This is a genomic window from Chryseobacterium sp. NRRL B-14798, assembly GCF_050470705.1.
Classification (GTDB): domain Bacteria; phylum Bacteroidota; class Bacteroidia; order Flavobacteriales; family Weeksellaceae; genus Chryseobacterium; species Chryseobacterium cupriresistens.
The window spans coordinates 3,261,984-3,377,326 of the sequence record NZ_JBFLUL010000005.1; the positions used below are offsets into that span (position 1 = coordinate 3,261,984).

101 protein-coding genes, 1 tRNA gene and 1 CRISPR repeat array (2 of these 103 cut by a window edge) are annotated in these 115,343 nt (G+C 36.2%); of the genes, 39 read left to right on the top strand and 63 right to left on the bottom strand.

From position 1 onward, the window contains the following. Positions 1-30: the 3' portion of an ACR3 family arsenite efflux transporter gene (gene arsB / locus AB1278_RS15115; protein ID WP_343643017.1), read on the top strand. Its footprint begins 1,002 nt before the window's first position; the window shows 30 of its 1,032 coding nt (coding positions 1,003-1,032); its start codon lies beyond the left edge, outside the window; it ends in the stop codon at positions 28-30. A gap of 55 nt (positions 31-85) precedes the next feature. Here arsB and AB1278_RS15120 read toward each other — a convergent pair whose 3' ends face one another. Beyond that, positions 86-1,378, bottom strand: a complete 1,293-nt coding sequence (locus AB1278_RS15120) for a hypothetical protein (RefSeq protein WP_343643019.1) — start codon at positions 1,376-1,378, stop codon at positions 86-88. 327 nt (positions 1,379-1,705) lie between these two features. Between AB1278_RS15120 and AB1278_RS15125 the strand changes: the two genes are divergently transcribed. Beyond that, a complete protein-coding gene (locus tag AB1278_RS15125; RefSeq protein ID WP_343643021.1) occupies positions 1,706-2,494 on the top strand; it encodes a PhzF family phenazine biosynthesis protein in 789 nt (262 codons plus the stop codon). 136 nt (positions 2,495-2,630) lie between these two features. Here AB1278_RS15125 and AB1278_RS15130 read toward each other — a convergent pair whose 3' ends face one another. After that, positions 2,631-3,083: an Hsp20/alpha crystallin family protein gene (locus AB1278_RS15130; protein ID WP_202843791.1), complete on the bottom strand. Its 453-nt coding sequence runs from the start codon at positions 3,081-3,083 to the stop codon at positions 2,631-2,633. A 569-nt stretch (positions 3,084-3,652) separates the two neighbouring features. On the opposite strand from AB1278_RS15130, the gene AB1278_RS15135 reads away from it, so the two are divergent. Together AB1278_RS15135 and AB1278_RS15140 are read left to right on the top strand one after the other, a co-directional pair. Further along, positions 3,653-4,225 (top strand): lysoplasmalogenase, encoded by a 573-nt coding sequence (locus AB1278_RS15135; RefSeq protein WP_429817365.1) that lies wholly within the window; start codon positions 3,653-3,655, stop codon positions 4,223-4,225. A 10-nt stretch (positions 4,226-4,235) separates the two neighbouring features. Next, the gene (locus AB1278_RS15140; RefSeq protein WP_429815418.1) at positions 4,236-5,216 is read left to right on the top strand and encodes a sterol desaturase family protein; all 981 of its coding nucleotides are present in this window, start codon (positions 4,236-4,238) and stop codon (positions 5,214-5,216) included. Between the two features lie 474 nt (positions 5,217-5,690). Here the strand turns inward: AB1278_RS15140 and AB1278_RS15145 are convergent, their stop codons facing one another. Beyond that, positions 5,691-5,915 carry a helix-turn-helix domain-containing protein gene (locus AB1278_RS15145; protein ID WP_227941649.1) on the bottom strand — a complete coding sequence of 75 codons (225 nt, stop codon included), beginning with the start codon at positions 5,913-5,915 and terminating at the stop codon, positions 5,691-5,693. A gap of 365 nt (positions 5,916-6,280) precedes the next feature. On the opposite strand from AB1278_RS15145, the gene AB1278_RS15150 reads away from it, so the two are divergent. Beyond that, positions 6,281-7,099: an RNA polymerase sigma factor gene (locus tag AB1278_RS15150; RefSeq protein WP_227941650.1), complete on the top strand. Its 819-nt coding sequence runs from the start codon at positions 6,281-6,283 to the stop codon at positions 7,097-7,099. Between the two features lies 1 nt (position 7,100). Further along, positions 7,101-8,195 (top strand): hypothetical protein, encoded by a 1,095-nt coding sequence (locus tag AB1278_RS15155; protein ID WP_429815422.1) that lies wholly within the window; start codon positions 7,101-7,103, stop codon positions 8,193-8,195. A gap of 589 nt (positions 8,196-8,784) precedes the next feature. Here the strand turns inward: AB1278_RS15155 and AB1278_RS15160 are convergent. The 8 genes from AB1278_RS15160 to AB1278_RS15195 form a co-directional block, all read right to left on the bottom strand. Then, complete coding sequence (locus AB1278_RS15160; protein ID WP_429815425.1) at positions 8,785-9,951, bottom strand: hypothetical protein; 1,167 nt, start codon at positions 9,949-9,951, stop codon at positions 8,785-8,787. A gap of 261 nt (positions 9,952-10,212) precedes the next feature. Beyond that, on the bottom strand, positions 10,213-10,764 hold the full coding sequence (locus AB1278_RS15165) for a DUF922 domain-containing protein (RefSeq protein WP_227941653.1): 552 nt from the start codon (positions 10,762-10,764) through the stop codon (positions 10,213-10,215). A 23-nt stretch (positions 10,765-10,787) separates the two neighbouring features. Beyond that, on the bottom strand, positions 10,788-11,297 hold the full coding sequence (locus AB1278_RS15170; protein WP_227941654.1) for a hypothetical protein: 510 nt from the start codon (positions 11,295-11,297) through the stop codon (positions 10,788-10,790). A 363-nt stretch (positions 11,298-11,660) separates the two neighbouring features. Then, positions 11,661-12,461 carry a hypothetical protein gene (locus AB1278_RS15175; protein ID WP_227941655.1) on the bottom strand — a complete coding sequence of 267 codons (801 nt, stop codon included), beginning with the start codon at positions 12,459-12,461 and terminating at the stop codon, positions 11,661-11,663. Between the two features lies 1 nt (position 12,462). Next, positions 12,463-16,017 (bottom strand): DUF6443 domain-containing protein, encoded by a 3,555-nt coding sequence (locus tag AB1278_RS15180; RefSeq protein WP_227941656.1) that lies wholly within the window; start codon positions 16,015-16,017, stop codon positions 12,463-12,465. 5 nt (positions 16,018-16,022) lie between these two features. Continuing rightward, positions 16,023-19,433, bottom strand: coding sequence for a hypothetical protein (locus AB1278_RS15185; RefSeq protein ID WP_429815431.1), 3,411 nt, complete (start codon positions 19,431-19,433; stop codon positions 16,023-16,025). Between the two features lie 6 nt (positions 19,434-19,439). Beyond that, on the bottom strand, positions 19,440-19,883 hold the full coding sequence (locus AB1278_RS15190; protein ID WP_429815434.1) for a T9SS type A sorting domain-containing protein: 444 nt from the start codon (positions 19,881-19,883) through the stop codon (positions 19,440-19,442). After that, positions 19,835-20,980, bottom strand: a complete 1,146-nt coding sequence (locus AB1278_RS15195; RefSeq protein ID WP_429815437.1) for a hypothetical protein — start codon at positions 20,978-20,980, stop codon at positions 19,835-19,837. The genes AB1278_RS15190 and AB1278_RS15195 overlap by 49 nt, the downstream gene beginning before the upstream one ends. Before the next feature lie 764 nt (positions 20,981-21,744). Here AB1278_RS15195 and AB1278_RS15200 point away from each other — a divergent pair. Together AB1278_RS15200 and AB1278_RS15205 are read left to right on the top strand one after the other, a co-directional pair. Next, positions 21,745-22,425 carry a nucleotidyl transferase AbiEii/AbiGii toxin family protein gene (locus AB1278_RS15200; protein WP_227941659.1) on the top strand — a complete coding sequence of 227 codons (681 nt, stop codon included), beginning with the start codon at positions 21,745-21,747 and terminating at the stop codon, positions 22,423-22,425. Between the two features lie 37 nt (positions 22,426-22,462). After that, positions 22,463-22,780, top strand: coding sequence for a DUF6922 domain-containing protein (locus AB1278_RS15205; RefSeq protein ID WP_227941660.1), 318 nt, complete (start codon positions 22,463-22,465; stop codon positions 22,778-22,780). A gap of 2,078 nt (positions 22,781-24,858) precedes the next feature. Then, positions 24,859-26,676: direct repeats of the CRISPR family, unit length 47 nt; unit sequence GTTGTGAATTGCTTTCAAAAATTATTATCTTCGTGATTAGTCACAGC. A 57-nt stretch (positions 26,677-26,733) separates the two neighbouring features. On the opposite strand, the gene cas2 is transcribed toward AB1278_RS15205, so the two are convergent. The 3 genes from cas2 to cas9 are packed head-to-tail and all read right to left on the bottom strand — an operon-like array spanning position 26,734 to position 32,287. Continuing rightward, on the bottom strand, positions 26,734-27,072 hold the full coding sequence (gene cas2, locus AB1278_RS15210) for a CRISPR-associated endonuclease Cas2 (protein ID WP_227941661.1): 339 nt from the start codon (positions 27,070-27,072) through the stop codon (positions 26,734-26,736). Next, on the bottom strand, positions 27,069-27,962 hold the full coding sequence (cas1, locus tag AB1278_RS15215) for a type II CRISPR-associated endonuclease Cas1 (protein ID WP_227941662.1): 894 nt from the start codon (positions 27,960-27,962) through the stop codon (positions 27,069-27,071). The genes cas2 and cas1 overlap by 4 nt, the downstream gene beginning before the upstream one ends. 2 nt (positions 27,963-27,964) lie before the next feature. After that, positions 27,965-32,287 carry a type II CRISPR RNA-guided endonuclease Cas9 gene (cas9, locus tag AB1278_RS15220; RefSeq protein WP_227941779.1) on the bottom strand — a complete coding sequence of 1,441 codons (4,323 nt, stop codon included), beginning with the start codon at positions 32,285-32,287 and terminating at the stop codon, positions 27,965-27,967. 401 nt (positions 32,288-32,688) lie between these two features. Between cas9 and AB1278_RS15225 the strand changes: the two genes are divergently transcribed. Then, positions 32,689-32,961, top strand: a complete 273-nt coding sequence (locus AB1278_RS15225) for a helix-turn-helix domain-containing protein (protein WP_227941663.1) — start codon at positions 32,689-32,691, stop codon at positions 32,959-32,961. Beyond that, complete coding sequence (locus tag AB1278_RS15230) at positions 32,948-33,250, top strand: hypothetical protein (RefSeq protein WP_227941664.1); 303 nt, start codon at positions 32,948-32,950, stop codon at positions 33,248-33,250. Before AB1278_RS15225 ends, AB1278_RS15230 begins: the two co-directional genes overlap by 14 nt. Positions 33,251-33,301: 51 nt before the next feature. Here the strand turns inward: AB1278_RS15230 and AB1278_RS15235 are convergent, their stop codons facing one another. Both AB1278_RS15235 and AB1278_RS15240 read right to left on the bottom strand, forming a co-directional pair. Further along, the gene (locus AB1278_RS15235; protein ID WP_227941665.1) at positions 33,302-34,675 is read right to left on the bottom strand and encodes a site-specific integrase; all 1,374 of its coding nucleotides are present in this window, start codon (positions 34,673-34,675) and stop codon (positions 33,302-33,304) included. 294 nt (positions 34,676-34,969) lie between these two features. Then, positions 34,970-35,054, bottom strand: a tRNA-Ser gene (locus AB1278_RS15240). A 283-nt stretch (positions 35,055-35,337) separates the two neighbouring features. On the opposite strand from AB1278_RS15240, the gene AB1278_RS15245 reads away from it, so the two are divergent. Next, a complete protein-coding gene (locus AB1278_RS15245) occupies positions 35,338-35,715 on the top strand; it encodes a helix-turn-helix domain-containing protein (RefSeq protein ID WP_343644247.1) in 378 nt (125 codons plus the stop codon). Positions 35,716-35,784: 69 nt separating this feature from the next. Here the strand turns inward: AB1278_RS15245 and AB1278_RS15250 are convergent, their stop codons facing one another. The 3 genes from AB1278_RS15250 to holA form a co-directional block, all read right to left on the bottom strand. Further along, a complete protein-coding gene (locus tag AB1278_RS15250) occupies positions 35,785-35,997 on the bottom strand; it encodes a hypothetical protein (RefSeq protein ID WP_062670628.1) in 213 nt (70 codons plus the stop codon). Between the two features lie 524 nt (positions 35,998-36,521). Continuing rightward, complete coding sequence (gene trxB / locus AB1278_RS15255; protein WP_216444930.1) at positions 36,522-37,466, bottom strand: thioredoxin-disulfide reductase; 945 nt, start codon at positions 37,464-37,466, stop codon at positions 36,522-36,524. 326 nt (positions 37,467-37,792) lie between these two features. Then, positions 37,793-38,830 (bottom strand): DNA polymerase III subunit delta, encoded by a 1,038-nt coding sequence (holA, locus tag AB1278_RS15260; RefSeq protein ID WP_429815446.1) that lies wholly within the window; start codon positions 38,828-38,830, stop codon positions 37,793-37,795. 7 nt (positions 38,831-38,837) lie between these two features. On the opposite strand from holA, the gene AB1278_RS15265 reads away from it, so the two are divergent. Continuing rightward, positions 38,838-39,269, top strand: a complete 432-nt coding sequence (locus AB1278_RS15265) for a type I restriction enzyme HsdR N-terminal domain-containing protein (protein ID WP_062670636.1) — start codon at positions 38,838-38,840, stop codon at positions 39,267-39,269. A gap of 196 nt (positions 39,270-39,465) precedes the next feature. Continuing rightward, entirely contained in the window at positions 39,466-40,209 is a 744-nt protein-coding gene (locus AB1278_RS15270; RefSeq protein WP_429815450.1) for a dienelactone hydrolase family protein, read from the top strand. 59 nt (positions 40,210-40,268) lie between these two features. On the opposite strand, the gene AB1278_RS15275 is transcribed toward AB1278_RS15270, so the two are convergent. The 9 genes from AB1278_RS15275 to AB1278_RS15315 form a co-directional block, all read right to left on the bottom strand. After that, positions 40,269-40,649 carry a PEGA domain-containing protein gene (locus AB1278_RS15275; RefSeq protein WP_202843801.1) on the bottom strand — a complete coding sequence of 127 codons (381 nt, stop codon included), beginning with the start codon at positions 40,647-40,649 and terminating at the stop codon, positions 40,269-40,271. Positions 40,650-40,891: 242 nt separating this feature from the next. Further along, positions 40,892-41,263 carry a cupin domain-containing protein gene (locus AB1278_RS15280; RefSeq protein ID WP_079241244.1) on the bottom strand — a complete coding sequence of 124 codons (372 nt, stop codon included), beginning with the start codon at positions 41,261-41,263 and terminating at the stop codon, positions 40,892-40,894. After that, entirely contained in the window at positions 41,260-41,787 is a 528-nt protein-coding gene (locus AB1278_RS15285) for a GNAT family N-acetyltransferase (protein WP_288442471.1), read from the bottom strand. The genes AB1278_RS15280 and AB1278_RS15285 overlap by 4 nt, the downstream gene beginning before the upstream one ends. Before the next feature lie 3 nt (positions 41,788-41,790). Beyond that, positions 41,791-42,393: a DUF2911 domain-containing protein gene (locus tag AB1278_RS15290; RefSeq protein WP_062670647.1), complete on the bottom strand. Its 603-nt coding sequence runs from the start codon at positions 42,391-42,393 to the stop codon at positions 41,791-41,793. A 211-nt stretch (positions 42,394-42,604) separates the two neighbouring features. Beyond that, positions 42,605-43,651, bottom strand: coding sequence for a bifunctional transcriptional activator/DNA repair enzyme AdaA (locus AB1278_RS15295; RefSeq protein WP_343642167.1), 1,047 nt, complete (start codon positions 43,649-43,651; stop codon positions 42,605-42,607). Further along, positions 43,648-44,415, bottom strand: a complete 768-nt coding sequence (locus AB1278_RS15300) for an isocitrate lyase/PEP mutase family protein (RefSeq protein WP_343642166.1) — start codon at positions 44,413-44,415, stop codon at positions 43,648-43,650. The genes AB1278_RS15295 and AB1278_RS15300 overlap by 4 nt, the downstream gene beginning before the upstream one ends. Before the next feature lie 94 nt (positions 44,416-44,509). Next, the gene (locus AB1278_RS15305; RefSeq protein WP_343642164.1) at positions 44,510-45,022 is read right to left on the bottom strand and encodes a methylated-DNA--[protein]-cysteine S-methyltransferase; all 513 of its coding nucleotides are present in this window, start codon (positions 45,020-45,022) and stop codon (positions 44,510-44,512) included. A 39-nt stretch (positions 45,023-45,061) separates the two neighbouring features. Then, positions 45,062-45,607, bottom strand: coding sequence for a DinB family protein (locus AB1278_RS15310; RefSeq protein WP_343642162.1), 546 nt, complete (start codon positions 45,605-45,607; stop codon positions 45,062-45,064). 53 nt (positions 45,608-45,660) lie between these two features. Further along, positions 45,661-46,179 carry a Crp/Fnr family transcriptional regulator gene (locus tag AB1278_RS15315; RefSeq protein WP_343642160.1) on the bottom strand — a complete coding sequence of 173 codons (519 nt, stop codon included), beginning with the start codon at positions 46,177-46,179 and terminating at the stop codon, positions 45,661-45,663. Between the two features lie 69 nt (positions 46,180-46,248). Here AB1278_RS15315 and AB1278_RS15320 point away from each other — a divergent pair, with 69 nt between their 5' ends. The 3 genes from AB1278_RS15320 to AB1278_RS15330 are packed head-to-tail and all read left to right on the top strand — an operon-like array spanning position 46,249 to position 48,151. Continuing rightward, positions 46,249-46,827 carry a hypothetical protein gene (locus AB1278_RS15320; RefSeq protein ID WP_429815457.1) on the top strand — a complete coding sequence of 193 codons (579 nt, stop codon included), beginning with the start codon at positions 46,249-46,251 and terminating at the stop codon, positions 46,825-46,827. A gap of 7 nt (positions 46,828-46,834) precedes the next feature. Beyond that, entirely contained in the window at positions 46,835-47,104 is a 270-nt protein-coding gene (locus tag AB1278_RS15325; protein ID WP_429815460.1) for a hypothetical protein, read from the top strand. A 3-nt stretch (positions 47,105-47,107) separates the two neighbouring features. Then, entirely contained in the window at positions 47,108-48,151 is a 1,044-nt protein-coding gene (locus AB1278_RS15330) for a hypothetical protein (protein ID WP_429815463.1), read from the top strand. A 225-nt stretch (positions 48,152-48,376) separates the two neighbouring features. On the opposite strand, the gene AB1278_RS15335 is transcribed toward AB1278_RS15330, so the two are convergent. The 12 genes from AB1278_RS15335 to AB1278_RS15390 form a co-directional block, all read right to left on the bottom strand. Continuing rightward, positions 48,377-49,429, bottom strand: a complete 1,053-nt coding sequence (locus AB1278_RS15335; RefSeq protein ID WP_429815465.1) for an alpha/beta hydrolase — start codon at positions 49,427-49,429, stop codon at positions 48,377-48,379. Then, the gene (locus tag AB1278_RS15340; protein WP_429815468.1) at positions 49,413-50,687 is read right to left on the bottom strand and encodes a PepSY-associated TM helix domain-containing protein; all 1,275 of its coding nucleotides are present in this window, start codon (positions 50,685-50,687) and stop codon (positions 49,413-49,415) included. The genes AB1278_RS15335 and AB1278_RS15340 overlap by 17 nt, the downstream gene beginning before the upstream one ends. Positions 50,688-50,904: 217 nt before the next feature. Beyond that, a complete protein-coding gene (locus AB1278_RS15345) occupies positions 50,905-53,055 on the bottom strand; it encodes a TonB-dependent siderophore receptor (RefSeq protein ID WP_343642151.1) in 2,151 nt (716 codons plus the stop codon). Between the two features lie 157 nt (positions 53,056-53,212). Next, positions 53,213-53,674, bottom strand: a complete 462-nt coding sequence (locus AB1278_RS15350; RefSeq protein ID WP_202843822.1) for a hypothetical protein — start codon at positions 53,672-53,674, stop codon at positions 53,213-53,215. A gap of 52 nt (positions 53,675-53,726) precedes the next feature. Further along, a complete protein-coding gene (locus tag AB1278_RS15355) occupies positions 53,727-54,227 on the bottom strand; it encodes a hypothetical protein (RefSeq protein ID WP_202843823.1) in 501 nt (166 codons plus the stop codon). A gap of 227 nt (positions 54,228-54,454) precedes the next feature. Then, a complete protein-coding gene (locus AB1278_RS15360; protein WP_429815473.1) occupies positions 54,455-54,754 on the bottom strand; it encodes a hypothetical protein in 300 nt (99 codons plus the stop codon). A gap of 129 nt (positions 54,755-54,883) precedes the next feature. Beyond that, the gene (locus AB1278_RS15365; RefSeq protein ID WP_202843825.1) at positions 54,884-55,342 is read right to left on the bottom strand and encodes a hypothetical protein; all 459 of its coding nucleotides are present in this window, start codon (positions 55,340-55,342) and stop codon (positions 54,884-54,886) included. Between the two features lie 9 nt (positions 55,343-55,351). After that, positions 55,352-55,795 (bottom strand): hypothetical protein, encoded by a 444-nt coding sequence (locus AB1278_RS15370; protein WP_343642144.1) that lies wholly within the window; start codon positions 55,793-55,795, stop codon positions 55,352-55,354. A 118-nt stretch (positions 55,796-55,913) separates the two neighbouring features. After that, positions 55,914-59,096 (bottom strand): carbamoyl-phosphate synthase large subunit, encoded by a 3,183-nt coding sequence (gene carB / locus AB1278_RS15375; RefSeq protein WP_429815477.1) that lies wholly within the window; start codon positions 59,094-59,096, stop codon positions 55,914-55,916. A 59-nt stretch (positions 59,097-59,155) separates the two neighbouring features. Continuing rightward, positions 59,156-59,509 (bottom strand): four helix bundle protein, encoded by a 354-nt coding sequence (locus AB1278_RS15380; RefSeq protein ID WP_062670677.1) that lies wholly within the window; start codon positions 59,507-59,509, stop codon positions 59,156-59,158. 41 nt (positions 59,510-59,550) lie between these two features. Beyond that, on the bottom strand, positions 59,551-60,624 hold the full coding sequence (locus tag AB1278_RS15385; protein ID WP_121487400.1) for a carbamoyl phosphate synthase small subunit: 1,074 nt from the start codon (positions 60,622-60,624) through the stop codon (positions 59,551-59,553). Positions 60,625-60,720: 96 nt separating this feature from the next. After that, positions 60,721-61,611, bottom strand: a complete 891-nt coding sequence (locus AB1278_RS15390) for an aspartate carbamoyltransferase catalytic subunit (protein ID WP_110011104.1) — start codon at positions 61,609-61,611, stop codon at positions 60,721-60,723. 240 nt (positions 61,612-61,851) lie between these two features. Here AB1278_RS15390 and AB1278_RS15395 point away from each other — a divergent pair, with 240 nt between their 5' ends. Further along, positions 61,852-62,313 carry an Lrp/AsnC family transcriptional regulator gene (locus tag AB1278_RS15395; RefSeq protein ID WP_002980286.1) on the top strand — a complete coding sequence of 154 codons (462 nt, stop codon included), beginning with the start codon at positions 61,852-61,854 and terminating at the stop codon, positions 62,311-62,313. A gap of 431 nt (positions 62,314-62,744) precedes the next feature. Here AB1278_RS15395 and argH read toward each other — a convergent pair whose 3' ends face one another. The 8 genes from argH to AB1278_RS15435 all read right to left on the bottom strand — a co-directional run bounded on the left by argH (position 62,745) and on the right by AB1278_RS15435 (position 71,679). Further along, positions 62,745-64,049: an argininosuccinate lyase gene (gene argH, locus AB1278_RS15400; RefSeq protein WP_429815482.1), complete on the bottom strand. Its 1,305-nt coding sequence runs from the start codon at positions 64,047-64,049 to the stop codon at positions 62,745-62,747. A 260-nt stretch (positions 64,050-64,309) separates the two neighbouring features. Beyond that, entirely contained in the window at positions 64,310-65,392 is a 1,083-nt protein-coding gene (locus tag AB1278_RS15405; RefSeq protein WP_343642136.1) for a M20 family metallo-hydrolase, read from the bottom strand. Then, on the bottom strand, positions 65,367-66,161 hold the full coding sequence (gene argB / locus AB1278_RS15410) for an acetylglutamate kinase (protein WP_202843834.1): 795 nt from the start codon (positions 66,159-66,161) through the stop codon (positions 65,367-65,369). Before argB ends, AB1278_RS15405 begins: the two co-directional genes overlap by 26 nt. 68 nt (positions 66,162-66,229) lie before the next feature. Continuing rightward, positions 66,230-67,186, bottom strand: a complete 957-nt coding sequence (locus tag AB1278_RS15415; RefSeq protein ID WP_429815484.1) for an N-acetylornithine carbamoyltransferase — start codon at positions 67,184-67,186, stop codon at positions 66,230-66,232. Positions 67,187-67,426: 240 nt separating this feature from the next. Next, positions 67,427-68,566 (bottom strand): aspartate aminotransferase family protein, encoded by a 1,140-nt coding sequence (locus AB1278_RS15420; protein WP_429815487.1) that lies wholly within the window; start codon positions 68,564-68,566, stop codon positions 67,427-67,429. 261 nt (positions 68,567-68,827) lie between these two features. After that, entirely contained in the window at positions 68,828-69,793 is a 966-nt protein-coding gene (gene argC / locus AB1278_RS15425; RefSeq protein WP_429815490.1) for an N-acetyl-gamma-glutamyl-phosphate reductase, read from the bottom strand. 52 nt (positions 69,794-69,845) lie between these two features. Continuing rightward, on the bottom strand, positions 69,846-71,042 hold the full coding sequence (gene argG / locus AB1278_RS15430) for an argininosuccinate synthase (protein ID WP_429815493.1): 1,197 nt from the start codon (positions 71,040-71,042) through the stop codon (positions 69,846-69,848). Then, positions 71,014-71,679: a GNAT family N-acetyltransferase gene (locus tag AB1278_RS15435; protein WP_062670699.1), complete on the bottom strand. Its 666-nt coding sequence runs from the start codon at positions 71,677-71,679 to the stop codon at positions 71,014-71,016. The genes argG and AB1278_RS15435 overlap by 29 nt, the downstream gene beginning before the upstream one ends. Positions 71,680-71,839: 160 nt before the next feature. On the opposite strand from AB1278_RS15435, the gene AB1278_RS15440 reads away from it, so the two are divergent. The 13 genes from AB1278_RS15440 to nhaA all read left to right on the top strand — a co-directional run bounded on the left by AB1278_RS15440 (position 71,840) and on the right by nhaA (position 87,852). Further along, positions 71,840-72,256, top strand: coding sequence for an IS1/IS1595 family N-terminal zinc-binding domain-containing protein (locus tag AB1278_RS15440; RefSeq protein ID WP_062670701.1), 417 nt, complete (start codon positions 71,840-71,842; stop codon positions 72,254-72,256). Positions 72,257-72,548: 292 nt separating this feature from the next. Continuing rightward, positions 72,549-73,928: a porin gene (locus AB1278_RS15445; protein WP_202843844.1), complete on the top strand. Its 1,380-nt coding sequence runs from the start codon at positions 72,549-72,551 to the stop codon at positions 73,926-73,928. A 226-nt stretch (positions 73,929-74,154) separates the two neighbouring features. After that, the gene (locus AB1278_RS15450) at positions 74,155-75,735 is read left to right on the top strand and encodes an MFS transporter (protein WP_202843846.1); all 1,581 of its coding nucleotides are present in this window, start codon (positions 74,155-74,157) and stop codon (positions 75,733-75,735) included. 43 nt (positions 75,736-75,778) lie between these two features. Continuing rightward, positions 75,779-76,006: a DUF6814 family protein gene (locus tag AB1278_RS15455; protein ID WP_062670707.1), complete on the top strand. Its 228-nt coding sequence runs from the start codon at positions 75,779-75,781 to the stop codon at positions 76,004-76,006. 64 nt (positions 76,007-76,070) lie between these two features. Continuing rightward, complete coding sequence (locus tag AB1278_RS15460) at positions 76,071-76,529, top strand: GNAT family N-acetyltransferase (RefSeq protein WP_343642117.1); 459 nt, start codon at positions 76,071-76,073, stop codon at positions 76,527-76,529. A 2-nt stretch (positions 76,530-76,531) separates the two neighbouring features. Then, complete coding sequence (locus AB1278_RS15465) at positions 76,532-76,726, top strand: hypothetical protein (RefSeq protein ID WP_062670711.1); 195 nt, start codon at positions 76,532-76,534, stop codon at positions 76,724-76,726. Then, positions 76,719-79,421, top strand: coding sequence for an ATP-binding protein (locus AB1278_RS15470; protein ID WP_395974924.1), 2,703 nt, complete (start codon positions 76,719-76,721; stop codon positions 79,419-79,421). The genes AB1278_RS15465 and AB1278_RS15470 overlap by 8 nt, the downstream gene beginning before the upstream one ends. 9 nt (positions 79,422-79,430) lie before the next feature. Continuing rightward, positions 79,431-79,790, top strand: coding sequence for a response regulator transcription factor (locus tag AB1278_RS15475; protein ID WP_110011117.1), 360 nt, complete (start codon positions 79,431-79,433; stop codon positions 79,788-79,790). 69 nt (positions 79,791-79,859) lie between these two features. Then, positions 79,860-81,746: an AMP-binding protein gene (locus tag AB1278_RS15480; protein ID WP_429817369.1), complete on the top strand. Its 1,887-nt coding sequence runs from the start codon at positions 79,860-79,862 to the stop codon at positions 81,744-81,746. A gap of 61 nt (positions 81,747-81,807) precedes the next feature. After that, a complete protein-coding gene (gene acs, locus AB1278_RS15485; protein WP_202843852.1) occupies positions 81,808-83,715 on the top strand; it encodes an acetate--CoA ligase in 1,908 nt (635 codons plus the stop codon). 269 nt (positions 83,716-83,984) lie between these two features. Continuing rightward, positions 83,985-84,350, top strand: coding sequence for a hypothetical protein (locus AB1278_RS15490; protein ID WP_110011120.1), 366 nt, complete (start codon positions 83,985-83,987; stop codon positions 84,348-84,350). Between the two features lie 110 nt (positions 84,351-84,460). After that, positions 84,461-86,671, top strand: coding sequence for a RelA/SpoT family protein (locus AB1278_RS15495; RefSeq protein WP_202843854.1), 2,211 nt, complete (start codon positions 84,461-84,463; stop codon positions 86,669-86,671). A 2-nt stretch (positions 86,672-86,673) separates the two neighbouring features. Further along, positions 86,674-87,852, top strand: a complete 1,179-nt coding sequence (gene nhaA / locus AB1278_RS15500) for a Na+/H+ antiporter NhaA (protein ID WP_202843856.1) — start codon at positions 86,674-86,676, stop codon at positions 87,850-87,852. Here the strand turns inward: nhaA and AB1278_RS15505 are convergent. Beyond that, positions 87,849-88,862 (bottom strand): YihY/virulence factor BrkB family protein, encoded by a 1,014-nt coding sequence (locus AB1278_RS15505; RefSeq protein WP_202843857.1) that lies wholly within the window; start codon positions 88,860-88,862, stop codon positions 87,849-87,851. The two genes, nhaA and AB1278_RS15505, sit on opposite strands and share 4 nt — an antisense overlap. Positions 88,863-89,166: 304 nt before the next feature. On the opposite strand from AB1278_RS15505, the gene AB1278_RS15510 reads away from it, so the two are divergent. Beyond that, entirely contained in the window at positions 89,167-89,640 is a 474-nt protein-coding gene (locus AB1278_RS15510) for a 23S rRNA (pseudouridine(1915)-N(3))-methyltransferase RlmH (RefSeq protein WP_429815504.1), read from the top strand. A gap of 187 nt (positions 89,641-89,827) precedes the next feature. Here AB1278_RS15510 and AB1278_RS15515 read toward each other — a convergent pair whose 3' ends face one another. The 4 genes from AB1278_RS15515 to AB1278_RS15530 all read right to left on the bottom strand — a co-directional run bounded on the left by AB1278_RS15515 (position 89,828) and on the right by AB1278_RS15530 (position 92,071). After that, positions 89,828-90,280 (bottom strand): tRNA (cytidine(34)-2'-O)-methyltransferase, encoded by a 453-nt coding sequence (locus tag AB1278_RS15515; RefSeq protein ID WP_202843859.1) that lies wholly within the window; start codon positions 90,278-90,280, stop codon positions 89,828-89,830. Positions 90,281-90,348: 68 nt separating this feature from the next. Then, positions 90,349-91,161 carry a tetratricopeptide repeat protein gene (locus AB1278_RS15520; protein ID WP_343642108.1) on the bottom strand — a complete coding sequence of 271 codons (813 nt, stop codon included), beginning with the start codon at positions 91,159-91,161 and terminating at the stop codon, positions 90,349-90,351. Beyond that, positions 91,158-91,724: a phosphatase PAP2 family protein gene (locus AB1278_RS15525; RefSeq protein ID WP_110011127.1), complete on the bottom strand. Its 567-nt coding sequence runs from the start codon at positions 91,722-91,724 to the stop codon at positions 91,158-91,160. The genes AB1278_RS15520 and AB1278_RS15525 overlap by 4 nt, the downstream gene beginning before the upstream one ends. A gap of 2 nt (positions 91,725-91,726) precedes the next feature. Next, positions 91,727-92,071 (bottom strand): Sec-independent protein translocase subunit TatA/TatB, encoded by a 345-nt coding sequence (locus AB1278_RS15530; protein WP_202843864.1) that lies wholly within the window; start codon positions 92,069-92,071, stop codon positions 91,727-91,729. A 465-nt stretch (positions 92,072-92,536) separates the two neighbouring features. On the opposite strand from AB1278_RS15530, the gene AB1278_RS15535 reads away from it, so the two are divergent. Then, positions 92,537-93,484, top strand: a complete 948-nt coding sequence (locus AB1278_RS15535; RefSeq protein ID WP_062670738.1) for a hypothetical protein — start codon at positions 92,537-92,539, stop codon at positions 93,482-93,484. A gap of 75 nt (positions 93,485-93,559) precedes the next feature. On the opposite strand, the gene AB1278_RS15540 is transcribed toward AB1278_RS15535, so the two are convergent. The 3 genes from AB1278_RS15540 to secD form a co-directional block, all read right to left on the bottom strand. Beyond that, positions 93,560-94,363 (bottom strand): arylamine N-acetyltransferase family protein, encoded by an 804-nt coding sequence (locus AB1278_RS15540; protein WP_429815510.1) that lies wholly within the window; start codon positions 94,361-94,363, stop codon positions 93,560-93,562. A 103-nt stretch (positions 94,364-94,466) separates the two neighbouring features. Next, positions 94,467-95,726 carry a TCR/Tet family MFS transporter gene (locus tag AB1278_RS15545; protein ID WP_123277962.1) on the bottom strand — a complete coding sequence of 420 codons (1,260 nt, stop codon included), beginning with the start codon at positions 95,724-95,726 and terminating at the stop codon, positions 94,467-94,469. Positions 95,727-95,910: 184 nt separating this feature from the next. Further along, a complete protein-coding gene (gene secD / locus AB1278_RS15550; RefSeq protein ID WP_429815513.1) occupies positions 95,911-98,820 on the bottom strand; it encodes a protein translocase subunit SecD in 2,910 nt (969 codons plus the stop codon). A 216-nt stretch (positions 98,821-99,036) separates the two neighbouring features. Here secD and AB1278_RS15555 point away from each other — a divergent pair, with 216 nt between their 5' ends. Next, entirely contained in the window at positions 99,037-100,407 is a 1,371-nt protein-coding gene (locus AB1278_RS15555; protein WP_429815516.1) for a PQQ-dependent sugar dehydrogenase, read from the top strand. 297 nt (positions 100,408-100,704) lie between these two features. Here AB1278_RS15555 and hemN read toward each other — a convergent pair whose 3' ends face one another. The 3 genes from hemN to AB1278_RS15570 all read right to left on the bottom strand — a co-directional run bounded on the left by hemN (position 100,705) and on the right by AB1278_RS15570 (position 104,820). Beyond that, positions 100,705-102,063: an oxygen-independent coproporphyrinogen III oxidase gene (gene hemN / locus AB1278_RS15560; RefSeq protein ID WP_202843877.1), complete on the bottom strand. Its 1,359-nt coding sequence runs from the start codon at positions 102,061-102,063 to the stop codon at positions 100,705-100,707. Positions 102,064-102,239: 176 nt separating this feature from the next. Next, complete coding sequence (locus AB1278_RS15565) at positions 102,240-103,253, bottom strand: WD40/YVTN/BNR-like repeat-containing protein (protein ID WP_202843878.1); 1,014 nt, start codon at positions 103,251-103,253, stop codon at positions 102,240-102,242. Between the two features lie 49 nt (positions 103,254-103,302). Continuing rightward, entirely contained in the window at positions 103,303-104,820 is a 1,518-nt protein-coding gene (locus tag AB1278_RS15570) for an amino acid permease (protein WP_110011136.1), read from the bottom strand. A gap of 441 nt (positions 104,821-105,261) precedes the next feature. Between AB1278_RS15570 and pnuC the strand changes: the two genes are divergently transcribed. The 5 genes from pnuC to AB1278_RS15595 all read left to right on the top strand — a co-directional run bounded on the left by pnuC (position 105,262) and on the right by AB1278_RS15595 (position 111,265). Then, entirely contained in the window at positions 105,262-105,933 is a 672-nt protein-coding gene (gene pnuC / locus AB1278_RS15575; RefSeq protein WP_395973078.1) for a nicotinamide riboside transporter PnuC, read from the top strand. Between the two features lie 4 nt (positions 105,934-105,937). Further along, on the top strand, positions 105,938-106,609 hold the full coding sequence (locus tag AB1278_RS15580) for a hypothetical protein (protein ID WP_343639908.1): 672 nt from the start codon (positions 105,938-105,940) through the stop codon (positions 106,607-106,609). An 89-nt stretch (positions 106,610-106,698) separates the two neighbouring features. Next, a complete protein-coding gene (dapF, locus tag AB1278_RS15585; protein WP_343639906.1) occupies positions 106,699-107,466 on the top strand; it encodes a diaminopimelate epimerase in 768 nt (255 codons plus the stop codon). 29 nt (positions 107,467-107,495) lie between these two features. Further along, complete coding sequence (gene mltG, locus AB1278_RS15590) at positions 107,496-108,521, top strand: endolytic transglycosylase MltG (RefSeq protein WP_343639904.1); 1,026 nt, start codon at positions 107,496-107,498, stop codon at positions 108,519-108,521. Positions 108,522-108,655: 134 nt separating this feature from the next. Beyond that, positions 108,656-111,265, top strand: coding sequence for a TonB-dependent receptor (locus tag AB1278_RS15595; protein ID WP_202843899.1), 2,610 nt, complete (start codon positions 108,656-108,658; stop codon positions 111,263-111,265). A 45-nt stretch (positions 111,266-111,310) separates the two neighbouring features. On the opposite strand, the gene AB1278_RS15600 is transcribed toward AB1278_RS15595, so the two are convergent. The 4 genes from AB1278_RS15600 to AB1278_RS15615 all read right to left on the bottom strand — a co-directional run bounded on the left by AB1278_RS15600 (position 111,311) and on the right by AB1278_RS15615 (position 114,496). After that, complete coding sequence (locus AB1278_RS15600; protein ID WP_110009329.1) at positions 111,311-111,763, bottom strand: adenylyltransferase/cytidyltransferase family protein; 453 nt, start codon at positions 111,761-111,763, stop codon at positions 111,311-111,313. Positions 111,764-111,895: 132 nt separating this feature from the next. Next, positions 111,896-112,918 (bottom strand): UDP-glucose 4-epimerase GalE, encoded by a 1,023-nt coding sequence (galE, locus tag AB1278_RS15605; RefSeq protein ID WP_202843903.1) that lies wholly within the window; start codon positions 112,916-112,918, stop codon positions 111,896-111,898. A gap of 8 nt (positions 112,919-112,926) precedes the next feature. Next, positions 112,927-113,304 (bottom strand): hypothetical protein, encoded by a 378-nt coding sequence (locus tag AB1278_RS15610; protein ID WP_202843905.1) that lies wholly within the window; start codon positions 113,302-113,304, stop codon positions 112,927-112,929. A 67-nt stretch (positions 113,305-113,371) separates the two neighbouring features. Beyond that, positions 113,372-114,496 (bottom strand): DegT/DnrJ/EryC1/StrS family aminotransferase, encoded by a 1,125-nt coding sequence (locus AB1278_RS15615; protein ID WP_110009332.1) that lies wholly within the window; start codon positions 114,494-114,496, stop codon positions 113,372-113,374. Between the two features lie 88 nt (positions 114,497-114,584). Between AB1278_RS15615 and AB1278_RS15620 the strand changes: the two genes are divergently transcribed. After that, positions 114,585-115,343, top strand: partial view of a S8/S53 family peptidase gene (locus AB1278_RS15620; protein WP_429815525.1) — the start only. 843 nt of this gene lie beyond the right edge of the window; the window shows 759 of its 1,602 coding nt (coding positions 1-759); it begins with the start codon at positions 114,585-114,587; the stop codon falls past the right edge of the window.

Genomic DNA, 115,343 nt, shown 5'->3' on the forward strand with positions numbered 1-115,343 from the left:
TTATTTATGAAAAAGAAATGGTACCATTAATTTCATTACCAAAACAAGAAGCATCGCCGAAACAGTGATGCTTTTTTTATGGATATCAGTTCTTACTCAATTTATAATTTCCACTGCCTTCATCTTTAGTGATTGTATAACCATCCTTCAGTTCAAGAGTCCATCCGTCACCTGACACTTTTCTATTTTCAGTTTTCACTGGATTGGATATTGAAATTTTATCCCAGTTTGGACTCATTAATGCTCCGTTTTCAATTGTCAGAATACCCCACAAATCAGTAATCCGGATATTGGGATATACTGTCCCTAGATCTTCTACAGGCATAATATTTCTCGGATCAAAGGAAACATTCATTTTTTCAAATTTGATTTCAAAATGAGGCTGTTGAATGAATTTCAGCTTGTATTCAGCAATAAGCCTCTTAGTTTGTTCTTCTCTTTCGGTTTCCTCCTTTATAATTGATTGTCCGTTATAATGATCAGATCGTTTCTTAACTTCTTTTTGCAGGTCAGCCTGAATTCTTATATCGAGTGCTTTACTGAAATAGCTGGTCAAGTTAGTTTTTGCATCAATTTTTTTATTCCAGTCCGGATCTTTTTGATACAGCAAATATCCATAAACAGGTGTTGTATAATAAGCAAATGAACGTACAAATGTGGGATTTTTCATAAAACCATCAATACCATTCAAAAGAGAAGACCTTGCCTGCTCTTTATTTCTGCCGCTCACAATGAGCCCCGTAAACTCAGCAATTCCTTCATTCAGTTCCAGCAGATTTTCTGTTGTTTCAGAACCTTTGTAAAGTGTATTCCTGTATTTCCTAAAAGTAAAGGCACTGGTGAGATGCTGCTTCATTTCTTTTTCTGAATTTGAGCGGATTGCCTGCTTTAGCGCTTCCAATTCGAGACGCAGGTAAATCCTGCCCTTCTTCTGATCCAGATGATTATTTTCCACATTGTTAAGTGTAAATCCCAATGAAGGCTGAATGCTATGAAAAGATTCATGAGCCAAAAGATTAATCCTGTTTTCTTTATTTTCAGAAAGGGGGAGCATAGCCATTGCCCATCTTTTTCCACCCCAATTGACCGCGGTATTGGCAATATTGACAGCAGCAGGTAAAATTCCAGAATAAGTAGTACCGTTACCTTTCAGAATGCCCTCCAAATCCGGCTCATTGGCAAAAAGCTCCCTGGTTTTCGGATCAATTAAAATCATAGGACCATATAAATCTTTGTTCCAAAGTCCGATATTCTTCTTTGAAGCTGTTTTTAACTCATCGAAAAAAATAGAAACTGTATCAGGGGAAGTAGATTGCGTTTGTGCTTTTACACCTAATACAAACAAGAAAAAGAAAGCTGTAGCAACAGTCTGCTTCATGGTTAAATTCTTTATGGTTAAGTTTTTCTCTAAAATAGATGGCTGCATCTACAATAATACGCACATGATAAATGCAAATTAAATACTTTAGAAAGCTAATATAATGAATTATAGCAATCAAGAACAATTACAGCCCAAAAAACATCTGTAAGAAAATGGCCATCCGGTTGTGGAAAAATTATTACAAACCGGAGAACGAAGGAATAAATATTTATCTGTATAAGAAAATAAATCAGAGACCATTAAATGTTGTATGGAATTATAGACAAATAAGGACTTTATCTCAGAAATAGATTATCTTTATAGGGAACGAAATTTTTATTAATAATGAAGTTAGAATTATATCAGATAGATGCTTTTACAGAATCTGTTTTCCATGGAAATCCGGCATGTGTTGTGCCATTAAAAAACTGGTTACCCGATGAAATCCTTTTAAAAATAGCCCGTGAAAATGCAGTGGCAGAAACCGCCTTTTTCATTGATAACGGTGATAGCATTCACCTGAGATGGTTTACCCCTGAAATAGAGATGGATTTATGCGGCCACGCTACCCTGGCTACTGCCCATTGTCTTGTTTCCATCTTAAATTATGAGCGCAATAGAATCATTTTTGAAACCAAAAGTGGCGAACTGACAGTTGATGTTAAAGATGGGATGTATTATATGGATTTTCCGTCCAGAATGCCCGAAGCCTCTACTCTTCCGGATACAATATCCAGATCACTTAATATCCAGCCTAAAGAAGTCTTCAAAGCAAGAGATTATGTTCTGGTATACGATTCTGAAGAAGATGTAAAAAATATCAGGATTGAAAGATCCGTTTTTGATCTTATTAATCTTGATCCGGGTGGTGTTATTGTAACATCGGAAGGTACCGACAGTGATTTTGTTTCAAGGTATTTTACCCCGCAGTCCTCCATTCTTGAAGATCCGGTTACCGGCTCTGCACACTGTTCACTTATTCCCTTCTGGTCATCAAGGTTAGGAAAAGATCAGCTTTTTGCCCGTCAAATCTCTGAAAGAGGCGGACAGCTCTATTGTGAGAACAAAAAAGAAAGGGTCATTGTGGCGGGGAAAGCCCAAACATATTCTGTCGGACATTTCCGGGTAGAGTAAGAGAAGAGAATACAATACTGCAATATTAATAATAAAAACCTTGAATCATTCGATTCAAAGATTTAAGTTGATCTGCATTTTCAAAAATTATAAAAAAAATTGGCTACTCTTTTGGTAGCCAATTTTGTAATTATTTCTATGATATTTCAATCATTCTTGGTGGTTTCTGCTTCGCATCTTCTTTTTTCGGGATGGTTAACATTAAAAGGCCATTTTCATATTTTGCATTAATATTATCCTGATCCACAACATCTTTTGGAAGCTCAAAACTTCTCTGGAAAGATTGGTAACTGAATTCTCTTCGTGTGAAGTTTTCATCTTTTGTCTCTTTACGATCTTCCTTCGTTGATGAAATAGTAAGCAGGTTACCATCCAGCCTGATCTGAAAATCATTTTTATCCATACCTGGTGCTGCAACCTGAACTTCATAAGCTTCTCCGTTCTCCTTTATATTGACCGATGGTACGGTTGTACTGGTAGATGAGTAATTGTTATTGCCCCAGTTAAAAAGTTCACGACCAAAAAAATCATCAAAGACACTTGAAAAGCCCAAGTTGCTGTTTCCGTTTCTTCTTATTAGATTATTCATAGCAATCATTTTTAATTAAGTTTAACAATCATTAAAAAACACGTCAGCTGGCCAGCTGTACATAAAAATTTACAAAAAAAATACCATTTGAGTACGAATGAAATTTTTTCCGGTTTTCTGTCATTTTTTCAGAATTTCTGACACAAAACACTGATCCTGAGAACATTCACCACTTTTAATAGTAGTCATGCAACCCTAAAGTTCAAAGAGGAAGAATTTTTTCAAAAAATTCGAAAATTACTTTGGAAAAGATATGATTAAACTGCATAAACTTAAATAATATTTCTAATAATAGTCTATTTCTAAAATAGAAAATAAATTAAAGTGTGATGCATTGTATTTTTATATTTCAAAAGTACTTTATCTTCATTTTATTTGTAATTTAACAATATTAGATAAGTGTCACATATAGAATAACTTGGTACAAACCTGAGATATATCCATATTGTAACAAGAAAAAGATAATTAAAGAATTGCAATAAAATAATACCATGATAAAATCTTTCAATATCAAATTGTTATTAGTTCTTCTGTCCATTGTTTTTGCATTTGATTTAGTATTTATTGCTATGGATCATAGTTCCTGGCGGTTTTTTACCAAGCCACTGTTGTTACCTATTATTATCTGGTTTTATTTTACTTATTCTAAGCAAAACGTATGTCTGATCAACAAATGGTTTTTATCTGGATTAATTCTGAGCTTTTTGGGTGATGTGTTTTTGTTATTTGGATGGGGATTTATGCCCGGTTTGGGAAGCTTTTTGTTGGCTCATATTTGTTACATCGTTTATTTTTTAAGGATTAAAAAGAAAAATGTCTGGATTTGGCTTCCCTTTGTTTTGCTTTATTTAGGCTCATTTATTTACTATATATTTCCTTATTTAAACGAAATGAAAATACCCGTGGTGATTTATGGAATTACCATTGCTACGATGCTGTATTTTAGTATCAGAACTTATTCTTTATTATTAATCCTGGGAGCTGTTTTGTTTGTAATATCAGATTCCGTATTAGCCATTAATATGTTTGTCCAGCGTAGTATTGGGAAAGAACTTGTTGTGATGATTACTTATGTTTTAGCCCAATTGATGTTGGTGCTGGGAGTGGTTGGTATTGAAAAAAAGAACAGAATTATCCGATAAAAGAAGACTTATGAAAAGAAAAGATAACCGGTTTTTTCATAGTATTGCCCTATTCTGTCCATTGGATTTTACTGATCCTGTTACTTATTTTATTCCTGTGTTTATCTTGTTGATAGTAGGGGAAATATTTTTGTATCAGATTCCTCAAAAAGTATTCACAAAAAGACTCATCAAAGATAATGTATCGAGTATCGGATTGGGGATAGGGGCAGTAATGTTAGACTTTGGGATGAAAGCTATTTCATTATCCTACTTTTTTTGGATTTACAATCATTTTAGGCTTACTGATATTTTCGGGATCAAAGATTTCAATAAATTCTTCACTTTACAATGGCATGCAGATCACTGGTGGCTTTGGTTATTGGTTATGATTGTTCAGGACTTTGGCTTTTACTGGCATCATCGGTTGAGTCATAAAATCAGATTGTTCTGGACAGGTCATGTCAATCATCATTCGGCTACTCATTTGAGTCTTGCTATTGCATTGCGTCAGGGATGGTTTGAAATTATATATCGGGACATTTGGTATATCCCTTTTATCATGATTGGTTTTCATCCTATTATGGTGGCTATGATGCATCAATTTAACCTGATTTTTCAATTTTGGCCGCATACCAATGCTATTGGAAAATTAGGGTGGTTCGATAAAGTATTCAATTCTCCATCCAACCATCGGGTGCATCATTCCCGAAAAATTGAGGATTTAGATAATAATTATGGGGGCATTCTGATGATTTGGGATCATCTTTTCGGCACATACAAAGCGGAAGAAAAGAAAACGACGGATTACGGAATCTATCATAATATTCATACTTATAATGTTTTTCATATCGTCTTTGATGAGTTTGGAAATATGATAAAGGATGTCCGGAATGCACCGACATGGAAAGCGAAACTGGGGTATATATTCAATGCTCCGGGCTGGCATCATAACGATAAAGATGAGCGGATTTCTACTTTGAAGCGGGAATTAGAAGAAAAGATGAATTGACCGGAAATCAAGCCATTTAGGACATAAAAAAAGGAGACGTTAATAAATAAACGTCCCCTAAGCGGAGAGTGAGGGATTCGAACTTGGCAACAAAAACTATCTGAATATGGAATAATTAAAATACAATCCAGACAATTGCCACGAATTTGACACAACTCTATATTTATATTCTGCAAAATCTTAAATCTTGACTAAAGAACTCTTTAGTTTCGAATTACAAATATAAAAAATCTATTATTAATGTATTTGTCATAGAATCATTTTTTAATTGTGACCAGAATTTTCAAGCAATGCTCCATCAGCAAGCCCTTCCCTATTCAGTATCTATGAGCTACATCACAAAGTAAAATTTAGTTCTCTGATCTGATTTAATACTTAAAATACTCTCATTACATTTATAAGACAATAAAATACCAATTGTCATTAGTATTTCATTCATTTATTTATTTAAAAAATTGTTTAAGAGTAGTTTTTTTATTTTAATTTAAAATCAAATAGCTCCTGTGGATGCACATCTAGTCCTTTGGCTAACTCTTGAATAGTAGAAATTCTAAGATCTACTTCCCCTTTTTCTATTTTACTAATATTACTATGATCTACATCACATTTCTGAGCCAACTCTCTATAACTCAAACTCAACTTTTTTCTAAACTTCTCAACTCTTTTACCAAATGCTATTCTAAATTCTAATTTATCCATCGCAGTTAACTTTGAATAGAAAAAATGATAAAATCTAAATAAATTATTGTAGTCGAATTAACCTACATAAAGAAAAATGTTTTATATTTGCTAAATAAGTTACAATAATGGTAACTTTGCAATACTTCAAAAAAATAATCGAAGCTATTGCTTAGATTCTCGACTAGAAAACTGGTAATTTTATGTGTACGAGAAGATAAGTAAATTAGCTCACGACCGCGGCGTGGGCTCTCTTATCGTACACGGGTATACCAGTACCTCTAGTCAATAAGTTGAGTTCCACGCCTTTTCTTTTGAGCAAGATGTAGTGAATTCTTTTTATCTAAGCAGTTCCTTCCAGCAATAATTCAGCTAATACACTGCTTATGAAAAGTACAGATTCATTACCATTGCCCCGCATGTTAAATGATAACCAGCTATATGAACTGCTGAAAAAAGGTAATCCAACCTCTTTAGAACATATTTATTTACGATATAAAAGACTTCTTTTGTGGCTCGGAAGACAAATGCTTGAGGATGATTTTGTAGTAGAAACACTTGTTCAGGATACATTTCTCAAACTTTGGCTACACCGTGATTCCATTGAAACCCCGAATCATATTCTTGGCTTTTTACGGTTTGTTTTGAAAAGAGACTGTATATCGTATTTCAATGCTCCAAAAAATAAATTCGCTCGCTTAACGGCTTCACTTGAAAGTTTTGAGAATTATCAGGATTACCTTGTCGGATATGATCCTCTGCAAGACAAGGAACATCTTCTACGTCAGGAATCCGCTCAAAAAGATTTTGATGAAGTTAATAAGGTTTTAAAGGTGATAAACCCCAAAAGAAGACAGCTAATCAAACTATGCCTTGAATATGGCTTCCGGTATAAACCAATTGCAGAAGCAATGGGAAGCAGTGTGAAAGATATAAGCAACGAAGTTAACAGAGCCATAGATGATCTGCGGAAAATCATTAAAGGAACGTCTTTCGAGCCACAGAAAAAAGCTTCCGGTAATGAAGAGCAGCCAGATAAACTTAGTAGTCAACAGCTAGAGATATTAAAAAGGAGGGTTGAACAAAAATCTTCTTTCATAGTAATTGCCAAGGAACTCAAACTTTCTGAAAAGCAGGTCCACCGGGAATTTCTATATGCTTATCAATTTCTACAAAATCGAAATACCTCTCAAATCCCTTTTTGAAATGGAAAAATCAACGATTACACTTACCCGAAAAATTCAGCTATTGATCGACGTTCCAAGTAATGAAAAAAAAGAGATGTGGGAAAAACTCTACCGTTATCAGAACCGCTGTTTCCGAGCGGCTAATTTAATCGTTTCCCATCTGTATGTTCAGGAAATGATTAAGGATTTCTTTTACCTCACAGAAAAAATCCAATATAAGCTGGCCGATGCAAACAAAGATCAATTGGGAATATTTACACGTTCGAAAACAAACACAACGGCACGTATGGTATTTGACCATTTTAAAGGAGAGGTCCCGACCGATATTCTGGGAAGTCTTAATAACACCATTCAATCTACTTTTTCTAAAAACAAAGCCGACTACTGGCAGGGCTTAAAATCACTTAGAAACTATAAAAGAGACATCCCCATTCCGCTTCCGGTTAAATGTATCAGCAAAATGAAGTATGATCCTGACAAGAAAGCGTTTTGTTTCAACATGTTTGCTATTCCCGTTAAAACATATTTAGGGAGAGACTTCTCCGATAAGCGCTTAGTAATGGAACGTCTTTTAAGGGGAGAAATAAAACTTTGCACATCACAGATACAGCTGAAAGTCGGGAAAATCTATTGGCTTGCAGTATTTGAATTTGAAAAAGAAGAGAATCATTTAAAACCCGAAATCATCGCTGAGGCTTCCTTGTCTCTGGAACATCCAATAGTTGCAAAAACTGGCAATGTACGAATCAATATTGGCACAAAAGAAGAGTTTTTATATCGCAGGCTTGCCATTCAGGCAAGTCAAAAGAGAATTCAATCCAGTATTGCCTATGCGCGCTCTGGAAAAGGAGCTAAACGCAAACAAAAGGCATTGTATAAAACTGAAAATTTGGAGAGCCGATATGTAAGTCATCGACTTCATGTGTACAGCCGGAAACTTATCGATTTCTGCATCCAGCAACAGGCGGGCACACTAATTCTTAAAAATCAAGAGGACAAAATTGGTATCGCAAAAGAACAGGAATTTGTGCTTCGCAACTGGAGTTATTATGAATTACAGACCAAAATAAAATATAAAGCAGAAAAAGCTGGTATCGAATTAATCATTGGATAGCTAAAAAAAATAACGAGGGTGCTTGTAAACCCGTAGGGTGAGGTTATGAACTCTCACTAAATACATAATAGTATATACAACGGCGTGGGTTCTTTTTTTACTTGTAATATTGAACAGAAAATATATAAGAGAAAAACACAAAACGCTTTACAATAAAGTTTTGAATAAAACAAGAGGCTTTAGCTCTTGACTCAATCAGAAGAAATTTCTTTCTCAAAAAGGAAGAAACGAAATATAATTTTTTAACTGAACAAAATAGAGTTATCTGGCTAAATTATTAATGCTGTAATAAATATTCTAAAAGGATCTAAAAACAAATATATTTCCAATTTTAATAGTCGTTTAATTGTTTTTTCCATTGAAAATTTTGGAGTTCTTACCCTAATTCTGACGATTAATTATATTTTTCAAAAGAAAAAGGAAAAAAAGAAAGCACAAAATTCATTATGAAAGATTTTAAAAAGCAAGTTTATGATGAAAAATACGACCTGCAAGGTGGAGATTTTTTAGCATAACCTTTGGACTTGAACTTGTCTTTTAAAAATCTGAAACAATACCTTCGTTTTCTTTTATGAATTTTTACACAGTTCTACTGTGACCTCTTTATCTTTTTCCTTTTTTGTTGAACCTGAATATCTTCGGTGTTATACTTTGTTCCATGATTATCAAAATTCAATAACGAAAAAATTTCTAAGCTGCTGTCAGGATTTTTAAAAATCTCCTCCAGTGATGAAAAAGGAATATTATTCTCTTCAGAAGCTTTTTTACAAATACGATCAACTATTGATATGACTTTCTCTTTGGTAGTATCGAATAATTTGGGCTGTTTAAATTTTTCAAACCGTATGGCCTTTATAATCGTATCTTTCACTGAATCGAAATAAATGTCCTTTTCATTTGTATACGCTGTGGTATTAGACAGAATAGTGGACAGCTTGTTTTGTAATAGTGAAACTTCTTTGGTTAACTCAATATTCTTTTGTTGAAGCTCAGTAATTATTTTAGTTTTGGATTGAAGAGTTTCTTTATTTTTAAGCAGTTCTGTATTATATGATTTAAAAGCTCTCTCGTAGTTTTCAATCGTTTTATCTGTTTTGATCTTACTAAAGCCTAGAAAGTCATCTTCTTTTACGATAAGATCTTCAAACTTTTTAGAATTGAGCGTTGCTTTCATTTCAGTTATTTTGTTGTTTAGCAACAAAAATTCTTCTTCTTTTTTTTGAATTTTAAATTCTATGGCTTCAAGTCGTCCTTTAGAACCTGAAACACCTCTATCCATTTCAAGACATTCAGCCGTAATATCCTGCATTTTTGAATAGTGAAAGGATTGATGCTTCAATGTTTTTCCAGTTTCTAAATCCTGCCAGTCGGCTACTAAATGAGCATGGTAATTGGGCTTCCATTCTTTAGAATCTTTATCATAATGTCCTTCATCCCTATGAATGGCAATTTGGAAAATTCTTATTTTTAGTTCTTCTTCAAGCCTTTTAGAAAGCTTATGCAAATCCTGCATCGTTGTATTTTCTTTAATTACAACTACAGCTTCACGAATTGGCAATGCATTTTTCTGTAACTTTCTTCCAGACTTTTCCTTGCAATACGTTTCTATTAACTTAAGCCTATCTGAAATTTTATCTCCTACCCAATACTCATTTTTTCCGGTAAGATCCTTTTTTATATAATCGAAGGTTTTTCTTCTGAAATTGTGCGCTTCGGAATCTGTTTTGACTGCCTTAAAATTGATAGATGTTTTCACAGCAATAAAATAGATCACATTATCACTATCATTAGATAATAAGACTTATTGGACTTCGATTTTCACTCATTGGCTTTATAAAATAAATCCATATCTAATCGATACGGATTTATGTATTAGTGAAAAATGAAATTGACATCAAACGGAGTATTGAGATAAAATACTAAATAAAGGGTGTTATTTTATTCTCTTACAGAGAATAATTCGGACCCAATTGAAAATTTATATTTTCAAAGGATCTCCAGGGTTATTGTTATTTCCTTACTTTCTGTTCTTATGTTCTTTTTCATTTAATGTATCATTTACCATACTCTCAATAATATCATTATATTTATTTTGCTGTTCCAAATTTGCGCCATGTTCAGTCTCTAAGTCATACCTAACCTGAAAAGCACTATACTCAACAAAATTCTCGTCGTATAATTTTTGAAAATTATCATTATAATCTTTTGTGCCTTTAATTTGGCTATTTATAATATTTTGAAGTTTATCAGCAAATACATGAGCAATGTCAAAATGCTTTTGTTCATGATTCAGGATATGACTATTAGCAATATATTTTTTATTAACCCATGATTTTTCAGGATAAAATATCGCATCTATTTTTATTTTGATCTTACCAGTCCATATGGAATTAGAAACAATTTTATAATCTATTCCAATATATGATTCTGCACCTGTACTATTATCTTCCTCATGTGTAGGAGGAGCAAAATCTTTAAAATCCAACTTCCGATCCGTTGACCATTGAATTGCTTGACTTAATAAAGTTTGAGAACTTAATAAAAAAACAATAAAAAGTTTATACATCACATTATTATATTTTAATTTACGATCTAATGTTGTTGTTCTTCTACTAATTTAATAGCATTAGTTCCTTGTTCTGGAGTTATTTTCTTACCTGGACCTCCTTCTCGCATTAAATTATCTGGAGAGGATTTTAAAGTTGTTTTATCATTATGTTTTATTCCTAATGTATGACCTGTTTCATGAGCACCTGTTTTAGCAACAGCAGATATATTTTTATTATTAAAAGCTAATTGACCTGTTTTTTCATCAGCACCAAGTCCTTCTGTAGTAAAAACATTAATCTGAGTTCTATTTGTCTGTATATTGTTATTAGTATCTGTCATTCCATTAGTAAAATATGTAGCATTATCAAAGAACTCTTGACTCTGTCCTTTAAAATCATCAACATTATTTTTATCATAACCAGTATTATATTCCCAGATCATAGTAGATTTGTCACTCTGACTGAAAGTAATATTAACTTGATTTCCAGCAGAATCTTTCTCTCCAAAGGATGATACAATTTGAGCTTCACGATCTTGAAGTAATGCAGACATTTGTGCATTAGAAAGAACTCCTACGGTATTATTTGCAGGCTTATATGTAAGATGTAAATTGCAGTCTTGGTTTCTAAGTTTCTACTTGATACCCATTCTAAGCCTTCCAATTCTCTGCCGTCAACAACTCTGTTTTCTGCAAATGCATATGTACTGTTATAAGGGAATTTTTCCGCCAAAGGATCAATATTAAAGAACCTGCCTATATCCGGCATATAATTCCGCCACTTAAAACCATAGAAACAAGTATCTTGCAATTCTTATCCTTGGTACTTATAGTTGTAAGTAACCTCATATTTTATGAGGTTACTTACTATCTGCCCCAGGATACAACCGTGCGGTAGGGGGGAGGTACTTATAAATTTACCATTCTAAATTGTCAATTAATTTATCCTTTTCTAAGTTTAATATAGCTAAATTATTATTCCTTTTCCCCGCTACACTAAATAAAACAAAATAATTAAATTCTTTAAGTGGATAATTATCTTCAGATAATATATTCTCATTGCTAAACGACATGAATTTTAGCTCGCCATTTAAGTTTTTATAATAAAACTCATGATTGCTAATAAAGATTAAAGGTCTTGAATATGCTATTGTTTTAAATAGATAAACAGTAGGACTATTAAATAATATTTCTTTAGTTGTTTTTTTATAAATATAATATTGATTGTTTTGAATATAATAAGAAAAATCAGAAGTATTCTCTAATTGCTTAACTTTATTCGGTCGTTCAATTAATAACATTAATACATCATCTATTTGATTAGAGTTTGAACTTTTTAATATTTTGTTAAAATCTATTTTGCTACAAATTTTATTTTTATTTAGGATAGCAAATTCGATGAGTTTAAGGTTTTCTAATAAGTTAAACTTATTAGCTTGCACATGTAAAAAAATATTTTTTTTAGGAAGAAAAGAATATTCAGTTTGCTTGCTTGGGATCATTTCAAGAAAGATTTCTATAGAATCTGTATAATTATACTTTTTGGACAACTCTTTTGCGTATTCACCAATTATAATCCCGTTATTGATCTCTTCTCTATAAGAAAAGCAAGATATATGAACAGTTATATTTTTAGTTGTGTGTTTGACAGCAACGCTTTTCCCATATATATTTATGAAAAAAAAGCTTAACAATAATATTATAATTTGCTTTTTCATTTTAAGGGTTATAGTTATTTTTTGGTTGTTGAATATAATTATCTTCTGTTTCTCCAGTTGGAAGTATAACAGGTGTTATTTTTTCAGTATTCTTATTAGTTGGATTTTTCTTTAAATTTGGATCTTTTGGCATGTTATTAAAATCTGGTCTCATTTTATTTACATCTGTGCCATTTTTCGTTCCAGGTCCATATATAAATCCATAACCTCCTGGAGTTATTACTATATCACCTTCAAAATTTGGATTTTCTTTAGATGCCTTTATGGATTCTGAAATATCTCCCATTTCTGAGCCATAATCCGAAGGTCTATCTTGTCCAGGACTATAATAACCATTACCTAAATCTACTTCATCACCCTCGCCATGTGTATGTCCTATTCCAACCTGAACTGTACCTTTTGGAGGATCATCGGCAAGATTAGAATTTACAGCTCCTGAGTTTGGACCAGCTGATATAGGCTTCGTATATGAATAATAAGTTCCATTAGAGTTTGTACCTTTATAAAATCTAGTGCCAATTTCTCCATTCATCCTGATTGACATATTATTATACTGACTTCCAAAGTTTTCTGAAGCTTCTTGATATGATTTATGTACAGAATATGGTTCTAGTCCTTCAAGTTCTCTAGAATCAATAACTCTATTTCCGCTAAATACATAAGGAGCCCATGTGGGATATTCTTCTGCGAGCGGATCTATATTAAAGAACCTTCCTACATCCGGCATGTAATTTCTCCACTTAAAACTATAAAAACCAGTCTCCTGCAGCTCTTGTCCTTGATACTTGTAATTCTTATAACTACCAGATCCAAAGAACGCATTTCCAGTCTTCAGATGGTTCATCCCAAATGGATAATAATCATTAGAATCTGTGACTTCAAGAGCTCCTGCGCTGTTTCTGGCGAAACTTATCCTTGTATTTCCCAAATGATCCTTATATTGGTAAATATACTGATCTTTCCCGTAATCATAAAATCCTTCTGCCGTAGGAAAAAACATAAGCTGAGGAGTCTTAACTGTTGTTATTCCTAAAGGAGTATTCAATTGCTGGTTCTCCGCGGTAACAATTCCATTTTCTACACTGTAAGCCTGCTGTTCATAAGCATATTTCAACTTTTCGGAGATCATACGGAGTTCATCAATACCACCTCCACCGTTGTTATCGGATTCATTATGATAATATTGAAATCCATCAAGGTAATCTGTGATACCGGTTATCGTATAACAATTGATAATCCCACATTCACTTTTGGGAAGTTTTTTCTGAATCTTAACTCCATCTGCTCGGTACAGGTAATTATGCATTCCCGAAAGCCCTAAAGTTCCATACTCTATTCTATTGGGCATGTTCAGATGGTTGTAGGTGATTTTGGTGATGTTTTTATCCGGCATCTGCCACATATTTCCATTGATATCATACTGAATCGTTCCTCCTCCACCCTCATATCCTGAAGGATTGTTCTTATGGTCTTTAATCACAGATACCTGATTGGTTAGATTATTGGGTCCATAAATATATTCCAGCTCATCAATGACGGTAGCAGCTGTATTATTTCCTTCTACCGCAGAAGTTCTGTAAAGGTTTGTAATATTTCCATTCAGATCATAGGTCAAGGATTCTGTATGCTCTTTACTATAACGATTCATAGGGTTTTGATAATATCCTGCTGTCAATCTGTTCAAGGCATCATATGCATAACCATATCTTTTAGGCTCCAAAGGCGGATTGGCTCCTATAGATTCTACGGCTCTCCAGTCAACTTCTGCAATATTCCCGTTGTACTTTGGCTTTACGTTTTTACCAGAAAACAAAGTCGAATCGGGATTTTCTATCCCTGTCATTTCATTGTATTTGATTTTATAGGAAAATAATTTTCCGCCTAAATCAGGAGCTGACATCTGTCCTTTATTAATATCCGTCATCCACCCTCTTATATTATAGGTATAATCAATACTTTGCAGATTATTCCCTACTTTTTTGTTGGTAAGTTGAGCTAGTTCATTATAACTGTTTTCTGTAAGAATCTGTTCTGGGTTATCATCTACCTGATGCTTATGAACCAATAATCTGTTCTGATTATCGTATTCAAAACGTTCCGTAATAGTAACTCCCGGCTCACTGGCTAATCTCTTATGATTCGTAATTGTTTTCTTGGGTGTTCCTGTAAAATCCAGCTCAGATTCTGCTCTGGTATAGCCTCCTAAATGATTGATGGAATGAGTTCCAATAACCCTCCCCTTTTGATCATAATAAGTGTAGTTTTTTGTCCAGTTATCATCTTCAATATTCTTTACAAAGCTCATCACAGGAAGTCCTTTAGTACTTCTTCCATCCGCTGTAGGCGTTCCGGAAAGTACAGGTTCTCCCTGGATCGTTGAAGGGAATGCCGGATTAAAACTATATACAGGATAGTTATCATAATAATTAACACTTAAGACCTGAGTAACACCGGTAGGAGTCGAAAGTTTAGTATAATATACGGGCATGCCATTTAAGGTCCATCCTGCTGTAGCAGTCCTGGTTTCATATAAATTAGCATTGGCATTAATACTGTTTTGCATTGACGCCCTGCTGGCAGGATTATTTGTGATTCCCGTGTAAACGGTTCTTCCAAACTGATCATATTTAGTAAAGAGCCATTGCCCTTTATCTTTAAGAACTGTATCCTGGGTCAGGATAAGCTGATCAGCTTTATTATACACCATATATTCCCAGCCTTTGCCGGGAAGTTTCTTTTCTACCAGGCGGTTTCTCCCATCATATTTATACTGGTAACATAAATTATTAAGAACAGTATTGGGATCTGCTTGTACTGAAGCTTTGGGAGGAATCACATAAGACAGTTGGTTATAATCATTGTAAACATAGTAGGTATCAGCATTTTCTGTAGCACTGATTACTTTTCTGACCAATACAACCTGGCCTTGTCCATTTTTGAACTCAATGGTTGAGTTGCCGTCTTCATCAGTAACCGTATTTTTATACAACTGCCCTATTCCATAGGAGCCTGATAATATTAGTTTTGATTCAAAATTGGTATAGCTAAAAGTGGCAGTGTATTTTTTAACCTCACCATCTGCATTGGCATCATATCCAAATTGTACAGGCTTATTACCCCAAGCGTTTCCAACTTGTTTCTGGCTTAAAATACGGTCTAAGGGTGAATTCTCAAGAATCTTCTCTGAATAGATTTTCTCTGTTCCATAAGGGGTACTGCTTACATTTGATAATGGATCAGGAGTAATGGCTCCATTGAGAGTTCCCCCCTGGGGAACAGGAAGGTAGTCCTGAACCTGTCTTCCGAACGCATCGTATTTGATGGGAGTAACAACATCTCGTCCTAGCGGAGAGGCCTTTACATTGACGATTTGTTTGGGTCTTCCCAAACCGTCAAAATACTGTACAGTTTCTGAAGATTTTATAACTGAAGTACCATTATAGTCCAGATAAGTTTTGGACTGAACATAATTTTCAGTATTAGGAAGTGTAGTGAGCTGGGCATATGTTAAGTTGGATAGGAGTAATACTCCTATCTGAATTTTTATTTTTTTCATCAGTTTTAGTTTTTATAATTGTATTTCATCTCTTTTACAACCTGACCATTTACATCTACTACTTTCTGAAGTCTGCCTGCTGAATCATAGAGATAATTCTCCCTGATTCCTGACGATGGCGTAATACTTCGCACCCCAATCAATGGATCATAAGTATAAGTGGTAATCAGATAGTTTGGTAAACTATTTCTAAATGTATTTAGTACTGATAAAAGTGACGTTTCATCATTATTTGATAAAGCCTGAGCATCAGAATCGGATGCTGAGATAATTGCAGATATCAATCCCGAAACCTGATCATATGTTGCACCTTCAATCTTTGCAATAGGCTGAGTTTCATTATATCCCCAAATTATTGTGACAGGAACACCTGCTTTTGTAGTATATTGCTGCAGATTGCCTTTAGTATCATATTTGTCATAAGTGACTTCTGTATATTGATTATTTTGCAAATCGGTAGATAAGACAGAACTTGGGAACAAATTCAATGGATTATCATATTTTATTTCTGATTTACTGATGGTTTTGTCATTTTTCTTTACCGCTGTTTCCAATGGAACACCTACCATATTGGCATTGATCAACTTTTGATTAGCTTTTTCGTGGGCATATGCATAATCTTTTTCGATTAAAATATTATCGGCAGAAGTAATAATTTCTTTTGTTAATTGATAATGTTGAGGATTACTATAAAGATAACTGATTTTTGTAGTTAAGGAATCTGTTTGACTTCCATACATATAATCTGTAATTTTTTTACTTGTTAATGCTACTCGTCCTATTGATACGTAATCATTAAAATAATAGAACCTTTCTGGATTTTGTTCATAATTACCACCATTAATTATTCCCACATTAGATTCATTATCTTGTTCAAATACATTAACCGTCCTGATTCTATTTTCAATAAACTTTTCATAAAAATTTTCCTCTTTTTTAACAGGAATATAATTAGTTCCTTCTTTTTTGTATGAAATAGTCTCAATAAGATTCGTTTTTTTCCATTCAGGATAAATATATCTTGGATACGGAATAAATATGTTAGTTGTATATATTTTATCTACATCTTTTTCTTTATAATAATATTCTATTTTCCCAAGTTTATTATTTTCCTGTTCATTATCTACAATATATTCAGTCACCTTGTCATAAAATACAGGCGATCCATTACTATGAGATATTTCTACCATGGGGTTTGAACTAATAATATTCATCAATCTTACGTGAGTAATATTTCCCATAATTACTCTTGTTTTCCTGTTATAGAAATTGTCAAAATCAAAAGGGTTAGTTAATATTTTTCCAATACCAATATTATTAACTTTTTTAGAACCATAATCATATGATTTTTTTGACAAAACTGTATTGTTACTATCCGTATTAATAATATTTTTAATTCTTAATCCTCCAGCCTGTGTAGGTTGAATACTTTCGGGAGGTACAGGAGCATAATATTTATATGTACCTGAAACAGATATAAACGGACTATTACATGGGCTTCCACTTGATGGACCTGTTGCATTTTTGGTATCTAAATCAATTTTAATGTGAGAGCCTTGATGAATAAAAAATGTCATTGACTCAGTTTTAATATTATTGGATCCAGTTGGTCCATGAGTTACTGTTTTTGTTTCACCATCAACAGTTATTGTTGCTGTTAAAGGTTGTCCTAAACTGTAGTGTCCTGATAACATGATCGCGAAATTTACTGTTCCTAGAGGCTGTTGCGTAATTTGATATTCTTTTATGGTATGAGGTGAAGCAATGAGTCCTGATTCATCAGTACAACCAGAACTAGATTTTAACGCATATGCACTTGCTCCTGCCTGAAAAACTCCCAATCCTAGCTCCTGTTGTTTTGTTAAAAAATAATTTGGTTCATATTCATATGTTGTTGAACCACCTGTAGGATAGGTAATCTTATTAAGCACTCCCGATTTCATATAATTAAAGTTTGCCTGACGATTTTCGTTAGTTAACGTTCCTTTAATTAAGGCATCAGGTGAAAATAAATTTTCAAATAATGCATTATCAAATAACACTGTAGGTAGTAAAGTTGTGTTATTATTTTTTCCATTATAGTATCCCCAATAATCTATTCCATAAGTTGATTCTCTTGCCGGTAGAGGAGAACTATAATCATATCCAAATTTGAATTGATTTATTAGATCATTTTGTTGGTCATAAAACTTTACTGAATTTAGTTTTAGACTTTTTTTATAAAAATCCATAAACCAATAATTAACATCCGTAATCTTCGGTCTTTCAAAGTAATCATTATTATCAAAAATTATTTTGTTAATTAATTTGTTTTGCTTATTATATACTATTAAACCTGAAATTCTCGGTGGACGATTATTTAGTGGATAAACATCTTGACGATCTTCATTTCTGATAAATTCTACATATCCATCATTATATTTTAGCTTATCCATAACCAAAACATCTACTTCAGTTTCTAAATATTGTTTACTACCTGTAGGTACACCTCCAACATTATCGATCATACGGATCTTATTTTCAGAGGAAAATGTTCTATATGTTTTTGATCTGTACTTTACATATTCAATATTAATAGTGTCTTTTTTATCAGCAGATATAATTTCGGAAAGATACCACGAAGAAGTATATAGTGACGGCTGAGCATCATAACTTGTATTTCCATCAGTTTCACTTCGCATTTTAGTGTCCCACACCGTTTCCCAATTATCTTTATTTTCAAGGCTTTTTCCAAATCTATAGATAGTCCCTTTTTCGTCTTTCACAATAATACTCCCGATCCCAAATACTGCGTCTATCTTTTGAGGATCAAATTCTGCACTCACAACTTTCCCCTCATTATTTATATAAAATGCCCCAGAAAGTCCCACATTCGTCGAGATATTAAATTGATCTGGAGTCTTATCTTGATGAAAAGAAGAATTTCCACTTCCTTCTTCATATTCATTAAAATTATAATATCTTTTAATGGTTGAATTATTACCAATCGTTCCGAGTAGAGTACTGCTACTGCTAAGTTGATTTATATCATTATATACAGGTATAGAATTTCCACCTGTTAAGAAGCCATTTGGTTTATCATCAGGAATATCTTGTAAATTACGAAATATCATTCCTCCTGCGTTTAGCACCCATCCTAACCCTACTGAAGAAGCTTCTTGGTTTAGCTTAATACCACTAGCATGATATGAAAGTGAGATTGGCAATGATAAACTTCCACTTTTAATTATATACAATGGTATATCAATTTTAGGAACACCTGTTGAAGGATCAACAGGATAATTACCATATAATTCCAAATTGTAAACTTCAGGGGACGATACTTTGGGGATATATGGAATTGTTTGCTTCTGCGAACTTTGCGAAAAAAGTAAAATATTTACCGTTAGCGCTATTATTATCAATATTTTTTTCATTCGTGTTTATTTTTTAATAAGTTTTGCATTTGCAGTTTTACCAGAATCAGTTTTTATAGTCACCAGATAAGCTGCCTGAACCAAAGCCTGGGTATTTATCTTAGTCACTCTGTTTTTGGTTTTAATACTCTGAAGTTGTCTTCCACTCATGTCATACAGCAGAATATCAGCGTCTTTAAAATCAAAGCCCATTTCTACATAAGCATAATCTGATACAGGATTTGGGTATATCTTGATATCATATTTTTCAATTAACTGATCAACCTGTTTATCTCCCAGTTTCACAATTTTCCAGTTCTCTTTACCAAACTCTTCTGCGCTGGTTCCCGCCAGAATAATAGAACCGTCTCTGTTTAGCTTTAGGTCTGAAAGTCTCTCTTCTTTTTGCCTGGATTCTCCTTTTATATGTTTTCTCCACTGCTCATTTCCATTCTGGTCAAGGTATAGCATCCAGAAGGTTTCATCATCAGTTTCAATTCTTCCTTCAGCCTGCGTATAGCCTCCCAATAAGATTCCCTTGAAGATTTATCATCTGCTGAATGAAGAACGCTAATACCCATCAGGATATCCCTGTTACCCAAATTGTAAGACTTCTGCCACTGTTCATCTCCTCTTTCATTTAAAGCAATCAGCCAAAGGTCTGTTCCTTCTTCTAGACCTACTGTTTTATTGCCTGATCTTTCTGATCTGGATTCTCCAGCAATGATAAAGCCAGTTGAAGTTAATGCAAGGGTTCTGATATGATCATCTCCTTTTCCTCCAAAATTCTTTTCCCATTCCACTTTTCCGTTTTTGTCAAGCTTTACAATCCAGTAATCGCCTTCGCCGAAGTTTTCAGTTTTCTTAGAACCACTTACACAGCTTCTGGAATAGATGCCTAATAAAGCTCCGCCATCACGGGTAGGGACCATCTTTTCTACTTCATCTAAACCTCGCCCTCCTAATGTTTGTTCAGATAGTGTTTTTCCGTCCTTGTCTAATCTAATGATCAGAACATCTTTTGACCCATAACCTTTAGAGGAATTTTGTACACTTCCAGCAACCATGAATCCCTGATCTGTAGTCTGAATCACAGATCTTGCTTCTTCATCTGATGAGTTTCCTAGGGTTTTCTGCCATAATTCATCTCCAAATTCATTGATTCTAATTAACCAAATGTCGGAGCCACCTTTAGAATCCTCCTTTTTATCCAACCCCTTTCCTGAATATGAAGTTCCAGAAATCAGAAACCCACCGTCCTGAGTAGTAACCGTTGAAGATAAATAGTCGTGATTGTTTCCGGCAAAATACTTCTCAAAAACCTGTCCTCCCTGTTGATTTAATTTAATCAGGTGAAAGTCATAACCATTGTTTTGTCTGCTGTTTTGTTGAAGCTTATCAGTTTGAATGCTGCTTCCCGTAATAAGATACTGTCCGTCAATTGTCGTAGTGATCTGGCTTAAAAAATCCTGGGCTGAGGACTTTATATCTTTCTGCCACACCACTTCCTGGGCATGGATACCCAGGGCTGTACATAAGATAAATGCACTGAGATAGATCTTTTTCATTCCCGTGTTTTTTTTGAGTTGATAATTAGTTTTTTTAATAATGCAGCAAATTTAACATTTTTTAAGAAACAATAGACATTCGCATTTAAAAGAAAACAATTATATTTTTAAAAACATCAAATTATACTTATTTCACAAAAATATAAGGTTTAAACGACAAAACTTGTCGTATTAATAATGAATTTGAAAAGATGAAAAACAAATACGAAAAGCCTCATAAAAAACAGAATTACAAATTAAAATCATATTCGTAGACCAAATCAAAATTTCTTACCAATTCAAAAGTCTCACAGAGCGAAGTAGCAACTTTGTTAGGACGTAAGGACTTTCAAAGTTGCGAATGAGCTCCTAACTTCTCCGTGTAGTTGTAAAATCGCACGCATTTTAATAGGTAATATATCCTTTCTTAAAAACATAATTTTAGAAGCATTCCTTTTTATAAAGCTGGTTCGCATTAAGCTTTTAAAAAGTACAAATCAAGCCATCTACATATTGTAGATTTTAAGGTATCCAACTAAAAGGCGGACTTCTTAGAATTATAAGAGCCAATTAGAAGAACAAACTATGTCAAAATTTAAGTGGACTGTATCATTATGCAGATACTAACTGCCAACAGAAAAAAATTGTAATTCCACTTACTAATATCTCCATCAATAAAAGGCTGATAATTTAGCTTTCATTGATAATCAAAGCCAAATAGTTCCTTGCAACGCCATTGTAAAGGTATACATCATTTGCAGATTTAATTTTCTGAAAAATGAAATATGCTACATAAAGAAACTGTCAGTAAGGAAATGTGGGAACTTCTTCAAAAACTAATGAAAGAAGAAAGACTAAAGGACTTTACCCTGGTAGGTGGTACCGCACTCAGTCTAATGCTTGGCCATCGTTTAAGTATTGATATTGATCTGTTTACAACTAAACCATTTAATGAGAAGTCTGTCCTAAACTATCTTTCGAATAACTATCCTGTAGAAATTAAAAATACATTTGAAAACACATTACTTTTGAAAATATCTGAAATCAAGGTCGATATCCTTGCCCATCAGTATCCATGGCAATTACCTAGAATAATAACAAAAGAAGACATTAGGCTGGCATCCCTTGAGGATATAGGCGCTATGAAACTTCACGCTATATTTCAAGATGGAAGCAGAATTAAAGATTTCGTTGATATGCATTTTCTATTAGAACATAATTCCCTTAAGACTTATCTTGATTTTTATCAAAAAAAATACGGAGGAAATCCCTCACTTGCTGCATTAAGTTTACTACATCACGACAATATCGATAGGAATGTACAAGTAAAGATGATAAAAAGTAAAGATATAACCTGGCAAAAGATAGAGGAGAGATTAAAAAAGTCAGTACATAACCCATTACTTAAATTTACTGAAATCAAAGAGCAAAATAATAAACAAAAGAGACGTGGATTCAAGCATTAAACTTTTATATATCACTATTATTCAGTAAATTTATACTATGAAAACAGGAAATAAAAAAAGACCAAGTTTTGATATTGATCCTTCATTTTTTTGGGATTTTGATTTAGATGAGATGGATCTAGATAAAGCCTATAAGTCAATTATTGCCCGTATTGTTGAACGTGGCAATCAAAACGACATTGATAGAATTGTAGAATTTTATACTTACGAAAAAGTAGTCAAAGCAATTCGTGACGAAATCCATTTCCTTCCAAATTATGCAATTGATAAAGCTATAGAATTTTTCCCCGAACTTAAAAAAGAGGATATGCACTGCTATATCAATCGTAAGGATAAACCATATCATTGGATATAGCTAAGAAACTAGTTATTTGAGACATAACTCAAAAATATAATTGAAAGGAGCTACATTGGAAATAACAATGGCAATAGTAATGGATAAACGATTATGAATTGCAAAAATTACTATCTTTCCAACCACTTACAACAGCCTAAAACCTTTCACGATACATTGCATAGATATGAATTGCTTCCAAAATTTATTATCTTAGTAATTAGTCACAGCGCTTGTTTCATTGGTATATGTGCTGTTAAGTTGTGAATTGCTTTCAAAAATCATTACCTTAGTGATTAATCACAGCTTTCAATCATGAACCTAGACTATCAAATAAATTGTGAATTGCTTTCGAGAATTAGTATCTTCTTGTAGTCATAGCCAAACCAATGGGGAAACATATTAGTAGTTATCTGTGAATTGTTTTCAAAAATTATTACCTTAGTGATTAGTCACAGCATTTAATTCCCGGAAGTAATGAGGCTCATGGCTGTGAGTTGTTCTCAAAAAATTGTTACCTTAGTGATTAGTTACAAGTGCCTTTGAGTGAAGTTCTCACGGAAATGGTTGTGAATTGCTTTCGAAAATTATTACTTTAGTGATTGGTCACAGCAGTGTTTTATTATCACCTACAGGCGATACAGTTGTGAATTGCTTTCAAAATTTACTATCTTCGTGATTAGTCACAACATTGGATTACAATTCGTCAATACGGAAGTAGTTGTGAATTGCTTTCAAAATTTACTATCTTCGTGATTAGTCACAACCGGCATTTCATCCATTGTTTGTTAACCCCAATTGTGAACTGCTTTCAAAATTATTATCTTTGTGATTAGTCTCAGCTCTTTCTATTTCTTCCATGTTTTTCCATGGAGTTGTGAATTGCCTTCATAAATTATTATCTTCGTGATTAGTCACAGCCATTTACCGGATTCAAATCACAAACACAACGTTGTGAATTGCTTTCAAAAATTATTACCTCCGTGATTAATCACAGCAAACCTGGACTGAACTAAAAGAGACCATGTGTTGTGAATTGCTTTCAAAATTATTACCTTCGTGATTAATCACAGCTCTTCAACCTTCCGGAAGACCAGTTTATCAGTTGCGAATTGCCTTCAAAAATTATTCCTTCGTGACCAGTCACAGCAAACTAACCAAAGTGTAGCTTTTTGATTTAGTTGTGAATTGCTTTCAAAAAATATTATCTTCGTGATCAGTCACAGCACTAAATTATGAAACAGTTACAACTCGATTGGTGTGAATTGCTTTTAAAAATTGTTATATTCGTGATCAGTCACAGTTTTAACTACACGAATTATCGTAAATTTACTGTTGTGGATTGCTTTCAAAAATTATTATCTTCGAGATCAGTCACAGCTACGGAAACCCACAATACCAAATCAACTAAGTTGTGAATTGCTTTCGAAAATTATTACATTCGTGATCAGTCAAAGCATGTTTCAAAGCAATCTGGAATTTACTTTGGTTGTGAATTGCTTTCAAAATTATCACCTTTGATTAGTCACAACGAAGTAAGAAAAGAAGCAATCGAGTCAGTAGTTGTGAATCGCTTTCAAAATTATTACCTTCGTGATCAGTCACAGCAAACTAACCAAAGTGCAGCTTTTTGATTTAGTTGTAAATTGCTTTCAATAAATATTATCTTCGTGATTAGTCACAGCTTAGAGCACAAAGACCCCATGCGGAGGACTGTTGTGAATTGCATTCAATCTTTATTATCTTAGTGATTAGTCACAGCATTGGAAATATTTTGCGTAACGAATTCGTTGTTGTGAATTGCTTTCAAAAATTATTACCTTCGTGGTTAGTCACAGCGAAAAGAGATTAATCCGAATCGAAAACGACGTTGTGAATTGCTTTCAAAAAATTATTACCTTCGTGATTAATCACAGCATCGCCAGGAACCGGTATGATTTAACGAACGTTGTGAATTGCTTTCAAAATTATTATCTTAGTGATTAGTTACAGCAATAAAACTAGCTATGAGTCACCAAGAGAAGTTGTAAATTGCTTTCAAAATTATCACCTTCGTGATTAGCCACAGCACCAGATATTCAGACGTTGGAAAAGGCATGGTTGTGAACTGCTTTCAAAAATCACTATCTTCGTGATTAGTCACAGCCTGGAATAAAAACTCCAAAAGAGCTAACTAGTTGTGAATTGCTTTCAAAAATTATTATCTTCGTGATTAGTCACAGCGTTAAGGCCGTAAAGGGTTTGTTTTTTATCGTTGTGAATTGCTTTCAAAAATTATTATCTTCGTGATTAGTCACAGCAACCATGAAACAGTTAGAGATAAAAACAAAGTTGTGAATTGCTTTCAAAAATTATTATCTTCGTGATTAGTCACAGCTTCACACTATTTCAGGACGCTTCTCAGAGCGTTGTGAATTGCTTTCAAAAATTATTATCTTCGTGATTAGTCACAGCTGAAAAAATTTTAGACAGATATCTGCACTAGTTGTGAATTGCTTTCAAAAATTATTATCTTCGTGATTAGTCACAGCCAAACTTGTAATACATAGCAAAAGCGTTCTGTTGTGAATTGCTTTCAAAAATTATTATCTTCGTGATTAGTCACAGCAAACTGCATAAATGAAAGGATTAATTACTGGTTGTGAATTGCTTTCAAAAATTATTATCTTCGTGATTAGTCACAGCTGCCTCCTCGTCTCGGTCGTTTGAACATGAGTTGTGAATTGCTTTCAAAAATTATTATCTTCGTGATTAGTCACAGCAACCGATACCGGTACGTTTGTTCTGTTTTTGTTGTGAATTGCTTTCAAAAATTATTATCTTCGTGATTAGTCACAGCTAAAGTTAAAATGCAGTGATGTAATATTGGGTTGTGAATTGCTTTCAAAAATTATTATCTTCGTGATTAGTCACAGCAAAGAACAGTGGCGGAAAAAGACAAAGACGGTTGTGAATTGCTTTCAAAAATTATTATCTTCGTGATTAGTCACAGCTTTCAGAAGGACAGTTTACAATCGAATATGGTTGTGAATTGCTTTCAAAAATTATTATCTTCGTGATTAGTCACAGCGTAATTGAAAATATCTTCATCAACTAAGGCGTTGTGAATTGCTTTCAAAAATTATTATCTTCGTGATTAGTCACAGCAGACCCTTACAAGTTCTATCATAGGGAGTAGTTGTGAATTGCTTTCAAAAATTATTATCTTCGTGATTAGTCACAGCAACGTCGAAAAAATCGTGGTGAAGATGTTTGTTGTGAATTGCTTTCAAAAATTATTATCTTCGTGATTAGTCACAGCAGGCTGAAACACTGGAAGCATTAGAACAGTGTTGTGAATTGCTTTCAAAAATTATTATCTTCGTGATTAGTCACAGCTTGATGGTGACAATTACATTTGGGGAGATAGTTGTGAATTGCTTTCAAAAATTATTATCTTCGTGATTAGTCACAGCAAACTTAAAATTTTGGTGAATACTGAAGCGGTTGTGAATTGCTTTCAAAAATTATTATCTTCGTGATTAGTCACAGCGAGACAGCAAAACAGAAGTTGGATGATGCTGTTGTGAATTGCTTTCAAAAATTATTATCTTCGTGATTAGTCACAGCGATAACGCCTTTTTCAACGTCTATTCGGTTGTTGTGAATTGCTTTCAAAAATTATTATCTTCGTGATTAGTCACAGCACGGTATGATAGTACATGAGTACATAACTAGTTGTGAATTGCTTTCAAAAATTATTATCTTCGTGATTAGTCACAGCTTTACTGAAGTGGAGCTTCCTGTTAACCATGTTGTGAATTGCTTTCAAAAATTATTATCTTCGTGATTAGTCACAGCTACGCCTTGAAATTGATATGCAAGTTTCAAGTTGTGAATTGCTTTCAAAAATTATTATCTTCGTGATTAGTCACAGCCTCAAAAAATAATCTACTGGTTTTCAGTAGATTATTTTTATATTTAGAATTTAAAATTTAGAATAATTCAAGCTGCTGAAAGGTTGGAGGTGGCTCTTCTTTATTCCTGGCAAAGAAGATTTCAATATCTCCAAATTGTTTGTCCGTGATACACATAATGGCCACTTTCCCGGCTTTTGGAAGTATAAATTTAACTCTTTTAATATGAACCTCAGCATTTTCCCGGCTCGGACAATGGCGTACATACATTGAGAACTGAAACAAGGTGAAACCATCATCAATGAGCGCTTTCCGAAAGCGGTTAGCATCTTTCATATTCGCTTTGGTCTCAGTCGGGAGATCATATAATACTAAAACCCACATAATCCGGTATGCGTTAAACCTTTCGGCGTTCATAACAGTTCAGGATAAGAAATCAGTCTTTTTTCTCCTGTATAGCATTTGTAAAGCGACGAAGCCGTCATTTTTACAGCAACCAGCAATGGCCTTGTTTTATCATCAATACGCACATCTTTGGTTGCAATCTGCAGAATATGAGCCTTAAATTCTTTCGCCAGTTCTTCTGCATCAGGATAAATTTTCAGCCACTGCATTACTAGTAAATCAATAAACGGACGATAAGGTTCCATCAGATCATCGGCAAGGCAGTAAGGATTATATTTATTTTTATGAAAAATTCCCAATACGGGCAATAATCCTGTTTCAACAATAGCCCTGGCAACAATACTTCTGAGAACCGCATACCCGAAATTAAAGAACTGATTGGGTGATTCTCCGAAACGCTGTCTCAAAAAATCAAGGCTGATCAGATATTTCCAATAATGCTGAGCTGCAATACCTTCCATATTGCTTAAATCCCCAGACTTTACATTTGTTTGGTATTCAACCATTGGTTCATAATAGTTTCCCAACTTCATCAGAACATTTTTCTGATTTTCGATCTTACATTCCACGGTCTGTTTCCAAAGTTGCTTTTTCAGCGGTTCACTGGCTTCAAGCTGATCTTTTACCCGGTCAGAATGTTCAGTATGACCATACAGTGGAAGCATAATTCCGAGAGGTAAATGATGCGCATCACAACTAATGACCACCACATTATTTCCCATCATCTTCTGAATCAAATTATGCGAAATGGTAATCTGATAATGATCCAGCATAAGCAAACCCAAATCTTCCACAGGAACACTCCCCTTTTCCATTTTGGTTTCTGGACAGAGGATTTTCAGCTGCTCATCTTTGAGCTTAAGATAAGCGGGATTACCGATGTAGATTGAACGGGTAATCATAATTATATCTTTGCAATGTTCCCTAAACGGTCGACTTTAAGTTTTACACAGTTTTCTTTTATCATAATGGGCTTGGCGTTTTTATCAAACATACAACTCCCATCATAGAAATTCTGCATTCTCTCACCTTTACTATTTGTACCATTTTCATTTTTTATTATTTCTGTCGCATTTGCGTAAGGAATAAAATGTCCCTCACCTCCTGTACAACTAACAAATTTATATATCCTTTTAACTTGTTCATCAGAAAGGCTTTCAAAATCGATATTTGTCATATTACCCCGCTCATCATCAGATAGAATATAAACCAAATCATTCGGGCATAAATAGAAATCATTTGTACTTCTTAAGTCAACCACAGGTAAACCTTGCTTTTGCCTTTCAATCACCTCATTCAAAGGAATGGTTTCATAGCTTCTCTTGCCGTTTTTATCTTCGTACACTCCAAAAAACAAATTGGTTCCTTTTGCGGCTTCTACGTATTTATCTTTTTTATTTCCGGATTGTCCTACCTGAAATTTACTACCCAGTTCAAAAACCCTTACTTTGTTGATGGGCTGATGAGGTTTACCATCATTATACTTCTCAATACTTTTATTCAAATCTTCAATTCCTTCGGGTGAAAAAGCCAATTCCGTATTTCCGTCTTTATGCATTATATAATTTTTGAGAATTTTTTGAATCCCTGTATCAGTAATGGAGCCTATTGATTTTAAATCGAATGAAGCGTCAAGGCTTTTCCTTGTTGCTGTTAAAATTTTTCCTTTTGGGACTTTTACCCAAGGTAAATCTACTTTACCGGAAACCGTATCTTTATGCATTGGTTTTCTAATCGCCCAATTTATTCCCTTTTGCTTTATTCTTGTCTTATTTCTTACACCATCTTTCTCTACATATTTTTCGTAATAATTCGTTGCTTTATTAATGACCCTAAGGTTTTGTTTAAAACTTACAATAACCGTTTCCAAATTATGCATAGCATCAACAGTAAAATTTTTCCAGGGTTTTAAAAATTGTTTTGGCACTTCTCTTTCGATCTTCTCCCCTGTTTGCGTATGGAAATAAACAACTCTTTCAAACTTCATTAATTTCTTTTTCAAATCATAGCGTTTGGTTTCCGATTTTGCCGATTGATTATTTAATAAATTTACGTGATCCTTTGTAGCACAAGCAATTACCAAAGCGTCTAGAGCATGATGACGATGGTCGATCCTTTTTTTAGAAAAACCTTTCGAATACTCAATTGGAACGGTCGGCAAAAACTTTTGAAAATTTTCGTTCCAGGCGGTAAAATCCGTCGAATTGGTCAACTGATTCATTCTTTTAAAACGGGGTAAAATCAAGTCATTCCAAACATCATTCAGCCCCCAGTCCTTTTTCAATTGGGTAGTAATTTTTCCATTTCCGGGAACAATGCTTTTAGAATTTACTCCTTCATCCGAACCATCTTCTAAGCGAACAATATTAGAAAGTATACCGGAAATATATTTACTGATATAACGAGTATCATTGATCTGACGTTCAATCATTTTTTCAGGAATATCTTCTAAAAGAAGTTTATTTCTTTTACTTCGGTTATTGGCGTAGTGCTTCTTAACAAAATCTTCGTATTGATCAATATCAAAAACCTTCACGCTTTTACCCAAACCAAGTTCAATAATAGTTCCTCCAAACTGCTTAATAAATCCAAGTCCGATATAATTATCCTTCAATTTGTTAACTGCCGATTCACAAATAATTTTATTACTAAAACTATCATCAAAGTATCGACTTTGTGGGATAATATGTTCAATTTCATATTCTGGCGTAAACAATTTATTTAGTGGAATCATTTGCCCGGTATAAGGCGATTTGTATTTCTGTTCCAGCCAAAGTTTATACCGTTTTAAATCTGAAGGAGAAGGTTGCGCCGTTTTGCTTATTTTTAAATATTCATCTTCAATTTCAATGCCTGAATTTAAAACACCGTCCTCATAAATTTTCAGAATTTCTTGTTGCTGGGGTGAAAACGGACGAACATTTTCTACAGCATGATCATTCATCATTTCAGCTAATAGAGCTTTGATGCGGAGATTCGTATTTTCATTTTCAATAATTTGGCTCGTAAGTTTCTTTCTATCTTCAGCCGGAAGTTTCATTTCCCTTCCCAACTCTATATGAATTTCATTGAAGAAGTCTTTTGCTCCTTTTCCGTATTTTAGCCAAATATCTTTCACAACACGTAAAGTCTCAGTAATGACCTGCTCTACAATTGGATTGCGAAGCGAGTGGTGTTTAAAATCTTTTAAAAATTCTTCCAAATCATCAGCTGAATTCCATTTCGCTGTTATTGATGCTTCCGAATGTCTTCCATATACAATATATTGAGCCAGCCACAATTGTAAACCCTGGAAATCATTTTCATTCGTAAGATGGACTGCCTTTTCTCTTACCTTATCTTTTATATTTTCATCATATTCTCCATTAATGATCTTCTTAATCCTGTCTTTTGAAGACTGATCAATATTGGCATAATCCCAATATTTGCCCAATCGCATTATAGGCAACAATTTCTTAATTGCTTTTTCCGAATAGGAACCATATTCGCTTTTAAATGGTGGAAATTTTCTGAAAGCCTCGAAAAAAGAACTTTCGTCTAGATGATGTTTTGATGCAAAGGTTTTTAAGGCTTTTTCGTATTCTATTTTATCATTGACAGAATAGATAATATGCCAAATCTGTTGTTCGATTTCCCTGGTCAGAAAATCATCGGAAATATTTTCTACTTTTTCCAATCGAGTTGAAATCATCGTCTTCGTTTCATTGCAGGGGTATTTTTTATCCTCTACAAAATTCCAACGATGTGTTTTCTCATTGAGCTTAAAATGTTTCAATAGAGCTTTTTGATCAATTTCTTTTCTGTTATTTAAAAACTCAAACAGATTTTCGATATCCTGGGTAGTGGTTAAAAATTCTTTGATAACGTTTTCATCATTATCTTTTTTATATAGATTAAGATTAAAAATCCATTGCCAGAGACGAAACTCCTGATAATATGGATTCGATTTTGGAATGGCTTTTAAATATTGTGTATGTTCTGCTCCATTTTCATCTTTGTATTTTCTGAATTCCAAAGTACAGTTGGAAATAGAAGACTTCTGGCTTCTCAACGGTCTTTGGTAGAAAACAATATCCTCCATAAAAAGATGTACAAAATCTTTTTTACTTAAAGTCAGTTGATGGGCTTCATTATTTCTGTACAACTCGCGAATACAACTATTATATAAATCATCATTTTGTAATTCCTGATGGAACTGCTTTTGCTTTTCTAATATCTGCCTGAGTTCTTCTTTATAGAATTTTCTTTCAATCGTACGAACTAGTTTCCCTTTGATTTTTTGTTTGGGATTATTAAGGAGAGTTTCGTAAATATATATTCCAACGGTTTTATGAGACTGCTCGATTTCCTGCTCTGTTTTCTTCTTTACCAAAGTCCAATCGTTCTCACCCGGTGCCCGGAAACTTCTTTTTTCATTTCCGTCTTTGTCTGTTTTAACACTTCCATCATCATTCAAATCAGTTGTTACAATAAAATCTCTTGTTTTATCTTTCCAATCAAACAACGATATTTTACTTGCCCTTCTGTAAATCCATCCATTTTCTAAAACCAAAGAATACCATATATCTGATTTGCTTTTTTGTGGCTCATCTGCTAGAACATCCACAACTTTTAAAGAATAAAATTCAACAATTTTATTAGGATTTTCTTCCTCTTCTTCCCCACGCAATTGATAATATCCACGTTTTTGGTTAAAATTCAAAAGAATCCAGGCCAACTCCTCTTTTTCAATTTTTTGAGAAAGTGCCTTTTTACGGAGATAATAAATCGTCCAGTCGTACGGTATTTTTAAATCCTGTCCGTTCGTTTTAAAATCTTCAAGCATCTCGTTGAAAGAGTTTTGGAACAGAAATGAAAAATGTCCTTCAATATTTTTCCAGGCCAATTTTGGTTCAGTTTCAACTTTGAACTTCCCAAATCGTTTTTCAAAATCAATCTGTGAAGCATAGTGTTCTGGAAGGGAATTCAAAATGTTTAAAACCCTGTGAAGCCTCTCCCTTCGTAGAAGAAATCGTTCACGTAATCTTCTTACACTTCTGTATTTTGTACGTTCCGCAGTTTGCGAAACAGAATTCCCTTTACCAAAATCGCCCAAAATATCTTGAGACATCGGAATTATCCTGGTCCCCATTCCAAGAATTTCACCTTGTTTGTTTTCAAAATCCTGTTTTACTAAAGCCCACCCAATAGAGTTTGTTCCCAAGTCCAGTCCAAGTATATTTTTCATCGCTATTAATTTTGATACCACATAAAAATAGTAATAAAAAAAATATTCAAATTATGGATTCCCATAAATACAGTTATTTTTTTTCTTTTATATTTGTATCAATAATTTTGAAAGCAATTCACAATAAGGATTATTCCGTTGTGAAAACATTTAGCGCCTCGACTACCTTCGGGGCATTTTTATTAGAATTATCATCTTTAATACATCAAACCTTTAAGATTATTTAAATCTTCAACAAAATGGTTCGAGAATTGTTCTTCCATGACTACTTAAAGCTCACTTTTCTATATTTCCTGCACAGGCAATAAGAAATACAAAGAAAAATTATGCCTGTGACTTCCTCTTTTAGGATATCTGTAAGTCCAAAGTTTAAATTTTGAATTAAATCAAAATTTATAAAAATGGATACAATAACGAAAAATGATTTAACAGCATTGAGAAACCTAATAGTTTCGGATATTGAGAACCTACTAAAATCTAAGCTAGCTAATTCAAGAGAGGATGAAGAATTTGGCTGGATGCGGAGTAAGGTAATTCGCAGAAAACTGAATATTTCTGCTTCGACATTACAAAACCTCAGGATCACTGGCAAAATTCGATTCAAGAAATTATTGGGCTCGTATTATTACAATTGTGAAGACCTTCAACATCTATTTGATTATGAAAAGGAATGATATACAATACTGGTTTGATTTCCTTGATGAAATTCAAAGTGATCCAAAATTGAATGTTTGGCATATTGCTTTGTTAACTGCAATTGCCCGCCTTGCTTGCAAGCAAAATGAAAAATGGATTATCAGAGTGAGCAGGAGGAAGCTTATGGAGTTTTCGCATATCACTACAATAACCAGTTATCATAAATATTTTAAGCAACTTCAGCAGTTTGGATACATTAAATACATTCCATCTTATCATCCAGATTATCGCAGCACAGTAGAAATTCTGTCTATACAGAAAAGCTGAGACAGAAAAACAATCCCCTCAAAACTTTATGCATTGCGGGGATTGTTTCTATTAAATAATAGCCTTTGCCCTAATGAGCATATTTTCAAAAGCATTACATCTCTCAGCAAGAGAAAGCTCTGAATAAGCGTTCCGAGTGTTTTTTAAATCATGGAATTCTTCTTCGAGCTGTTCGAGAAGTTTAGCCAAATCCCTATTGAAATTATTGTTACCTCTTAGCTTGGCTTCAAGATCTTTCATTTCTCTAGCAATTGATTCCTGTTCAGTGATTGCATAATCCTCTGTCTGTTTCACTGAATGATGACCCAGCATTTCTTTAACAACGTGTATTGATACACCGTTGTTTAAAGTAACCGTACTGGCAAAAGTACGTCGTGCTTTATGAGTATTAAGTATTACATTAACATTACATAAAACCGCTATCTCCTTTAGATATTCATTCATTTTCTGATTTGAGCGACCAGGCAGTACGGTGCTTCTTTTTATGCATAATGGATCATCTTTATATTTCGATACAATTTCCAGCGCTTTAGGCAAGAGTGGGATATCAGTGTCAGATTTTGATTTTTGCCTGCTGGACATAATCCAGGCACTTCCATCATTAGCTTCTTTAATATCTTCCCATTTGAGTTGGAAAGCATCTATATAGGACAATCCTGTGTAACACTGAAAAACAAAAATGTCCCGTACTACCGACAACCTTTCTGAGCTAAATTCTTTTTCTTCAATTCGTTTTAGTTCAGCTTTTGTCAGCGGCTTCTTTTTAACCTTGGTTTTCTTTCCAATAAATAGCTTAAACGGATCTTTAGGAATAATTTCTTTTGCAACAGCTCTTAATACTATTTTCTTAAAATTGCTAATATACTTCAATGAAGTATTGTTAGAACATTTCCTTACTGTTTTTAAGTACAAATCATAATCCTTTACAAACTCGTAGTTCAGTGTTCTGAACTCTACGTCTTCTTTATTATATTGATACTTGATAAATTCTTGAACATGGGACCTTGCGGTAATATAACGGTCATGTGTTCCTTTGGCATATTCTGCGGTCTCTACCAATTTACCCATCTCATCATTATGTTCCTGAAATTCTTCAAGCACCTTATTTCTAGGTTTATATTTTCCGTTTACGAAGTTTATAAGATCAATTGAGGTAATGGGAATACCATTATTCATAAGCTCAGTTCTGTGGCTGTTAATCTTAGTCATTAAAGATTCCAGGAAAAGGTTAATAATCTTTGCATCTTCTTTCGTACCCACAGCTTTGCCTTCTTTCTGATCCCATCGGTTGGGATACCATTTTCTTTTCGTAGAGGTTTCTTTTGGAATACCATCTACAGTTATCCGCACATAAATATGGCGGACCTTTTCATTTTTTGAGCTCTTTAAAAAGAAAGTGAGCCCATAGCTTTGTTCTACTAACATAATTCAACATTTTTTAAGGTTATAAATGTCAAACTAAAAGTTCCTCGAATCAAGATGTTTAGATTTGCAACGTGTTCATTACACATTGTTTAAATGCATTTTTACAGCTTTTTAAGTCTGCTTTCTATGGCAATTTTCAATCAATTTAAAAATTGCCACACAATTGCCACAAACTTTTGGAGTATTTTTGAAAATTACAGCAATTGCAATAAATAAAAAATCCTGCAAATCATTGATTTTGCAGGATTTAAATATTTTTTGATGCTTTTTGAAAACTTACGTTTTTGCATCTTGCGGAGAGTGAGGGATTCGAACCCCCGGACCTGTTACAGTCAACAGTTTTCAAGACTGCCGCAATCGACCACTCTGCCAACTCTCCCTAAACTCCGGCTATACCGTTGTTTTCAGTGGTGCAAATATAGAACGATTTTTAATTTCTGCAAAACTTTTCCCACACAAATTTTAACAAAACTTAATAATAGACTAGGAATCAGGGGAATTATTTTTCACTCTTTCGCTAAAGTTTCAATATAAAAATCTAAAACACCCATGTTTTGGGGAATCCCATCATAGAAAGGCTTTTGTATGACAAAACTTACAGCTATATTTACAAACACACATATTTTTCACTACATTTGTAAAAACACAGCCACCCTATGACAATGGAAAAACTAAGAACTTTAAGAAAGCAGAAAGGCTATACTCAGCAGCAGATTGCTGATCTTCTTGCGACCGATGTCTCCAACTACAGCAGAAAAGAAAATGGAGATGTCAGAATATTTGATGATGAATGGGAAAAACTGGCCAAAGCACTAGATGTTTCTGTAGAAGATATTAAAGAGGAGAAAGCTCTTCAAACACAAAATCAGAACTCTACTCTTAATGACAACTCAAGTCTTAATGATAATGCAAGCATTAATTACAATCTTTTTTGTAACGTTCCCAATTACTTATTAGAAAACCAACAGGAATACATTAATCTTCTGAAAGAGCAGATTAAAGCTTTAAAAAAAGAAAATGAAAAACTAAAAAAGGGATAATCACCACCACATAAAGAACAAAACGGCTTCCAATGGAAGCCGTTTTTATTTTATACCTGTAAAAGCTACCTATTCCCTATCAACAATGGAAATAAAACTGTTTTTTAAAAAATCAGACGGATATACAAACTGATCTCCATCTTCTCCCTTTACTACAATTGCGCCCTGTTCATCATTAAGGCATTTGTCCAGCTGGGTTTTCATGTCATTAAGGGCTCCATTGGGAACTTCAATGATATAGGTTCCGGTAACGTGTGTAACTTTTATGATTTTTGTTTCCATTTTGTTTTTGATTATGGGCTAATTTAGGGATTTTACTTTACGCAAAACAAGATGATCATAATAACTTATCTATCACTTTTACTCAATTGTATAGTCGTAACCACCCCGTCAAAAATTCAAAGAATTTTTGCCACCCCTCCGATGGAGGGGAATGTGTACGTCTTCAGTTGTTATATAGGTGGTCATGAGGACTTTGGAAGTATTTCTGGAAAATAAAGCTATTTATCTAATTTCTTATCGAATATTGGGTATGGAGAGATGTTGAATGTTGTAAGCGCAAAGGCGCAAGTAATATTAAAAAAAGACTGTTATAAGGTGCAAAGATTTTATCTCCGATAAAATTGATAACGTATATTCTTTACTGAAAATCTCATATTGAGCGAAGTCGAAATGTTCTTACACCTTAAAATCATACATAAAGTGAAAAAAACCTTTGCGACATTGCGATTACCCAACAAAGCTCAGGTATATAGGAACAAAAAAGCGCACCCTTCGGGTACGCTTTGTATTGTATACACTGAATACTATCCGTGTAATTCAGCTAAATATTTCTCTGCATCCATTGCCGCCATACATCCGCTTCCCGCAGCTGTAATAGCCTGTCTGTAGATATGATCCTGAACATCTCCGGCCGCAAATACCCCCGGAAGATTCGTTCTTGAAGAACCTTTTTCAGTCACAATATATCCGTTTTCATCAAGATCTACCTGACCTGCGAAGATATCCGTATTCGGCTTGTGACCGATGGCGATAAAGATCCCTTCCACATCCACTGTAGATTTCTCCTGAGTCTGATTGTTGATGATTACAGCTCTTTCTACAAGGCTGTTTTCTCCTTCAATCCCGATTAATTCATGGTGGAATTTCACTTCGATATTCGGCGTATTTTCCACTCTGTGAACCATTGCTTTTGAAGCTCTGAAAACATCTTTTCTTACCAACAGCGTTACTTTTTTACAAAGCTTTGCTAGGTATGTAGCCTCTTCAGCAGCTGTATCACCCGCTCCTACTACTACAACATCTTTTCCTCTGTAGAAGAATCCGTCACAAGTAGCACAAGCTGATACACCGCCTCCTGCATATTTTTTCTCATCTTCAAGACCTAAATATTTTGCAGTAGCTCCTGTAGAGATAATAACTGTTTTGGCAAGGATCTCCTTGTTTCCTGCATATAATTTGTGAACACCGCCTGTTTCCTTAGAGAATTCAGCTTTAGTGATCATTTCGTAATGAACTTTGGTATCAAATCTTTCTGCCTGTTTTTGCAGATCCATCATCATTTCAGGACCTGTAATCCCGGCTGGATACCCTGGGAAGTTATCCACTTCAGTAGTGGTTGTTAATTGTCCGCCCGGCTCCAAACCTGTATACAATTCAGGTTTTAAGTCTGCTCTTGCTGCATAGATAGCAGCTGTGAAACCAGAAGGCCCAGATCCAACGATCACACAATCTAAAATGTTTTGCTCCATAATTTGCTTTGTTCGAAAAGATTTAATTTGAATTAGACCGCTAATTTCGGAATTTTTAATTTCTTTTTAAAGTTATTTTAATGATACTTGTCAATATCTGATATGTTGAATTTCGATGGTAACTGTTGTGGGGTGAATTCCGGGGTTCGGGATTCGAGATTCGGGGTGCGGGTTTCGGGATTCGGGTTATTGTGTTACGGAATTTAGATTGGCAGGAAATTTAAAACTTTTTTTAATGTCCTTTATCCACCATATCCCGAATCTCACTATCCCGTAACACGCATCACGCAACACGCAACACGCAACTCGCTACCTCGCATCTCGCCTCACACCTTCATTTTAATCTTATCTACATTGATGATCTTATACACAAGTTCCCGAATAAGCTCAGCTTCTCCCATATTTACCGCTCCAAGTCCTTTTCCTTTCATATCGAATTCACGTAAAATAGAAATGACTCTTGTAGCATGTTTCAAAGGGTAAAGTCTGGCACTTTCCGCGTAGTCTTTGATAAAATAAGGATTCACTCCCATCTGTGAAGCAATGGTCTGTGGAGACTGCCCTGCCATGGTCTGATAGATAATAACGTTTGAAAAATAATTATAAAGGCTTGCCAGCATCATGACAAAAGGATTATTCTTCGGGTTTTTACCCATAAAATGAGCAATCTTAAAGGCTGCATTGGCATTTTTAGTTCCTAAAGCCTTCTGGAGCTCAAAAATATTATATTCTTTGCTGATTCCTATATGATTTTCAACGATGGTTCCATCAAGGATTTCTCCTTCTTTAAGGATCATCTTCAGCTTGTTCAGCTCGTTGGCAATTCTGGACAGGTCATTTCCCAGATATTCTGCCAGCAGATGGGAAATATTGGGAGCTGTATTGATTTTAAGCTTTACACACTCATCTGAAATCCATTTGGCAAGGTTGCTTTCCTTTACAGATTCGCTAAGGAAAAGAACTTTGGCTTTATCTAAAGCTTTGGCAGCCTTTTTTCTGCTATCCAGTTTCTTGTGTTTATGAGCAAAAACCAATACCGTTGAAGGAACGGGATTTTCTACATAGGCTTCCAGAATTCTGTTTTCCTCTTCATTGAATCGTAAATCCTGAGCTTCTTTCACAATAATCACCTGTTTGTCTCCCATCATCGGAAACTGTCTTGCCAGGGAAAGAACTTCCTGATAAGAAGTATCTTTTCCATAAGTAACAGTCTGGTTGAAAGCTTTTTCATCTTCTTCCAAAAAGTTATGTTCAAGAGCCTTTACAGCGACATCAATAAAGTAAGCTTCTTCTCCGTGGAAAAAATAAATAGGTAAAACTTCTTTATTTTTAATATTTTTGAGGATTAAATCTAATTCTTTCATCTTATTAATGGAACTTCCAAAACTGAATTTTCAGGAAACTTTTGATTTTAAATTCAAGAAAGACAAAGATAAGTTTTTTATTTATGATTTGGTCCGCAAAACTTATCTTCTGCTCACTCCTGAGGAATGGGTCAGACAACATTGGGTACATTATTATCTTACTGTAAAATCCTACTCCACATCTGCCCTGATTACCGAAAAAAAGATTATCCTGAATGGTCTTACCAAAAGAATTGACCTTCTGGTTACTGAAAAAACCGAACCTATAATTCTGATTGAATGTAAAGCTCCGCAGATCAAATTAACGGAAAAAACTTTTGAACAGACTGCCCGATACAATTCTATTATCGGTGCCAGGGAAATTATTTTAACAAACGGTTTGCAGCACATTAATGCCTATTATGAAAATGAGCAATACCAGTTTTACAAACCTGAGTAAGGCTTATAACATCAGATAATTTCTGAAAAGTATTAAATAATATTCTATCAATATTCTTTCTGAGTTATTTTTATTAATTTCGATAAGATTTTTTCTCAACACTAATATCACAAATTTTTACACGAATTGCACAATTGTTATTGGTTGTATTTGTGAAAGGATTAGTGTAGTTTATATTAAAATAAATTACAAAAATATGATACGTTCCATCTTATTAACTGCAATGATTATGGCTTCAGGAAATCTTTTCAGTCAGATACTTAAACCTGTTTCCTACCAGGACGGTTCCCAGAAACTTAATGGTCTCATCACTTCCAATGCCGGAAAAAAACTTCCCGGAGTACTGATTCTTCCAGCCTGGAAAGGTATTGACGAAGAAGCTAAAACAGCCGCTATTGAACTCGAAAAGCAAGGGTATATTGCTTTTATTGCTGATATTTACGGTGAAGGGAAAATTCCTGCAGATAACGAATCTGCTGCAAAAAGCTCAGGGTATTACAAACAGAATTATCAGGAGTACCAGAAAAGAATTTCGCTGGCATTGGAGCAGTTGAAGAAAAACGGAGCCATTTCTGATAAGGTAGCAGTAATCGGCTACTGCTTCGGAGGTACGGGAGCATTGGAATCCGCAAGAGGACATCTGCCTGTAGCAGGTGTTGTTTCCATCCACGGAAGTCTGGGCAGAGATCAGAGCAGAAAGAATGAAGCTTTGACAGCTAAAATTCTTGTTGAAAATCCGGCAGATGATAAAAGCGTGACCCCTGAAGATTACAATAACCTCATCAAAGAAATGAACGATGGAAATGCCGACTGGCAGATTATCACGTATGCCCATTCCAAACATACTTTCACAGATCCGAAATCACCGGATTATAATCCGGCAATGGCCAAAAGAGCATGGAACCACACATTGCTGTTCCTGAAAGAAATTTTGAAATAAACATAAAAAAGGCAAATTCGTGAATCAATGAATTTGCCTTTATTTTTTACCTGAATCAATTATGGTTGAGCCTCCAGCTCAACATCATATTTTTTTGGAGAATATTTGGTAAGAGAACCTGTTGCAGCATCAATTCCCACTCCTATTGCTCCTCCAAGAATAATATTGAGTAAAGTTACGGCATTAAAAGTTTTTGTCAGTTTTACTTCTTTCTTCTCAAATCCTTCTTTTTCAAATGTAACCATTTGCTTACCCAAACCTCTTGGAATTTTGGTTGTACAAGGTGTTGTACATTTTTCAATTCCCTTGTGAAATACTTTTGCCCCTTCAGGGTTTGAAGTAAAAGCTATTGGATCCTGAGTTCCTGTAAAAATGGTTGCACATGAAGTGGTAGAAAGCGCAATACTCAGGGACAGCACAATTGATAATTTGTTTTTCATAGATCTTAGTCGTTCATTTTTTAAGTCCGCGAACTTACAAAATAATTCAAAAATCAGTACTATCAATCAGAACAAATATTTCAAAAAATATAGTATTAACCTATGTTCTCATTACCTGCTTCCTGAAATCTGATCTCAAAAGACTCAATACCATACAATTGCATCGTCTTTTGAAAATTGGGAATAAAAAAAACAAACCCACTGATATGCAGATTTGCTTTTATATTTTTTTAACAGCTTTTTTAGTCTACGCCTTCCTCTTCCCTATGCACCAATTCCATAGAAAATGCAGGAAGGCAGATCGCAAGATATTCACATGGTTCTGAAAACGGATTACTATAACGGATTCTTGCTCCTTTTTCAATAAGGATGCTCTGTCCTTTTTCAAGAACAACAATTTCTCCGTCTATTTCAAATTGCTTTTTTCCTGAAATAATGTAGGTAAATTCATCAAACTCAGGAGTCTGGTGAGGCTCACTCCAATCCGGAGGTGCTACCATATGAGCAATGGAAACAGTAGAATTTCCTGTAGAGTTTCCCCAGTGTTCTTCAATCAGTTTTCCATCTGTTGTAGGAACTACAAATGGTGACTGCTGGATTTTATATTTTTTCATATCCAATCTTCTTTTTTAATTTCATACACGAAATTGGTTCTTGTAGGTTCTGCAAAATAAGCCACTTCTTCTTCAGCAATCTTTTGACCTCCCAGTCTTTCCAAAGCTGTCTGCGAACGGAAATTCTCTTTTCCAATGTGAAAATGAACTTTGTCTACAAACTGGAAGATATAATCCAGCATCAGCTTTTTAACCTTAGGATTAATGCCTTTTCCCCATGATTTTGTTCCGTAGAAAGTATATCCAATGAAAATATGATTGTTCTCTTCATCAAAATCATAATAACGGCTGCTTCCCAATACATCTCCGGTAGCTTTCTCCATAATTTTGAAAGCACCTTTACTCTCCATAGCTCCTGTGAAAAAGTTTTCAAAAACTTCTCTCTTATAACGGTCTTTGTTAGGATGCTGTTCCCAGACTTTAGGATCGGAAGCCACTTCATATAAAGATTCAAAATCCCCTTGCTGTAAGGGGATTAATTGAAATTCTTCATTCTCTAAAACAGGCTGAACAGAAAAATTCATTGCTTAGCCTTTTTTAGTAGAATCTGATTCTATTTTCTTGATTTCTTTCAACTTGTCGGAAATCTTGATGACAGTGTCTAATTTGGACGGTTTCAAAGGAACTTCTGCCTGAGCCATATCCCATTTGATAACCAGGTTTCCTGAGTTTTCATCTGTAGGATTTAAAGTGATTTCAAACCATTCCTGTTTGTCTGTCAGTTTGTTAACCGGTACCGTAACGTCTACTACATCCTGTTTTGGATCGTAAGTATAAGCTCCCCATTGCTGGAAATCTTTATTAAGGATAACTTTCCATTCTTTTTCTGTAGGAACGATGAACAATCCGTATGTTCCTGCAGGCACTGTTTTCCCACCGAAGTTAACGGCCTGTCCGAAAGTAATTTTTGTAGAAGAGTTCGCTCCCGCTCTCCAAACCTGGCCATAAGGAACCAGTTCTCCGAAAATTTTACGTCCCTTCACTCCCGGTCTTCCATAATCAATGGTAATTTTAGACATTGAAAACTGCTGCTCAACCTTCTGGCGCGGACTTGCTGCCGGCACAGAATAATCCTGAGCAAAACTGAATGCTGAAACTGAAATGCAAACTGCTGCTAGTAACTTTTTCACGTGTAAATTTTTGTTTAAAATTACAAAATTCAGAGCGAATTAGCTTTCATAAACTTCGTTAAAATTTGTTTTACCGATATTTTTCTATACAGGTATTTTTTAACCAAATCCTTTTTAAAATTAAATAATCAACTATTAAATATTTTACTTTTCTTAATAGTTTTCCCTTTTCCAAATAGTATTGAAAAACAGGATAAGAATAAATTATTTTCTAAAATAATATAGCCTTTTCCAATTCCAACAGCTTTTGTTTCCTCCAGATTCCACCTCCATAGCCTGTTAATTGTCCGTTGCTTCCAATTACGCGATGACAAGGGATTATAATGGATATCTTATTCAGACCATTAGCATTGGCTACAGCTCTTACGGATTTAGGATTTCCCATAATATCTGCCTGTTCCTGATAGCTTCTTGTTGCACCATAAGGAATTTCCTGAAGAATAGCCCAGACTTCTTTCTGAAAAGCTGTTCCTACAGGGGAAATAGGAACTGTAAATGCGGTTCTTTTTCCTTCAAAATACTCTTTCAATTCTTCTTCCAGCGTAACAAAATGAGGATTTTCTCCTTGTATAATGTTTGCTTTAAAATATTCCGCAACACTTTTTAATTCTGTCGGAAGCGCTTTTCTGTCGGAAAATTCTAAAAGACAGATTCCATGTTCATCGGCACAGGCTATCATTGTTCCCAGCATCGTTTCTATTCTCTTCAGATCAATGATCTTTTCCATGGAATTATTCTTAGGTGATACTCCAAAAATATTTTTAAAACTCTCATTAAAACCGCTCAGACTTTCATATCCTGTGTCAAATGCTACCTCTGTAACCGATTCTCCCTGTTGAAGTTTTTTAAATGCTGTATTGAGTTTTGACATTCTCTGGAAAGCATGAAACGTAATCCCATGGTGTTTCAGAAACCATCTGCGGACTGTTGCGGGTTCCAATCCTCTTTTTACAAGATCGTAATCTTTAAGCTTTAATGCGGGATCGTTGGCAATTTCTTTCAATAAATCTTTGATATACGGAGGTGTGGCATTGAGGTTTTCCAAAGGTCTGCACACTTTACACGGGCGATATCCTTTGAGCATTGCATCTTTGGTATTGGAAAAAAACTCTACATTTTCAAATTTCGGTTTCCGTGCGGTACAGGTCGGTCTGCAGAATATCCCTGTGGTTTTTACGCCCATCCAGAATATCCCTTCAAATGAAACATCTTTGATATAAGATGCCTCGTACATTATTTTTTCTGTAAGTTCCATCATGAGATAAAAAGAGGTGAAAAACTTCTTACGTTTGTAATTTCCTGACTTGCTTTTTCGAGCTCTCGGTAGATATGTCTGTACATAAAAGCACCTGAAGTAACTCTTTTTACCCCTAATGCTTTAAGCGTATCAAAATCGGGTAAATCAGGAAGAGCCATAACATTCACGGGAAGAAAAGTAGCTTCTGTAATAGTTCTGATCTCCTTTTCAGCTGTCATGCCCGGAATGAAAACGCCATCGGCTTTAAGTTCTTCAAACAGTTTGATTCTCTCTAAAGTTTCTTCCAGCGCATTTTCAATATTCAGTAAAAAAGGATCTGTGCGTACATTGATAAATACCTTATCTCTGTTTTCTCCTAATTTGATAAAAATATCTTTTAATTTTTCATAGAAAACATCTCTGTTTATGAGTTCTCGTATTCCGTCAATAACGTTGGTATCTTCAATATTAATCCCCGATATTCCAATTTCTATAAGTTTCATGATATTTGAAACTACCGTATCATTTTCAAGACCATATCCGGATTCCAGATCTACCGACAAAGGAATTGAAACGGAAGCTCTGATTCTCTTGATGATATAAAAATATTCTTCAAAGGTCATCTCTTCTCCATCTTCATATCCTAAACTCAGTGCGACTGCCGAACTTGAGGTTGCCAATGCTTTATAGCCCAGCTTTTCGTATACCTTTGCGCTTTCTACATTCCATACATTACCCAAAAGTAACGGTTCTTCACCATGATGTAACTGTTTAAAACTGATCATAATTTTTTTATTCAAAAGTAGAAAGATTACTACCTGTTCTACAACCGAAAAATGAACACCTATTTTTTATAATTCTCCGAATGTAAATTTTGGTTTAAAATAAGATGGCCTTTTCAAGCTCCAGCAGTTTTTGTTTTCTCCAGATTCCTCCTGCATAGCCTACCAATTCACCGTTTGAGCCTATCACACGATGACAGGGAATCAAAATCGCAATTTTATTGATTCCATTGGCTGTTCCTACGGCACGTATCGCTTTCGGGTTTCCCAGTATTTCTGACTGCTGCTTGTAGGTTCTTATCTCTCCCATCGGAATTTCACGCAGCAGCTGCCAGACCTTCTCCTGAAACTCTGTTCCGGTAGTAAACAACGGAACTTCAAAACGGTTTCTTTTTCCCTCAAAATATTCTTTCAGTTCGTTCTCCAGCTGTACAAAATGAAGATGCTCTTTTTCTGCAATATCAGCTTTTAAAACTTTTGACAGGGCCTTCAGCTGTTTTTCGATATTCTTCCGGTCAGTAAATTCAAGCAGACAGATTCCCTGATCCACGGCACAGGCGATCATTTCACCCAAAGGGGTTGATATATTTTTTTGGTGTATAATTTCCATTCGTTTAAAAGTAAGCATTTTTGGAAATCATACTTGTTTTTAATCCGTTAAAATTATTTTTATCTGTTCAACATGCCTTTGATTGTGGTAAATAACAAACCGGAAAGTGTCTCCCAGCTTCAGCCTGATCAGCTTTGAGATACTGATATTTGTTTTTGTCTTTTCCAGATCAACCTTTTGTGCTTTTTCCAATAACTCAAGCATTTTTTCCTGCTGTTTTATGAATGTATCCACTACACCTTTATCCAGATTACTGTGGATAGGATTCATGGCTTTAAGCGTTTTCATCTTATTCAGATTCTCTTTGGGAAGCATGCTTTTAGCAAAATAGTTTCCAAGAATCCCGGGCTTAAAAAAAGTTGATGAGGATTTTCCAGCATAGGAAATAGCACGGCTTATTTCAGGAATATAGAAATCACCATAGCGGTTGAGATGTTCCAGGCATTCCAATATACTCCAGCTGTCTGCGGAAGTTCTGAAATTCAGATCATGTTCAGTCTTTGAAGACAACATTTCAGCAAACTGTAAATGCTGCTTTGTTCTGTTTTTTAACTCATCCAGTAATTCTGAGGTTGAAATTTTCATTACGTTTTTTATGCAAATATGCTGATCTGGTTGTTCTTAAATCTTGACTGAACTCAAGATTTTTTCAGTCTGGACAAGGTTTCCGGTGACATTCTCAGATAATTGGCGATATATTTATTGGGAACTTCCTGAAACAGCTTCGGACTTCGTTTTAAAACTCTTTCAAAGCGTTCTCCGGGAGCATTGATCAGCAGATCTTTTTCTCTTTCAAGCTGTTGTAGTACGAGATCTTCCAGAACACTCATCCAGAATTTCATGTGTTCTTCATTTGATTGTATCAACGCATAGAAATCCTTTTTCGAAGCTACTTTCACCGTTGTTTTCTTAATCGCCTGAATGTAAAGTTCCGAAGGCTTTCCCGACAAAAAGGAATCCAGGCTGACAATAATATTTCCTGTGTATCCGAAACGAATGATCCTTTCTTCATCTTCATCCATCATAAAGATCCGGACACTTCCTTTTTCTATAAAATAAATAGAGGTATCTGTACTGCCTGAAATCTTCAGAAACTCATTCCGTCTGAATGCTTTCTTTTCCCAATGGATTCCGCTCTGAAGCAATTTTTCAACCATTTCATTTTATTATTTGCTTTTCCAAAGATAATAGGTAATTTTAAAGTTTTAAAACACTAATCACTGATAATGCTCAAAAGAACAGTACTTTTCATACTGCTTTCTGCCGGATTGTATGGTATGAAAGCACAGCAGACCATCCCCTTCCGGATCACAAAACACAATAATATCATTGTCAAAACCCTTGTCAACAAAAAGGATTCTCTGGATCTGATGTTTCAGATCGCCATGAAGGATTATTCAATTTCTCCCGACAGCAAGCGCAAAGCAGGTCATCTTATTTTTAATAAAGAAGAAATCAGCGATAATAATACTGTTGAGATCGGAAAGATCATCCAGGAAAATGTGCGTTTTTTTGACAATCAGCTGACAGGTCATGAAGCGGACGGAAAAATCGGAACCGGAATTTTTGAAGGGAAAGCATTTAAAATTGATTACGATAACAACCAGTTTGTGATCTACGACAAAATGCCGGATCTGAAAGACTACCAACCCATCAATATCATTCTGGATCATGAAGGATTTTACCTAGCCGCAGATAATATCCTTGAAGATGATCAGCAGCAGGAAGCCTATTTTGTTTTGCAATCCGGGTTTTCAGGAGCTATACTCTACAGCAACGAATTCACTGAAAAAACAACAACTTGAAAAAAAATTGAAGATAACAGGAGAGAAAACCCTCAAGAATTCTGAAGGCAAAACTTTAATTACCCAACAAGCTGTTCTTCCCTATTTTAAATTGGGAAACAATGTGTTTAAAGATGTTTCCGTAGGGTTTTTCTCCGGGGAACTGAAAACACAAAATGTAAGTTATCTCGGTGCCGATATGCTCCGAAGATTTATCTGGATCTTTGATGCAGAAAGGAAAATGGCTTACATTAAACCCAGCAAATATTTTTCAGAACCTTATTACAAAATGAATTAGAATATGATAAACACTTTAATGCTAAAAAAAATCATTAAACCCAAAGCTGCCGCTGCTCTTTTACTTTTGCCATTGGCTATTATAAGCTGTAAGAAAGAAGAGAAAAAAACAGTGGTTACAGAAATAAAAACAACAAATGATTCTGTAAAAACGGTAAAAACTGAGGAGAAAATAGATTATATGGATTTTAATATTTTCAGTCTGTCTGTCATTTCATCCGCAGAAAAAGATTCTGATATTGATATTTTCATTTCTGTTTCGGATATCTATAAGGGAGTACAGCCTGTACCTGAAGCTATTATGAAAAACCAGAAACATATGACTTATGAGGAACGCCAGCATTTTGAACTGGATGCTCCCAGCAGAAAAAAACTGCTTGAAGGAATTCATCTCACAGAAAATGATTCTCTGTACATCTATGAGTATGGTTCTAATCAACTTCAAAAAATGCCAGTCAGCCAATTAAAAGCCGTGGCTTATTTAAGTCCTTATTCCGATGATCAGGATTTAGACCCGGATTCTTATATGATGGGATTCCAGGTAGCCACTCATCAAAAAACAACAGAATACGACCGTTATACTAATGCTATCGCTTATTTTGGGAATAAAAATCCTTTCGTAAACCATAAAATGAAAGCTGTGAAATGGCAAAAAGCTGATGCGGCCAGTTCAGGAAAATATTTTAGTCAGTCCAAACTTACCAAGGGAAAAACCTACCAGACACAATATGAAAATCTGACCTATTATCTTCAGGATTATCTTGAAGAAGGAAATATCACAGAACGTAAGCTTGCGGTCATCAATGATCGTAAGGAAAAAATTGCGGAAAAGACCTTCAGCCTTGCAGGAAGTGATGGCGTAGAGTTTGTTCCTCTGTATGGAATAGATGCTGATGAAGCCAATGTTTTCCAATATACCGGCCACCTGTTCAAAGGAAAGCCTCCTGTTATTTTTGGATTCATGGCACAGTCTTTTGGCTGTCCTTCCATCAGCTTTTTAGATCAAAAGGAGAAGGATTTCCCGATTAATTGTGATAACAGGCATTAATTCACTGAAAAATTATTCAGATTTCTACCGGAATAATCCATTATACACTCAGTTGTCCATTCCGTAGGAATCTATACTCTTATCATCTAAATAAAAGAAATCGGAATGACAAACTGTGAGGATAGTTCTTTAGAATAAATCTGCTTTAGCCAAAGCTTACTTTAGAATCAAGATATAAAAAACCAAATCTGTTGGTAAACGGATTTGGTTTTTATTTTCAATGCATTATTGCTCAGGATAATAGTTGTCTTTCAGATTCATAAAATAAGTTTCGGGCTCTTTAAAACCATTACTTTTCATAAATTTGATCACTACATTCAGATAGGCCTCTGAAGGAATAAAATCTGTTCCCATTTTTTCGGAAAACTTTTTATAGTCTTCTTCAAGCAGTTTGGGATTTTTGGCAAGTTGTTTTATATCGGTTCTGAAACCTTTGAATATAAACTTTAATGCTTCATAATTTCCGGGATAGGAAACAGTTCCGTGGGTTTCTCCTTCGAAAAAGCTATGTTTATAGTTTAATGATCCGTTTTTTTCTATCATTCCTTTAAATTCTTCAATAGCCTGGGTCATATCGGAGTTCCAGTTTTTCTGCTGTTCTTCATTGTCTGCCTGAGAAACATACAAAGATTTTTTTGCAGGAAAGTTCTTATTCTTTTCCAGATACTCTTTCGTTCTTTTGATGGTTACTTTATTGTCCCACCATAAACTGGGATCATTCGCAACATAAGCATTGAAATAATCCGGATGTAAAAGGAAGGTATTGATCGCAAACAGACCTCCGAAAGAATGGCCTACCAACACTGAATAATCCTGTGTTCTGTAGTTTTTATTAACGAATGGTTTCAATTCTTCCTGTATAAATTTTACAAAATTTTCACTTCCGCCACTGTCTGCAAAAAGAGTGATATTAGGGTTTACAGGACTTTTCTTCTGAGCTTTCGTTGGGGTAAGATCTCTTGTTCTTTCTGTATTTTTTATGCCTATCACAATACATTCAGGAATGTCGGCATAGGGAGTTCTGGCAATGAAATCCGTTAATCCTGTGTAATATTCAAAATTGATTTCTCCATCCAGAAGATAGATCACCGGGTATTTAGCAGGATTGATAGTATTGTCGTTATACGTTTTGGGCAGATGAACCCAGATTTCTCTGTTTTCATTTAGAACTTTTGAAAATACATTTTGCTTCTCCCCTATCGTTAGTTTTTCCTGGGATTTTCCAAATGTAAACAGTAAAAATACAGGAAGGTATATAATTTTAAACCAATTGTTCATGGTGTGAATCTTTTCTGTGTTGATGAATATTTTTAATTTCTTTATTCTTTTTGGGTGATTTGTTTCTGCGTCCCCACCAGATCAGAAATCCGGTAACCGGCAGACTGGTACAGATCATTCCGATAATGAATGTGAATATTTTACCAAACATTCCGCCCCAATACCCTACATGAAGGTCAAAGTTCATGTGCTCTATCACTTCGTGCTTCTGTACTTCTTCAGGATAATCAATTTCTTTTCCGGTGTATTTGTTGGTTTCCATCCTTTTTCCGTTGATAAGGCTTTTCAGACCAATAAACTGAGCTGCCACCACATGATAGACCGTTGCGGAATCATTTCTCGGAATACTCATTCTGAACTGTTTTGCATCAGGAAACTCCTTAAATTTTCTGTCAAGAAAATCAGTATAGGTCAGAGCTTTTTTCTCCGGATCAAACTTAGGTTCATATTTTTCTGCAATGGTATGGGCATCCACGGCTCCTCCGAAAGCCTGCTGGGTAAGATCGGTTAAGACCTTGTATGCCATAATCAATCCTGTAATGGTAATAAACACAGCCGGAAGCAATGAATAAAACCCAAAGACATTATGGAAATCGTAGTTTTTCCTGCGCCATTTCGTTCCGGATTTGATTTTAAAAGCAGTTGTTCTGGTTGTTTTGTTCCATTTTTTTGGCCACCAAAGAATAAGTCCACCGATAAGCTGAACAAAAAAGATGATGGAAGCAACGCCAACCACCGTTTTCCCAAACTTTCCTGCCAATAGCTGCGCATGAATATGGGCTACAACATAGAAAAACTCATAGCTTTTGGTAGAACCGATTACTTTTCCGGTGTAAGGGTCAAGATAATGATAGGCAAATACACCTCGTGGACCACGGCCTTTTTTCTTTGGTTTGTCTGCCTTGTCCGCACTTTTATCTTTAGGAGGCTTCGTTGCTGAAGCTACTCTGAAACTTCTGTCAGCATCTTTGTAGGTATCAAAATAGAACGCTTTTCTGTCCGGAACCTGCTGGTGAAAGTGGGCAAGCAACTCTTCGGGGGTCATTTTTTCTGCATTAGCCGGAGCCTGGACATATTTTGCGCTTCCGCCGCACAGATCAATGATTTCGTCACAGAAGACAAATACAGTTCCCGAAAGAGTAACAGTAAGCACAATGATTCCGGAAACCAGGCCGAGCCATAGATGCAGCCAGCCGGTGATCCTTTTGGTAAGGGATTTACCCTGCTTTTTTTTAGGATTCGTTTTATTATTTTTCATATCTGTTTTCATCCAATCAACAATGTAAGTGTAGAAAATGCAAAGGCGCAATTGTATTTATAATGGCGTGTTTGTAAAGTGAAAAGAGTTATTTCTGCTGCCGTTTACTTTAGCATATTTCAAGGCTTCAGAAATAGATATATTATAAATCAAAGCTTTGCACCTTTGCGGTTTTCCTCCTTATATTTTCGTTGAGATTATTTTTGTTTTTTTAGATTTAAAATTTGAATGCAAAATTGGCAAGAATTTCTCTTGGCTTCTGTGGCTGTCCGTAGAAGTTCCAGTAGTTTTCATTCAGCGCATTATTCATTTTCAGACCGATTCTGTATTTTTTCCTGTCATAAAAAACTGTTGCACCTACCGTAGTATAAGAAGGAGCAAGAAAATGATTGGTGATGTTGATATAGGTCTGGTCTACAAAATTAAATCCGGCTCCGAAACCAAGTCCTTCATATGCACCATCCATAATTTTGTAGCTTGTCCATAGATTGGCAACATGTTTTGGAGTCCAGGCAATTCTTTTTCCGCTGTCTTTGCTCCGGTCATCATATTTGTTATCATTATATCCGTATCCGGCAACGATATTCCATCCTTTGAAAGGGTTGGCAATGATCCCTATTTCCAGTCCCTGACTTTTGATATTCCCATCCTGAATACTTCCTATTCCGCCCGGATCTGCAACCAGTCTGTTTTTAACATTGATATTATAATAGCTTACGGTTGTCAGTAATTTTTTATGGAAAAGATCTACTTTGAAACCAGTTTCAATCTGATTTCCCTGTTCAGGATCCCACTTTGTCAGGATACCCACTTCATTCAGTGATGGAGCATAGTTTTTAAATCCATTCACATAATTGGCAAAGAATGAGATCTGATCTTTTACAATTTCATACACCAATCCGAACTTTGGTGAAAACTGGGTCTGGCTGTAACCGGAAACTTTATTTTCAGGATATCCGTTTTTGGTAGAGATCTCTACACCATTTACCACCATATCATCATTTTTATAGCTGTCTACTCTCAAACTGGCCATTACCAGCAAATTATCTGTGATATTTAAAACATTGGAAATATAACCGCTGATGGTTCTGAATCTTGTAATATCCGATTCTGTGGATTTTCTTTCCTTATTCATGAATTTGTTTCTTGAGATAGGATCCCATGCGGAAGAGCTGTCGAGATTCACTTTATCATAAGGCATGAAAACATTACTGTATCCGTTGGCCTCATAGTAAGGGAACTGATATTTTGTTGTTTGCTGGAAGTAATCTATTCCTACTACCAGACGGTTTCTTAACCCTGCTATTTTAAAATCTCCTGTAAAATTCTGCTGGATATTGTCTGTGGTCACTTTAAAGCTGTCAAAAGGACGGATCATTCTTTCTACCTGATTATTATTCAGATATCTGAGTACTAAAAAGATAGATTCGCTTTCATTGGCTTCTCCTCTTTGGTAAGATGTTCTTGAGGTCCATTGATCGTTGAATTTATGGGTAACCTCAGCCATTGTTACAAAATTGGTTCTTTTGGAACCGATATCATTACTTGTGAATGCTCTTTTATAAGCGACTTCCAGGTCTTTCATGGAGTGGAGAGTCAGCTTTTCTGAGTTTCTTACATAGGCATTCAATGTTTTGTCAGGAGCATGGAACTCCGTATCAAGTGTCACCGTGGTTTTGTCGCTTACTTTGTACAAAACACTTCCGGAGAAAAATAATCCTTTGTTGTAGCCTGCATCCTGGAAAGAATCCTGAGAATAGGCTGCGACATTGAATCTTGCCAATGCCGTTTTTTCTTTATTTAAAGGGGTATTTACATCGGCTGTGATCCTGTTCATTCCCCAGCTTCCGGTGGTATAGTTGATAATTCCCCCGAAGTTTTCCTGTGGTTTTTTCGTAACGATATTCACCACACCGCCATAATTGGCTAATGTTCCTCCGAATAAAGTTCCGGATGGACCTTTTATTACTTCTACTCTTTCGATATTAGCGATCTCAGACTGCACTCTTGGATTTTGAATCAATCCGTTTCTGAAACTGGCATTGGAACTGAAACCTCTCATGAAAATATCATTCCCGCTGTCGTTGACACTATTGCTTACGACAACACCTGGTGCGGAAGCCATCGCTGTATTGAAGTCCATTGCCCCCATTTCACTGATGATTTCTTTGGGAACGAGGTTGTAAACGGTTGGATTTTCAAGGTTTTCAAGAGGAAGTCTTGCGATAGATTCAGATTTTTTGGTTCTGTAATTGTGAGTTCCCTGGAGCGATACGGATTGAATTTCAGCCACTTTAATGGTATCTGTTTGCTGGGCACTCAGCATCGTTACGGCTAATAGAGCTGCAGAAATAATAGTTTTTTTCATGTTTATAATTAAGTTAGTTCTACAAAATTATTTTATTTTTATTAATTCTAAATAAAAACATGACACAAATCATAAAACTTACTCAATGAAATAGCCCATAAATAAAGGGTTTTCGAAAATTCCGAAAACCCTTTATTCAATCAATATATAAGTTTTTTTATTTATTTTTCCAATTTTTAATCATTTTCATATAGCGATCAATATTAATTTTTTCCTCCCGCAAAACATTACCTTCTATTTCTTTTGCGTTTGTATTATCCGCATACACAATTGTTTTGCCCAATACGGGATATATAATGAATAATGAGTCAAAAGTTTTACCACAGCTTTCATTATAATAATTTTTCTCAATAACAATCTTCTTTATTTTTTCATTTTCAGAAAAAAAATATCTTTTGGTATTTTCTCCACATTCTGGATGATTATTAAACTCAAGACCTTTTAATTTTCCATCTTTAAGATAGGCATAAGCAGGATGTAAAATATCACCATTGGATAAAACCTGATCAGAATCAAAAACAAATTTTTCAAATTCTTTTTTGTAATTTTTGCTAACAGGATTACATTGAAATAGTAATAGCAGTCCGAAAATACTCAGGACACAATTCTTTTTTACCATAAGGCCAATAAAAATAAAGGTAACTTATTGCTAAAGTTTTAATTTAACTGTCTTATATAACAGCAGCGGCCATCATCGACATATAATAATTGGCGCAATGCAGTGCATTAATTAAAACGATTTCTTTTTCCGGAAGGGTTTCATAGGCATCAGAGGTGGTGATCTGGTATTCGTAATTCATAGAAGTCCATTTCAGATGGGGTTTTATGATCATCAGCTCGATGCCGTCCTGAGCTGTAAGGACAAATGATTCTTTAAAAATGCCTCTGTGTTTAAAAAGATAGCCATTCTTCACGCCGTCAAAATAAGTCTGCACTACAATTTCCCCGTTCCAGTTCATTCTGAATTTCAGAAGGACTCTTTCCTGATCTTTCAGCTCAATGGTAGTTCCCCAAAAACCTTTCGGCTCTACCTGATAGATCTTACCATTTGCAATTTCAATGACAGCATTAAATTTAAACCAACTTGTGTAAGCAAGTTTCCCAATTAATTTTTCTTCTTTTGTAATTTCAAAAGTTAAAGAATTGCTTGATTTTGCATAATATTCTGCCATGGTTATATTTTGATTTGGTGGAATTGTATTAGTTTTTAAATAATAATAACAGCTTGAATTTTAACGCTCTAATTTATAAATAATTCGGCAAACATAAATGCATTTTTAGGTTGATGTGATTAAAATAATTGATAATTAATCGAAAGTTGTGTGTTTTCAATCAAGTTTTTCATAATAATGGTTTGAATCTGCATTTAGACTAATTTTAGGCTTTTCAAAAATCCCATTTAAAAATAGGTTTTGTAAGCAGCTGGTTGACCAAAATCAGTATAATGAAGTTCTATTTCAGGATTTATTCCATTATATAATTTATATGTACCCATTCCATAAAATTTACTTCTAAATGTATTGTCTTCATATAAAACTAAAGTATCAGCAGTGTGAGGAGCTTCCACACAGCAAATTGGCTTATCAAAATTCATGTTAATATATTTTCCATAGATATCCTGCTTTTTTAATGGAAAATTGATATTGAGAATACATATAACTCCTAATACAAAAGTGAGCGCAAATAGTGTTTTTTTCATAGAATAATTGATAATACCACAATATTCTTTTTAACCGAAATATTGACTAAACTAAATTATAGAATTTATATAGAAAAACCTCATAAATTGCTGAAATGTATGAGGTTTAAACTGTTTTTCAGATCAATTTCATTTAATCTTTGTAAGTGTCATTGTTTCATCATGATCTATACTTTCAGGCCGTTTCCCATTCATGTTGATCAGCATAAGGAATTTTGAATCGTTAACAGGTACGATAATTCCTAGCAGTCTTCCTTTTTCCTGATTATCTTTTAGTGCAATAAAATCAATATGAATTGGTGTCGTTTCCACATCAATTTTATATTTGAGTTCACCCTTTTGTCCATTATTAGGACCTCCGTGAATGATAAAATTCTTGCCGTCAATTTCTTCCCCGTTAATTGTAATAGATACATATCCATCTTTAGTAAAGCCTGCTTTGCCTTTACTCTTCCAGTAATCAATGGATTCCCAGTTTCCAACAATATTAAACTGGGATTTTTGAGCTTTGGCCTGAAAACCCATAATAAGTATAAACGCTATTACGCTTTTTAGAAAAGTCTGTTTTATTTTCAAATAAAAATTCATAGTAAACTTTTAATTAATTTTATAAACATAACCCTTACTGATATATCTGCTTTTATTTATTAATTCTGAAGGATAAAAAATGGTTCCATTAATCTCAACACTTTTAATCCGATATCTCCAGCTTCCATTATGGCTTGTGTAAATTTTTGTTGTTGAATTTGGATAAAGCTCAAGAACAATGGAAGAATCTTTTATTTCTATTTTTTCAAGAGACTTTGGATTTTTGATTTTATAGAAAGATCGAGGGGACAATATTCTATTTTCATAATTAAATGCAAAGCTATTAACTTCATTATCAATTGCTTTTGAGATGGGATAACTGTAATTGATCTTAATTATTTTTTTAGATCCAGTCAGGTTTTGAATATAGAAATCAGTTATCCAGGAACATCCTGAAAGCACTGTTACGAAAATACAACATAGAAATCCTATCGTAATTGATTTTATACTCATTATATTGAAGTTTAAATGGCTTTTGCAAAAATAAACAGAATCCTCTCTGTTTAGATTAAATGATAAAAAAATTCCGCAAGAAAACTTGCGGAATTTAAGTATTTATTCTGGCTCGAAATTACATTGTCTCCATTTTGAAGCTCATGCTTTCGATTACTTTTAAGATGGCTTCTACCGTATCCATTGAAGTTAAACAAGGAACACCGTTTTCCACACTCATTCTTCTGATCTGGAATCCGTCTCTTTCTGCCTGCTTACCTTTTGTAGTGGTATTCACAACATACTGAACTTTTCCTTTCTGGATCAGGTCAATAAGGTTTACATCTTCCTCTCCTATTTTGTATCCGATCTTGCAAGGGATTCCTTTTTCTTCGAAGAACTTCGCAGTACCTTCCGTAGCCCAGATTCTGAATCCAACTTCATGGAATCTTGCTGCAAGAGCTGCTGCTTCATCTTTATGCTTATCAGCTACTGTGAACAGGATAGATCCGTGCATAGGGACTTTTCTTCCCGCTGCTACCAATCCTTTGTAAAGTGCTTTTTCAAGGGTTGTATCTTTCCCCATAACTTCTCCTGTAGACTTCATTTCCGGGCCTAAAGAGATATCAACTTTCGTTAGCTTAGAGAAAGAGAATACCGGTACTTTTACAAATACGCCTTCTTTATTTGGAACCAATCCGTTTTCGTAACCTAAATCTTTCAGTTTTTGTCCCAGGATTGCCTTTGTTGCAAGGTTTGCCATCGGAACTTCTGTGATTTTAGATAAGAAAGGAACTGTTCTTGAAGAACGTGGATTTACTTCAATTACATAGACATTTCCTTCGAAAAGAACGTACTGGATATTCATTAATCCGATAACATTCAGTCCTTTTGCCAGTCTCTGCGTGTAATCTACCAAAGTATCGATTTCACTCTGAGAGATATTCTGTGGAGGATATACCGCGATTGAGTCTCCGGAGTGAACCCCTGCTCTTTCGATGTGCTCCATAATTCCAGGAATCACTACCGTTTCACCGTCGCAGATGGCATCTACTTCGATTTCTTTTCCTACCATGTACTTGTCGACCAAAACAGGGTGTTCAGGACTCGCATCTACTGCGTGCTCCATGTAGTGAGCCAATTCTGTTTCAGCATATACGATTTCCATTGCTCTACCTCCAAGAACGTAGCTTGGACGTACCAATACCGGATATCCGATTTCGTTGGCAATTTTTATCGCTTCTTCTTTGGAAGTTGAAGTTCTTCCTTTTGGCTGAGGAATTCCAAGCTCCTGAAGTGCTTTTTCAAATTTATCTCTGTTTTCAGCTCTGTCAAGATCTTCCAGTGAAGTTCCCAAAATCTGTACTCCGTGAGAGGCTAATTTATCTGCAAGGTTGATGGCAGTCTGTCCACCGAACTGTACCACTACTCCTTTAGGCTTTTCAAGCTCGATGATGTTCATTACATCTTCTTCAGTAAGCGGCTCGAAATATAATTTATCAGAGATGGAGAAGTCTGTAGAAACTGTCTCCGGGTTGTTGTTGATGATGATCGCTTCGTAACCCATTTCTTTGATTGCCCATACGGAGTGAACGGTTGCGTAGTCAAATTCTACTCCCTGCCCGATTCTGATTGGTCCTGAACCTAGTACGATGATTTTTTCTTTGTCAGAAACTACACTTTCATTTTCTTCTTCGTACGTACCGTAGAAGTAAGGTGTTTCACTTTCAAACTCAGCGGCGCAGGTGTCTACCATTTTGTACACCGGCATGATTCCGTTTTCTTTTCTGAAGTTGAAAACCTCACGCTCTTTTACATCCCAAAGAACTGCGATGTTGATGTCTGCAAAGCCTAATCTCTTCGCTTCAATCAGGGTTTCTTTATCGAATTTGTTTTCAGCGATTACTTTTTCGAAGTCAACCAGTTTTTTCAGCTTCCAGATGAAGAACTTGTCAATTTTACTCCATTCTACGATCTGCTCCCAGTCGTATCCTCTTCTTAAAGCATCCCCGATGATGAATAATCTTTCGTCATCACATACTCTGATTCTTCTTTCGATTTCTTCAGCAGTAAGTGCCTGAGCCTGCTTGGTTTTTAAACCTAAATGCTTGATTCCTGTTTCCAGTGAACGAATCGCTTTCTGTAATGATTCTTCAAGGTTTCTTCCGATTGCCATTACTTCTCCAGTAGCTTTCATCTGAGTAGAAAGTCTTCTGTCTGCCGTTTCGAATTTATCGAATGGGAATCTTGGGAATTTTGTTACCACATAGTCAAGAGCCGGCTCAAAACATGCGTATGTTTTTCCTGTTACCGGGTTCATGATTTCATCCAGAGTCAATCCTACAGCAATCTTTGCAGCAATCTTTGCAATCGGGTAACCTGTTGCTTTACTTGCTAATGCTGATGAACGGGAAACTCTCGGGTTTACTTCGATGATATAGTAATCGAATGAATGCGGATCTAAAGCTAACTGTACGTTACATCCTCCTTCAATTCCTAATGCTCTGATGATTTTCAGTGAAGCATTTCTCAGCAGCTGATATTCTCTGTCTGAAAGCGTCTGAGAAGGCGCAACTACGATAGAGTCTCCTGTGTGAACACCTACAGGGTCTATATTTTCCATGTTACAAACCACAATGGCGTTGTCGTTTGCATCACGCATTACTTCGTACTCAATTTCTTTGAATCCTGCGATTGATTTTTCAATAAGGCACTGTGTAACCGGGCTGTGCTTTAATCCCAATTCAGCGATTTCTTTCAATTCAGCTTCTGTGGAAGCGATACCACCTCCGGTTCCTCCCATTGTAAAGGCAGGACGAACAATTACAGGATATCCGATTTCATCTGCGAAAGCAAGCGCTCCTTCTACCGTATTGACAATATCAGATTCCGGTACCGGCTCGTTCAGTTCTCTCATCAGCTCACGGAAAAGGTCTCTGTCTTCTGCTCTGTTGATGGCAGAAAGCTTGGTTCCCAATACTTCCACTTTGCACTCTTCAAGAATTCCTGATTTCTCCAGTTCTACCGCCATGTTAAGACCTGTCTGGCCTCCAAGAGTTGGTAATAAAGCATCCGGACGTTCTTTTCTGATGATGTGGCTTACAAACTGTAATGAAATCGGCTCGATATATACTTTATCAGCGATTTCCACATCCGTCATGATCGTTGCAGGGTTTGAGTTGATCAAAATTACCTTGTAGCCTTCTTCTTTCAGAGACAGACAAGCCTGCGTTCCTGCGTAATCGAATTCAGCTGCCTGACCGATGATAATAGGTCCTGAACCGATTACTAAAATTGTTTTTATATCTGTACGTTTTGCCATTTTTCTTTTTTTAGATACAAGATGTTAGATGTCAGATTTCAGACTTCCAACAGGTTGTTTTACTTTTTTAAATTAGATTTGAATGTATAAATCATTCTTTGAATTTCATTTAGATTTGATATTAAACCATTAACCTTTTCTGCTTCAAGTAAATTTAATTCTCTAGTTAAAATTAACTGGGTCTGTAACTCAAAGGAGGATGCATTTGCTATTCCAAGAAAATGATAAAATTCTCTATCATTATTTCTTCCTGCACCTTCAGCTATATTTGAAGGAATAGAGATTACAGATCTTTTAATTTGAGAGATCAAACCAAACTTTTCATCTTTAGGTAACTCCGCACAAATGATATAAACCTGTTTTGCAAGTTCAATAGATTTCTGCCAAAAGACCAATTTTTCAAAATTATGCATGATAAAGTCTGCTATCTGATGTCTAATATCTGAAGTCACTCTTATTTCTTAAAGTCCTCCATCATTTGAATGAACTCATCAAACAGGTAGTTTGCATCTTCAGGACCCGGGCTTGCTTCAGGGTGATACTGAACGGAGAAGCAAGGGTGGATTTTGTGTTTTAATCCTTCGTTTGTTCTGTCATTCAGGGCGATGTGCGTTTCGATAAGGTCTGTCCCTTTTAAACTTTCCTGATCTACCGCATATCCGTGGTTTTGAGAAGTAATGGCTACTGTATTTTTCTCCAGATCCAATACCGGGTGGTTTCCTCCTCTGTGTCCGAATTTCAGTTTGAAAGTTTTTGCTCCGCAAGCAAGACCAATTAACTGGTGTCCTAAACAGATTCCGAAGATTGGAACTTTTCCTAATAATCCTCTGATCATGTCTAAAGCATGCGGTACATCTTCAGGGTCACCAGGACCGTTTGACAACATAATTCCGTCCGGATTCATCAACAGGATTTCTTCTGCTGTGGTATCCTGAGAAACCACGATGATGTCACAGTTTCTCTGAGACAGTTCTCTGATAATTCCCAGTTTGGCTCCGAAATCTACCAATACTACTTTGAAACCTCTGTTTGGATTAGCATAAGGTGTTTTTGTAGAAACCTCCTCAACCTGATTGGTAGGGAAAGTTGTTGATTTCAATTCAGAAGCTACTGCCGTTTCATCAGCATCAGCATTTACAATTTTTCCTTTTACCACTCCATGGTTACGAAGAACTCTTGTCAGTCTTCTGGTGTCGATTCCTGAAATTCCTGAAAGGTTTTTCTTTTTAAATAATTCATCTAAAGTGATCTGAGTACGGAAGTTGGAAGGAAGATCGCAAAGTTCTTTTACGATAAGTCCTTTGATTGCCGGCTCGATACTTTCATAATCATCACGGTTAATACCATAATTCCCGATAAGCGGATAGGTCATACAAACTATCTGACCGCAATACGATGGGTCAGAAATCAATTCCTGATACCCTGTCATTCCGGTATTGAAAACTACTTCCCCTGCAGTTTCCAATTCTGCTCCGAAACCTTCTCCATGAAACACTTCACCGGACTCCAGTATTAATTTTTTCTTCATTTTAAACTTTTATCTCTTATTATTTTATTATATGTCATTAACAGGTCGCCCCTACCGGGCTCTTTACCTTTTTACTTTTTACTTTTATCCTGGTTCTTATTTAAAAGTATACCCTTTGCTTTCCAATGCTCCTTTTAAGATGGCCATTCTTGCGAATACTCCGTTTTGCATTTGTTTGAAAACTCTTGATCTTTCGCATTCCACAAGATCCGAATCTATTTCCACTCCTCTGTTGATGGGAGCCGGATGCATGATGATCGCTTCTTTTTTCATCGCCTTTTCTCTTTCTTTCGTCAGACCATATCTTTTATGGTATTCTGAAGCGGTGAAGCTCATTGCGGAATCATGTCTTTCGTGCTGGATTCTTAATAGCATTAACACATCCACTTCGCCGATCAGTTCATCTACCGACATATAAGTTCCGTTGATCAAAGCTCCTTCGTCAAACCACTGTTCCGGTCCTGAGAAGTATACTTTGGCTCCCAGTCTTCTTAGCGCCTCTGCATTTGAGTTGGCTACACGGCTGTGTTTTACATCTCCTACAATTCCTACCTTAAGGCCTTCAAACTTTCCGAATTCCTGATAGATAGTCAGCAAATCCAGCATACATTGTGAAGGGTGATTTCCTGTTCCGTCTCCTCCGTTGATCACCGGAATGTTAATATTTTTCAGTTCTTCAAAGTATCTGTCTTTCTTATCGCGGATTACTACAAGGTTCACTCCTATACTTTCAATAGTCTTTACAGTGTCATAAAGACTCTCCCCTTTGTTTACCGAACTGTGTGATGCATCAAAAGGAACTACCTGAAGTCCCAGTTTTCTTTCTGCAAGATCAAAACTTGTTTTTGTTCTTGTACTGTCTTCGAAGAAAAGATTTGAGCAAAAAACTTCTCCTTCAATTTTAGCAGTTTTACCGTTTGCAAAAGCCAGTGCTTCTGTCAGTATACTGTTGATTCTCTCGGTGCTTAGTTCTGTAATCGTAAACATATTTCTAATTTTTGGGCATAAAAAAAGCGAAGACAACAATCTTCGCTAATAACAATAAATATCGTAAAGGGCGCTTTCGCCCGGTAAATCTAATGATATAAATGCTTTTTTATTCATTAGGTGCAAAGATACAACAATTTTATGAACTGGCAAAAATTATGTTTAAAATAAATTAAAAACTTCAGTATTTCCTTATTCTCATTTAAAATTAATATTTTTGTTAACACTCAAATTTATTCTATGGATTTAAAAGACAAAATGATTCTCAGCATTATTCAGGAAGACTCTACATTATCGGTAAAAGAAATTTCCGAAAAGATAGGCCTTACCTTTACTCCTACGTATGAGCGAATCAAACAATTGGAGAAGCAGGGGATCATTCAGAAGTATGTGGGACTTTTAAACCGTGAAAAACTGGGTTTAAATATTGTAGTCTATTGTAATGTCCGTCTCAAAGAACAATCCAAGAAAGTTTTGGAAACTTTTGAGAACCATATCGGAAAATATGATGAAGTACAGGAAATCATCAGCCTTTCCGGAGAGTACGACTATATGTTGAAGATTATTGCCAAGGACATCAATTCTTATAACGAATTTGCGGTTAATGTTATTTCAAACATTCCCAATATCGGACAGTACCACAGTTCTATCGTTCTTCACGAGGTGAAAAAATCTACCAAATTTAAAATTGATCTGGAATAATCCCTTCTATTTTAAACTCATTATTCATTCCTATTTCAATTGCTGCAAATCTTTGATTTTCTTGCGTCTTAAAAGAGAAATATTTATTATACAATTCCTTGCGCATTTGCGTATACCAACCTTTTCATTTCTACTATTTTGTTAGAAAACGCAAAGACGCAAAAGAAATTTATAAACTTTATGCTTTAAGGCGCAAAGATTTTATCTCTGATAAAATTTTATACAGCAGATTTAATCTCAATTTTCAACCATAGTCAGTTTAAAGATCAATCATCAAATTCAAAGAGCAGAGTAAAATCCAACCATTAAGATCACTTAAGCAGATAAGATTTAAGATTAAGGCTTCCACAACGAAAAGACAGCAGGCTAAAATAATTTTAGAAATTCTACTGATTTTTGCCTAAGTTTTGATGATCCTAATGGCTTAGATTCTAACCCAATAATTTATTTTTCAGTTTATTGAACTGATATTCTATTTTATCCAGACAAAGATTTCCTATACTTCCCTGATGGGTATGTTCAAGATTTCCGGGTTCAAATTCAAACGTATTGTTTTCAATTTCCTGCCCTACTTTTACATAAGCATCACGGAAAGAACTTCCGCTTTTCACCTCTTCATTGATCTTTTCCACACTGAAAAGGTATTTGTATTTCTCGTCCTCCAGAATCCCGTCTTTCACCTTAATATTCGGTAAAGTATAGCTTAAGATTTCCAGACATTCCTTTAAAGAATCTATCGCAGGGAAAAGAATTTCTTTTGTCAGCTGTACATCTCTGTGATATCCTGAAGGCAGATTGCTTGTTAAAAGGATCAGTTCGTTTGGAAGTGACTGAATTCTGTTGCATCGTGCACGAACCAGCTCAAAGATATCCGGATTTTTTTTGTGCGGCATAATACTGCTTCCCGTAGTAAATTCTTTTGGAAAACTGATAAAATCAAAGTTCTGGCTCAGATAAAGACATACATCATAAGCGAACTTGCCAAGCGTTCCCGCTAAAGTGGCCATCGCCATGGCCAGCATTTTTTCTGACTTTCCACGGGTCATCTGAGCATATACAGAATTGTAATTCATGGACTGGAAGCCTAAGTTATAGGTGGTACTTTCACGATTGATCGGAAAAGACGAACCATAACCTGCTGCTGATCCCAGTGGATTTTTATTAATGATATTCTTCACTGAAAACAGCATTTCCACATCATCCAAAAGCGCTTCTGCATAAGCTCCGAACCACAACCCAAATGATGAAGGCATCGCAATCTGAAAATGGGTGTATCCCGGAAGCAGAACATTTTTATGCTGATCTGCCAGCTGAATTAAAATCTGAAAAAACTCGTCTGTAAGGGCTGTAATCTCACGGATTTCATCCAATAAATACAATTTGATATCCAGTAAAACCTGATCATTTCTTGATCGTGCCGTATGGATTTTCTTTCCCGTATCTCCTAATTCTTCAATCAGGATCGCTTCTACCTGAGAATGGATATCCTCAGCTTCTTTATCAATTTCAAAAGTCCCATCCTCAATTTGATTTAAAATACTATGTAAAACAGATAACATCTGCTCTGATTCTTCTTTTGTAATAATGCCGGTTTCTGCCAGCATTTTACAATGTGCCATAGAACCTTTAACGTCATATTTAGCTAAACGCTCGTCGAAGTCAAGATCTTTACCGACTGTAAATTGATTGACTAATATATTGGTGGCAAGGTCATCCTTCTGCCATATTTTTTTCATGATAATATTTGATTTAAATATTTGTTGGTTCTGACATGCCCGGCAAGGCAATCCTTATTACTAATAACTATAAAAAAACATTTCCTTATGTAAAGCTTTCATTTTTAATTTTCTTTTTGCATAAATCTTATTAAAAACTGAACTTCTAGAGCCTGCCGGACGGAGTCAAAACATATATTGAGCTGGAAGCCTGAGGCTGGAGGCAGGAAGCTAATAACATACTGCAATAACTTCCCTCTTCCTACACCCATCTTCCATTTTTATAACACTTTTTCTAAAATGCTAATGTAAATTTCTATTCCTTCTTCTATTTCATGGATATAGATAAATTCATCTGCTGTATGAGAGCGCCTGCTGTCTCCAGGACCTATTTTCACTGATGTACATGGAATAATCGCCTGATCTGAGGAAGTAGGTGAACCATAGGTTGTCCTTCCGACTTCAATTCCTGCTTTTACAAACGGGTGATCCATTTCGATCTTGGAGGAATTCAGCCTGAACGATCTTGCTTTTAATGTAGATTTCATCTGAGACTGAATGATTTCAAATGCTTCCTGATTGGAATATTCATCCGTTACCCTCACATCCAATGTAAAATTGCACGATTCCGGAACCACATTATGCTGTACTCCTGCATGGATTCCTGATAAAGTAACTTTAACTTCGCCCAGATATTCTGAAACCTTCGGAAATTTAAAGGAAAGAATATTCTGCAGATCCTGCATACATTTTACAATTGAGTTATCATCATTAGGATGAGCGGCGTGAGAAGGAGTACCTTTCATTTCTCCATCAATCACAAGAAGTCCTTTTTCTGCAATCGCCAGGTTCATCTGCGTGGGTTCTCCTACAATGGCGAGTTCTATGTTGGGTAGCTGCGGAAATAAGGCTTCGATTCCATCAAATCCTGAAATCTCCTCCTCTGCCGTCAAAGCAATAACTAAATTATATTTTAAATCTTCTTTATCATAAAAATGTAAAAAAACCTGTGCCATAGAAACCAGAGAAGCTCCTGCATCATTGCTTCCCAATCCGAACAGTTTACCTTCTTTTTCGATCGGTACAAACGGATCAAGTGTATAAGCTTTATTAGGCTTTACCGTATCGTGATGGGTATTCAGTAAAACGGAAGGCTTAAACACATCAAAGTGTTTGTTCACCGCCCAGATATTGTTTTTAAAACGTTTGGTAGGAATCTGATGTTTTTTGAAAAAATTTTCAATCTCTACCGACGTATTGAATTCATCTTTACTGAATGAAGGAATCTCAATCAAATTTTTAAGCAATCCGACCGCATTATTCAACAGTTCTTCTTTATTATAAACAGATTTCAGTTCCTGCATGATGATTTTCTATATGGTTTTTCAGTTCTGTTTCTTTGATCAGAAACACTTTATTTACATTATTTTTTATCGCTCCAAGAGCATTTTCAAGTTTGGGTAAAATCCCTTTATGAAGTTTTCCTTCCTCTTTTAATACCGTGAATTCTTCTTCATTGACACTTCTGATCACCGATTCCGGATCATTCACATCTTCCAAAACACCTTCTTTATCAAAACAATACAACAGTTCAACTTCATATTTCTCAGACAAAGCCTGCGCCATCACAGAAGCAATGGTATCTGCATTGGTATTGAAAAGATTTCCTTTTCTGTCGTGGGTAATCGCAGAAAATACAGGAACAAGATCCAGTTTGATGAGTTTTGAAACCAGCTTTCTGTTTACACTTTTCTTGGTAATATCCCCCACAAATCCAAAATCGATTTCAGGATGTTCTCTTTTCTTAGCTTTAATTAAATTTCCGTCTGCCCCCGAGAATCCTATGGCATTGCATTTTTTCTGCTGCAGCTTTTCAACAATATTTTTATTAATTCCTCCCGCATACACCATCGTTACAATGTCCAAAGTTTCTTTATCCGTAATCCTCCTGCCATTGATCATTTTCTGCTCAATGCCCAGTCTATCAGCCAGCGTTGTTGCCAGCTTGCCACCGCCATGAACAAGGATTTTCTTTTCAGTAATTTCAGAAAACTGTTCTAAGAATTGGCTTAATAATTCCTCATCATCAATTAAAGCTCCGCCAATTTTTATGATGTATAACTTTTCTTTCATTGTAAACATTTTGGGATACTTGATCTTTTCTATCCTTGTCAAGGTTTTGAACCTTAACAAGGATTATTTTAAGCTTTTAATTCATCTAAAATTTCACTGAATACGGCTTGTGCAGAGAAAATCCGGTTTTTTGCCTGCTGATAAATGATAGAATGGTCTCCATCCATCACCTCATCACTCAATTCTACATTACGGCGAACCGGAAGGCAGTGCATTACTTTCGCATTATTGGTATTGGCTAATTTTTCATTCGTGAGCATCCAGTTTCCCTTCACTTCTGGCATTGCAGCATAATCATCAAAAGAAGACCAGTTCTTCACATAGATAAAGTCTGCATCTTTCAACGCTTCATCCTGATCATGGATTACTTTCACATCTTTGGTAAAGTTTTTATCTAAATCATACCCTTCGGGATTAGCAATCACCAATTCCACATCCATTTCCTGCATCCATTCTGCGAAAGAATTTCCAACAGCATGAGCGATAGGCTTGATGTGTGGCGCCCATGTTAATACTACTTTTGGTTTATAGTCTTTTTTCCAGTTTTCTGTAATGGTGATGCAATCTGCAAGACTTTGTAAAGGATGGCGTGTAGCTGATTCCAGAGAAATGACAGGTACTTTTGCATGCTTTTCAAACTGGGTCAGGATGCTTTCATTCACATCATCTTCTTTGCTCTTCATCCCTGCAAAACAACGTACCGCAATGATGTCACAATATTGATTTAACACTTCAATAGCATCTTTGATATGTTCTACCGTGTCTCCGTTCATTACCGCTCCATCAGCAAATTCAAGATTCCAGGCTTCCTGTGCTGCATTTAACGTCAATACATTCAACCCAAGATTTTGAGCTGCAATCTGACTGCTCAGACGGGTTCTCAAACTTGAATTTAAAAATACAAGTCCGATTGTTTTTCCCTTTCCTTTTTGTGTTTCAGTAAGGGGGTCTGCTTTTATCTGTAAAGCTTTTTTTATGATTTCCTGTAAGTTTTCTACATCACTTACAGAGGTAAATTTTTTCATTTTAAACTAATTTTAAAGATTGTGTTTACACATTGATTGTTGATCTAACCACAAAAGGCACAAAAGTTTTTACTAAAACACTTTAGAACACTTAAGTTTTAAAAGTTGATTATTTTGAAAATATATAAGCTCACAGAAGAAGAAAATCAAAGATTTTCGAAAACTTAAGTGCACTTCTTAAGCCTGTAGTATTTTCTTAAAATCACTTAAGTGTTTAAATTCTTTTGTGACTTTTATGGTTTAAATATTTCCAAGCACTGCTTTCAAAGCATTGATGAAAAGATCCGTTTCCTCTTTTTTGATATTCAGTGCCGGAAGAATCCTTAAAACACTTTTATCATTAGAGTTTCCAGTGAAAATATGATGATCGAACAGTAATTCTTTCCTTACTTCTGAACAGTCTCTGTCGAGTTCTATTCCGATCATCAATCCTTTCCTTCGGATGGATTTAATATGTGGTAAATCTTTAATTTCATTTTCAATATACTCACCCATTTTCTGAGCATTTTCGATAAGATTTTCATCTTTCATAACATCCAGAACAGCAATAGAAGCGGCACAGGCAAGGTGGTTTCCTCCAAATGTCGTTCCCAGCAAACCATTGCTCGCCTCAAATTTAGGATGGATCAAAACTCCACCCACAGGAAAGCCATTTCCCATTCCTTTTGCGGTTGTAATAATATCTGCTTCTACACCAAATTCCTGATGTGCAAAGAAATATCCGCTTCTCCCGTATCCGGACTGCACCTCATCCAAAATAAGAACAGCATCATATTTTTCACACAGTTCCTTGATTTTAGATAAAAATTCCGGTGTCGGAATCATAATGCCACCAACTCCCTGAATTCCCTCGATGATCACAGAAGAGATTTCATTTCCATATTTTTCAAAGGTTTCTTCAAGCTGTTGTACATCATTCCATTCTGATTTGATAAATCTTTCAGAAAAATTAACCGGAGCTACAATTTTCGGATTATCAGTCACTGAAACCGCTGCAGAAGTTCTGCCGTGGAATGAACCTGAAAAGTAAAGCACTTTGCTTTTCCCGTTATGGAAAGAAGCCAGCTTCAATGCATTTTCATTGGCTTCCGCTCCGGAATTACATAGGAAAAGGTTATAATCTTCATACCCTGAAAGTTTACCCAGTTTTTCTGCTAACTCCGTCTGCAATTCATTCTGAACAGAATTGGAATAGAAAGATATTTTTTCCAGCTGATCTTTCAGCTTATTCTGATAATACGGATGGTTGTGCCCGATAGAGATTACCGCATGACCTCCGTAAAAATCAAGATATTGTTCTCCTTTGTCATCCCACAGAAAAGATCCCTGTGCTTTAACCGGATTGATATTGAATAATGGATATACGTTGAATAAATTCATTTTTTTGTTTTTTATTTTTCTTTTGTCTTAAAACAAAAGAAACAAAAGTTCAAGACCTGGAAACTTCCGCTAAAAATTAGTTCTATTCTCTAAAAATTCTAAAACTTGTGCGAAATCCAAATGGGTTCTTCGGTTCTCTATTTTCCTTGCACTTCGAACAGTAGAATTTTCTTAACGTTCATAGAATTAATTTTCTTAACGCTCCATTTTCCTAAGTCGGATTTACTTTTTGTTTAAAATTTTCAATTATTTATTGTCAATTTAAAAGGCTATCGGTTTCAGGTTCAGTCCTGCATTTTCGTCCCAGTTCATAGCCAGATTCATATTCTGTACAGCCTGTCCCGAAGCACCTTTTAACAAATTGTCAATCGCTGAGTGAATAACGACTACATTTCCACTCTTTTCGATTTGAATCACGCAGCGATTGGTATTGACAACCTGCTTTAAATCCACTGCCTTCCTGCTTACTGTAACAAAAGGCTCCTCTGCATAAAAATCCTGATACAACTGTTCTATTTCCTCCAGCTCCAGATCCGTCTTCATGGTGGAACTTGTAAAAATCCCTCTTGCAAAATCTCCTCTCCAAGGAACAAAGTTCAGGTTTAATTCTTTATTATTAAATGCAATCAGCTGTTGTAAAATCTCATCCACATGTTGATGTGTTAAAGTTTTATAGGCTGAAACATTATCATTTCTCCAGGTAAAATGAGTCGTTGCCTGCAGAGACTGCCCGGCTCCTGTAGAACCCGTAATCCCCGTGGTAAAGACCTCATTCAACACTCTTTTTTCCGCCAATGGCAGCAAGGACAATTGAATAGCCGTAGCAAAACATCCCGGGTTGGCAATACTCTTAGCACCCGTCAGTTGTTTTTTATTAATTTCAGGCAATCCGTAGATAAAATCTCTGTTTCCGAAATTTCCTTCTAAACGGAAATCGTTTCCAAGATCAATCACCAGCGTTTCATCTTTGACAGGGTTCTGCGTTAACCAGTTTTGACTTTCTTTATGAGGAAGACACAGAAAAAGAATATCTACGTCTTCAGGCTTATCCGTCAAAACCATTTCACAAACCGTCGTTAAATCCGGGTACAGATCTGAAATTTTTGTTCCCGAATTCGAACGACTATATAAAAAACTCAATGTCACATGGGGATGAAAAGCCAGTAAGCGTATCAGCTCACTTCCTGTATAACCGTTGGCACCAATGATTCCTACTGTTTTCTTCATTTTGATTCTGACAGCATTTTGTTCTGCCTTTCATTAAATCGTCCCTTCGGAACTAGTTGATATTCTGGTTAATCTGGTGGTATATATTGAGAGAATTGCTAACAATCTTAGTATACCCTTTCACATCATCGCCTGTCCATGCTCTGTTCGCTTCTCCATAGCTTCCGAATTTGTCGGACATCAGATCATGAGCAGATTCAATTCCATTCAAAATAAATCTGTAAGGATGAAGAGTTACAAATACTTTCCCGGTTACTGTTTTCTGAGAATCTGTCAGGAACGACTCAATATTTCTCATGACAGGATCTAAGAAAAGTGCTTCATGAAGCCAGTTTCCATACCAGTCGGATAACTGCGACTTCATCATTTGCTGGTATTTTGAAAGCGTATGTTTTTCCAATAAATGATGCGCTTTGATAATCACTGATGCCGCTGCCGCTTCAAATCCTACTCGTCCTTTAATCCCAACAATGGTATCCCCTACGTGAATATCACGACCAATTCCAAATGCTGAAGCCAGTTCTTCTATTTTTTGAATGGCGTATACACAGTGGTCAAAGCTTTCTCCATTGACAGCTATAACTTCTCCGTTTTTAAACTCAATTTCAAGTTCTGAAGGCTGAGTTTCTTTAATCTGGGACGGAAAAGCTTCTTCCGGCAGGTAATTTCTTGAAGTTAAAGTTTCTTTACCACCTACTGAAGTTCCCCAAAGTCCTTTATTAACAGAATATTGAGCTTTATGGAATTCCATTTCATACCCATGCTGCTTCAAAAACTCAATCTCTTCCTCACGGGATAAAGCCATATCACGGATAGGCGTAATGATTTCGATATTCGGACACATTACCTGGAAGATGAGATCAAAACGAACCTGATCGTTCCCTGCTCCTGTACTTCCGTGAGCAATGGCATCTGCCTGTACTTCAATGGCATATTTTGCAATCTCCTGCGCCTGAATAGTACGTTCAGCACTTACCGATAGAGGATATGTATTATTTTTCAATACATTCCCGAAAATCAAATATTTCACACATGAATTATAGTAATCTTCCTGAGCGTCTACGCACCTGTACTCTTTTACTCCAAGGTTTAAGGCTTTTCTTTCCAACTCTTTTTCTTCTTCTTTTGAAAAACCTCCGGTGTTTACAGTAACAGCATACACATCATACCCTAGTGTTTCACTAAGATATTTAGCACAGTAGGAAGTATCTAAACCTCCGCTAAACGCTAAGATGACTTTCTTTTTCATCTGGACTCTTTTTATTTTTATTAATGGTCACATGGAATTCATCAAAATCTTTCTGAATCATTCCATCATATTTATTTTCAGGCAGATTATTCACTACCTCCTCTTTTTTTTTATCGTTTTCCGGAACAAATAACATGGCTGTACACAGACAGTTTTTGCGTTCCTTCATCATTAAAATCTCATAGTTCACGCAGTTCTTGCATCCGTTCCAGAATTCTTCATCCTGAGTCAGTTCAGAATAGATCACGGGTTTATATCCCAAATCACTATTGATTTTCATCACTGCCAAACCTGTTGTTAATCCAAATACTTTCGCATCCGGATATTTGTCTCTAGATAACTGGAAAACTTTCTGCTTGATCTGAGTCGCTACTCCCCCGTTCCTGAATTTCGGTGACACAATCAGCCCCGAATTGGCCACAAACTTCCCATGCGACCAGGTCTCTATATAACAGAAACCTACCCACTCACCGTTTTCAGTGGCTACCACAGCATTGCCTTCTGAAATCTTCTTACTCAAATATTCTATGGAACGTTTTGCGATACCCGTTCCTCTACGCTGTGCAGAATCATACATTTCCTGCTGTATTTCACTCACATACATTAGATGTTCGCATGAGGAAATTTCTATTTCCATTTATTTATCTAAATTTTTTGGCAAATTTAAAATATAATTTCTTTTAAATCCAAATAAAAAAGATATTTTTTTTGTTTTAAAATTTTAAACAGGTAAAATTATCTTTATTTAAAAATATACATTTGCTAATTTATTATATATTTGCTAAAATAATATAGTTATGGAAAACACCTGTCCTAAATGCAAGAGTATCAAAGTAGTAAAAAGCGGCATTATCAACAATAAACAGCGCTTCCACTGCAAAGACTGCAATTATTATTTTACTGTTAAAAAACTGGGAAAGCAAATTGACGATTACTACGTAACCAAAGCTCTTCAGCTTTATCTGGAAGGCTTAAGTTACCGTGAAATTGAAAGAATTATCGGTGTTTCCCATGTTACCATAAGCTCATGGATTAAAAAATACAATATCACCAGACCGCCCCATTCTGAATTCCATCCTGTTTATAAGATACTAAAGCAAAGCGAACTGATTGAATATATCGCCCAGGAAGAGAATATTAAAAACTCCGGAATTATCATCACCCAATTTGCCGATAAGTATATGCTGATTAAGTGGGAACGGTTTAAGAAGTAGTACGGGGTACGGGGTACGGGGTACGAGTTACGGGGTGCGGGGTTTCGGGATGCGAGTCATGAGGTTTAAAAACAGAGGTAAAAATACTCTTATAAATAACTGTATATCAAATATTTAAAAAAAAGTATGATTTTAAAATCTTAAACACCAAACCTCGAACCCCGAATCCCGAAAATCAAAGTCTATCAAATACCAACTATACTATTACCACTAATATATATTAAATTTTCATAAATAAATTATTAATTACAATTTGGCATTCACAAAAAACAACGCCAAAAATTGATAATTTATGAAGAAATTACTTACATTCATTGGATTAGCTTTAATCAGTAGTTCCTTATACTCACAAGGTTCTCCTGATTATGGCAGTGGCTTAAAACTTAACCTCAACCAAAACGGGGATAAATTCGTCAGATTTATTTTATGGGACCAGTTTTGGGTAAGAAATACATCTATGAACCCCGGAACCATGGTAGGCGGTGAACCCACTGACAACTCATGGAGTCTGGGAAACAGAAGGTTACGTGCATTAACATACGCACAGATCTCTAAGAGATATATGATCCTGCTCCATTTCGGAATTAATAATCAGACTTTCATCAATGGCGGCGCTTCAGGCACCTCAGGAACAGGAGGTTATGGAAACGGAAAGAAAACCCAGCTGTTCTTTCATGATGCCTGGAACGAATATGCAGTTATTTTACCTGGAGAAGCGGGAAAATTCAGTTTAACTTTAGGGGCCGGACTACACTACTATATGGGGCTTTCCCGTATGACCATGGCTTCCACGCTTAACTTCCTTACATTAGATTCTCCTGTTTTTTCATGGCCTTTGATTGATAATTCAGATCAGTTTGCAAGACAGCTTGGAATGTTTGCCAAAGGAAAGTACGGAAAACTGGAATATCGTTTCAGTTTAAATAAACCTTTCGCCACAGATCTTGTTCCTGTGAATGTAACAGATCCTTCAAAAGCAGTAGCCGTAGACAATAATGGAAATCCAAGTTTTTCAAAAGCAGGGTATGTTGAATATCAGTTCCTTGATGAAGAATCCAACACACTTCCTTTTAAAGTTGGATCTTACCTGGGAACAAAAAAAGTCTTCAATGTAGGTGCCGGTTTTTATCATCAGGCTGACGGAACAAGAACTTCTGTCAATTCAAACATTGAAAAACATGATATTACCCTTTTTGCTGTAGATGCGTTTGCAGATATTCCTTTGGGTGAGGCAAAAAATAAAATGGCAGTTTCTGCCTATGCCGGATATTATAATTACAATTTCGGACCGAACTATGTAAGAAATCTGGGAACCATGAATATTGGCGCCTCTGATCCTAATTTTATAGGGAATAAAGCCATTGCAGGACCAGGAAATCTACAGCCAACCATTGGAACAGGTAATATTATCTACGCTCAGGCAGGTTTACTATTACCGAGTCAGGCAGAAAAGCCAAAAATCAGAATACAGCCTTTTGCTGCTTATACTCATAAAAGTTTTGAGGCTTTTGATAAATCTTCATCTCAGTTTGATGTCGGAGCCAATTGGTTTATAGACGGACATCACGCAAAAATAACGACACAGTATTCCACAAGACCTGTTTATACAAATCCTACGGAAAGTCCTTCTTCTAAAGGAGAATTTATTGTACAGTTTCAAATCTACCTTTAAAATTTGAACCATTAAGAATTAAGATGGATTGGGAATTGACTAAGTCGAATCTTCGATTTCTGACGAATGAAGAATCTTACTGACATCCAGACACACATGAGATTCTTCATTACATTTCATTTCATTCAGAATGACACTTTTTTGAAATAGTTTCATTCAAAGCCCTTAACGGTTCAAAAAATTCAAATTAATAATCCTATTCCACTAACATCAAAAACTAATCAATATGAGCGAAAATCATCACGAAAGCTACGAAAATATGACCGACAGGCAGAAAAACCGCACCATCTGGAGTGTGATCACTGCCTCATCTCTCGGAACATTGATAGAATGGTATGACTTCTATATCTTTGGAAGTCTGGCCGTTGTTTTAGCCACCAAATTTTTCCCTGCGGATAATCCTACTGCTGCATTTTTATCTACCCTGGCCACTTTTGCTGCCGGATTTGTAGTAAGACCTTTCGGGGCATTATTTTTCGGGAGACTGGGAGATCTTATCGGAAGAAAATATACTTTCCTGGTTACGTTACTGATTATGGGATTTTCCACTTTCCTGATCGGATGTATTCCAAGTTATGAAACCATTGGATTTCTGGCGCCGGTTTTGGTTTTAATTTTAAGATTACTTCAGGGGCTTGCTTTAGGAGGTGAATACGGAGGTGCTGCCACGTATGTCGCAGAATACGCACAACCTCATCGCCGCGGATACTGGACCTCCTGGATCCAGACTACAGCAACAGCCGGACTTTTCATTTCATTAATTGTTATTCTGATCACCAAGACCACTCTTTCTGCAGAAGAATTTGATACGTGGGGATGGAGAGTTCCATTCTGGATCTCCATTTTGATGGTGGCCGTATCTTACATTATCAGAAAGAACATGAAAGAATCTCCTCTTTTTGCGAAAGCCAAAAGTGAGGGAAAAACATCCAAAAACCCTTTAAAGGAAAGTTTCGGAAACAAATACAATTTCAAATTTGTACTATTGGCTTTATTCGGGGCTGCGATGGGACAAGGTGTGATCTGGTATACAGGACAATTCTATGCCATGAGTTTCCTTCAAAAGGTCATGAATGTAGAATCGGCGCAGGTAGATTCATTGATGGCTACGGCTTTATTTTTAGGAACACCCTTCTTTGTATTCTTTGGATGGCTTTCTGACAAAATCGGCAGAAAAGCAGTGATGATGACCGGAATGCTGATCGCTATTTTAGCGTACAGACCTATTTACGACAGCATGTTTAAAAGTGTAAACCTCGAAAACAAAACAATTGCAGCAAATGGAATTACAGAAAAAAGAACGGCGAAAATCCACAATGATATTGCGACAGACAGCCTGGTGACTTTTCACAAAGAAACACTTTATACAGACGGAACTTTAATTAAAAAAGACAGCGTAGTTCATTGGTCTCCATCAGGAGTTGCTATGAAAGACGGAAAACCGGAGGAAGCCAAAGTTTCTCAAAGTTTAAAATTAAGTGACAACACCAAATGGTACCTGGTATTCCTTGTTTTCATCCAGGTGATCTTTGTAACCATGGTTTACGGACCTATCGCGGCTTTCCTTGTTGAAATGTTCCCTGTGAGAATCCGTTACACCTCAATGTCATTACCTTATCATATTGGAAACGGGGTATTCGGAGGACTTCTTCCGGCGGTAGCCACTTATCTGGTAACTACAGGAAAAGAAGCAGGACATACAACATGGTATCTGGAAGGACTCTGGTACCCGATTGGAGTCGCTGCCGTATGTTTGATCATCGGATTATTTTATCTTAAAAATAAGAACAATAATCTTCACGATTAGGTACTGAATCACTCAAATTTTTATTAATTTTAAAACTACTAAAATGAACGGACTAAAAAAAATATTAGGCATTCTCTGGATCGCAATAGCAGTAATTGTGGGTTACTTCGGAATTACCGTACTGGGAATCCCGAAAATAACTTCCGGAAAACAGGAAGATCTGGTTTTTGGCATCATCATTCTTTTTGTACTGATGCCGATTATCTCAGGCGGAATGGCAGTTTTCGGTTATTACGCCTTAAAAGGAGAATATTCTGACGATAAAATTTAAAAGCAAAAAACAGATCATTGATGAATGCGGCATTCATCAATGATCTGTTATCAATTATAAAAAAATGGATATCACGATTAAAGCAATTCCCCGTCCTTCTCAGGATAAGAACGTTATTGACCTCATCTGCAGATTAAATACTTCTCTTATTACAATCTCTGGTGAGAGTGGAAGCAAAAGTGCAAACCTTGATGACTTTTCTCAGGAGAAAGCTTTGTTCCTCATTGCTGTAAGTGATGAAAAACCCATAGCCTGTGGAGGTTTTCGCCCCCTTTCACCAGAAATATGTGAAATTAAACGCATGTTCTCCCTGGAAAAAAATATAGGACTGGGCGGAAAGATTCTCTCGGCGTTAGAAAAAGCCGCAAAACAATTCGACTATAAATACATCTATCTGGAAACCCGTAAAAAAAATGACAATGCCGTAAAGTTTTATCTGAAAAACGAATATAAGGTCATTGAAAATTATGGAATTTACATCGGACGTGAAGAAGCGATATGCTTCAGTAAGGAAATAAAATAATTATGAAAAAAAGACACGAACAAAAACTTATCATACTGAGCGTAGGGCTTATGATTGCTTTCAGCATTCCTATTTCACTGCTTTTCAATAGTGACAGGGAAGTTTTGGGCTATCCTATGATCCTTATTTACCTGTTCGTGGTCTGGATGATTTCCATTGTGATTTCTTTTGTAATTGTAAAAAGACATGATGAGTAGTTTCGCATTATTTTTTGTCGTTCTGTTTTATCTGGCCCTCCTTTTCTTAGTTGCCTACCTGGCAGAGAAGAAAAGAAGCAAGCTTTGGATCAATAATCCATACATCTATGCTTTATCTCTTGCTGTATATTGTACTGCCTGGACGTATTATGGAAGTATCGGTGTGGCAGCGACAAGCGGATTAAACTATTTGCCAATTTACATTGGACCTATTATGATTATTCCGGCATGGATCTATATCAATACCCGGATTGTAAGAATTTCAAGGGTCAACAAAATAAGCAGCCTGGCCGATTTCATTTCATTGAGATACGGGAACAGCAGAAGCCTGAGTGCCATTATCACGATAGTCTGCCTTCTGGCGATAGTTCCTTATATCGGCCTGCAGATTAAAGCCATTTCTGAAACCTTCCATCTGGTAACTGAAACTCCGATGTCGAAAGACATTCTGACTGATAATGCAACTTTCGTGGTAATTTTAATCGCTTTATTTTCTTCTTATTATGGAACACGATATGTAGATGCTTCAGAAAAAAGGCTTGGAATTATCTCCGCCATTGCTCTGGAAAGTTTTTTAAAGCTATTTTTTATTATTATTCTCGGATTTTTTGTCATTTATTATGTTTTTGATGGTTTCTCAGATATTTATGAGAAAGCCAGTAAATTTGAAGATTTTAAAGAAAAAAACACCTTCAACGGAATTGAAGGTGCCCTGAACTGGATGGTTCTCTGCATGATTTCCGCAACAGCGATCTGCATTCTCCCAAGACAGTTCCACACTGCTATTGTTGAAAACAGGCAGGAAAAGCACATCAGAACAGCTATTTGGTTTTTTCCACTTTACCTTCTAATCTTTACTGTATTTATTTTCCCGATTGCCTGGGGAGGAAGATTAATTTTTGACGGACAGAAAGTAAATCCTGAGTTCTACTCTATTCTGATTCCACAACATTTCGACAATACTTTGATCACAGTATTCGTCTTTCTTGGAGGATTAAGCTCATGTATTTCCATGATCATTATCTCTGCCATTACTTTATCCATCATGCTTTCCAACAACCTCATCATTCCATACGGATTGCTGGGAAAATTAAAATCTGAAAGCGAGGAGCAAAATACAAGAATCATCACCAATATCAGGAAGTTCAGTATTTTCGCATTGATCATTATGGCTTTTGCCTTCTACAAGTATTTCATTTTGAAAACTTCCCTGGATTCGGTAGGATTAATCTCATTTGTCGTGATTGCACAGCTGGCACCTGCATTTTTCGGAGCTTTATTCTGGAGAAGAGGAAGCTATAAAGGTGCTGTTACAGGACTTTTAGCCGGATTGGTAATATGCTATTTCGGGCTGATTATTCCCCAGTATTATTTTTCGTACAATCAGGAATTTAAAGGGGTCTTGAGGGATATGTATAATGCTTTCGGTTTTTTTACCATTCCTTATTTAGGAAGAATTCCACAGATCTTTTTCTGGTCGATGCTGGTCAATACAAGCCTGTTTACCATAGTTTCCGTAAGTTCAAAAGGAAATTACCGCGAAAGAAACTTTGCTGAGCTTTACGTAGATATTGATAAGTACATTCAGAATCACGAAAATGCTTTCATCTGGCGCGGAACAGCCTACATATCTGATATTCAGAATATTCTGGAACGTTTCTTAGGTAAGAATAAAACGGAACAGGCCTTAAGGATTTTTAATTTAAAATATAACATCGACTCCAATACTGAGACAGCCGATTCAAGGTTTATCAAATTCTCAGAAAACCTTTTGGCCGGAAGAATCGGTACAGCTTCCGCAAAAATATTGATTGAAGGAGTAACCAAGGAAGATAAAATATCTTTAAAAGAAGTTTTAAACATTCTCGAAGAATCGCAGGAAAATATCAGCTTGAATAAAAAGCTTACCGAACAGTCTGCAGAACTTCAGAAACTGTCTAATGATCTGAGGACTGCCAATGAAAGTCTGATTATTAAAGACCGTCAAAAAGACGATTTTCTGGATTCGGTCGCTCACGAGCTAAGAACTCCGATTACGGCCATCCGTTCAGCAGGAGAAATTTTAGCGGATGACGATGATATCCCTTTTGACATCAAACAGGAGTTTTTAAACAACATCATCACAGAATCCGACAGATTAAGCGAAATCATCAATGATATTCTTTATCTGGATAAATTGCAGCATGGTGAAATCTCTTTGCATATTCAGGAAAATAATATTGTTGACACGTATAAAAAAGCATTGAGTCCGCTCCTTCACCTGATACAGCAGAAAAATATTCATTTAAGTGAAGTTAATCTCCTGAATCAGTCTATATTTGAATATGATGAAGCAAGAATGATTCAGCTGTTTCAGAATATCTGGGGAAATGCTTTAAAATTTACGGAAGAACATGGCACCATTCAGACCAAATTGTTTGAAAAAGATCAGCAGCTGATCATTACCATCTTCAATACCGGAAAGCATATTCCGGAAGAGGATCTGGAAATGATTTTTGATAAATTTTATCAATCGAAAAACCAAAACATATTAAAGCCTACAGGAAGCGGACTGGGATTAGCCATTTCCAAAAAAATTGTAGAGGCACATGGAGGAAGTATAAAAGCAGAAAACAGCGGGCTGGGCGTAACTTTCACCATCAACATTCCCAAAAAAACTAAAAAAGAGATTACAGATGAAGTTGAACACCATTAAAACCTTCTTATGAGAAAGATAATCATTGCGGATGACGAACACAAAATATTGATGTCGTTGGAATACAGCTTTAAGAAAAACGGATATGATGTTTATATTGCCCGTGACGGAATGGAAGTCCTTGACTTTTTGAAAACCATGGTTCCGGATGTGATTCTTCTCGATATTATGATGCCGAATCTGGATGGCTACAGCACCTTGGATCTTATTAAACAGGATGAAAAACTGAAAGACACCAAAGTGATTTTTCTAAGTGCTAAAAATAACCCAAGAGATATTGAAAAAGGATTGGAAATGGGAGCTGACGCTTACGTTACAAAACCCTACTCGATTAAGAAACTGATGCAGCAGATTGAGGAGATGTTTTAAGAGATTGCTTCGCCTGCGGCTCGCAATGACATGCAGACACTAAACACAACTATTGACCTTAATATTGATATGAATACAGATACCTTATTTAAACAAAGCATAGAAAACAAAGAAGACTTCTGGAAGGAACAGGCCGGGAAAATACAATGGTTTGAATTTCCGCAACAGATTCTTTCCAATGGTGAGAACGATTACCCACAGTGGTTTTCTGACGGAAAGCTCAATATGTGTTACTTATGCATTGACAGACACATTGAAGACGGATTCGGGGATCAGGTTGCAATTATCTATGATTCTCCTGTAACCCATCAGAAGAAAACCTACACATTTCATCAGGCAAAAGAGGAAATAGCAAAACTGGCTGGAGGACTGGTTTCTTTAGGATTAAAAAAAGGAGACACAGCCGTTATTTATATGCCTATGATTCCGCAGACACTTTTTGCCATGCTGGCATGCGCAAGAATCGGGGTGATTCACAATGTGGTTTTCGGAGGCTTTGCTCCTCACGAGCTTGTTGTCAGAATTGATGACTGCAAACCGAAAGTTTTAATCACAGCTACAGCCGGTGTGGAAATTGCAAAGAGAATCCCTTATCTGCCACTGGTAGAAAAAGCAATTGAGCTGGCTCAGGACAAAGTAGACAATATTGTTGTATACAACAGAAAATTAGTAGATAATCAGGATGAGATGTTTGACGGATTGATTGATTATGAAGAACTGTTAGAAAAATCAGCTCCTGCGGACTGCGTTTCTGTAGAATCCACTCATCCGCTTTACCTTCTTTACACCTCAGGAACTACCGGAAAGCCTAAAGGGATCGTTCGTGACACGGGAGGTTATGCCACTGCATTACAATTCTCAATGACTTATATCTATGGTGTAGAACCGGGAGAAACGTATTGGGCTGCTTCAGACTTCGGATGGGCGGTTGGCCATAGCTTTTCCGTGTACGGACCCTTAATCAATAGAAACACGACTGTTATTTTTGAAGGAAAACCCATCATGACTCCTGATGCAGGAACTTTCTGGAGAATTATCTCAGAATATAAAGTTTCGGTGATGTTTACGGCCCCTACTGCTATCAGAGCTATTAAAAAAGAAGATCCGAACGGAGAACTGGTAAAAAAATACGATTTAACCCATTTTAAAAAACAGTTTCTCGCTGGTGAAAGATGCGATGTTGCCACTTTGGACTGGTTTGCAGAACATATTGGTGTTCCGGCAATAGACCATTGGTGGCAGACAGAATCCGGCTGGCCAATGCTGGGGTTGTTGACTCATGATGAAAATTATCAGATCAAAAGAGCATCTGCAGGAAAGCCTGTTCCGGGATATGATATTAGAATATTTGATGAAAACGGTTACGAACTCAATCCTCATCATGAAGGTTATCTGGTGATCAAACTTCCCCTCCCACCTGGCGCCATGCTTGGAATATGGAAAGACTACGCCCGTTTTGAAAGCAGTTACCTGTCTCAGTATAAAGGGTATTATTTTTCGGGAGATGGTGCTATTCAGGATGAAGACGGCTATATTTTCATTACAGGAAGAGTGGATGATGTGATTAATGTAGCAGGACACAGGCTTTCGACCTCTGAAATGGAAGAAATTGTTTCCTCACATCCTGATGTTGCCGAATGTGCCGTTGTAGGTATTGATGATGATTTAAAAGGACAGGTTCCTTTTGCCACAGTGGTTTTGAAAAACGGCTCGGCGATTTCTGAAGAAGATATTGAAAAAGATATCGTTCAGATGGTTCGCAACAAAATCGGAGCAGTTGCTTTTTTAAAAGACGTAATGGTTCTCAAACGTTTACCCAAGACGAGATCCGGAAAAATTTTAAGAAAGCTGATCCGGACACTGCTGGACGGTAAAGATTTTCAGATTCCATCCACTATTGATGATGAAAAAATCATTGAGGAAATCCAGGAAAAAATCCATGTTTATAGAGCTTAAATAGGAAATTAAACATAAATTTAAAATATAATAAATTCAAATTTCAAAAAACGATAGGGATATGAGAAATTACTTAATAGAAGATTTACCACAATATTTTGAAGACTATAAGAAGTCTATCAAAAATCCTAAAAAATTCTGGGATAAAGTTGCAGATCAAAACTTCGTGTGGTATCAGAGATGGAGCAAGGTTGTTAAGTACGACATGAATGAAGCGAAGATCACCTGGTTTAAAAATGCGAAACTCAATATTACCAAAAACTGTCTCGACAGACATCTTACCATCAGAGGAGAAAAAACAGCAATCATCTGGGAACCCAACGATCCTAAGGAAGAAGCACAGTATATTTCTTACAGCGAATTATACACCCGGGTGAATAAAACGGCCAATGTTTTGCGCGATATGGGTATTGAAAAAGGAGACAGGGTCTGTATTTATCTTCCTATGATTCCTGAACTGGCTGTTACGATGCTTGCCTGTGCAAAACTGGGAGCTGTTCATTCTGTTATTTTTGCAGGATTCTCAGCTTCAGCAGTGGCTTCAAGGGTCAATGACTGTGAAGCCAAAATGGTTATCACATCGGACGGAAGCTACAGAGGTAATAAAGTTCTGGATCTGAAAAGCATTGTAGATGATGCGCTGGAAAAAACGCCGACCGTGGAAAAAGTTCTTGTTGTAAAAAGAACCCACAACGAAATTAAAATGCAAGAAGGAAGAGATTACTGGATGGCCGATCTGTATGAAAAAGCTTCTCCTGATTTTGTTACTGTCATTATGGATTCTGAAGATCCTCTTTTCATTCTTTATACTTCCGGATCTACAGGAAAACCTAAAGGAATGCTGCACACCTGCGCCGGGTATATGGTGTACACCGCATATACTTTTAAAAATGTATTCAACTATAAAGAAAATGATATTTACTGGTGTACGGCAGATATCGGATGGATCACAGGACACTCCTATATTCTTTACGGGCCGCTGCTGAATGGTGCTACTACAGTGATCTTTGAAGGCGTTCCTACTTATCCGGAACCGGACCGTTTCTGGGAAGTGATTGAAAAACACAAGATCACTCAGTTTTATACGGCACCTACTGCGATCCGTTCCTTAGCAAAAGAAAGTGCTGAATGGGTGGATAAGCATGATCTGAGTTCTCTGAAAGTCATTGGTTCTGTAGGTGAGCCCATCAACGATGAAGCATGGCACTGGTTCAACGATCATGTGGGAAAGAAAAAATGTCCGATTGTAGATACATGGTGGCAAACGGAAACCGGAGGAATTATGATTTCACCTCTTCCTTTTGTGACGCCTACAAAGCCTACTTATGCTACTCTTCCACTTCCAGGTGTACAACCCGTTCTGATGGATGATAAGCGCAATGAAATCACAGGAAATCAGGTGACAGGAAATCTTTGTATCCGTTTTCCATGGCCGGGAATCGCAAGAACCATCTGGGGAGACCACCAAAGATATAAAGAAACTTATTTTACAGCTTTCCCTGGAAAATATTTTACAGGAGACGGAGCTTTGAGAGATGAAGTGGGCTATTACAGAATTACCGGGCGTGTAGATGATGTAATTATCGTTTCAGGGCATAATCTTGGGACAGCTCCTATTGAAGACAGCATCAACCAGCATCCGGCTGTTGCAGAATCCGCCATTGTAGGTTACCCTCATGACATCAAAGGAAATGCGCTGTATGGCTATGTAATGCTTAAAGAAACCGGAGAAGGACGTGATAAGGAAAATCTTAAAAAGGAGATCAATCAGTTAATTTCGGATCAGATCGGACCCATTGCGAAACTGGATAAGATACAGTTTGTTTCCGGGCTTCCGAAAACCCGTTCCGGAAAGATCATGCGTAGAATTCTAAGAAAAATTGCCGAAGGTGACTTCAGTAATTTTGGAGATATCAGTACGCTTTTAAATCCTGAAATTGTAGAAGAAATTAAAAACGAAAGAATTTAATTAATCATTATTTAACCAATGGAAGCCCCGGAATTTATTTCGGGGCTTTTTATTATAGTACAGTAAATAAAGGAATTTAAATACATCATCATCCGATGCTATTGTCTATTATCCAATTGTTAAAATTAAACACCCGTTCAATAATTATTTTTAAATATTATCTTTTTCTATTAAAAACAGAATGTTAATTAACAAATTATATTGCCTTAAATGCAATGATAATCAGAAAATTATTAGTAACTTTAATGGGAACTTAAAACCAATTAACTATGTCACATATATTAGCTGGAGTATTTGGTCATCACAGCGACTACAAAAAACTGGAAAGTGATCTGGAAAATTCAGGATTTGAAAACTCAGATTATATTGTATACCTTACTGATGGTTCCGGTAATTCTCAATTTCTGGCAAGTGTTACCGTAAATGACCTTAATCAGATTGATCTTGCACGTAATGCATTTATTCAGAATGCTGCATTGAAATCCTATTTATTTGAAAACATGAAGATCAATGAAACCAATTATGATACCATCAAAAAATATATTGATGCAAGAAACAGAGCAGAAATCCACAGCAGCCCTGATATTAAAATCAAAACGTCAAGTGACGGTATGAATTCTGAAGTGAAATTCTAATCGATATAAAATCTAATAGCCGGAGATCCGTAGTGTTATACTGCGGATCTTTTATGTTTGAAAAAAGTAAAAAATTTCGTATTTTCGTCTAATTATAGGCATGTGCACAAATGAGCTACGATTTAGAACAAGAGAATAAAGAGATACTTGCCAGATATAAGGACCTGATCTCTAATACATACAGAACATTGGATGAGGAAAATAACAAGCTCATCCGAAAGGCATTCGATATCGCGCTGGATGCTCACAAGGATCAAAGGAGAAAATCCGGAGAACCTTACATCTACCACCCTATTGCTGTTGCTAAAATTGTAGCAACAGAGATTGGTCTGGGTGCTACTTCTATTGCCTGTGCACTTCTGCACGATGTGATTGAAGATTCTGATTATACCTACGAAGATCTGAAAAAAATCTTTGGTGAGAAGATTGCCAATATCGTGAATGGACTGACGAAAATTTCCATCATGAACCACCAGAATATCTCTGTGCAGTCTGAAAACTACAGAAAACTCTTACTGACATTATCTGAGGATTTCAGAGTGATTCTGATTAAAATTGCAGACCGTCTCCATAATATGAGGACTCTGGAAAGCATGGCTCCGGATAAGCAGAAAAAAATTGCTTCGGAAACAGTGTATATCTATGCTCCCATGGCTCACCGTCTTGGATTGTATAATATCAAATCTGAGCTTGAAGATCTTTCTTTAAAGTATAATAATCCGGAAGTCTATAACGAGATCACGGAGAAATTGGAACTGGCCAAGGAAAGCCGTGAAAGGTATATTGAAGAATTTAAGAAGGAAGTATCCGAAAGACTTCATGAAGAAGGCTTAAATTTTAAAATCAAAGGCCGCGCGAAAGCTATTTCTTCCATCTACAGAAAAATGCTGAAACAGGGAGTTTCCTTTGAAGAGGTTTTTGACAACTACGCCATCAGAATTATTTATAAATCGGATGCGAAAAATGAAAAATTCCTGGCCTGGAAAATTTACTCTATTGTTACGGATGTATACCACAGTAACCCATCCAGAATGCGTGACTGGATTACCCAGCCCCGCTCTACAGGATACGAAAGTTTACATTTAACGGTTTTAGGTCCTGATAAAAAGTGGATTGAAGTACAGATCCGTTCCGAAAGAATGGATGAAATTGCTGAGAAAGGGGTTGCTGCACACTATAAATACAAAGAAGGTTACAAACAGAGTTCTGATGACAGAAATTTTGAAAAATGGGTAACTGAGATCCGTGAAGTACTGGAACAGCAGCAGAATCTTTCCACCTCGGAGCTTCTGGATAACATTAAGCTTAACTTATATTCCAAAGAAGTATTTGTCTTTACGCCAAAAGGAGAAATTAAAATCCTTCCGACTAATGCTACCGCTCTGGATTTTGCCTTCTCTGTTCACTCCGATCTGGGAATGAAATGCTTAGGTGCCAAGATCAATGGAAAACTGGTTCCTATTTCCTACATCCTTCAAAACGGAGATCAGGTAGACATCCTGTCTTCTCAGAACCAGAAACCTAAATCGGACTGGCTGGAATTTGTTGTGACATCTAAGGCCAAATCCAAGATTAAAAGTTATCTGAACTCTCAGAAAAACCAATTGGTGGAAGAAGGAAAAGAAATTCTGCAGAGAAAACTTCGTCATGCCAAAATCAATTTTAATGATGAAGAAATTAATAAACTGCAAAAGTTCTTTAATTTAAAATCATCTCAGGAGCTCTTCCTTAAATTCCAAAGTAATGAACTGGATGTAAGCAGCCTGAGAAAATATATAGAAAGTAAAAACGTATTCAACAACTTACTTTCAAGATTCAGAAAATCGCCCAACAAAAATCTGCATTTTGACGATCCGAAAGAGGAAAACCTTGATATGATTGTGTTTGGGAAGGACGAAGAGAAACTTAACTACACGTATGCAAAATGCTGTACCGTAATTCCGGGAGACAAAATCTTCGGATTCATCACGATTTCAGACGGAATCAAAGTGCATAGTGACAACTGCCCGAATGCCATCAATCTGAGAGCTCAGTATGATTACCGTGTTATTCCTGCCAAGTGGGTGAATGCGGAAAGCTTCAAAAACAGAGTAAAAATTGAAATTGAAGGGCTGGACAGAATGGGGATGATTAATGATATCACCACTGTCATCAGCGGAAGTATGGGGATGGATATGAAAAGTATGTCTATTGAATCCAACAATGGTGTTTTCACGGGAAATATCAACCTCGAAGTCAAAAATAAAGGTCAGTTAGAAGAGACCTTTAGAAAACTTAAAAATATTAATGGTGTTTCCAGAGTGAGACGGGTACAATCGTAAACATGAATTTATCTCTTTATTTTAAAAAATTTTTCAACAACAGTCAGTCCTCAGGAATTATTCTTATTTTCTGTGTGCTTATTTCATTGCTTATTGCCAATTCGTCTGCTGCAGAAAACTTTCAGCATTTTTTAGACCAGGAAGTGGGCACTCATCTTTTTGGGTTGGAATATCCTGTCAGCATCTGGATCAATGACGGATTAATGGCAGTTTTCTTCCTTCTGGTTGGCCTTGAAATAAAACGGGAATTGGTAGAAGGTGAGCTTTCTTCTTTTAAAAATGCCTCCCTTCCTATTTTTGCAGCCGTAGGCGGAATGCTTATTCCCGCTGTTATCTACAGCATTTTCAATACAGGAACGGAATACAGCAATGGCTGGGGAATTCCTATGGCAACCGATATTGCCTTTTCTCTGGCTATCATTTCGATGTTGGGTAAAAAAATTCCCAACTCTATTAAGATATTTTTAGCGGCATTAGCTATTGTAGATGATCTGGGAGCGATCCTCGTGATTGCTATTTTCTATACAGAGCAAATTCACTGGAGCTATCTCCTGCTATCTTTTGGGGTAACAGCCTTACTTTTTATTTTAAACTTTTTAAAAGTAACTAAAACAATATTGTACATCATCCCGGGACTGTTTTTATGGTATTTCCTTCATCATTCCGGAATTCATGCAACCATAGCAGGTGTTTTGCTGGCGTTCTCCATTCCTACCAATGCTTCGAATGTAGAAATTTCACCTCTGGAAAAACTGGAGCATCAGCTTCATATTCCGGTAAGTTTTCTGATCATGCCGATATTTGCTTTAACGAATACCAATATCACTTTTTCCAGTGAAATGGTGGCAGGAGTTACAAGCACATTAGGATTGGGAATTATCTGTGGATTGGTATTGGGTAAACTGATTGGGATCAATCTGTTTTCATTGATTGCTATTAAATTAAAGCTCAGTTCACTGCCTCAAAACAGCAACTGGCTTCAGATGATTGGTGTAGGATTGCTGGCCGGAATCGGGTTTACTATGTCTATTTTTATTGCATTGCTTTCTTTCAAAGAAGAAATTCCGATTCAGGATGAAGCGAAGTTTGCAATTCTGATTGCGTCCTTTATCGCCGCCATTGCCGGATTTATCATACTTAGTCTAAGTTCAAAAGAAAACCCTGAACTGGAAGAGAATTAATCTTCCTTCCGGTTCTCCAATTTTCTTTTGTGTTCCTCATCACTATCAAAGTCCGGTTCAGTAATCTGTGCATGATATTCTGAGGCTTCTTTCTTAATCTCATCAGACAGCAGCTTTTCTATTCTGAGTTTTCGGATCGCCATATTCAGCTCATTTCCGAATAAAAGGAGATATACATTTACATTTACCCAAACCATCAGTAGAATCATACTGCCAATGGATCCGTAAAGAACATTATACCGGGCGATATCCTTTACATAAATCGCAAAAATATACGTTGTAACCACAAATAATACTGTAGTCAGAATAGCTCCCGGAACCGCTTGTCGGAACCTTGTAATCTTCACGGTACCCAACCAGTAAAATAAGGTCAGAAGTATAAAATAAAAAAGCGGAAAAGAAACAAACCCGATAATTTTGGAAAGGTTGTCTACAAGCCACGTTACATCATAAGCCGGCGTAAAAAGCTTCATTACAACCTCTGCGTAATACACTCCAAACAGTGTTAAAAAAACGATGGTAATAAAGCCTATCGTGATAAAAAACGAAAGAATAAACTCTTTTACGTCACTTAATTTTTCATCTGTATTTTCATTAAATCCGTTGATCAGGGAAAATGTACCGTTCGTTGCAAAAACAAGAGCCAGAAGAATGGTCAGGTTACTGATTCCTTTCATATTTGGTATGATATTGCTTACAATGTATCCTTTTACATCTCCTTCCATGTTGGATGGAAAAACATTATGCATCAGCACATCAAAAATATAGAACTGAAGCTCATCATACAGCGGCATATGAGGCAGTACAGAAAGCAAAAACAGAATAAACGGAAACAGACTTATGGTAAAACTCCACGAAATAGCAGCCGCTTTTCTCCCTATTTTGCCTTTAAAAATCCCGGAGATATAAATCTGAAACATCTGCCAAAGTGATATTCCCAAAACAGGAATATGGATGCTGTCAAAAAAATCTTGAATCTTTAAAATAAATTTAGGAACCTTTACACTCATCGATCTGTTTGTCTTTATACAAAGGTAGGGGAATTAAATTAAATGGGGAAAAGATAGGTGGCAGATATTAGGTAGCAGGTGGCAGGTTTTAGGGATCAGGCATTAGGGATTAGGGATTTGAGAGTGGGAGAATTTGAGAGTTTAACGTTGAGAGTCAAAGGTTCATGATAACCCGCAACTAATATAACCTACAACTCGAATCCCGAAACCCGAAGCAAATAACCTTGAATCCCGAAACTGCAACCCAAAAACCGGCAACAAATTAACCGGGAAACCCTATCTTTGCCCTCTGAAACTTCTTACAATGCGAATCAGCTTACTTTGTATCGGAAAAACAGATGATAAGGAAATTACCTCTTTAATCAATTATTATCTCAACCGTTTACCCAAACACTGGAATTTTGAAATTACAGAAATTCTGGATGTGAAAAATGCCAAAAACCTATCCCCAGACCTTCTTAAAAAGGAAGAAGCCAAATTATTCTTAAACCATATTGACAAAAACGATCTGGTGGTAATTCTTGATGAAAAAGGAAAACAGTTTACCAGCCGCGAGTTTTCACAGAAAATTGACACCTGGATGAATTCTTCTGTCAAGAAAGTACATATTCTGATCGGAGGCGCTTATGGCTTCGCCGAAGAAATCTACAGCAGAGCCAATGAAAAAATGTCTTTATCCAAAATGACTTTTACCCATCAGATGATCCGTCTGTTTATTGTAGAACAGCTTTACCGCGCTGACCAGATTTTGCAGGGCAAACCTTATCATAACGATTAAAACAAAAGGTATTATCTCAAAAGTCAAATAATTGTTTTTTGTCATTGACTACGTCGAATCTTCGATTTCTGACGAAGGAAGAATCTCATTGACAAACTGAAACATGAGATTCTTTATTACATTTCTGAACTACGTTCGCAGACTTTCAGTCTGTGTTCAGAATGACATTTCTGAAACAACCTCTTTTTTATTTCAGACTGATCTGCCTCTTGGCTTCACCCACCACAAAAGCAACGGAATTGGCAATATTAAAGCTCCTGATGAGTTTTGACATAGGAATGGTCAGATGATTTTCAAAACGGTCCAGAACCTCTTTACTCAATCCTACACTCTCCTTTCCGAAAACCAGCCAGTCTCCATCCTGAAAATCAGTTTCAAGATATGATTTTTCGGCATGGGAGCTCATTAGAAAAACCCTTGATCTGTCAGGGATTGTACTGATCCATTCATCCACATCTGCATATTCAGAAACATCCAGATGCACCCAATAGTCCAATCCGGAACGCTTCAGGTTTTTATCATTAATTACAAATCCAAACGGATGAACAAGGTGTAATCTGCTTTCAGTTCCTACACACAATCTTCCGATATTTCCTGTATTATTGGGTATTTCGGGCTCTACAAGAACAATATTTAACATCTCTTTCTATCTCTTTATTTGTTTTAGTGTGGATTTATTTAATGATTTGGCAGAGTATTTTTTTAAATTTATTTCTTTACACATTTAGCATAAGAATCACTGAGGATGGCTTTTTCATAGCCTAAAGCCACTGCTTTATCCAGGTTTTCACAGGCTTCCTTAAGTTTGGAAGTGTCCATCAGAATCATGGCTTTGCTTACATAAGACTGGGCAAATTTCGGATCTATGGAAATTGCTTTATTAGCATCTGCCAGCGCTTCCTTATATTTTTTCATTTTAAAATATACGTCTGATCTTCCGTTATAAAGTAATGATTCCGGTTTTTCAGCAAGAAGTTGATTATAATCTTTCAACGCTCCATCCAGGTCACCACTATTTTTTTTCAGATTGGCAAGCCCTGTTTTTGCAAAAATGTTATCCGGAGCAAAAGTGAGAATCTGATTAAGGTCTTTGATGGCAAGGTCTTTTTTTCCCTGGTTGTCGTATATTTTGGAACGGGTAAGATACAAATCAGCTGTTTCAGGATTTACTTTGAGTCCTTTCTCTACATATTCCAATGCCTTTACTTTGTTTCCTTTCTGGCTGTAAAGCGATGACAGATTCACATATACAGAAATAGACATAGGGTTTGCTTTTAAAGCAGAATCATAAGACTTAAAAGCCTGAGTCGTTTTTCCAAGTCTTCTCTGAGCTGTTCCGAGGTAATTGTAATATTCAGATTGAAATTTTTGGATCTGTTCTTTTTCTGCCAGTTTTAAATACTGTTCTTCTGCACATTTATAATCAGCTTTTTGGAAACATTCTTCAGCCAGTTTTTTATTCTGGGCATAGAAATTAAGGGATAAACAGAGGGAAGTTACTACCAGTAAAGTTTTTTTCATGAGTTTATAGTTTGTTTGTTGATCACTTTTTTGGCGAGTGCACCAAATATCACTCCCAATAAAGATCCAACAAACGCCCCCACCAAAATATCTATCGGGAAATGCACTCCTAAATATATCCGGCTGTAGGAAACCACCAGAGCCCATACAAATATAGCATATGGAAACCATTTAAGCTTATTTTTTAATAAAATACTTAAAAAGGATGCCAAAAAGAATGTATTGGAAGCATGAGCAGAATAAAAACCATATTGCCCACCGCATTTCACGATTCTCATATGATGTTCCAGTGTAGGGTCATGACAGGGTCTCAACCTTGCTACACCATATTTGAAAACACTGGCCAGCTGATCAGAAACCGTCGCACCGATGGCCAGAAATATAAGGATAAAAACTAATGATCTTAGTTGATGGTTTTTGTATAAAAAATAAAGAAATATAATATAGAGAGGTACCCAGATCCAGGTACTTGAAATCAGCATCCAAAACTGATCAAAAGATGAATCCCCCAAATTATTAAGGTAAAGAAATACCTTCTTATCTTCCTGAATGATTTCCTCCATGATTATCTGCTTACAGGTCCTTCATAAGTCTCATCATCTGCAGGCTTCGGTTTTGGAGGCTCATTGGAAGCAACAGAAGAAGAAGGTTCCGTCAGAATATTTTTTTGAATATCATTCATCGGATTGAAATCCTTTGCAGCATCTTTTACCTTCTCAATCTCACGTTTGATTTCAGAAACAGGGTTATCTGTTTCTTTCATAATTTCAGTTTTAATATCTTCCACTGCTCCACGCATCTTTCTAACGCCTGCACCTAAGTCACGCGCAATCTGGGGCAGCTTATCCGGACCGAATAATACAACGATTGCAATGGCAATGAGTGCCATTTCTCCAATGCTTAATTCCATGGCGTAAAATTACGAAAGATTATTGCATTTATGGACTGTAAACTAAAAATTTAAACAAATTTTAAGATTTTATAATGAAGTTCAGGATTCAAAGTTCAAGGTTCAAGGTTCAAGGTTCAAGGTTTAAGGTTTAAAGTTGCCGACTGCATTTTACGGGTTACAGGGTTATTTTGTTGCTGGTTGTTTCGTTGCTCGTTTTTTAGTTTCGGGATTTTAGTTTTTTGTTACCGGTTCTTTTTTGTTACTGCTTAACCACAACTTTAAACTTTAAACTTTAAACCTTAAACTTTAAACACTCTCAAACTCTCCCACTCTCAAACTTAGCCTCCTAATCCCTGCTACCTAACATCTGCAACCTAGCACCTGCAACCTCCACTTATTAATTAACAAATATTTAATTCAAAACATAGAGAATTAAGTAATAATTATGTATATTTATAATACACAACCAAATCAATATTCATTATGAAAAAACTAGTGACTACTTTTAAAGTTTTCGCCGTATTATCGGTAATGGCACTCTACAGCTGCCAGAATGAAAACAATGAAATGAACCAACAGGAAGCTGTTCAGGCTAAGACAACCATCGATGAGCTGAAAAAAGAAATTACTCCTTCGTCTTCTCAACTTATTCCTGAAGCAGTACAGCTTCAACTGAATGAATCCACCAAAAATCTTGAAACGTATTTAAAAAATGATTTACAGATTGTGGGAGTGGCTGTATTGGGAAAAATTTCAACCCAACAAGGGGTAGAACTGTCTAAAAAACTGATTACGGATAAAGATCAGTTCATTGCTTCCGGAAATATTTTGGATCCATCCTCTGTAAAAATCGGAAAAATTGGAGATTTATATCATGGTGAGGATTTAACAATCGCCCAACAAGGATTAAAAGAAGCCATCACCGGAGAAGTAAAAGCGGGCACCCAGGTTATGGAAGTAACATGGAACGGCAAAAACGGAAAATTTACCACCTTATGTTTTTATGGAGATTCAGGGATTATCTGGGACAATATCTTCGGAGGACTTGTGATGATGGATACCCGAGGAAATTCAGAAACATCTGACAGAGAAGCTTCAAAAGTAGCTTCTACATGGTATAAACAGTGGTGGACAGCCAATTGGCTTTGGGGTTCTAAACGAGGTGAAGCCGGATATAAGATTACCATTTACTATTCAGGATCCACCGTTTCCAATGCAGATGTAAGTGATTGGGGCTATATAAGCTTAGGGAAAGCAAAAAGCGAAAGTAAAATAACCAAAAAGACAGGAGCTTACGGGCAATGTCGCTATGCACTGGGGCTTTGTACACCAACAGGTTCTTTAAGCTTTAACTCCACTAATTTCTCTGTATCATTCTCCGGATTAGGCAGCAATATTGTAAGTAACGGGACAAAATCCCTTTATCCATAGTTATTTTCATAAAAATCAGATTTTAATCAAAACGGGAAGCTCACTGAGCTTCCCGTTTATTATATTTTATAAGTCTTACCAGATTCTGACTTTTGACTTTAGTGCTTCTATTGCATTTTCTTTAAGGCCGAAAGTATTCATCAGTATTTCATAAAGCTGTACATCATTTTCTATCGCTACAGCTTCTTTTTCACCATCGCCGGAGCGTATATTCAGTACATGATCCGTATAGGTATAGCGGGCATTTTCATCTACTTTTGAAAGAATCAGTCTGTTTTTAAAATGGGAATCCGGATGGGTAGACAGATACCAGTTGGAAATATCCAGATCAATAAGTTCTACATGCTCAGGAATAAACCGGTACACCGGAAGCCACTGCTCTTTCCACATCCAGAGTGTGTAGGTTTCTTGCCTGCGCGAGATTTTAAATATTCCGTTGGGCGTTTTCTGCTGATCTTCTTTATTTAAAAGTATGGGTGAAGTAAGCGTAGCTGTTCCAAATCCGCAATCCACTATATATTGATCACCATCAAAATCCACAATAAGCAAGAGATGAGTCTGCGCCGCAATACTGTCTTCCTGCCTTCCCCACACTACCCTTCCAAGCTGAAGCTTTACATTGAAACCTAATGTTTTTAAAACTTTACTTAAAAGCAGGTTTTGTTCATAGCAATATCCGCCTCTGGATTCGATCACCAGTTTTCTGAAAACATCATCTAACTTTAAAGAAGGAACCGTCCCCGTATAAGGGTCAATATTCTCAAAGGGTATATGTTTCGGATGAAGCTGATGGATCCTTTTCAGTGTTTCCATACTCAATTCCGGAGTTCCGAAGAAATGAATCCGTTCAAAATACTTTTCCAGGTCTTCTATATTCATAATTTTGTTTTTCCTGTTTCAGCAATGAGCAAAACTATTCACTCCTGTAAATTTATTGAAAGATGTAACTCAAAATCACCTATATCTCATCAATAGAACAAATCTATGGCTTGTGAAAATCTTTTTCAGAGGTGATATCAACTAAATTTTTATTTTTTTTCTGAAAAGCAGAATAAGTAATTACCACACTGACCGCCATTAAAATAAATGCTAAAAAGAAAGGTGCCCCTGAAAATTTGAACGGTGCTTCATCATGCGTGAAATAGTAAAATAAATTAGTCATCATCGGAGGTCCTATAATGGATGTAGCACTCATTAAACTCGTTAATGCTCCCTGAAGCTCTCCCTGTTCATTGGAAGGAACACTTTTCGTGATGACAGACTGTAAAGCCGGTCCGCAAATTCCTCCTAAACAGTAAGGAACCAGAAACACAAACATCATCCAGCCTTCTGAAGCAAAGGCAAACAACAGCATTCCTACAGCATAGAAAGCCAATCCGTAATAAATACTTTTCTGCTCTCCCAGCCTGGGCGTTGTATATCTGATAAGCCCGCCCTGTACAAGACCTACCAGCAAACCTACTACTCCCAATGAGATTCCTACCATTCTTTCTGTCCAGCTGAACTTATACATCGTAAAGAAGCTCCAGTTACTCTGTACCGCATGGCCTGCAATATAGATCAATATCAACGAAACAATCAAACCTGAAATTTCAGGATGTTTCCCCAGAAATTTAAATGAGCCTATTGGATTGGCACGTTTCCAATCAAATTCTCTTCTTTTATCTTTATCCAAACTTTCAGGAAGGATGAAATATCCATACAAGAAGTTAAGCAGACACAGACCTGCTGCGGCATAGAAAGGAACTCTGGCTCCATAATGTCCTAGAACTCCACCCAGAACAGGTCCTATGATAAATCCGAGCCCAAAAGCAGCACCTATCAGTCCGAAATTCTTAGCCCTGTCTTCATCCGTGGAAATATCAGCAATATAGGCACTGGCGGTAGTGACACTTGCTCCTGTAATCCCTGCAATGATCCTTCCTAAAAACAGCCACCAGATCGTTGGAGCCAGCGCAAGGAAAATATAATCGATTGCAAATCCGAAAAGAGAAATCAGAATGATGGGTCTTCTTCCGTATTTGTCACTGAGGTTTCCTACTAACGGAGAGAATATAAATTGGGTAAATGCATAGGCAAATCCCAGCCAGCCTCCATATTTTGCTGCCTCACTGATATCTGCGTGAATAAGTTCCTCAATTAATTTGGGAACAACAGGAATGATGATCCCCCATCCCGTAATATCGATCAGTAAAGTAATAAATATGAAGCCTATAGCCGCTTTTTTCTTTGAATTTTCCATGATGGTGCAAAATTAATCAAATCTGAAAAATAATGATTCTAAATTATGATATGAATAGTTAATATGATTATTAAAAAAAGGTAAAGCCAACATGATCATGATAGGTAACCATTGTTTTCTGACTTTGACTTAAAAAAAGGCCGTCTCTTTCGAAACGGCCCTTACTAATTTATTGTAGTTTGTATTACTTTGAAGCAAGCTCTTCTTTAGCAGAAGTGGATTTTCCATGTACCTCTTCTTCTTTTCCTGTTTTAAGGAAGTCGTAAGCAATTGCAGACGCAATAAAGATGGATGAGTAAGTACCGAATCCAATACCGATTAACATCGCAAACATGAATCCTCTCAAGTTATCTCCACCGAAAATGAAGATCGCAAGGATCACCAGAATCGTAGTGAATGAGGTGTTGAACGTTCTACCCAATGTACTTGAAATAGAGTCATCAAACAGACCTGCCAATGTTAAAGATTTTTTCTCTCTCAGGTATTCTCTGATTCTGTCGAAGATAATTACCGTATCGTTAATTGAATATCCTAACACAGTAAGAATCGCAGCAATGAAGTCCTGATTGATCTCCATGTTGAACGGCATATATTTGTGAAGCAATGAATATGCTCCTAAAATAATTACCGCATCGTGGAATAGAGCAGCAACTGCTCCAAGAGAGAACTGCCATTTTCTAAATCTTACAAGAATATAGATGAAGATCATTGCTAATGCAGCTAATACCGCATAGATACCGTGAGTCTGGATATCATCAGCAACAGAAGGTCCTACTTTCTCAGAAGAAATGATTCCTGCGTGGTCTTTATCAGCAGATTTGAAATCTTTCAATGTCGTTCCTGCCGGTAAGTTTGATTTTAAACCTTCAAATAATTTCTGTTCGATAATCTGGTCAGCTTTTAAAGATTCATCTTCGATAAGGTAATCTGTAGAGATCTTTAATTGTTTGTTGTTTCCGAAAGTTTTAGCTTCTACAGAAGAGTTCTTACCGTCTTCAGTTTTGAATAATGCTACTAATTTTTCTTCAACATCTTCAGCTTTTACATCTTTATCAAATCTAACGACATAGTTTCTACCACCGGTAAAGTCGATACCGTATTTGAAACCGTGTGTTGCGATAGAAATAATACATACAACTGTAAGAACAGCAGAAACGATGTAAGCATATTTTCTCTTTCCGATGAAATCGATCCAGGTATTTCTGAACAGGTTCTTCGTTGCCGGAGTCCATACAGAAAGTCCTTTTCCTTTATTTAATCTTGAGAAGATCATTACTCTTGAAAGCAATACAGACGTGAATAATGTCATTAAGATACCGATCATTAACGTCAATGCAAAACCTTTAATAGGCCCTGTTCCGAAGAAGAACAATACAACTGCCGTTAGGAAAGTCGTAGTGTGACCGTCAATAATCGCGTTTAATGCATGTTTGAAACCATCTTTGTAAGCTTCAAGAATACTTTTCCCAGCGAATAATTCTTCTTTAGTTCTTTCATAAATGATAACGTTCGTATCCACCGCTACTGCCATGGTAAGAACGATACCCGCGATACCTGGAAGCGTAAGGGTAAAGTCACCCGAATCCATAATACCGAAAATATAGAATAAGTTGATCACCATCGCAATTACCGCGTATACACCAGCTCCACCGTAGTAGAAAATGATATAAACAATGATAATAGCAAATGCAATGATAAACGACATTAAACCAGAATCAATAGCCTCTTGTCCTAAAGATGGACCTACAACGGTAGCCTGAACTACTTTTGCACCTGCAGGCAATTTACCGGCACCTAACACGTCTACCAGTTCTTTAGCTTCTTCCTGAGAGAAGTTACCGGAGATCTGGGTTCTACCGTTAGGGATAGCATTAACAACGTTAGGAGCTGTGTATACTCTGTTATCAAGAGTTACAGCAACTGGTTTTCCAACGTTTTTCTCGGTTAATGTTTTCCATTCTTTAGCTCCTTTAGAGTCCATCTGCATATCTACCACTACTCTGCTTAGTTCATCGTAGCCGATGTTTGCAGTTTCAACAGCACCGTCTACCGGAGCTTTTTGGTTGATGTTACCTCTGATCGCATACAATACTAAACTTTCAGTATCGGTAGCTTCAGGCTTGTAACCCCACATGAACTGTGTATATTTAATGTTAGCCGGACGTAAAGACTGACCTACTTTGCTGTTTAAGATTTTGTTTACAACAGCAGTATCGGATAATTTTACGTTGGCAACACCATTCGTTCTTAATTTGTCAAGCTGTAAAAGGCTCATGAAGTTCACATTCTTTGCAACTCCCATAGAATCTCCTTTTGCAGCAACCATAGTTGTCAAAGTCTGGAAATAAGGCGCAATTTCAGGAACCTGCTGTACTTCCCAGAACTGAAGTTTTGCAGAAGTCTGAAGCATTTTCTTCACTTTATCGATGTCCTTCATACCAGGCATTTCTACAGAAATTCTCGCAGTACCAGGTACTCTCTGAACGTTTGGCTGGATCGCTCCAAGCTTGTCAATTCTCGTTCTGATTACCTCGAAAGCAGTTCCTACAGATGCATCGATTTTTCTTTTAACAATGCTTTTTACCTGATCATCAGGCGTGTTGTACTTCACTTCAGTAAGCGTTGTATTTCCGAAAATTTCCGGATCAGCCAACTTCAGGTTGGTACCTTTAGCTTTGTTAATTACATCGAACTGCTCGAAGAAGTTGTCGATGTAAGGTTTGGTAGAATTCTTCTGTGCTTCATCAGTTTTGTTTAAAGCCTCAATAAGAACAGGATTTGTAGAATAATTGGTTAAATCATTCACAAGATCTCTTTGGTTGATTTCCAAAAGAACGTTGATCCCTCCTTTCAGGTCAAGACCAAGTTTCATTTCCTTGTCTTTGGCTTTAGTGTAATAAAGTTTTGTGAATCCTAAGTTCAAAGTATCCTTAGAAAGTCTTGCGATTTCTTTCTGATACTTCTCCGGATTGTCTCCTGCAAAAGCAGTCGCCTGCTTTTCAATTTTGCTGGCGTACCATGTTGGTAATAGCTCGTTTAAGCAAATCAACCCTAGTACAATAGCGACAATTGTAATAAGTCCTTTTCCTTGCATTTTGTTATAACTACGTTAAATTAAGTCGGCAAATATAATGATTTTCTTGTATTTTATGAATTTTTAACAACAGAAATGGTTTATTTCCAGATATATTGGTGTGGTGATTTCTATTTAAGATTTAACAATTTTTTCATACGATCATAATGAAGTCTTCAAAATCGATTGGTATAAAATTTTCATTTACTTTTCCAACACACTAACTCTCAAAATATTATGAAAAAATTACTTTTTTGCATCAGTGTTTTTTCTTCCTTAATTGTCAATTCTCAAAGCATTAATTTGGAAGAATTTGCCACAGGACTTACGAGTCCTGTAGAGATTACGAATGCCAATGACAGCCGTCTTTTTGTGGTTCAACAGAACGGTATCATTAAAATTATTCAACCCAACGGGACAATTAACGCTACCAATTTCCTCAATATCGGAACAAAGATCATTTTTGGCGGCGAAAGAGGCCTTCTTGGTCTTGCATTTCATCCTCAATACTCTGCTAACGGGTATTTTTTTGTGTACTACAACAACCCTTCTGGGAATATTATTGTTGCAAGATACAGTGTGAGTTCTACAGACCCAAACGTAGCAGATCCTGCTTCTGAAAAAATTCTGCTGAACATTCCCAAGCCATTCGACAATCACAATGGGGGAAGCATCCATTTTGCCCCTGACGGAAAACTCTGGATCATCACCGGAGACGGAGGAAGCGGTGGTGACCCGAATAACAATGCTCAAAACAAAAATTCACTGCTGGGGAAAATGCTGAGAATAGATGTAGATGCTACAGGCCCCTATAACATTCCTCCTGACAATCCTTTTGCAGGAGCCGGAGTGGATGGTGCAGACGAGATCTGGGCTTACGGACTCAGAAACGCCTGGAAGTTTTCGTTTGATCTTACAACTGGAAACGCCATGATTGCTGATGTCGGACAGGGAGCAATAGAGGAAATCAATAAAATGCCTATTACCCAGGGTGGCTTAAACTACGGCTGGCGCTGCTATGAAGGTAATAATACATACAACCCTGCAGGATGCGCTGCACAGTCCACCATGACCTTCCCTGTTGCCGTATACGACCATTCCGGTGGCAAATGTTCCATCACGGGTGGTTATGTCTACAGAGGAACGCAGTATCCTTCACTTCAGGGAAAATATTTTTTTGCAGATTACTGTTCTACCCAGATCGGAATTCTGGATAGCAATAATGCCATCACATGGACAACTCCTTATTCCGGAAATAACTTTTCCACTTTCGGAGAAGACTACCAAAAAGGATTGTACGTAGCTGCCGTAAACAGTGGAAAGATTTTTAAAATAACCGCTGGTACTTTGGGAACCCAGGAAAATAATGCTTTTGGAAATATAAAAGTTTATCCTAATCCGGCTTCCAAAGAAGTTTTCATTGATGGGGTGAAAGATAAAAAAGCAACCCTGGAAATCATCAGTGCAGACGGAAGAAAAGTGATGGAAACGGATCAGATTATTAATGGCAAAGGAATTAATATTTCAGGGATTCCTGCCGGAGTGTATTATATTAATCTGAAATCCGGGGAACTGAAATCATATAGTCAGAAATTGATTATCAAATAGTAATAGCCGGTTTTAAGCGCAGACGAAACGCTAAGGTTTTCACATTCTGTGAAAAAGGATCGCAAAGGCATTTCACTAAGCAAAAAACATTGGATATTTCTTAAACCATTAAGAAGGATTTAACGAGTAAAGCATCGTTAAGTTAAAATAAATCATTCTGATTTTTAAGCTTAAAGCGAAGCTCATCTTAATACTCTAAACACTTTACTACAATCTTAATGTTTCAAAAAAGTTTAAACAAGTTCAAAATAAGCCATAGGTCAATAAAAAAGCGGTTCAGAACTGAACCGCTTTTGCTTATATTGTCATAGAGAAAATCCTGGTTTCAGGTTTATTTCTCATCATTCTCAGGTCAAAAACCATGGCAACGTTCCTTGTGAATGCTCTTCCGGCTTCTGTAATTTTAACTTCAGTTCCATTGATCTCAACCAAACCGTCATTTTCCATTTCTTTCAGCATTTCCAGTGCATTTTCAAGCTCAGGGAAAGAGTTGTTGATATCAAAAGTGGTTTCAAGCTGGCACATCAGATTCAGAATATGTCTTCTTACTGTAAGATCCTCTTCGCTCAGAACATGTCCTTTTACAACAGGAATTTCACCTTCTTCAACCATTTTCTGGTATTCCTCAACTGTTTTTACATTCTGGGCAAAAGCATACCATGAATCTGAAATAGCAGACATCCCAAGTCCTACCATCAGCTGGGTTTTGCTTGATGTATATCCCATGAAATTTCTGTGAAGTTTTTTATGAATAAGAGACTGATACAGATCATCATGCTCAAGAGAGAAGTGATCCATCCCAACCTCAATATATCCTAAATCCTGAAGCAGCTTTTTACCATCTTCATACAAACGACGCTTCTCTTCTCCACTTGGGAGGTCATTTTCATCAAATCCTCTTTGTCCGACACCTTTCACCCATGGAACGTGTGCGTAAGAATAAAATGCAAGTCTGTCCGGCTTCAGTTCCATTGTTTTTCTGATGGTATGTTCCATTGCTTCCCAATTCTGGTGTGGCAATCCGAAAACCAGATCATGGCTGATTCCTCTGTACCCTATTTCCTTCGCCCATTCCGTAACGTTTTTCACATTTTCAAAAGGCTGGATTCTGTTGATGGCTTTCTGAACTTTAGGATCGTAATCCTGAACTCCAAAGCTCACTCTTCTGAAACCAAGGTCGTATAAAGTCTGAAGATGTTCCTTCGTCGTATTGTTTGGATGTCCCTCGAAAGAAAATTCAGGATGCTCTGCAATATCCACTGATGAAAAGATACCTTCCAGCAATGTTCTTAAATTTTCAGGTGAGAAGAACGTGGGTGTTCCTCCTCCAAGGTGCAATTCTTTCAGTTTAGGTCTTTCAGTGAAAAGATCAAGATATAATTTCCATTCTTTTAAAACACTTTCAAGATAAGGAACTTCAACACTGTGCTGTTTGGTGATACGCTTATGGCATGCACAAAATGTACACAATGCCTCACAGAAAGGCAAATGGATATAAATAGAAATTCCCTCCTCTGCATTGCTTTCATGAAAAGACCTGATTACGGTTTCCTTCCATTTTTCCGGTGAAAATGTTGATTCATCCCAATACGGAACGGTAGGATAAGAAGTGTAACGCGGTCCGGGAATATTATACTTATCTATTAAAGAGTTCATTGTGAAAATTAAATTTTATAAGGGTATGAAATTTAACATAATTAAAATTCATCTTACAAAATTAACCATTAGTTATGAATTTTAACCTATGAATTATATTAGGTTCTATTTTATAATGAGTCTAAATACGTATGATCAGGCTTTTGGCCAATAGTGATAAATTCTATTCCTGCTATTTAAAATTTTAATTTCATGACGGCAATTTTGCTATTTCCTGCAAGAACAATATTATTCCTATCAATCCATTGGCAGACAAAGAAGCCTTTTTCATCAGAAATCTTTTTCCAGGTCTTCCCAAAATCTGAAGAATAGCTGATGTGTTTGTCTCCTACGGCAATGATTTCTTTTCCTTTTGATCCCGGTTTAATTTTCACACAGGTTGTATATCCTGCGTTCTGCCCTGAAGCCTGAATCTGCCAGGTCTCGCCGGCATCAGTTGTGGTTGCGATATTATTGATATTAGCATCCTGTTTGGTATAATCTCCTCCTGCTGCTATTCCGAAACGGTCTTCAAAAAAATCAATGGAATACATTCCCTGCGAAGGTTCTCCTTGTATGATTGGAGTGTTGAATACTTCTATTTTATCATCTTTCAGGTTCATTCTTAAGATTCTTGAAGCTTTTCCTCCAGTCGCAATCCATAAGTATTTTTTAGAGGATGAAATATTGGTATTGCTGGCGGCAAAAGCAGCTTCGCCATCATTTAACGTTACATTATTTTTAAACATGTTCCATTTCCCATCCTTATATACTGCCAGTTTCAGCAGGTGATCTTTATCTGCGTCACTGAAGGTATAGGCAAGTTTATCATTCACAAAATGCAAAGCATCATAAAACGCTGTTTTTGCAGTATCTTTAAAAATCACCTGTGATTTCAGATCTTTTTTATCAATTTTGAAAAAACGTGCCGGACTTTCAATATTGATTGCATAGAAAGAAGTTTTATTCTGTCCTAGTGTTCTGAACTGAAGTTTTTCTTCAGATAGCCTGATCTGTTTCTGGTTTTTATAGTTTTTAAGATCTACAAACCCGAATTTGGAATCCGTACCGCTGTACCAGACCTTGTTGTCATATAGTTCAAGAGCCCTGATACTGATTTTATCGTTAAGAATGGTTTCAAGGCTTTCCACCTGCTGGGAAAACGCGGTAATTCCTACGGAAAGGAGGACAATGGAAAAAAGTTTTTTCATAGAAATAGTATTGTGACAAAAAAAACCGCCGAAGCGGTTTATATTATTATTAATCCTGATTCTGATATTTTTCAGGGTTATTAAGCTTACTGTTTGATTTTCCGTAAAGGAAGTATACCAAACCTCCTAAGAATAACCATACTGCAGAAAGTTCCAATGCATGGGCACTTAAGTTAAAAATCAAATATAGGTTGATAATTACTCCTAATGCCACTACGATTTTATAAGCAGGAACTTTGAAAGGTCTGATCAGGTTAGGTTCTTTCTTTCTCATCACCCAAACTGCGATACAAACCAGTGTAAATGCAAACAGGGTTCCGAAACTTGTCATATCTGCCAATGTAGAAATTGGTGTAAATGCAGCGATTAAAGCTACTACAATTCCCAACAGGATAATTCCTTTGTAAGGTGTTTTTGTTTTTGGGTGAAGCTGTCCGAAGAATTTAGGAATCAAGCCGTCTTTTGCCATACCGATGAAGATTCTGGACTGCCCCATCATCATTACCATTACAACAGAAATCAACCCTACAGTAGCAGCAATCGTTACGATATTACTCGCCCAGTGCTTTCCTGCAATTTCAAAAGCATACGCAACAGGCGCTTTGATGGCATCCGGATATCTTCCTTCAGGATTAAAGTCTGTATAATGCATCATCCCTGTCAATACAAGAGATACACAGATATACAATGCTGTACAGATCAATAGTGAAGCGATGATAGCGAAAGGTACATCTTTTTTAGGGTTAATAGCTTCTCCAGCCTGTGTAGAAACAGCATCAAAACCGATATAAGCAAAGAAAATAGCTGCTGCTCCGGAAATAATCCCTTTAATACCATATGCCGAGACCATATCGCCCTCGGAATTCTTGATCTTTATCGGATCCGGAATAAAAGGCTTCCAGTTTTTAACCCCATCTACAGCGTTATAAAGATCTGTATTAGAGAAGATGATATATACTCCGGCGATAATTACAAAGATAACCGCTGAAGTTTTCATTAAAACGATCAGGTTATTCGCTCCTGCTGCCTCTTTAGTTCCTTTTACCAATAATGCAGTAATTAAAAGAACCAGAATAAATGCTGGCAGGTTCATAGAAAAACCATCTCCTGTATAACTTGCCGGGTCTGATGTCAGATAGGCAGGCAAATGAATATTAAAAATCTTCAAAAATTTATTAAAATAACCGGACCAACTCACGGAGACGGCCATACTCGCCATCGCGTACTCGAGGATGAGACACCATCCCATGGCCCATGCAAAAATTTCTCCTACTGTTCCATATGCATAAGCATAAGCTGAACCCTCTACAGGAATAATGGATGCAAACTCTGCATAGCATAATGCAGCAAAAACGCAGGCGATCCCTGCAATGATAAAGGAAATGGCAAGTGCTGGTCCTGCGTGATAATAGGCTCCTGTTCCTGTAAGAACAAAGATTCCACCACCGATGATAGCACCTACTCCAATTGCTGTTAAACTCCATTTTCCAAGGACTTTTTTCAGCTCACTTTTCTTCATATCTGCCTCATAGGCACTTAGTGGCTTTTTAACCCAAATTTTCGACATGTTTTTTTATTTATTAAGGATTTACGAAAATATAAAAAATTTAGAAACTCTCACGTTAATCGTTAAAATTTCATCATTTATTTTACATTAAAGACTTTAAAAACCTGACCAGCACCTTATTCATAGTATTCTACAGACATGAAGTTTTCCTGTTCTGATTTTGATCCACAAAATCAGAAAGTCAGTAATAATACAAATATGCCGTAATCCGTAGTTTTATAAAAAAAATATTTGTAAGGATAAATAATGACGTTTATAGTTAAAAAACTACAGCGATTTGATGATGATCTGACAATTGCTTTAGAATCAGAAAAAATAGATTTTCTGATTAGGTATCACTTCCCCGTTGATTTTTCAAAAAGCCGGAAATTTTACCAGAACTTTATTATTAATAAATAACAGGAAACTTCTTAAAAGCAAAATTTCTTTATTTTTGATACTATGAATTTATATGATCTTTTCATAAAGCCTTATGAAGGTTATGATACTTTACAGATTATGCTGGAAACGTCGGGCGCCGTCCTTGGAACTCTGAGTGTTTATTTTTCGATTAAAAAAAATATCTGGGTATACCCTACCGGTATTGTTTCTACGCTGATCTATGTTTATATTCTTTTCAACTTCGGCTTACTCGGAGACTGCCTGATCAACGTTTATTATACTGTAATGAGTATCTACGGATGGATTTTATGGGCAAAAAATTCTGATGATCATATTCACGTCGATGTTAGCTGGGCCACCAGAAAGGAATGGATCTATGCCAGCATCCTTTTTATACTGAGCCTGGCACTTGTTACCCTTATCTATTATTATAAACCTTATATTGATCATCAGTTTTCGATGGAAGGAACCAGTTTTGGATTGTATCATCTGGATTGGGCCAACTGGATGGATGTTTTTACAACTTCAATATTTTTAGTGGGCATGTGGTTGATGGCCAAACAGCGCATTGAAAGCTGGATTTTCTGGATTATCGGAGATTTGATTTGCATTCCAATGATGATTTTTAAGGGACTTGGAATCACTTCGGTTCAATATTTGGTATTTACTATAATGGCGGTCTTAGGATACGTCAATTGGAAAAAAAGTTTTAAAGAAAAAAAAGTACAATAAAGTCATGAAAAATTTATTTAAAATAGCATTCAGTATTTTTGCTATTACCAGTTTAACCTCTTGTTTAGCATATACCGACGGATACGGAAGCAACGGAAGCTATGGGTATGGAGATCCGTATTATAACAACGGATATTACTATGCTCCGTCAGGATATTACGGAAGTGGCGGATATTGGGGTAATGACGGCTACTATTATAGAAACAATATTAATTATTACTATGATAATGGCATTCCTTATTACTATGATAGCTATAATAACTCCAGAAGAAAAGTATACGTAGAAAGAAGATCTTCTTCATCTTCGAGACCTGAAAACGGATTCCAGAATACGCGTACAACGAACAGTAATGGTTCATACAACAATAACGGAGGGTTTAATAACAACAGAAACTCCAACAGCAACAGCGGATTCAGAAACCAGAATAATGGTAATCAAAACAATCAGGGTAACCAAAATAACAGCGGGTTCAGGAATTCCAATGGTAACAGCGGATTCAGAAACCAGAACAATGGTAATCAGAACAGCCAGAGAAACCAGAATAACAGCGGCTTCAGAAATTCCAATGGTAACAGCGGAAGATCAGAATCTTCCGGCGGTGGATTCAGGAATAGTTCAGGCAGCCAAAGCAGCAGTTCAAACAGACAGCAGAGCGGCGGAGGCGGCTTTAGATAAAACGATTATAAATAAGAAAACGAACAGCTAACACTGTTCGTTTTTTATTTTAAATATAGTAATTTTGCTTCTTCATTTAACAAAAAAATATGGAATTTTATAAATATCAGGGAACAGGGAATGATTTTGTAATGGTAGATAACCGGGATCTGCAGTTTACCAAAGATAAAGACAGTATTGAAAAATTATGCGACAGACGTTTCGGAATAGGTGCTGACGGTCTTATTCTATTGGAAAACGATCCTCATTATGACTTCAAAATGGTGTACTACAATTCTGATGGCGGAGAAAGTACGATGTGTGGAAACGGAGGAAGATGCCTTGTCGCTTTTGCTTTTTTCCTTGACATCTTTGAAGACAAATGCAAGTTCATTGCGACAGATGGTGAACATGAAGCTGAAATCCATAACGGAATCATTAAATTAAAAATGATTAATGTAGATACCGTTTCACAGGACGGAAATGACTTTGTTCTGAATACCGGATCTCCACACTACGTAAAATATGTAGACAACCTGAAAGATTATGACGTTTATGACGAAGGATATGGCATCAGAAATTCTGAAAAATATAAAGAAAAAGGAATCAATGTGAACTTTGTAGAGAAAATTTCAGATAATGAAATTTTTGTAAGAACCTATGAACGAGGCGTTGAGGACGAAACTTACAGTTGTGGAACAGGAGTTACAGCTTCCGCTTTAACTTTTCTGCAAAAACATAATCTAACCTCTGTAAAAGTTAAAACTTTAGGCGGAAACCTTAAGGTATATGCTGAAAAAAGCGGTGATACATTCCAGAATATTTGGCTGGAAGGTCCTGCAAAGCAAGTTTTTAGGGGTAAAACAGATCTTCTTTAAAACAAAAAACTTTTAATCAACATTTAAGAATGAAAAAAGCTATTCTCATTATCATTCTGCTGGTTTTTGTAGTGGCAGGATTTTTTGGTTTGAGATTTTATAATAAATATTTAGGAAACAACGTAGAAAAAGATGGTTATGTTCTGATTCCTCATAGAGCAGGTTTTAAACAGATCCTGGATTCTATTGCTCCTTATATTAAAGACAGGGAATCTTTTGAAGCTGTGGCTAAAGAAAAAGGTCTCGATACCAATTTTAAAGCAGGACGTTATCACATCCAGAGCGGAACAGGCAACAAAGACCTTGTCAATATGATCAAAGCAGGTAACCAGACAGCCAACTCTTACAGAATCGGGGATTTTGGAGATATGTATCAGATGATTGGTAAGGTGACCAAAAAAACGGAAATCGATTCATTACATTTTGTGAATGATCTGGATGCCGTGGCACAGGAGAAAGGATATAAAAATGTTGAAGATTTAAAAAAATATTTTTTCATTGATACTTATAATTTTTTCTGGACGGTAAGTCCGAGAGAATTTTTTGCGAAGTTCGAAAATCAGTATAATGATTTCTGGACGAGTGAAAGAAAGAACAAGGAGCAGCAGTCCGGTCTTACAAGAGATCAGATCTATGCTTTAGCTTCCATTGTTTATAAAGAATCAGGAGGGAAAAAGGATGAAATGAAAACCATTGCAGGATTATATTTAAACCGTTACAGAAAAGGAATGAAGCTTCAGTCCGATCCTACGGTAATCTATGCGATTAATAAACAGACCAATTTTAAAGAACCTATAAAAAGAGTATTATATAAGCATTTATCGACACCTTCACCTTATAACACTTATGCCAATGCAGGTATTCCTCCGGGCCCCATCTGTGTAGTGGATAAAAACTCAATAGATGCTGTTTTAAATGCTGAAAACAACAATTATATATTTATGTGTGCTGATCCGGCAAGATTCGGATACCACAAGTTTACGGCAAGTGCAGAAGAACATGCTGTAAATGCGAAGGCTTATCAGGATTGGCTTAACTCGAAAAATATAAAATAAGCTTAGAAAAAGCACCAGGAAACTTATACAGTTAGAAAACAACAAACAACCATAATGTTTTGGCTATCAAATTGATATGGATATTCAAAATATTAAGGGTTATTCTTTCACGATCTTATACAAAAAAATAACCTATGAAGAATAAGACAGAAATTGTCACTATTTTCACCAGAAAAACTTTAGGACTTACATTAGTACTTTCAGCAGCAGCGATGGCTTTTGCACAGGAGAAGGCTGGAATTTCAGGAATCATTGTCAACAAAAAAAATCAACCGGTTCCTTACGCTTCTGTAACTTTCAGCAATAAGGCCAACAAAACATTAAGTGATGCCGTACTGACTGATGAAAAAGGACAGTATCAGCTGCAACTTATGCCCGGCGATTACGAAATTACAGTAGAAGCTATTGATTACAAAAAAAGTGTAGTCAGCAAAAATATTGCAACAGCAGGTAATATCGGTGCATTATCTATTGAAGCAGAGCCCTCTTCTACGGTTGATGGCAAAACAAAAGAAATTCAGGGTGTTGTTATTACTGCTTCAGCAGCAAAACCTTATAAAGTAGAGCTTGACAAGAAAACATATGATCCTTCACAGGACATTGTGAGCAAAGGAGGAAATCTTCAGGATGTTTTAACCAATGTTCCTTCAGTATCTGTGGATACGGACGGAACAGTTTCGATGAGAGGAAGTACCAATGTAAAGTTTCTGATCAATGGAAAGCCTTCTGCCCTTCTTGGGATAGATGACGGCGCTAATGCATTGCAGAGTATTCCGGCTGACCAGATTGAAAGAATCGAAGTAATTACCAATCCTTCTTCTAAATTTGAAGCAAGCGGAACATCCGGTATCCTGAATATCATCCTTAAAAAGAACAAAAAGGTAGGATTTAATGGTAGTGTGGTAGGGTCACTGGGATATTTTCCAAGAACATCCCTTAATACGAACCTTAGCTGGAGAAAAAACAACTGGACCTGGTTCCTGAATGGTGGCGGCGGTTACACGGAAAACAAGACGAAGAATAATTCGGAAACAACCTATCACAATCTCACATTTCCCAATGTGATTCCTTTCCAGCAGCCTAATGATGTTCTTGAACATCAATTGCAAAACTCCGAGAATAAAACGTATAATAAAAATTATAATGTAAGTGCAGGTTTTGTCTATGATTTATCTGATAAGACTTCAATCAATTTTACGGGATTGGTAAGAACATTTGAAGGAGACGGAAATGAACTTCTTGATACGTATGACAGTTTTTACAGGTTTTTCAGAGATTCACCGGATCCAAGTACTACAGCAGGAAAATGGAATTTATTAAATCCGTATGGAAGGAGAGATTCTAAAAGCGTCTTCAATAACCTTGCTTTCCAGGGAGATCTGGGATTAGATCACAAATTTGATGATAACGGGCAAAATTTATCCGTATCATTAAGTCTGCAAAGAAACAGAAGTAACAATAATGCGGATATTCTGGAAACATACGACCTTCGTCCTGATGTACAGGATATTACCAGAAGATATTCACTAAGTAAAACAATCATTGGTAAAGCTGACTATGAGCTGCCAATAGGAGAACAATCCAGGCTTGAAGCAGGATACAGATTGGATGTGAATGATAATACTTACGATAATTTTGTAAGCAGTACTTCCAACAATCCTTTTATTCCAAGCTACAATAACAATACAGATTATAAAGAAGTATTCAATGCTTTCTATCTGCAATTTAAGAGTAAAATCGGTGAAAAATTTGCTTATCAGCTAGGCTTAAGAGATGAACTTTCCAATGTAAAGATCAATTACATCAATCAAAATCCTAATGATCCGCAATTAAATAAAACAAAGAACTACAACAATTTATTTCCAAGTGTATTCTTAAGCTATGACGTATCTAAAAATAATCAGATTTTGCTTAATTATTCCCGTAGAATAGACAGACCAAGGTCATTCTTTATGGTTCCTTTCCCGAATTACAGCAACAGCCAGAATATTTTTGAAGGAAACATAGACCTGAATCCATCGTACGTAGATTCATTTGAAGTAGGATATAATATTACCAGAAAAAAATTTACGGTTAATCCTACCCTATACTACAGACACGCCACTGATGATACCAAAATGCTGGTATACAGACCTGATGAGAGCTTGGGTGTATTTTATACAAAACCAATCAACTTAGGAAATGATGACCGTTATGGATTGGATCTGAACTTTACTTATGATCCATTTGCATGGTTGAAAATCATGGGAAGTCTGGATATGTTCGGATATAAAACAAGTGGAATTGCTTATTATGATGCCATTGATAAAAATAAGCTGCAGCAAACCCGCAGTATGGATTTCACAGGAAACGGATTTTCTACCAGAGCCCGTCTTAATACAACATTTAAACTTGACAAAACTTTAAGTGTACAATTACAGGGATTCTATAGAGGAGCACAGAAAACAGCCAGCCAGAATACAGAGGATATGTATGCTCTGAATCTTGGTGCCTCCAAGACAATCTGGAAAGGAGACGGAACAATTTCCTTCAATATCCAGGATATATTCAATACAAGAAGCAGAGAAGTATTCAGTTTCAATGATGATTATACACGAAGAAACTATATGCAGTGGCAGCCAAGACAGTTTGCTATTTCCTTAACTTACAGATTTAAACAGGGAGAAAAAATCGAACAGCCTAAAAAGAAAAAGGATATCAATTCCAATGCAACAGGTGATGATCAGCAAGGCGGTCCAATGTAATACAACAAAGATCCCGAAAGTAACTTTCGGGATTTTTTATTGTTGTTATTTTACAGGTTCTGCTTTCGAATATTTTTCTTTTTCAGCTTCGTAGATCCTTCTTCTCAGATCACTGGTGGAAAACCTATGGTCTCTCTTGTTGAAAAAAATTTCAATTCCTTTTTCTTCACAGTATTTTTTACCTGTAAAGTCTTTGTCCATATAATCATCTCCTATGATTCTTACATCAATTACAAATGATTTAAGAATATCCAAAAGGTCTTCTTCCGTGTAATAAGGAATGATCTCATCCACAGCATTCACAGCTTTCAGTTGAATATATCTTTCAACAATAGTCTGGCTTGGCTTATTTTTAGTAGGACGGTCGTGGGACGGATCAATTTGAAGTCCGACGATTAAATAGTCACATACAGTTTTAGCTTCTTCAAGCATTTTGATGTGACCCGCATGTAATAAGTCAAATGACGAAAATGTAATACCTATTCTCTGTGTCTTCATACTAATTTAAAATTAAAGCTTCACTGAATTCAATGTTTTTAGGATAACACTTACTCTTCAGGAAAATGTTTTGTAATTTGTTTTATGATCGTTTAAATTGTTGTTTTGATGCAATTATTTCTCAATGCTAATTTACGAATTTCTGGTGTTCAGATATTTCTGCCATTCCCAAACTGTTCTCAAAGCCTCTTCCAGAGACGTTTCAGACTTCCAGTTGAGTTCTTTCTCTGCTTTTCCGGGGTTGGCATACGCTATAGTAATATCCCCTTCTCTTCTCGCACAGATCTGATATGGCACTTCCACATCATTGGCTTTTTCAAATGCTTTTACCACTTCCAGTACGGATGAGCCTTTTCCTGTTCCCAGATTGTAGGTATCAATCACCACATCATATGAAGAATCTTCTATCAGTTTCTTTAATGCTGCAACGTGCGCTTTTGCCAGGTCAACAACATAGATATAATCACGAACAGCAGTTCCATCCACTGTAGGGTAATCATCGCCCCAGATATTCAGTTTCTCACGCACTCCTGAAGCCGTCTGCATTACATAAGGCACTAAATTATTAGGAATTCCGATTGGCAATTCTCCCAACTTTCCGGAAGGATGCGCTCCGATTGGGTTAAAATACCTTAACAGTGATATTTTACTTTGATAGGCTTTGGCAAAATCAATAAGGATCTGTTCGCCCATTTGTTTTGTTTTCCCATAGACACTTTCAGGGGTTTTCAACGGAGTATTTTCATCGATCGGCATTACATCTGCCTGTCCGTATACCGTACATGATGAGCTGAAAATAAAGTTGGAGATCTTTCTTGTTTTAAATTCCTGAAGAATATTAATCAAGGAAAACAGATTATTCTCATAATAATCTACAGGTATTACCTGACTCTCTCCTACTGCTTTAGAAGCTGCAAAATTGATACAACCATCGATCCGATGAGCATCAAAAACCTGGGTAAGAAGCTCTTTTCTTCTCAGATCAAAAGGATAAAAAACAGGTTTCTTACCCGTAATTTCCTCAATATTATTTAAAATAAACCTTTCCGTATTGGATAAATCATCTACAATAACCACTTCAAAGCCGTTATTAATAAGTTCTACCACTGTGTGAGAACCAATATATCCAAGTCCGCCGGTAACAAGTATTGCCATTTTATTTTTTAATCTTCGTGTTTTCCTATAAACTCAATGCTTTCATAATGTAGTTCTTTGTATCTAAATTTATTTATTAATACAATTAAAAATACAACAGCACCTATTGTTAAATAATTTTCCAATGAAATATTTTCTTCCACATCATTAAACTTTCGCAAAAGCAGTGACGCTAAAAGTCCAAAAGCGAGAAAACCATAAAATATATTCAGAATTAGTATACTTCTTGAAGATCTTGCTATAACCATTATTAAACCTATACAAGCTAATAAAAACATAAAAACTCCAATCGATAATACTGCATATACTTTGAGCGTGATATTGTTTGTCTCACTTTTAAAAAGGTTATAAGTATCATAAGTCCCAAATCCAATTATAAAAATCATCAAAAAATTGAAGATAATTACAAGTGCATTTATGATCTTATATCTAAATAACCTCTTGTTCATAAATCTATCCCATAAACTCAAGCACTGCATCCGTAATATACTTCAGTTGCTCTTCGTCTAATTCCGTATGCATCGGTAAAGAAATTACCTGATCCAAAAGCTTATCTGTATTCACAAAATCTGCGGCATTACTTTCCTGGAAGTATGCTTTTTGCTTTCTTAATGCTACAGGATAATAGATCATTGCAGGAATATCTTTTTCCGATAAAAACTTCTGAAGCTCATTACGCTTTCCATTCAGAATTCTTAACGTATACTGGTGGAATACGTGAGTAGAGTTTTCCGCTCTTTTTGGAGTCAGGATATCCGGATGACCAGCAAATGCTTCATCATAGAAATCTGCAGCTTTTCTTCTTGCTTCGTTGTAAGAATCCAAATGAGGAAGTTTTTTTCTTAAAACTGCTGCCTGAATGCTGTCCAGACGTGAGTTTACCCCTACCTCGTCATGATAATATCTTTCATACATTCCGTGGTTTACAATTCCTCTTAAACGGTGGGCCAGTTCATCATTATTGGTAAAAATAGCACCTCCGTCTCCGTAGCATCCTAAGTTTTTGGAAGGAAAGAAAGAAGTCGTTCCCACTGTTGCCATTGTTCCTGCCTGTTTTACTGTTCCGTCGGAGAAAGTATATTCTGAACCGATTGCCTGGGCATTATCTTCAATAACATATAAATTATGTTCTTCAGCAATTTTTAAAATTTCTTCCATATTGGCACACTGTCCGAAAATATGTACCGGAATAATTGCTTTTGTTTTGGGTGTAATTGCTTTTTTAATCTGTTCTGTAGAGATTGTGAATGTATCATAATCTACATCTACCAATACAGACTTTAATTTAAGCAAATGAATTACTTCTACTGTTGCAGCAAAAGTAAAATCAGCCGTGATAATTTCGTCTCCTTCTTTCAGATCCAAAGCCATCAGGGCAATCTGTAATGCATCTGTACCATTGGCACACGGAATCACATGTTTTACGTCTAAATAAGACTCCAATTCATTCTGGAAAGACTTTACTTCAGGACCGTTAATAAATGCCGCAGAATCCATTACATTCAAAACTGCATTGTCTACATCATTCTTTATTTTGTAATACTGACTTTGCAAATCAACCATCTGAATTTTTTTCATATACTAAATATTTCTGTAAAAATAAGGAATTTAAAATCCTATCAAAAATTTTATTGATTTTGTTTTTATCTTTATACAAATAAATTTTATGAAAAAACTTTTACTCTTTTGTTTCCTAACAGGTTACCTGACCGTTTCCGCACAAACGGAGCTTGTTTTTGTTTACTTCACGGATAAGCCTAATAAAGCTGCTTTTTACGCCAATCCGCTGTCAGAACTCAGCCAGAAATCACTTAACAGACGCACTGCACTGGGAATTCCGCTTAATGATCAGGACGCCCCTATTGAACAGTCTTACCTTCAGAATCTTCAAAATCTGGGATTTGTTGTGACAGATTATTCAAAATGGCTTAACGGAGCTGCGGTAAATGCTACTCCGGCACAAAAAACTTTATTACAGGCTCAATCTTATGTTTTATCTGTTGAAAGTTTTGCCAGAAACAGTTCTACTACCGTGAAAACAGCACCGGGAAAATGGAAAGACGATGCAGGTATCAATAAAACACTTACTAACTTCAATTATGGTTCAGGGGCCGGACAAATTGATCAGGTCAATATCCGGCCGCTTCATCTGGCAGGCTATACAGGCACAGGAGTTTCCATTGCGGTAATTGATGCCGGATTCCCAACGGTGAATACAGGAACTGCTTTTGCAAGATTATGGACCAATAATCACATCAAAGCCTCTTATGATTTTGTAACCAAAACAGGAGATATTTATAATACTTCACTCAGCACACATGGCTCTGTCGTGTTAGGAGTTATAGGAGGATATCTGCAAAATGTTTTTGTAGGAGCAGCACCGGATGCTGATTTTTATCTTTACCGCAGTGAAAATGCGGCGGTA

Bases quoted from the DNA above. Each gene is read 5' to 3' on its own strand.
- AB1278_RS15130 (WP_202843791.1), bottom strand. From the start codon at position 3,083: ATGAATAATCTAATAAGAAGAAACGGAAACAGCAACTTGGGCTTTTCA.
- AB1278_RS15510 (WP_429815504.1), top strand. From the start codon at position 89,167: ATGCGAATCAGCTTACTTTGTATCGGAAAAACAGATGATAAGGAAATT.
- AB1278_RS15540 (WP_429815510.1), bottom strand. From the start codon at position 94,363: ATGAATATAGAAGACCTGGAAAAGTATTTTGAACGGATTCATTTCTTC.
- argG (WP_429815493.1), bottom strand. From the start codon at position 71,042: ATGAAAAAGAAAGTCATCTTAGCGTTTAGCGGAGGTTTAGATACTTCC.
- AB1278_RS15170 (WP_227941654.1), bottom strand. From the start codon at position 11,297: ATGTCTGCATTACTTCAAGATCGTGAAGCTCAAATTGTATCATCCTTT.
- AB1278_RS15415 (WP_429815484.1), bottom strand. From the start codon at position 67,186: ATGAAAAAATTTACCTCTGTAAGTGATGTAGAAAACTTACAGGAAATC.
- AB1278_RS15515 (WP_202843859.1), bottom strand. From the start codon at position 90,280: ATGTTAAATATTGTTCTTGTAGAGCCCGAAATACCCAATAATACAGGA.
- AB1278_RS15610 (WP_202843905.1), bottom strand. From the start codon at position 113,304: ATGATTTTTATAATTGGATTTGGGACTTATGATACTTATAACCTTTTT.
- AB1278_RS15530 (WP_202843864.1), bottom strand. From the start codon at position 92,071: ATGGAATTAAGCATTGGAGAAATGGCACTCATTGCCATTGCAATCGTT.
- AB1278_RS15205 (WP_227941660.1), top strand. From the start codon at position 22,463: ATGAAAACAGGAAATAAAAAAAGACCAAGTTTTGATATTGATCCTTCA.
- AB1278_RS15120 (WP_343643019.1), bottom strand. From the start codon at position 1,378: ATGAAGCAGACTGTTGCTACAGCTTTCTTTTTCTTGTTTGTATTAGGT.
- AB1278_RS15155 (WP_429815422.1), top strand. From the start codon at position 7,101: ATGGAAAAATCAACGATTACACTTACCCGAAAAATTCAGCTATTGATC.
- AB1278_RS15295 (WP_343642167.1), bottom strand. From the start codon at position 43,651: ATGATGGAACTTACAGAAAAAATAATGTACGAGGCATCTTATATCAAA.
- AB1278_RS15460 (WP_343642117.1), top strand. From the start codon at position 76,071: ATGGATATCACGATTAAAGCAATTCCCCGTCCTTCTCAGGATAAGAAC.
- AB1278_RS15235 (WP_227941665.1), bottom strand. From the start codon at position 34,675: ATGTTAGTAGAACAAAGCTATGGGCTCACTTTCTTTTTAAAGAGCTCA.
- acs (WP_202843852.1), top strand. From the start codon at position 81,808: ATGAGAAATTACTTAATAGAAGATTTACCACAATATTTTGAAGACTAT.
- AB1278_RS15385 (WP_121487400.1), bottom strand. From the start codon at position 60,624: ATGAAGAAAAAATTAATACTGGAGTCCGGTGAAGTGTTTCATGGAGAA.
- pnuC (WP_395973078.1), top strand. From the start codon at position 105,262: ATGAATTTATATGATCTTTTCATAAAGCCTTATGAAGGTTATGATACT.
- AB1278_RS15390 (WP_110011104.1), bottom strand. From the start codon at position 61,611: ATGTTTACGATTACAGAACTAAGCACCGAGAGAATCAACAGTATACTG.
- AB1278_RS15555 (WP_429815516.1), top strand. From the start codon at position 99,037: ATGAAAAAATTACTTTTTTGCATCAGTGTTTTTTCTTCCTTAATTGTC.
- holA (WP_429815446.1), bottom strand. From the start codon at position 38,830: ATGAAAGAATTAGATTTAATCCTCAAAAATATTAAAAATAAAGAAGTT.
- AB1278_RS15570 (WP_110011136.1), bottom strand. From the start codon at position 104,820: ATGTCGAAAATTTGGGTTAAAAAGCCACTAAGTGCCTATGAGGCAGAT.
- AB1278_RS15250 (WP_062670628.1), bottom strand. From the start codon at position 35,997: ATGGAAACAAAAATCATAAAAGTTACACACGTTACCGGAACCTATATC.
- AB1278_RS15495 (WP_202843854.1), top strand. From the start codon at position 84,461: ATGAGCTACGATTTAGAACAAGAGAATAAAGAGATACTTGCCAGATAT.
- AB1278_RS15535 (WP_062670738.1), top strand. From the start codon at position 92,537: ATGAAAAAACTAGTGACTACTTTTAAAGTTTTCGCCGTATTATCGGTA.
- AB1278_RS15600 (WP_110009329.1), bottom strand. From the start codon at position 111,763: ATGAAGACACAGAGAATAGGTATTACATTTTCGTCATTTGACTTATTA.
- AB1278_RS15270 (WP_429815450.1), top strand. From the start codon at position 39,466: ATGATACGTTCCATCTTATTAACTGCAATGATTATGGCTTCAGGAAAT.
- cas2 (WP_227941661.1), bottom strand. From the start codon at position 27,072: ATGAACGCCGAAAGGTTTAACGCATACCGGATTATGTGGGTTTTAGTA.
- AB1278_RS15580 (WP_343639908.1), top strand. From the start codon at position 105,938: ATGAAAAATTTATTTAAAATAGCATTCAGTATTTTTGCTATTACCAGT.
- hemN (WP_202843877.1), bottom strand. From the start codon at position 102,063: ATGAACTCTTTAATAGATAAGTATAATATTCCCGGACCGCGTTACACT.
- AB1278_RS15315 (WP_343642160.1), bottom strand. From the start codon at position 46,179: ATGGTTGAAAAATTGCTTCAGAGCGGAATCCATTGGGAAAAGAAAGCA.
- AB1278_RS15470 (WP_395974924.1), top strand. From the start codon at position 76,719: ATGAGTAGTTTCGCATTATTTTTTGTCGTTCTGTTTTATCTGGCCCTC.
- AB1278_RS15185 (WP_429815431.1), bottom strand. From the start codon at position 19,433: ATGAAAAAAATATTGATAATAATAGCGCTAACGGTAAATATTTTACTT.
- AB1278_RS15595 (WP_202843899.1), top strand. From the start codon at position 108,656: ATGAAGAATAAGACAGAAATTGTCACTATTTTCACCAGAAAAACTTTA.
- AB1278_RS15615 (WP_110009332.1), bottom strand. From the start codon at position 114,496: ATGAAAAAAATTCAGATGGTTGATTTGCAAAGTCAGTATTACAAAATA.
- AB1278_RS15125 (WP_343643021.1), top strand. From the start codon at position 1,706: ATGAAGTTAGAATTATATCAGATAGATGCTTTTACAGAATCTGTTTTC.
- AB1278_RS15190 (WP_429815434.1), bottom strand. From the start codon at position 19,883: ATGCTATACCTTGACCAGAATGGAAATGAGCAGTGGAGAAAACATATA.
- secD (WP_429815513.1), bottom strand. From the start codon at position 98,820: ATGCAAGGAAAAGGACTTATTACAATTGTCGCTATTGTACTAGGGTTG.
- AB1278_RS15545 (WP_123277962.1), bottom strand. From the start codon at position 95,726: ATGGAAAATTCAAAGAAAAAAGCGGCTATAGGCTTCATATTTATTACT.
- AB1278_RS15360 (WP_429815473.1), bottom strand. From the start codon at position 54,754: ATGAAAAAAACACTATTTGCGCTCACTTTTGTATTAGGAGTTATATGT.
- argC (WP_429815490.1), bottom strand. From the start codon at position 69,793: ATGAAGAAAACAGTAGGAATCATTGGTGCCAACGGTTATACAGGAAGT.
- argB (WP_202843834.1), bottom strand. From the start codon at position 66,161: ATGAAAGAAAAGTTATACATCATAAAAATTGGCGGAGCTTTAATTGAT.
- AB1278_RS15230 (WP_227941664.1), top strand. From the start codon at position 32,948: ATGAAAAGGAATGATATACAATACTGGTTTGATTTCCTTGATGAAATT.
- AB1278_RS15525 (WP_110011127.1), bottom strand. From the start codon at position 91,724: ATGGAGGAAATCATTCAGGAAGATAAGAAGGTATTTCTTTACCTTAAT.
- AB1278_RS15320 (WP_429815457.1), top strand. From the start codon at position 46,249: ATGCTCAAAAGAACAGTACTTTTCATACTGCTTTCTGCCGGATTGTAT.
- AB1278_RS15465 (WP_062670711.1), top strand. From the start codon at position 76,532: ATGAAAAAAAGACACGAACAAAAACTTATCATACTGAGCGTAGGGCTT.
- carB (WP_429815477.1), bottom strand. From the start codon at position 59,096: ATGGCAAAACGTACAGATATAAAAACAATTTTAGTAATCGGTTCAGGA.
- AB1278_RS15480 (WP_429817369.1), top strand. From the start codon at position 79,860: ATGAATACAGATACCTTATTTAAACAAAGCATAGAAAACAAAGAAGAC.
- AB1278_RS15310 (WP_343642162.1), bottom strand. From the start codon at position 45,607: ATGAAAATTTCAACCTCAGAATTACTGGATGAGTTAAAAAACAGAACA.
- AB1278_RS15455 (WP_062670707.1), top strand. From the start codon at position 75,779: ATGAACGGACTAAAAAAAATATTAGGCATTCTCTGGATCGCAATAGCA.
- AB1278_RS15330 (WP_429815463.1), top strand. From the start codon at position 47,108: ATGATAAACACTTTAATGCTAAAAAAAATCATTAAACCCAAAGCTGCC.
- AB1278_RS15345 (WP_343642151.1), bottom strand. From the start codon at position 53,055: ATGAAAAAAACTATTATTTCTGCAGCTCTATTAGCCGTAACGATGCTG.
- AB1278_RS15370 (WP_343642144.1), bottom strand. From the start codon at position 55,795: ATGAGTATAAAATCAATTACGATAGGATTTCTATGTTGTATTTTCGTA.
- AB1278_RS15355 (WP_202843823.1), bottom strand. From the start codon at position 54,227: ATGGCAGAATATTATGCAAAATCAAGCAATTCTTTAACTTTTGAAATT.
- AB1278_RS15195 (WP_429815437.1), bottom strand. From the start codon at position 20,980: ATGAAAAAGATCTATCTCAGTGCATTTATCTTATGTACAGCCCTGGGT.
- AB1278_RS15175 (WP_227941655.1), bottom strand. From the start codon at position 12,461: ATGAAAAAGCAAATTATAATATTATTGTTAAGCTTTTTTTTCATAAAT.
- AB1278_RS15350 (WP_202843822.1), bottom strand. From the start codon at position 53,674: ATGGTAAAAAAGAATTGTGTCCTGAGTATTTTCGGACTGCTATTACTA.
- mltG (WP_343639904.1), top strand. From the start codon at position 107,496: ATGAAAAAAGCTATTCTCATTATCATTCTGCTGGTTTTTGTAGTGGCA.
- AB1278_RS15405 (WP_343642136.1), bottom strand. From the start codon at position 65,392: ATGCAGGAACTGAAATCTGTTTATAATAAAGAAGAACTGTTGAATAAT.
- AB1278_RS15435 (WP_062670699.1), bottom strand. From the start codon at position 71,679: ATGGAAATAGAAATTTCCTCATGCGAACATCTAATGTATGTGAGTGAA.
- AB1278_RS15440 (WP_062670701.1), top strand. From the start codon at position 71,840: ATGGAAAACACCTGTCCTAAATGCAAGAGTATCAAAGTAGTAAAAAGC.
- argH (WP_429815482.1), bottom strand. From the start codon at position 64,049: ATGAAAAAAATATGGCAGAAGGATGACCTTGCCACCAATATATTAGTC.
- AB1278_RS15340 (WP_429815468.1), bottom strand. From the start codon at position 50,687: ATGAAAAATAATAAAACGAATCCTAAAAAAAAGCAGGGTAAATCCCTT.
- AB1278_RS15505 (WP_202843857.1), bottom strand. From the start codon at position 88,862: ATGAGTGTAAAGGTTCCTAAATTTATTTTAAAGATTCAAGATTTTTTT.
- AB1278_RS15450 (WP_202843846.1), top strand. From the start codon at position 74,155: ATGAGCGAAAATCATCACGAAAGCTACGAAAATATGACCGACAGGCAG.
- cas1 (WP_227941662.1), bottom strand. From the start codon at position 27,962: ATGATTACCCGTTCAATCTACATCGGTAATCCCGCTTATCTTAAGCTC.
- AB1278_RS15200 (WP_227941659.1), top strand. From the start codon at position 21,745: ATGCTACATAAAGAAACTGTCAGTAAGGAAATGTGGGAACTTCTTCAA.
- dapF (WP_343639906.1), top strand. From the start codon at position 106,699: ATGGAATTTTATAAATATCAGGGAACAGGGAATGATTTTGTAATGGTA.
- AB1278_RS15490 (WP_110011120.1), top strand. From the start codon at position 83,985: ATGTCACATATATTAGCTGGAGTATTTGGTCATCACAGCGACTACAAA.
- AB1278_RS15245 (WP_343644247.1), top strand. From the start codon at position 35,338: ATGGAAAAACTAAGAACTTTAAGAAAGCAGAAAGGCTATACTCAGCAG.
- AB1278_RS15335 (WP_429815465.1), bottom strand. From the start codon at position 49,429: ATGAACAATTGGTTTAAAATTATATACCTTCCTGTATTTTTACTGTTT.
- galE (WP_202843903.1), bottom strand. From the start codon at position 112,918: ATGGCAATACTTGTTACCGGCGGACTTGGATATATTGGTTCTCACACA.
- AB1278_RS15380 (WP_062670677.1), bottom strand. From the start codon at position 59,509: ATGCATAATTTTGAAAAATTGGTCTTTTGGCAGAAATCTATTGAACTT.
- AB1278_RS15150 (WP_227941650.1), top strand. From the start codon at position 6,281: ATGAAAAGTACAGATTCATTACCATTGCCCCGCATGTTAAATGATAAC.
- AB1278_RS15140 (WP_429815418.1), top strand. From the start codon at position 4,236: ATGAAAAGAAAAGATAACCGGTTTTTTCATAGTATTGCCCTATTCTGT.
- AB1278_RS15565 (WP_202843878.1), bottom strand. From the start codon at position 103,253: ATGAAAAAACTTTTTTCCATTGTCCTCCTTTCCGTAGGAATTACCGCG.
- AB1278_RS15395 (WP_002980286.1), top strand. From the start codon at position 61,852: ATGGATTTAAAAGACAAAATGATTCTCAGCATTATTCAGGAAGACTCT.
- AB1278_RS15280 (WP_079241244.1), bottom strand. From the start codon at position 41,263: ATGAAAAAATATAAAATCCAGCAGTCACCATTTGTAGTTCCTACAACA.
- AB1278_RS15365 (WP_202843825.1), bottom strand. From the start codon at position 55,342: ATGAATTTTTATTTGAAAATAAAACAGACTTTTCTAAAAAGCGTAATA.
- AB1278_RS15265 (WP_062670636.1), top strand. From the start codon at position 38,838: ATGGAACTTCCAAAACTGAATTTTCAGGAAACTTTTGATTTTAAATTC.
- AB1278_RS15300 (WP_343642166.1), bottom strand. From the start codon at position 44,415: ATGATCAGTTTTAAACAGTTACATCATGGTGAAGAACCGTTACTTTTG.
- AB1278_RS15445 (WP_202843844.1), top strand. From the start codon at position 72,549: ATGAAGAAATTACTTACATTCATTGGATTAGCTTTAATCAGTAGTTCC.
- nhaA (WP_202843856.1), top strand. From the start codon at position 86,674: ATGAATTTATCTCTTTATTTTAAAAAATTTTTCAACAACAGTCAGTCC.
- AB1278_RS15275 (WP_202843801.1), bottom strand. From the start codon at position 40,649: ATGAAAAACAAATTATCAATTGTGCTGTCCCTGAGTATTGCGCTTTCT.
- AB1278_RS15520 (WP_343642108.1), bottom strand. From the start codon at position 91,161: ATGAAAAAAACTTTACTGGTAGTAACTTCCCTCTGTTTATCCCTTAAT.
- trxB (WP_216444930.1), bottom strand. From the start codon at position 37,466: ATGGAGCAAAACATTTTAGATTGTGTGATCGTTGGATCTGGGCCTTCT.
- AB1278_RS15285 (WP_288442471.1), bottom strand. From the start codon at position 41,787: ATGAATTTTTCTGTTCAGCCTGTTTTAGAGAATGAAGAATTTCAATTA.
- AB1278_RS15305 (WP_343642164.1), bottom strand. From the start codon at position 45,022: ATGGAAATTATACACCAAAAAAATATATCAACCCCTTTGGGTGAAATG.
- AB1278_RS15475 (WP_110011117.1), top strand. From the start codon at position 79,431: ATGAGAAAGATAATCATTGCGGATGACGAACACAAAATATTGATGTCG.
- AB1278_RS15180 (WP_227941656.1), bottom strand. From the start codon at position 16,017: ATGAAAAAAATAAAAATTCAGATAGGAGTATTACTCCTATCCAACTTA.
- cas9 (WP_227941779.1), bottom strand. From the start codon at position 32,287: ATGAAAAATATACTTGGACTGGACTTGGGAACAAACTCTATTGGGTGG.
- AB1278_RS15225 (WP_227941663.1), top strand. From the start codon at position 32,689: ATGGATACAATAACGAAAAATGATTTAACAGCATTGAGAAACCTAATA.
- AB1278_RS15145 (WP_227941649.1), bottom strand. From the start codon at position 5,915: ATGGATAAATTAGAATTTAGAATAGCATTTGGTAAAAGAGTTGAGAAG.
- AB1278_RS15135 (WP_429817365.1), top strand. From the start codon at position 3,653: ATGGATCATAGTTCCTGGCGGTTTTTTACCAAGCCACTGTTGTTACCT.
- AB1278_RS15420 (WP_429815487.1), bottom strand. From the start codon at position 68,566: ATGAATTTATTCAACGTATATCCATTATTCAATATCAATCCGGTTAAA.